Origin of the sequence: Mesorhizobium sp. WSM4906 (assembly GCF_029674625.1) — a bacterium.
Taxonomy (GTDB): domain Bacteria; phylum Pseudomonadota; class Alphaproteobacteria; order Rhizobiales; family Rhizobiaceae; genus Mesorhizobium.
On the sequence record NZ_CP121355.1, the window covers coordinates 4474108 to 4584561 of the forward strand.

The following is a 110454-nucleotide window of genomic DNA, read 5'->3' on the forward strand; positions in this document are numbered from 1 at the left end:
CGGTTATGAGCGGCTCTTTTCCATCCGGCAGCCTCGGGCGAAATTCGGGGACGAATCTGGTCACCGGGTTGTGAAGCGCGATGCGCCCGGCCTCGACCAATGCCATCGCCGCAGCGGCGACAATCGGCTTGGTGACGGAGGACAGCCGGAAGATGGCGTCCTCGGCCATCGGCTTGCCCTGTTCGCGGTCAGCGAGGCCGAAAGCGCGGCGATAGAGCATGTCGCCGCGCCGAGCGACAAGGATCACGCCGCCGATGATGCGTTGCTCTCCGATCGCCGCGTCGACAACGCGGTCGATGCGCTGGCCGAAATCGCGATCGAGCGAGGCACCGGCGGACATGGTCACTCCCTGAACAGGGCTTTACACGCGTTCGCCGTTCTTCACGCGGTAGGTCGGCTTGTACATGGTGACCAATTCCTCCGCCGCTGTCGGGTGCACGGCCATGGTGCGGTCGAAATCGTCCTTGGTGAGACCGGCCTTCAGCGGAATGCCGAGAAGCTGCGCCATCTCGCCGGCGTCGGGGCCGAGGATATGAGCGCCGATCACCTTCCGCGAGGCGCCGTCGACCACCAGCTTCATCAGCATCTTCTCGTCGCGGCCGGACAGCGTGTGCCGCATCGGACGGAAGGAGGCACGGTAGATCTCGATGTCCGGGAAACGCTTGACCGCCTCGTCCTCGGACAGGCCGACCGTGCCGATCTCGGGCTGCGAGAATACGGCCGTCGGAATGGTGTCGTGGTCCGGCGCCGTCGGGTTGCCCTTGAAGGCGGTTTCGATGAAGCACATCGCTTCGTGGATGGCCACCGGCGTCAGCTGCACGCGGTGGGTGACGTCGCCGATCGCCCAGATGTTGTCGATGTTGGTGCGGGAATATTCGTCGACGACGATCGCGCCCGTCTTGCCGAGTTCCACGCCGACGCCTTCGAGCCCCATATTTTCCGTGTTTGGAATGCGACCGATCGCCAGCATGACCTGGTCGACCGTCAGCGTCTGGCCGCTGGAAAGCAGCACATCCAGCCTGCCCGCCGGGGTCTTGCGCACCCATTCGGAAACCGCGTGGCAAAGGATCCTTATCCCCTTCTTCTCCATCGTCTCGTGCAGCGAGCGGCGAAGGTCCATATCGAAGCGCGACAGGATCTCCTGGCCGCGATAGACAAGCGTGGTCTCCACGCCCAAGCCATGGAAAATGTTGGCAAATTCGACGGCGATGTAGCCGCCGCCCTCGATCATGATCGCTTTCGGCAGCTCCTTCAGGTCGAAGGCCTCGTTGGAGAAGATGCAATACTCGTGGCCGGAAAGCGCCGGATGCGGCGCCGGCCTGCCGCCCGTGGCGATCAGGATCTTGTCGGCGCTGACGGTGCGGTCTTCGGCGACCAGATATATGGAATGCGGATCGACCAGCACGGCGCGCGAGTGGAAGGCCTCGCCGCCCGCGCCCACGACATTCTTCTTGTAGATCGCCTCCAGCCTGGCGATTTCCTTGTCCTTGTTCGCGACAAGCATCGGCCAGTCGAAGCTTGCCTCTGGCACGGTCCAGCCATAGCCGGCCGCGTCGGCAAAATGCTCGGGAAATTGCGAGGCATAGACGTAGAGCTTCTTCGGCACGCAGCCGCGGATGACGCAGGTACCGCCGTAGCGATACTCCTCGGCGATGGCGACGCGCTTGCCGAGGGATGCCGCCACACGGGCCGCCCTCACGCCGCCTGAGCCGCCGCCGATGACGAAGAGATCATAGTCGTAACCGGCCATCGGAGGGCTCCTGCTAGGGCAATTCCAGGAAAAGCGCGCAGCGGTTTCCGCCCGGGATTGCGTGAGAACAAATATTTGGGGCTCGGAGCGGTTCAACAAAGCCGAACCGCTCCGAGCGATAACGATCGCGTCAGAGGTAGGCTGCCAGTAAGCAAAAGAAAAGCCCGGGAAACCCGGGCTCCTCTGGTCCAGTTTGGCCGTGGCCGATTTGAAGCAGGTCAGTTCTGCGAATTGTCGGCCGGAGCGGAGTTGTCGGCGGGTGCCTGGCCGTCGGCCGGGGCCGAACCATCGGCGGGAGCGGTCGCATCGTGCGCGGGCTTGGCCGGAGCCGCGGCCTTGGCGGCGGCGGCGAGCGTTTCACCGACTTGCTGGGCGAGATCGCGGGCGACGCCGTTCTGCCAGATGTCGGCCGCCTTCACCAGGTCGCGCGTGACCGCCGGGCCGCTGTCGAGCAGCTTCTTGCCGGAATCCGAGCTGTAGAAGGCGGCGATGTCGTTGAGTTCCTTCTCGGAGAACACCTTGGCATAGGCTAGGGCTGCCTCCTTCTCGAGGTCGGCGCGGCGAGCCGCCAGTCCCATGGCCTTCTCGGTGACGGTCTTGCCGATCAGTTCCTGCATGTCGGGATTCTTCTGGATCAGCTGGTTCTCGAGCGCCGCCGCTGCCTGCGGCAGGATGTTGTCGAACGGGTCCGTGGCGTGGATCGCGACCACCGCCGCGCGGGCGGCCTTGAGATGCGATTCGCTCACATCCTGCGAAAACGCCGGCGAGGACAGCGCAAGGACGGCAGAGGCTGCCAGAACTGTCGAAAGGCGGCGAACCCGTTTATGCAACATCATGGTCGGTAGAACTCCCTGGTTTTCGGGCGGCATGGACGGTTTGGATGCCGTCGCCGCCGGCGATGATGGCCGTTGACGCCAGCCCGATGAATAGACCGTGCTCGACAACGCCTGGAATGGCGAAGAGAGCATTCGAAAGCGCTCTTGTATCCGGAATGCGGCCAAAAGATGCATCGAGGATAAAGTGGCCGCCGTCTGTAACAAATGGCTGCCCCCCCGTCATCCTCAATGTAATCGGGCCGGCAAGGCCGAGGCTTGCCGCCGCGGCGCCGACCGCGATCTCGGTGGCGCGCAGACCGAACTTGTTGACCTCGATCGGCAACGGGAACCGGCCGAGGGTTTCGACCATCTTGGATTGGTCGGCGATGACGATCATGCGCCCGGACGCCGCTGCAACGATCTTTTCGCGCAAAAGCGCCCCGCCGCCGCCCTTGATCAGCGTCAGCGCGGGGTCGATCTCGTCGGCGCCGTCGATCGTGAGATCGAGTTCGGGTGTTTCCTCGAGCGTCGATAGCGGCACGCCGAGTTCGCGGCAGAGTGCCGCAGTGCGCTCGGAGGTGGGCACACCGATGACGGCGAGGCCGGTTGCGACTTTCTCGGCGAGCAGGCGGACGAACTCGTCGGCGGTCGTGCCGGTGCCGATGCCGAGCCGCATGCCGCTGCCGACATGGGCAAGGGCCGCGCGTGCGGCCTCGACCTTCAACTGCCTTGCGTCCATGCCGCCTCTGTCCCGATTTCGTTGGGTTCGCGCGCCTCCTAGCATTTTTGCCTGTCGCGTCAAAGGCTCTGCCTGTGGACCGATAGAGGCTGCTTGCTTGACCACCGCGCAGCTTGTATCGGCTGCGGCACTTCAATTGTTGCAGGACTGGCCATGACCCGACCGATCATCGTGTTCGACCTCGACGGGACGCTCATCGACACCGCGCCGGACCTGCTCGACAGCCTCAACCACAGCCTGGCGGCCGGGGAACTTGCCGCGGTCGACGAGGCCGGCTTCAGGCGCTTCGTCGGCCATGGCGGCCGCGTCATGATCGAGCGCGCGCATGCCGCGCAGAACAAGGCGCTGATGGCGGAAGAGCACGACCGGCTGCTAAAACTCTTCCTCGACCATTACACGCTCAACATTCCAGGCAAGTCGCGCCCCTACCCCGGCGTCGTCGCGGCGCTCGACCGCTTCCGGGCGGCCGGTTACCTGATGGCGGTCTGCACCAACAAATACGAGGCGAATTCGGTGGCGCTGATCGGCGCGCTCGGCATAGCCGACTACTTTGCGGCGATCTGCGGCCAGGACACATTCGCCTTCCGCAAGCCCGACCCCCGCCACCTCACCGAGACGATCAAGCTGGCCGGCGGCGATCCTCAAAGCGCCGTGATGATCGGCGATTCGCAAACCGACATCGACACCGCCAAGGCGGCAGGCATTCCGGTGGTGGCGGTCGACTTCGGCTATACGGACCGCCACGTGCGCGAGTTCGAGCCGACGCTGGTGATCTCGCATTTCGACACGCTGACGCCGGAGCTGGCGGAAAGGCTGATGGCGGCGGCGCGCTGAGGCTTTTCCAGCCCGCTGAGACCCGGCAAATTCGATCATCGCAGATCGTCGGCACATTGCCTTGACTTCGCGCACCCGCCTCCCTTATATCGCGGCTCGCTTCGGCCTTCGGGCGACGAGCGGGCGATTAGCTCAGCGGGAGAGCACACCCTTCACACGGGTGGGGTCGCAGGTTCAATCCCTGCATCGCCCACCATCCAACCCTCTGATGGAGTTGGATGATCTGACCGCGACGAACTCCTTGAATTCGCACTGGACGTAGCTGGCGCCAAAGCGGCTGCTCAGATCAGCCCTCGGCGCACGTTCAAATGCGTCACCGCCGTCACCAGTATGGCTCCGGTCATGAAGTAGAGCGTGGCCAGGATGTTGCCGTGATGGAAATGAATCCCCGCGAACAGCAGGGCCATGACCACCGCAAGAAAGGCAATTATGCGCGAGAATTCATCGGGCATGGGGCGACCTATGGAGATGAACATAGATGGCCGCCCTCAATCAGCCGAGCGCTCCATAAATCGGATTTCGATTTTCCGCAATCGGCGAGTTGCGGGACCCGGCGCCTGGAGCGGCTGGTGTCGACGCTCCTTATATCAAATCCACCTCCACCCACAGTCCGCCCGCCCCGCGAGCCGCATCGCGCGGCGCGCTGCGTACCGCCAGGATCGAGCCTGAGGGCGAGGCAAAAGCAGGCTTCCCATTCGCATCGGCCAACCATGCATCGTCGGCGCGGATGACCCGGCCTTTGGTCTTGGTTTCGAGCGCGGTCAGGATGGCGTCGTAAGGCATCTCGCCCCAGTGCACGTTGAGTGCGTCCAGCTTGTTGGTGGGAATGAAAGCTGAAAGATCCGGGCTGATCATCAGGTCGAGGCCCTGCTTGTTCGGCGTGGCATTCTGGCTGCCGTGATGGGCGATCTTCAGGTAGACGGTGCGCGCGAGCAGGTCGGCCGCGGTGACGATCGCCTGCCCCACCGGCCATTTCAGGTCCTTCCAGCTCAGCCAGTTGCCGATCTGGGCATCGCCGGGAAACAGGAACACCCGGCCGCTGTCGACGAATTCGAAGGCGAGCACCAGGCTGGTGTTGTTGACGCCGCGGTCGAGCTGCAGGGCGAGGTCCGCGGCAATCCCCATCCAGTCCGCATCGATGCGGCGCCAGGACTGGTCGGGATATTCGTTGCTCGACGGGCCGAAGACCGAGCCGGAATAGTGCTTGCGGATGAAGGTTTCGACGCCGCGTTTCGCTTTCTCCCCGTCGGCCCCGTCCAGCGCCACCGACAGCGGCGTGCCGATGCCGCTCTTGAACGGGCTGAACTCGTCGAGATAGCTCCCGTCGTCGGTTTCGTTGACGGCCAGACCCGCCTTGAGGGCTCGCGCGAATGCGCCGCCGGTGGCGAGCGGATACATCTCGCTCGCCTTTTCCTCAAGTTGCAGCGCCGCCTTGTCGCGCGGCGGACCCAGGACATAGATGCGCAGGTTAGGCATGTCGCCGATCGAAGGCAGAGGCCCGCCTGGTTCGAAATAGAGCGGAGGTTTCGACGACAGTTTCGCCGCCGCGTCTCGCGCCGCCCGAACCCTTTCTCCCGCAGCGCCGAACTGGAAGCCGAGGACAGCCTGCAATCCGTCATGGAGGCCGGCCATATACTGGGTCAAGGCGCTCGCGGCCTCGAGCTTCTGGCTGACGCCCTGCAGCGCGGACAGGGCCTGGGCCTTGAATTTGTCGAGCTCGGCGGCCTGCGGATCGTCGGCATTCTCGGTCCATGCCATCCACACTTCGCCGACGGAGAAGTCCTTGAACAGAGCGTTCGAGGTCAGAAAGCCGGAGACGTGATCCCAGTGCTCATGAGTGACGACAAGGACGTCGATCTTGCCGCCTGTCTCCTTCTTGAGGTCGGCAACGATGTCGCCGACGAGCGCCGCACCGCCCTTGATCGACACATGGATGCCGCAGTCGATCAGCATGCGGAAAGGCGAGCCGTCCGGTTTCTTGAAGCTCAGCAGATGGCAGTCGCCGATGCCTTGGCAATAGTGGCGGACCGTGACGGCCGGCGCATTTGCGGGCGTGGCGGCCGCTCCCGCTTGCGGCTTCTTTCTTGTCGCCGGCTTTCTAGGCATCGCCGTCGTCCTCCCCGTGGCTGGCGTGCAGCAGGGCGAAGGGCTCCGAGACCTCGCTGCCGAAATAAAGCGCCCTGAGCGGCGACAGGTAGTTCGCCTTCACGGTCTTGGCCTGGCGCTCCCGCCGCTCGGCGCTGCCGGTGTTCTTGATGATCGAATAGCGGATTTCCTCCTGATGCTCGCGCGGATCGATGATGATCGTCGCGCCGCCGCGGAACCAGAAGAAGCCATCGCCGGGCTTCACGCCCTCCAACACCGGCTTGCCGTCGAAACCAACGGGGACCCGCTGCTGAATGACGACGATCACCTCGGTGCGGAACGAGCCGTCTGGTTCGACGCGGCGGGTCGGTCGTACGTTGAACACCTCGAAGGTGGTCTCGCCCTTCTTCGCTTCGTGCAGCAGGCTGCCGTCCTGCTTGTAGCGCGGCAGATCACGCAGCAGGCCGAACTGCTCGTAGAGCTTGGGATCGGAGGCAAAGCGCTCGCGCATGGCCGTCCACAGCTTGTAACGGTTCTTCTCGTTGAGGTTGAATATCCCGGAACGGTCGAGCTTCTGGTTCCAGCCCATGTCGATGCCGTTCAACAACCCCTTGAGCCAGGGCGGCGAAGGATCGTCGGGCTGGCTCCAGGCCAGCGTCTCTTCCGAAATCGTGCGCACGTCGCGCGGCAAAAGCTTCAGCTTGCGGAAGGACTCCATGAAGGCCAGGCGGTAGTGAAACGGATCGTCTGGAAAGGCGTCGATGTCGGCGGTGATCACCGCGCGCAGATACTCGCCGAAGGTGATGTCGACGGACGGACAGTAGTCGAGCGCACGGATGCACATCGTCAGCATCTGCTGCGCGACCTTGGCGGTCTCCTCGGTGAGGCGATCGACCAGGCCTGGGTGAAGCGCGCCGGCGGGCAGCACCCCGCTTCCGCCCGTGGCCAGGCGTACGATCTCCTGGATGCGCCGGTCGATAATGGCCAGAAACGCCTGGTAGACGGCGAAGACCAGAATCGAGCCTCGCTTGTGCGGCTCGAATGTCTTGTCATAGTCGAGGTCGCTCGCGCTGTAGTCGCGCAACGGCCCGGCGCGGCCGCTGCCTTCGCCGAACTGCTTGGCGATGCCCGACAGCAGCGAGGCCGCCGAGACGTCGCTGCGCACCTTCGCCATCTCGAAGCTGACCAGCTCCCTGAGGCTGAAATGCTGAAACAGGGCGACGATGTCGGCAAACGCTTCGTGGAAGGCCGGAACGTCGGGGTTGGACGCCTCCTGGAAGCGACGGTGCAGCCCGTCGAGCAGCGCATGCGACATCTCGTGGGCGATGATGTCGCTCGACAGGCAGGAAAACACCGTCGTGCCCGGCGTGGTGACATCGTCCTGTTTGCTCTCGGCCGGGAAATAGCCGAACAGCAGGGCCTTCTTTTCGGGACTGTAATAGGCATTCTGCGCGCGCAGCGCGTGCGGGTAGATGCGCAGCCGCGGCACTTCGCAAGCCCTCATGGTCATGTCGCCGCCTGGGCCGGGACTTTCAGGATAGTGCGGAGCCCACAGAGCGCGGCGTCCCAACGCGCGCTCGAAATGCCCGATCGTGGTCATGGCGACGGCATAGACCATCTGCTGGTGGAATTGCGGATTGCCTTCCGACGGCGTCAGGCCGTCCTGGGCGAGCAGGGTCTTTTCGTTGAGGTCGACCGGATCATAGACACAGTTGGACGCCGGATCGACGTCGACGACCTCGAGATATTCGCCGACCGGACCAGCCTCCAAGGCGTCGGCGGTGGCGGGCTTGTCGTCCCAGGGAACGGAAAGCGTCGCCTGATAAACCGATACTGAATCGAGCTGCTTTGCCACCGACGGATCGAGCGCGTAGATACGCAGCCGCCGCTTTGGCGGCGTCGCCGGGCGCGGTTTGCGCTTGATCGGCGGCGCGTTGGCCTGCTCCGCGGCGGCAACGGGTCGGGCCGACCTTCCTAGCCTATCTTCCAGGAAAGCCCGCAGCGGCTTTGAGGGATTGCCCTCGTCCAACGCCGCTTCCAGGTAGCGGTTGCGCGCCGCGGACGAGATTGTGTCCGGATCGCCTTCCGGCTCGGCGATCGCCTGATCGACCGAAGCCACGCTCTGCGCCATCTGGGTCAGTTCCAGCGCCAGCATCTTCCGGTGCCGAAGCTCCGCAGGCGACAGGGGCGCCAAGGCGTTGTCGCCGCCGACTATGAGATCGAGCCAGCCCCAGGAATATTTGGCCGGCGGCAGCTTCTTGTCTTTCAGCAGGTTTTCGGCCAGCGGCATGATCAGCAGCGCGGCATCTGCGCGCAACACCCCTTGCCCCGCCTTCTGCAGAGTTTCGGCGGCGCTCATCCTGGGCGTTGACTTCGCCGCCGCGGTGAACAGCGCGTGACGAACGGCTTCGACGCGCATCCAGGGCTGCGAGTAGTTCTTCACGACGTCCCAGTGCTCGGCCAGCCAAAGCGCCGCGGCGGCGGCGATTTGCGGCGTCGCCGCCGAAGTGCCGTTGCCATCCATGTCGACGACCTTGGCGCAATCGATCTCGGCCCAAGGCACGTTCGGCGTGTAGGCGCCAAGCGCCGTCGCCATTTTCGAGGCCGGCCCATAATTGCCCTGCATGGTCCCCAAGCTCAGGCCGGAATAGGCGCGGCCGTCGGCCATGACGCCGCACGCCGCAAGCACGCGATTGTAGCGGGCGGGAAAGACGATGCTTCGCGGTGTGAGGGTGAAGTTGTTGCCGGCCGCGGTAACCATCACCACGCCGTCGTCATAGGCAAGGTTGACGGCGTCGACCAATGCCTGCGAGGTCAACCCGCCCATGCTCATGGACAGCACCTGCGCGCCTTGCCGGCACGCATAGTCGATGCCCTGCACCATCGTGCCCGTCGTCAGCCGCACCACCCAGTCGGCGATGCGCACCGGGAGGATCTTTGCCAGCGGGGCACCGCCGACGAAATCCGTGAAACCTGGCCAATTCGGCGAGGTGCCATCGAGCCTGTTGCCGGCGAGCAGGCTGAGCGTGCCGGTGCCATGGCCGCGATTGCTGGCGAGCGCGCCGGCCGGCGCATGATCGGTTGCGTTGTCCGGCCCGGTGCCGTCGTCGACGAAATTACGCTGCTTGGCCGCGAGAAGTCCGGCCGGCAAGGTGCGATGGCCAGGGTCGAAGCCGGTATCGAGATGGGCGATGGTGATGTTGGCTTGCTTGGCGCCGACCTTGTTGCGGGCATCGGTGAATTGGCTGAAGGCCGGACCGGCATTCCAGGCGACCACGCCTGGTTTTGTCGCCTGCCCGCCGCTCGGATCCTGGTCGTCGAAGGTGCAGGCGGGACTGGCGCTGGCCGCCATGCCGCGGTCGCCGCTGCTGTTCTTGTAGTCCCAATGCTGAACGATGTCGGGTTCGACCGCCAGGACACCGTCGCCGGCCGCCGCGAAACCCCCGCCGCGGGCCACCAACTTATGGGCATCGTCCCAAGGATTGTCCGAACCTGCCGCCGTGGAGGAAACCCGCAGCCAGGTCGCGCCGCGACCGGCGGCAGCGCCAAGGTTTGCGCCCGGCGCATCTGGCGGCAGGGTCAGGATCGGTTCGACGTCGATGCCGCCCATGCCAAGTGACCTGCCTTGCGCCGCAAACCCAGCGCCGTCGCCGCTGACCTTGATCAGAAGCCTCCTCGCCGCCATGGCACACCCCTCCCCCACAAATGGAATCATGGTGTTGGCCGTCAGCTGCAGTCAGGCCAGGTCCCAAACCATGCTTCGATCGTTCTGTTTGCCAACTAGGAAACCGGCCGATTGTCTTTCCGCGCCAACATGCTTGGCGCCCGAAATATACATTCGGCAAATGACAATCGCGCCGACCGGCAGGCGCCTCTGTGATTGCCTTCACATACGCGGGGCGAACTTCGCGCACAAATATTGCACCGGGTGGCACTGGCTTCTGCTTCAACGCACGCCTCGAATGGGCTTCCGGGCCTGAAAGTGGGTCGGTCCTCGGCAGGGAATTTCGATCACCTAGCCATTTTCAGATTTGCTGTCCGCGCGCGTCGGCCACCTCCCGCCTCGCGCGCGGACGGCGTTTCGAAGATCGGTTCGTGTCCGCCAGCGCGCTCCGGTCTCCTCATCGCAGGGAAAGCTTGCCGGCTATCTTACCGCCGGCAACACACGTCTGGCGCTCGAACTTGGCAAATGCCCGTCGTGCCGCTGGAGCAGCAACGAAAGGAGACCAGGCCTTGATCGAGCATGCACTTATCATACAATTTCCGCTCAACGAGAGGCGGAATCGCATCATGTCCCAAGCCAGCGCAGACGACAGGAGCGCCCTGCCGCGTCTGGCGCGGATCGATCCGCGCCATTTCGATCTTCTGTTCGGCGGCTGCAAGGTCGAACGTTATGCCGCCGGCCAGCACCTGTTCGTGCAGGAGGATCCGTCCGACCGCATCTACGGCGTGATGAGTGGCACCGTCGAAATCTCGCTCTATTCGCCGGGCGGGCAGAAGCTGGTAGCCAATATCGAGCTCTCGCGCAGCCTTGTCGGCGAGATCGGCGCCTTGGACGGACGCCCGCGCACGGCAACCGCGATCTGCCTCACCGCATGCGAGATGGTTTCGCTCAGCCGAACGCAACTGTTTGATCGCATTGAAAAAAACCCGTCACTGGCGCGCGCCATGATCGAACTCCTGTGCACACGGCTGCGCTGGGTCAGCGGCGAGCTCGGCGACCAGGCCTTCTTCGGCATCGAGGCCCGCCTGGCGAAGCGGCTGGTGTTCCTCAGCGGCGTCATGGCCGATTCCGCCGGCTGGGTCCCGATCTCGCAATCGGAACTTGGCGAGTTCCTGGGCGCGACGCGAGAATCGGTCAACAAGACGCTCAACGACTGGCGCAGCCGGCATATGATCGCCATCAAGCGTGGTGGGCTGCGCATCACCAATGCCGCGGCGCTGAACCAGATCGCCGAATCGCAGGACGACGACTGAGCGGCTTCTGCCCCCGAATCAGAGTCGCGAAATCAGGTAGCGCAGCGCGGACCGGCTCGGCATGAAGAAGTAGCCGCCGCCCTTCGTGGTAACGAATTGCGGCATGTTCTTAAGGATCGTGACCTTTTCCCATGATGGGATCGAGAACCGACCACGGCTGCCTTCCTGCGTCCCGATCATCGGGTCCTTCTCGGCAACCAACCCCTGGAAAGAGGTGGACGAAACCCAGGTCTGCTGAATGAACTCGTATTGGCGCTCGATGTCGGCGTTGAGGCACATGAAGAGCAGACCTTTTTCGACCTTTCTACCTCTCTTCTTTTTCTCGTAGGTGCGGCCGACGCGCAGGATGCGGTGGCGCTTGCCGATCTGAATCTGGGTCTCGCGATCCTCCCCCAGCGAATCGCGCGGGTTGGAGCGGCGTACGTGGGAACCCAGAGGACAATGATGTCCTTGCGGATCCTCGGCACCGAGCGCGAAATCATTGTCTATGGCACGGCCCGGGCGGTCAGGATTGCGCACCAGCGAACTGCCGTTCTGCCAGCGGCCGAGCATCTTGGCGGCAACCCAGTCCTGCGTGATGGCCGAGTTTTCCGTCTCGCCCGCAGTGCTCGCGGCAGCCTTGGCGCAATAGTCGTTGAAGCGATCGACATGCTGCTCGAACTGGCGCACGACGAGGAAGGAGCCGTTGCGGCCGAAGTCGCGCGGCGGCGGAGGCAGACCTGGAATCTGGCGGCTGCGGCGCACCTGCGACAGGATGCCGGTCTGGTCCTGTGAGGCCGAGACGGAAGGAGAGGCCGGATAAAAGCCGTGCTCGTCGCGGTAGCCGAACAGAAACTCGCCCGGCGCAACGAGATGCATTGGCGCGACACCTTTGTTGGCGCGCGACGTGCCCCGGATGACCGGTTGGGAAACGCCATCGACAAAGCCGAAGTGCTCATAGGCGCGCTCGCGCTGCGGCTTGCCGTCATGTTTGGTGGCATCTTTAGCTGCCTCACCGTCCTTCTTTGCGGCACGTGAGGGTGCGGGACCCTGCTTCGGCTCGCGATTCACGATGAGCGGCAGTTCGGCGACGATCGTCATTCCGGCGCCTGTCGTCTCTCGCTTCACGGCGGCTACGTCCGGCTCCAGTGTTTCTTCCGTCCTGGCGTAGCAGACCAGGACTGCGTCTATGCGCTTATCGAGCGAGCCCCATTCCCATTTTTCCGGGCCATCGCCACCGGTATCATCGAGGATGCGGCTGCGCTCGGGGCTGCCCATGCCGTGCCTGAAGGCGATTGGGAAGGTTTCCAGCGGATCGTCGTCGACATTGCCTTGCAGGCCCAGGTGCCTCAATCCGCAAGGGCCGAAGGCCACGATCATGGCCCGATCGGCCGGCACGCCGTCGCCGAAGGTTGTCCGCTTGAGCACGAAATCCAGCCACGCCTTGCGCGCCCCTGCCTTCAGATTGTCCGGCACCTGGATTGCCAGCATATGCCCTCTGGCAAGCGCACCCAACGGGCCGAAGAAGATGGTCTGGATCTCTCCGGCCTCCAGTTGCTGTTCGAGGGGTGTCGGGAAGGCGGAATTGATGTTGGCCAGCAGCGAGGTAGTCTTTTCAACCGTGGTTTTTTCGATCGCCGGCCGCTGCAGCGAACCGAACAGGCTCAGCCAGTCGCGAGCCTCATTGCCGACAGCTGATGCAATGCCGCGCCTTATCCGCGAGTTGATGCGGATACGCCTGGTGTTGAGGTCGGGATAGGCCGAGTACCAGAACAGCGTCGGCACCTGTTGGCGCCGTGCCCAGCGCTTGAAGCGGTCGCCGTCGCGCGCGCCGTCGAGAAACAGCCAGCGCGTGCGCGGATAGCCCTTGGTGTTGCTCCAAACGCCGGTCAAGCCAGGCGCCGCCTTGGCTATGAAGTCCTCGAGATAACTTTCCCAGCTGCCGCCGTAGTTGGAGAAGAACATCAGCTTGTCGGTGCCGGGCAGCAATATCCAACGGGCGAAATGGATGGTGTTGATGGTGTTGAGAAAGCCCGGCCTGAACGCTTTCTGCGCCCCTATCGAGATCAGGTAAAAGGAAAGCCTGAGCGCCAGGCGTCTCAAGGTGCCGGCCTTCATCGTCGAAATCGCGGTCAGATTGTTTTGCGCCGCACGGTCCTCCTTGGCGAGGATCTCTTTCAGGGTAGATATGTCGATCGACGCGGTCTCCGGCCGATCCTTGTCCTCCAGGTATCGCAGCGCCCAGAAGCAGAGCCCAAGCAGGAGCGCAGCGGATGCCAGTATTCCAAGCGCGCTCAGCAACAGCGAGATGCCGGCGATGAAGATGCTGCGGATGTTGAACCCAGCGGGATCCTCGAACACCTTGGCATAGGTCAGCCAGGCGCAGCCGAGCCAGAGCGCGATGACGCTCGCAAACACAGGCGGCGCAAGGAACGTCGAGCCAAACGCTCGACGCCAACTGCCCGGCGGCTTCTCGAGCAAACTTTCGGCCGGTTCGAATGCCCAGGAAAACGTTTCCAGCGACCGCAAATGCTGGCGCGCCTCGGCGAGCACCGCGGGAGCATCGCCTATGCCGCTGCGCGGTCGCTCGACGACGCCCCGGACCGCTTCGAACAGATCCTGCTCAGCCTTGATGCGTTGGACCGAGTGCGCCGGAGTTCCGGAAAAGACCAGCCCTGCCGCGCTGCCGAAAGAGGGCGATATTTCGATGTGACGCTTCTTCAGGAAACCCTCCAGCGAGCCACCGTCCCGCAAGCCGCACGCGTCCCTGAAGATCGGCCGCAGCCGGTGACCCATGGCTTGCGTGATGGCGCCGATGACGTCATCGGTGCTGCCGTCGCCGGAGATCTCGAACACAAGTGCCCCGGTCTCCAGGCCCGATTTCTCGTCCTTGCCGGTGGCGGCGACGGCCAGGCTGGTGAAATGAATCGTGCCGACCCCGTTGAGCGCGTCTTTGATCTCGTCGATGGCCGGATTGCCGAGGGCGTCGACCTTGCTGCGCACGACATCCAGCGGCACGGCGCGGTTGATCGGGCAGACCACCGTCACCATCGACTGGGCGACCGTGCGGCAAAGCGGCGAGCGCTCGAAATCGACCTTGAGGCTCGCCGGATACGCGCCGATATAGCCCAATTTGCCGGCCCTGCCCCGGACGCGATCGAGCTTCGGCTTGCCGAACAGGGCGCGAACGCATTCGCCGATCTGGATGCGGGCAATCTCGGCGCCGATGCACAAGTGGATGCCGTGGCCGAAAACCATGTAGTCGCGATGCGGCCGCGAGGTGTCGAACTCGTTTGGCCGCTGTACGATTTCCGGATCGAACATGGCCGACAGTGTCGCCGGCATCACGACCGTTCCGGCCTTTACCAGACGTTCGCGGCGCGTGCCCTGGCCGATGACCGCGTCGCGCCTGGTGTAGCGCCAGGGTCCGATCCAGATCGGCTTGAAGCGCATGGCTTCGAGTATCGCCCGGTCGAGCCTGTCGATGCTGTTTTCGGCAAGCGCCGCATCGACGGCCTGCCGGGCATCGGCGCGCGACAGGATCACGTCCAGGCAATTACCTCCGGCGAGCACGTTGGTCGGCACGAAGCCGGCGATCATGCCCAGCATGATGGAGTGTATGTCGGGCAGCGACAGGCGTTTCTGATCGAGCTGGGCGACCAGCCGCGCCAACGGCCGGTCATCTTTTTCCCGCCGGCTCCTGATCGCGGCGATCGAACGATCGATGACCTTGATCAGGCGATCGCCGCCGACGACCGCGAGCTGGCGCGTGGTGGCGTCGGCCAACGGATCGGAGAAGAAAAGCGCGCTGAGCGCGATCGACCAGTCGGCGAATTCGGTCTCGTCGTCGATATCGAGGCCGAAATAGTCGCGGCAGATGCGCACCGGCACGATCTTCATCAATCCGGCGACGGCATCAAAGCCGGGACTGGCACGGGTCATGATGGCGCGCGAATGGCGCTCGGCGATCGGCCTGACTGTGGCTTCGACTTCCGATGGCGGAAAGGCGCTGAGCACGGCGGACTTCATCTGCCGGTAGGCGCCACTGTCCTGCATGCCGAGGATGAAGTTCGATCCCCTCGCCAGCTCCGTCATTTCCGGCCCGTAAGGCGTTTCGAACTCGTCGCCGCGCTCCAGTACGTCGCGGACGTCCACCCCTTTGGTGACGAGTAGAAACCTGCGGCCGAAGGCGAGGTTCGGATGGAAGCGCCGCAGCAAGGCCAGCCACCAACGCGGATGATCCTCCATAAGGAACTTGGCTATGCGCGCGGACAGCCCTTTCTTGCGCAGCCGTTCGATGTCGAATGGCGGCATTGCCGACACGGGGCCTTGCTTTTTCTGGGCCTCGCGTATGCCTTTGAAATACTTCCACTTGATCATGCGCGTTCGAGCCCCCCGGCTGTCCACATCATTGAGATGCCGGCGACCTCATGGCCTAGGTTTGCTTCGGTCCGGCGTATGTGATTTTTTTCACAGTCGTCCGTGTTCGATCCCAGCGATCATGCAATGGACTTGGCCCGATCGAAATTCGCGATCAGGAAGTTGTTCTTCGCGGGATCGACGAACGGTATCCAGCGAATCCTCTGCTCGGAGAAATCCGGATGCCTGGTCGCGAAAATGGCGAGTTCCCGTTCGGCCTCGTCGCGGCGGCCGCTCCGTATCAAGGCGCCGATTTTGAGGAACCTGGCATAGAAATAGCCCGGCGAAAGATTGAGCGAGCGGTCGGCAACGGCAATTGCCGCCGGCCAGTCTTCGACGAAGCAGTATGCGGCAGCCAGTTCCCCCAGATTATGGAAGCGGTAAAGGTCGAACGGACTCAGCCGCTCGGTATCGAGGAAGTACGGGATTGCGCCGGCGGCATCGCCGAGCAGCAGGTGGGCGCTGCCCATCGCCGAGCGCGCGAAGGCAAAGCTCGGATTGATGTGGATCGCCTCGGCGAGATGATCGGCGGCAGATGCCGGCTTGCCGCGCATGATGTCGGCCGCGCCGAGGTAGGCGTGCGGCCGCGCGTCGAGGCTGTCCATCAGAAGCGCCTTGCGCGCGAATGCCTCGACCTTGTCCAGGTCGTCGCTGTCGCCGAAGCGGAGCCATGCCCGCCAGAAATACCACCAGGCCAGCTCGTTCAGCACGGCGCTGGAATTCGGATCCTCCTGATAGGCCTTGTCGAAGAATTCGAGCGCGATCTCGGTGTCTTTGCGCGTGCGCCTGTTCATGTGCCAGCGGCCGCGGCGCACCAGTTGCCAGGTCTCGAGGCTCTCCCACGGCACCTGGAAGGTGCGCACCTGCTCGGCCCGGTCGACTTCCTTATCGAGGATCGAAACGATCTCGCTGCCGACCTGGTCGCGCAGGCTGAAGATGTCGACGAGGTCGCGGTCGAAGCGCTGCGACCAGACGAGGCGCCCGTTCGACGTATCGGTGAGCGAGGCATTGAGCCGTATCTGACCGCTATTGCGCGCCAGCGTGCCGCCGACGATGTAGCGCGCGCCAAGCGCATTGCCGATCAGCCTGGTTCCAAGGCTGTCGTCGCGGAACTGGAAACTGGATCCTTTGGCGATCACCGAAAGCCAGCGGGTGTTGGACAGGCCGTAGATGATATCCTCGGCAATGCCGTCGGCCATGTAGCCGACATCAGGCTCGCTTCCGTCGCCCTGGAACGGCAGCACCGCGATTGCCGGCGGTCCCTTTGCGAAGGGCCTGTAATGCCCGGGAGCGGCGGGGATTGCGGCCAGGGGAGCCGCCATCGCCGCGCCATTGCCGCCGCGCCCGGCGATAAGGACGCGTACCGGCAAGGCGATGTTCTTCAGCATGAACTCGCCAAGGTCGGTAAAGACCGCCGCCGTCTTGTCCTTCACGTGGTGCCAGGTCGTCTCCGAAATGGCGAGACCGTCATGCGGGGCGAATTCCTGAAGCCGGGCGGCGATGTTGACGTCGTCGCCGTAGAGACGGCCCTCACGGACGATGACGTCGCCGGTGTTGATCCCGGCCCGGAACGGCATGCGCATCTCCTCGCCCACCGAGGCATTGAGCGCCATGATCCGATCCTGGAAATCGAAGGCCGCGCGCAAGGCTTCGATCGGATTGCCGAATTCGGCCATGATGCTGTCGCCGGCAACGCCGAATGTGCGGCCGCCAAAGGCGCCGCAGCTGTCGGTGATGATATCGCGCCTTTCCTCGAAGGCCGCGACGGCGCGTTCGTCGTCGATGCCCATCAGCCGCGAAAAGCCCACGGCGTCGATAGAAATGATTGTCGCAAGCTGACGGGTATAGTTCCGTTCAGCCATGATTGAGCCCTCGGTCCCTGTTTACGGTCCAGAACAGGCGACTTCCGCTCTCAAAACACTTCGCCGTTTGCCAACGGAAAATCCTCGGCAGGCTCGGCGCGCCGTTGCCACCCTGTCTGGAACTCTAACAGGGTCTTGCCAAAAGCTCTACCACGAATAGCTAATGGAACGCGTCTTCGGCCCGATCCATGGTTAGCCGTTTATTACCTGAAGCATCAGGTCGCGGAACCTTCCTTACACATTGGAATCTCGTGGGTTTGATTATTTCAGCTTTCGCGAATGAAGGTGCCGCTGGTTGCGGCGAAACGAGCGTGGAGCAAGGCGTTGTTGCCCTGTGGCGGAACCAACAGGCCGGGATCCGAGTTTTCCAGCGCACTTGTGCCAACACGAGATTGAGGGGCAGTCATGCGCGCTGTTGTTTTGGCGAGCGGTATCGCGTTCTTCCTTGTCGGCGGGTCGGCTTTCGCGGCCGAGCAGACGTTGCCGCCGCAGAATGCCAAGAAACTCTCGGAAATCGTCGCCAAGGTCGAGAAGCGGAACGACTTCCAATATGTGAAGGAGGTCGACTGGAGCAGTGACGGCTATACCGTCACCTATTACACGACCGACAAAGCCAAGGTCGAAATCACCTATGATCCGCTGACCGGCGAGCCGAAGTAAGCGCGGTGCTTGCTGTTCAGCCATTCCGTACGGACGGCTTCCTGCATAGATTGATGCTTTGAAAGCCGCACGGCGGAGGAGAATATGCGTTTCCCGATCAGGGTGGTTTTCTGGCTTGCCCCGGCGTCGGTCCTGGGCACGTTGATCCTGGGCGTATCGACTTCGGAGCCGGCGCGGGCAGACGGGCCGTCCTTCGACTGCCGGAAGGCTGAATTGCCTGCTGAGAAGGCGATATGCGCGGACCCGCAATTGTCGGCAATCGATGTGCTCGTCACCAAGGCTTTCAACAGTTTCGAACCCGCCTTCGGCGGCGACAAGCGCAAGATCGCCAGACAGCTGATCGCGGACCGGAATACCTGCAAGGCGGAGGCCGCCTGCATCGTCAGCGCCCAGAACAATGCGCTGCAGACCTATGGCACGGCGCCTTCCTGGGTTGAGGAGTACAACATTGCCCTGATCGGCAAAAAGGCGCTCGACATGGCGGCACGGGCGCCCAAGCCGGCCGATCAGCCCCTCCCCTCGTCGATCGGCGGATGCGGCATCACCCATATCGCGACGCTGACGACGAGGCTGGGCGACGATCCGCTGGCAACCGCCGGTCCGGAAGCCGGAAGCGCTGCGACATTCACGAATGGCGGAACCGCGGTGTCCTACGACCGCGAGCCGGGGCTGGCGAGCGCCAAAGTCGGCGATCCGGTCGTCATGTGTCTGATCTCGATCCCGCGCGATTGTCCGCAGGGCGATCTGCGCGGCAGGGTCTATTACGGCGTCGATCTCGCCGGGAAGGGCACATGGACCCTGCCCGATTCGCAGCATCTATGCGGCGGCGCCTGAAGACCCTGCCGCAATGCCGGGCAGGCGCTTCTTTTGCAGGGCGCGATGCCGGCTTTCGGCGCCCATCAATCGCTCAGCTTGACGGCGTACGCACGGCTTCGGTCGCGTCCAGCGCCTGCATCAGTTTCGAATCGCGATCGTAGACGTCGTCGAAATACTCGACCTTGCCGGACATGTCCGGCCAGGCGGTGAAATAGGCGACGTAGACCGGGATGACGCGCGTGACATTCTCCGTCGAATGGCCGTGCTTCAGCTTCTCGGCGATATCGTCGACGGAAGTGCCGAGCACCGCGGCCGCCATACCGCGCGGGTCCTGCAGGCGGATGCAGCCGTGGCTCAAAGCGCGCACGTCGCGTTCGAAGAACGACTTCTGCGGCGTGTCATGCATGTAGATGGCATGCTTGTTGGGGAACAGGATCTTCAGCTCACCGAGCGCATTGGCCTCGCTCGGCTGCTGGCGCACGCTGAACGGGACTTTGGCGCCGTAGGCGCCCCAGTCGACCGCAGCCGAGGGAATTCGCCTGCCGCTGGAATCCGTCACCTCATAGCCGGCACGGTCGAGGTAACCTGGGTCGCCGCGCAGCCTCGGCAGCATCTCGTTGACGATGATCGACTGCGGCACGCCCCAATAGGGATGGAAATCGACCTGCTTGATCTGGTTGTAGAAGAAGGCGGTCTGGTTGGTGACCTTGCCGATGACCACGCGGGTCTTCAGCTTTTCCTCGCCATTGTCGATATAGCTCGCCGTGAATGCAGGCTGGTTGATGAAGACACGCGGGCTGCCGAGGTCGGAGGGGAGCCAGCGCAACTCTTCGAGCGCGACCCTGACCTTCTCGATCTTGTCGGCCTTGGATGTTCCGGCAAGCGAAGCGACGGTGCGCGGGCCGATGACGCCGTCGCCCTTCATGCCCGCCCGCTGCTGCACCGCCTTGATCACCGGCACCAGTTCGGGATCGTAAATCTCGCTCTTGCCGAGCCTGGCGAGGACCGCGCCATAGTCGCCGCCCATCTCGTCATCGAGATTGCGGGCAATGAGCGTCAAAAGCTTGGGCAGTTCCGGGCTGCTTTCGCCGGGCTTCAGCAGCAGCTTCGGATCGACGACGATCTCGTTCTCCTCGCTCGCCTGGAGCGATTCCAGTTCCACCCGCAGCGCCTGGTATTCCGGGTTCTGCGGATGCCGCGATTCGAGGTAGGTGCGCACCTCCTGGGTATGCGCCAGCGTCTTCAGCACGCCCTCGAGATCGAGCGATTTGGCCGGGAAATCGTAGTAGCCGGTCATGCGGTTCGGGTCGACGCGGCCGCTCTGGGCGTCATGGGCATAGCGCAGCACGCGCGCCGACAGGGCCATCTCGAAGCGGACCAGTTCCTTGGTTCGCTCTTCGGGCGTCGCGGAAGCCGTGGTCGCCGGAACATCGACGGAGTAGTCGGCAGGCGTCAGGCCGTAGCTCGCAGCCTCGCCAAGCACCCGCACGGCATCCTGCGCCCTGCTGTTGGGTGCATCCCCCGTCACCCAGATGAAATCCGGATTGGCCGAGTAATAGGCGATCAGCGCCTTGGCGATATCGGGTTCGGCAAAGAGTTCATAGTCGTTCAGGCCCGCCAGCGCATCGCGAAACACGCTTCCGGTCACGGACGGCACAAAGGCTGCGTCCTGCGCGGTCGCCGGTTGCGGGGCCGGCAGCAGCGACTTGAAGTCGACGCGCACGAGCTTGTCGGCGCGGTAGGTGTTGTAGGTCGGGCTGCTAATCCTGACGCCGCCGCCCGCGCCGGGCTGCATCTTGCGCGGCTTCGGCGGCGGCGGAAATTCTCCTTCGGGGCTATGCCGGATGCCGCCGCCGAACAGCATGTCGAACAGGCCCTGCGCGCTCGCCGGCTGCTGCCCGAAGGCAAGTGCAGCCGCGATTGCGATCGGCATGACTGCCTTTTTGTTCCCGAGGATTTTCATGCTTCACCCGCACCGGTTGAACCGGTTTCCCGTTCCGCGCCGCTAGACGGTCCCGCCCTCCGCATGGCGGATGTAAGGCGCGACTATACCGATTCATACTGATTTCGTTAAGCTTCCATAAATTTCCACGGCCGTGTTGCAGAACAGTTTCACATCCTTGTGAGACTTAAAACGAGCAGGCCGTTCCAAGTGTTCCGACATCCGGGACAATCAGGCGTGGCGTTGCCGACAGGCGAGAAAGTCACATAGGTACGCCGGCGGCGTTTCGAGTGGAACTGTCGTCAAGCGGGAATCACCGGCGGATTCGACGGCCGCCCTGTGCGGCAATGGCCAAGGCGTGACAAACCACGGTCTTTGTGATCGAAATTCCGGCGGCCTCGAGCCACGGTCTGGAGGATGTGCAGTGAAGAAGGGATATCGCGAACTTCTCGACGAGGCGAATGCCGAGATCGAGGTCGTGTCGCCCGAGGAAGCGGCCGGGCTGCTGGAGGATGACGGCACGATCTTCGTCGATCTGCGCGACCCCCGCGAAGTCGAGCGTGACGGCAAGATCCCCGGTGCCAAGCATGTGACGCGCGGCATGCTCGAATTCTGGATCGACCCCGAAAGCCCCTACCACAAGCCGTTCTTCGCTTCGGGAAAGACATTCGTCTTCTTCTGCGCCGGCGGCTGGCGCTCGGCGCTGGCTACCAAGACGGCGCAGGACATGGGCCTTACGCCGGTCAAGCACATCCTTGGCGGCTACACCGCCTGGAAGGCCGCCGGCCTGCCGGTCGAGCCTGATCAGAAGAAGAAAGCCGACTGATCCGCCGACTAATGCAGCGTCGATTCGTGCTGCTCCGTCACGAAGCCTACGGCGCGCGCGACGATATCCTTGTCGGCAAGGATGCGGCGGTGGCCAAGCCCTTCGGCCCAATGCAGGCGAACATGATTGCCGGCTCCCGCATATCGCCTTGCGTGATCGGCATGGACTTCGCGGTCGTCCGGCGCATGGATGACGAGCGTCGGCACCGGCGCCTCGGCAAGCTGGCGGTCGCCAGTGAATTCGCTGAGCGGCCGACCCGACAGATGCCTCACCCGATCCGCCATGGCGACCTGGGAGCGCGGCCCGACATTCATCATCCGACTGAAGTCGTCGAAGATCGCCGGCAAGGAACTTGGAGCCGCGATCAGCACGAGCTTTTCGGCCGAGAGCGGCGGCACGTCCTTGACCGATGCCGCGACCGCGTTGGCAGCGATCGCACCACCGAAGGAATGGCCGACCACGGCCGCAAATGGGCCGAACCATTCGCCGGCTACTCGCGCCGCATCAACCGCGTTCACCATGTTGAGATGGCGGCCGAGCGAGTGGCCGTGTCCGGGCAGGTCGAGCGAGACGACCTTGTAGCCGGCGCCGCTAAACCCTTCGATCAGCGCGCGCATATATTCGGTGCGCGAGCGCCAGCCATGGATGACGAGCACCGTGCCGCGGGAACCCCTGCCCGGCTCCGGTCGGAACTCGTGCACCGCAACGCAGTCCGTCTTCGTCTTCAGCCTGTGATGGCGCGCTTCGGCCATGAAGCCGGCAGCGCGCTCGACGGCGCGGCGCTCGCCATCGCTCAAGGATTTGACGTTTGGCGTGCGGCAGAACAATTCGAACGCGGCGCGGCCGCTGAGACGCGGGGCGACACGCTCGGCCGCACCAAAGACGCCCCGGATGACCTTCAACCCAAATGATGCCATAGTGGCGGTCCATCCATTCGTTCAAGCATGAACATAATAGTTCAAACATGAACATTAAGCAAGAGCTGCCCTGGGACAATCCGCGCTTTCGCAACTGGGTTGCGGTGGCGCGCGCCTGCCATGTGCTGGAGCGCACGCTCGCGGTAAAACTCGCGCCGCTCGACTTGAAGCCGGCGCAGCTCGACGTGCTGATGAACCTCTACCGCCATCCCGGCATGTCGCAGCACGACCTTGCCCGCAAGCTCCTGGTCGGCCGCTCCAACATCACCATGCTGTTGCCGCAGTTGGAAGCCCGCGGCCTGCTGCGCCGCGAGGGCGACGAGAAGGACAAGCGCGTGCTGCGACTGAACCTCACCGAGGCCGGCGAGGCCCTGCTGATGCGGGCGCTGAAGGTGCACATGGCGCTGATCGAGAAGGCGATGAGCCAGTCGACGCCGGAACAGTGCGACATGATCGGCGAACAGATGCGCAAGATCGCCGAGGTTTTGAAGGAAGCCTGAACGGCCCCTTCCTTACCACATCGTCTTTTTCGCCCGCTCAGGCCACTCCCTGTCGTAGGTTTCGCCGTCGATGTTCTTGCGGCTCGTGATCTCGAGGATTTGCCCGGGCGTCGGCAGCGACTTCGGGTCGATATGCTTTGCCGGATTCCAGAGTTCCGAGCGCACGATGGCGCGGGCACACTGAAAATAGACGGTGTCGACCGAAATGACGGTGACCGACCGGGCCGGCTTGCCGTCGACGGTAAAGGACGCGCAAAGCTCCGCGTCGGTGGTGATATGGGCGCGACCGTTGACGCGCAGCGTAGTGCCGGAGCCCGGCACCAGGAACAGCAGCCCGACGCGAGGGTCGCGAATGATGTTCTTCAGCGAATCGGCGCGGTTGTTGCCGCGCCTGTCGGGCATAATCAGCGTCTTCTCATCGACGAGGCGCACGAAGCCGGCGAGATCGCCGCGCGGCGAGCAGTCCAGCCCTTCCGGCCCGCTGGTCGCCAGCGCCACGAAGGGAGAGGCTTCGATGAAGGCGGCATATTCGGGAATCACATGGTCGAGTTCCTTGACGATCGAGGCCTGGCCGGGCAGCCCGTAAAGGGCTTCGAGCTGTTCGACCGAAGTGATGAGCGACATCTTTTCGCCTCCTGACTTTTGCCGGCGCTACTCGATATCCATGACGCTTTGACGACAGCCAGAGCATGTCTCCCGAAAGCGGGTCCGGTTTCGGGACAAAGACGTGCTCAGGCAAAAAATTGAAGCAGGTCGCGTGAAATCCTTTTTCAGGCGACCTGCTTCAACCGCTGAAGTTGGACGTCTTGGCGCCAGGCTAGCGATCGCGGCTGAGCCCCTTCTCGGCCAGTTCGGCGAGATAGGCATCCCAGCGCTCGTCCTTCTCATGCCCGAGCGTATGAAGATAGTTCCAGGTGAATATGCCGGTGTCGTGGAAATCGTCGAAAGTGATGCGCACCGCGTAATTGCCGACCGGCTCGATCTTGAGGATCGCCACGTTGCGCTTGCCGGGCACGGTCACCCGCTGTTCGGGCGAATGGCCCTGCACCTCCGCCGAGGGCGAGGCAACGCGCAATAACTCCGCCGGCAATTCGAACGGCTGATGTCCGGGAAAAGTCACGGTGAGCAGCTTGCGGTCTTTCGAGACCCTCAGTTCCTTCGGCGCGGTCATGTCTGGTCCTGCTTTGGCTTCCCCATTCCCTACGCCGCTTCGCGCGGTGCGGAAAGGCCATAGAAGGCAGCCGACACGCAATGTCGGTCGGGGGATGTTACCAAAGATCAAGACCTTCTATCTTGAATGCGGAACCGGATCGTATCACATAGCGATATATAACGACGCCGCTCAGGCTACGGGAAACGCTTGCAAATGGACATGATCGACCCCTTCGGTCGCACGATCAGCTATCTGCGCGTGTCGGTTACCGACCGCTGCGATTTCCGCTGCACCTATTGCATGGCCGAGGACATGACCTTCCTGCCTAAGAAGGATCTGCTCTCGCTCGAGGAGCTCGACCGGCTCTGCAGCGTCTTCATCGAAAAGGGCGTAAGGAAGCTCAGGCTGACCGGCGGTGAACCGCTGGTGCGCAAGAACATCATGCATCTGGTTCGCCAGCTGTCGCGCCATCTGGAGAGCGGCGCCCTTGAAGAGCTGACGCTCACCACCAACGGCTCGCAGCTCTCGCGCTTTGCCGCCGAGCTCGCCGACTGTGGCGTCAAGCGCATCAACGTTTCGCTCGACACGCTGGACGCCGACAAGTTTCGCCAAATCACCCGCTGGGGCAATCTCGGCAAGGTCATGGAAGGCATCGACGCCGCGCAGACCGCGGGCCTGAAGGTCAAGCTCAACGCCGTGGCGCTGCGCGACTTCAACGACGCCGAAATCCCCGAGATGCTGCGTTGGGCGCACGGCCGCGGCATGGACCTCACCGTCATCGAGACCATGCCGATGGGCGAGATCGACGCCGATCGCACCGACCAGTATTTGCCGCTGTCGCTGTTGCGCGCCTCGCTCGAGCGCCAGTTCACGCTGACCGACATCCCTTACAAGACCGGCGGCCCTGCCCGCTATGTCCATGTCGCCGAGACCGGCGGCAGGCTCGGCTTCATCACGCCGATGACGCATAATTTCTGCGAGAGCTGCAACCGCGTGAGACTGACCTGCACTGGTACGCTCTACATGTGCCTCGGCCAGGAGGATGCCGCCGACCTGAGGGCACCGTTGCGCGCCTCCGAAAGCAACGAGCTGGTCGGCGAGGCCATAGACGAGGCAATCGGGCGCAAGCCGAAGGGCCATGATTTCGTCATCGACCGCCGCACCAGCCGCCCATCGGTGTCACGCCATATGAGCGTCACCGGCGGCTGATTTTTTCTCCGATTTGGTGCAGGATCACCCCCGGTCACTGACCTTGGGGGCACCATGAAACGTCTTCACCTTACCCGGGGCGCGCCTCTGGCGATCGCTTTGTCGTCCTTGCTGGCGATCGTCACTACTGCTGCCATCGCGAAGCCATTCACCTACGTCAATGCGCGCTTTGGCACCTCCTGCACCTTTCCCGACGAAATATTCAGCATAACCGAAGCCGAGCCGGAGAATGGCGACGGGCAGCAATGGAGCGCGCCCGACGGCGCCAGCCTGACCTGCTCCGGCATCTACAACATCGACAACGACACGCCGAAGGGCTTCGTCGCCGACGAAAAGGCCAACACCGGGCCGGGCTACAAGATCACCTACAACAAGATCGGCAAGAACTGGGCGGTGCTTTCCGGCATCAAGGGCGACAAGGTCTTTTACGAACGGCGCCTGTTCGGAAAGGACGGCGTCATCCGCAGCGTCTGGATCGAATATCCTTCATCGCTCAAGGCGAAATACGATCCGCTGACAGGCGCCATCGCGACCAGCCTGCGCGGCCCTTGAGGCATACGCGACGCGCTGAAAATAAACCCACCGCGCCGCCCCCGCCCGATTTGCCGTCGGTCCGTTCCGGCCTAGCCTCCGGACGCGATTTTCGTATCCAGGGGGATTCTCATGCGCAAATTGATCCTTACACTTGCAATGCTTGGCGTTGCTTCGGTACCGGCCGCCGCCCAGTCGATCGGCGGTACCTACACGGTTTCCGGCACCAATTTCGACGGCTCGTCTTACGGCGGTGAGGCAACCATCACGCTGACCAGCGAGACGACCTGCACCATCCATTGGGAAACCGGCGGCTCGACCTCGGACGGCATCTGCATGCGCAACGACAACGCCTTTTCGGCGGGCTACGTGATGGGCAAGGAAATCGGCCTCGTCGTCTACAAGGTGGAGGACGACGGCTCGCTGCACGGGCTCTGGACCATCGCCGGCAAGGACGGCAACGGCACCGAGACGCTGACGCCCAAGAAATAGGGCGTTGTTTTCCTGCAAGCCGGGCCACGACCGATGCCGTGGCCCATTTCTTTAACGTTGCTGTTTCCCGCTTGGCTGCTAGAGGCTTGATCCAAAGAACAATTGGAAACGCCTTTGCCTCTTTCGCCCAATCTTCGCGGGGCGCTGTTCATGGTCGTCGCCATGGTCGGCTTCACGCTCAACGACGCGATCACCAAGTTTTCCTCCGAATCGATGAACATGGCGCAGGTCATGCTCGTGCGGGGCGCCTTCGCCTCGCTCTTTGTCGGCCTGCTTGCCTGGCATCGCGGCGCACTTTCCAATCCCGGCGCGATGCTGCAGCCGATGGTGGCCGTGCGCGTCGCCGGCGAAGCCGGCGCCACGGTCTCCTTCCTCGTTGCTTTGGCGCACCTGCCGATCGCCAATGTCTCCGCTGTCCTGCAGGCGCTGCCGCTTGCGGTGACGATGGGAGCCGCGCTTTTCTTCGGCGAAGGCGTCGGCTGGCGGCGTTGGCTGGCAATCGCCGTCGGCTTTGCCGGCGTGCTGATCATCGTGCGGCCGGGTTTCGAGGGTTTTAGCGCCTATTCACTGCTGGCACTGACGAGCGTTGCCTGCTGCGCTGTGCGCGACCTCGCCACCAAGCGCATCCCGCCGGCGATCCCGACCATGCTGGTGTCGACGGCAACGGCGCTGGCCATGACGGTGCTCGGCGCGTTGCTGCTGTCGCCTATGGGCGGCTGGACGCCGATGAGCGGCAAGGCGACCGCGCTGCTGGCGCTGGCGGCGGTGCTGGTGCTCATCGGCTACCAGTTCATCATCATGGCGATGCGTTCAGGCGATATCTCCTTCATAGCGCCGTTCCGCTACACCGCGTTGCTGTGGTCGATCCTGCTCGGCCTCGTCATCTTCGGCGACGTCCCCGACGTGCCGATGATCGTCGGCGCCGCTATCATCATCGGCTCCGGCCTCTACGCGCTCTATCGCGAGCGTGTCGTCGGTCGGCGGCAGCCTGCCGCCGAAAGCGCTGGACCCGACATGGCGCCGGACGGCATATAGGCCGGATGGACCGAAGCGTCGCGGGCATCATCCTTGCGGGAGGCCAGTCGCGCCGGATGGGCGGCGGCGACAAGCCCCTGCTTTCGCTGGGCAAAGTCAGGTTGATCGACCATGTCGCCACCCGTCTTAAATCGCAGGTCGGTACGCTTGCGCTCAATGCCAATGGCGATCCGGCGCGGTTTGCCGGCACGGGTCTGCCGGTGCTTGCCGACACGGTGCCGGGTTATGCCGGCCCCCTGGCCGGCATTCTGACCGGCCTGGAATGGGCGGCAACGAACGCGGCTTGCCGGGCGCTGATCGGCGCCGCCGGCGACACGCCGTTCTTCCCCGGCGATCTCGTCGAACGACTGACTGCTGCCGCCCGCGAACGCCCAGGTGCGATAGCGGTCGCCAGTTCCGACGGCAGATGGCATCCGACTTTCGCGCTCTGGCCGCTTGGCCTCGCCGATGCCCTGCGCCATTTCCTGGTCGACGAGGACAACCGCCGGGTTTCCGCCTTCATGGAGCGGCACGGTTTTGTCGAGGTGGAGTTTCCGATGATCGAGGCAGAAGGCCGACGGATCGATCCGTTCTTCAACATCAACACCCCGGACGATCTTGCGAAGGCCGAAAGTCTGTTGCAAAGCCTCCAACCATGAGACGCGTATTCGGCATCACCGGGTGGAAGAATTCCGGCAAGACGACACTGACCGAGAAGCTGGTCGCCGAACTGGTGCACCGTGGCTGGACCGTCTCGACGGTGAAGCACGCCCATCATGACTTCGACATCGACAAGCCTGATACGGACTCCTTCCGCCACCGCCAGGCCGGTGCCATGGAGGTCGCAATCGTCTCCGGCCGGCGCTGGGCGCTGATGCACGAGCTGCGCGATGAGGACGAGCCGAAGCTGGACGAAATCCTGGCGCGGCTGGCGCCTTGCGACATCGTGCTCGTCGAAGGCTACAAGCGCGAGGCGCACAAGAAGATCGAGGCGAGACGGCTCGAGGCGAAGGACCGGACGCCGCTTGCGGCCGGCGATCCGAACATCGTCGCCATCGCAGCGGATTTCAAAGTCGAAGGCGAGAGCCTGCCGGTTTTCGACCTCGACGACACGAAATCGATAGCCGACTTCATCGAGCGCGTGACTGGCCTCGTCACAAAAGGCGAGTAACGCAACGGCACGCGGTGATTGTCGTTTGCTGTTGATTTGCAGTTGCTTTTTTCTTGGAAAGAGTGGGAGTATCCCGCGCAGCGGGCGGTCAAGAAGCCCCGCCCACAAGAGCCGCACGGGACAGCGGCCATGACAATATGAGAGGATTATCATGCGTATTGCACTGCGTATCGCGCTCGCCGCTTCGGCCGCGCTGCTGACACTTGGCGTTGCCCAGGCTCAGGAAAAGACCCTGAGGATCGGCACCGAAGGCGCGTACCCGCCCTTCAACAACCTGACCTCGGACGGCCAGCTGGTCGGCTTCGACATCGATATCGCCAAGGCTCTCTGCGACGAAATGAAGGTGAAGTGCACCTTCGTCGCGCAGGACTGGGACGGCATCATTCCGGCGCTTCAGGCCGGCAAGTTCGACGCCATCGTAGCCTCGATGTCGATCACGCCCGAGCGCCAGGAAAAGGTCGACTTCACGCACAAATACTACAATACGCCCTCGGCGATTGCCGTGCCGAAGGATTCGCCGCTCAAGGGCGTGACCAAAGCGGACCTCGCCGGCAAGTCGATCGGCGTCGCTACCACGACGACGCATTTCAACTATGCCTCGAAGACCTACACGGACAGCACGATCAAGGGCTATCCGAGCAGCCCCGAGGAGCAAGCCGATCTTGCCAACGGTCGCCTCGACGCCATCGAGGACGATATCGTCGTGCTGCAGCAATGGCTGGATTCGCCCGACGGCGCCTGCTGCAAGATCCTCGGCCAGCCCTCGCCGCAGCCGGTCGAGATTTTCGGACCGGGCGCCGGCATTGCCGTGCGCAAGGGCGAAACCGATCTGGTCAACAAGCTGAATTCCGCGATCGACGCCATTCGCAAGAACGGAAAGTACAAGGAAATCAACGACAAGTACTTCAAGTTCGACGTCTACGGCGCCGAGTCCTGATCATTGCGCTCGGGGCGGTGAGGAAGACCTCACCGCCCTCCCTTCATTCCGGGATCGCCACGGAGACACGCCCCGCCAATGCCGGCCCAAAGCATTTGGACACTTCTCAGTTGGGGCCCCGATGGCTGGAGTGACGACATCGCCTCCGGCGTGCTGGTCACGATTGCGTTGGCGCTCGCCACGCTCCCGATCGGCCTGGTGATCGGCTTTTTCGTCGCCTTCGCCAAACAGTCCCAGGAACCGTCACTGCGGCTCGCGGCCAACATCTACACGACGGTCTTTCGCGGCCTGCCCGAACTGGTGACGCTGTTCCTGTTCTTCTTCGGCATGCCCCTGCTGCTGCAATATGTCGTGCGCCTGTTCGAACCCGAGGCGGCAGTCGACGTGAACAGCTTCATTGCCGGCATGATCGTGCTGTCGCTGATCTTCTCGTCCTACGCGAGCGAGGTCTTTCTTTCCGCCTTTCGCGCCATTCCCAAGGGCCAGTATGAGGGCGGCTACGCCATTGGCCTTTCGAAATGGCAGACGATGCGCCTGGTGATCCTGCCGCAACTGCTGCGCATCGCTTTCCCGGGCCTCGAGAATTGCTGGCTCAGCCTGCTCAAGGACACCTCGCTGGTGTCGGTCGTCAACCGCGCCGAAACCTTGCGCAATGCCGGCGTCGCGGCCCGCGTCACCAAGCATTCGTTCCTCTTCTACAGCGTCGCGGCGCTGGTCTTCCTTGTGCTCGCCATCCTATCGTCGATCGCGACCGGTTATATTCTGCGTTCGCTCGGGCGGAGGGAGGCGCGATGAGCGTCAGCCAGGCCATCGCCGTCGACAGACCGCCGCCACGGGCGCGCGGCTGGCCGCGCGCCCGTATCGTCGGCTACGCGCTGGTCGGCGTGTGGATCCTCTTCGGCTTCGGCATCGTGGCCTATCTCGTCCACGCCTGGAACGCGGAGTTCTTCGCCAGATACGCGCCGGCCTATCTGCAGGGGCTGGGAACCACCCTGTCGCTGGTGGCCATTTCCATGGTGACTGGCGCGATCCTGTCGCTGCCCGTCGCCTACGGACGCATGTCGAAGAACAAGATCTTGTCCGGTCTCGCCTATTGCTACGTCTATTTCTTCCGCGGCACGCCGCTGCTGGTGCAAACCTATCTGGTCTACTATGGCGTCGGCTCATTCCGGCCTGAGCTCGAAACGGTCGGGCTGTGGTGGTTCTTCCGCGAAGCCTTCTACTGCGGCGTCTTTGCCTTCTCGCTCAACACCGCCGCCTACCAGGCCGAAATCCTGCGCGGGGCCATCGAAAGCGTGCCCAGGGGCCAGTGGGAAGGCGCCGCATCGCTCGGCCTGCACAAGCTGCAGACGCTGCGCAAGGTCATCATGCCGCAGGCGATCATCGTGGCGTTGCGGCCTTACGGCAACGAGCTCATCCTGATGATCAAGGCTTCGGCCATCGTCGCCATCATCACGGTCTACGACCTGATGGGAAATGCGAAGCTCGCCTACGCCAAATCCTTCGACATCCAGGCCTATATCTGGGTGGCGATCGTCTATCTGGTGCTGGTCGAGATCCTGCGCCACGGCGTCGAATGGATCGAGCGCCGGATCACCATTCACCTCAAGCGATAGAGCGCCTGAGCAATTCCAGGAAAAGTGCGTGGCGGTTTTCCGTCCGGAATAAGCTGAACCGCTCTGGCTCGCCTGCACCAGTCGATGCGGCTCCGCGTGCCTTGACGAATTTTTCGCATGGCCTAGACCTTCCGCCACTGGAATCTCTGTTGGAAGGCAGGCTTATGGCATCGGTTGCATTTCTCGGTCTTGGCGTCATGGGCTATCCGATGGCCGGGCACCTCAGGAACAAAGGCGGCCATGACGTCACCGTCTATAACCGCACGACGGCGAAAGCCGAGCAGTGGGTCTCCCGGCATGGCGGCAAGCTGGCGCTGACGCCGGCCGAAGCGGCCGCGGGCAAGGACTTCGTCTTCTCCTGCGTAGGCAATGACGACGACCTGCGCTCGGTGACGACGGGCGCCAAGGGCGCCTTCGCCGCGATGAAGAAGGGCTCAGTTTTCATCGACAACACCACTGCTTCGGCCGAAGTAGCGCGTGAACTCGCCGAAGCCGCCGAAAAGGCCGGCTTTTCCTTCCTCGACGCGCCGGTGTCGGGCGGTCAGGCCGGCGCCGAGAACGGCGTGCTGACGGTGATGGTCGGCGGCGAGCGGTCGGCCTTCGACAAGGCAAAACCGGTCATCGACGCCTTTGCCCGCATGGTGGGGCTGATGGGTCCGGCGGGCGCCGGCCAGCTCACCAAGATGATCAACCAGATCGCCATTGCCGGCCTCGTCCAGGGATTGGCCGAAGGCATCCATTTCGGCAAGAGGGCCGGTCTCGACATCGAGAAGGTCATCGAGGTGATCTCCAAGGGCGCAGCCGGCTCCTGGCAGATGGAAAACCGCCACAAGACGATGAACGCCGGAAAATACGATTTCGGCTTTGCCGTCGACTGGATGCGCAAGGATCTCGGCATCTGCTTGGCCGAGGCCAACCGCAATGGCGCCAGGCTGCCGGTGACGGCGCTTGTCGACCAGTTCTACAAGGACGTTCAGGACATGGGTGGCCGGCGCTGGGACACGTCCTCGCTGCTGGCTCGTCTGGAAAAATAGGCGACGATGGCCCTGCCCGATTCGAGCTGGAGCGCCGACGACATCGTCGCCCATTTGCGCTCGATCGGCACGAAGGAAAACCTGGCCGGCATGGCGCGGTTCGGCATCAACACCGCGACCGCACTTGGCATCGGCAATTCCGATTTGCGGCCGCTGGCGCGCAAGCTGAAGAAGAACCACGAACGGTCGCTGCTTCTTTGGAACACCGGCATCCGCGAGGCGCGGCTGATGGCCGCCTTCACCGGCGAGCCGAAGAAGCTCGACATCGGCCAGTGCCGGCGCTGGGCCGCCGACTTCGACAGCTGGGAGATCGTCGACACTGTCGCCGACCTATTTGCCGAAACACCGTTCTGGCGCGAGCTGATCGAGGAATTCGCCCAGGATGAACGCGAGTTCGTCCGCCGCACCGCCTTTGCCATGCTGGCCTGGGGCACGGTGCATCTGAAAAAGGAGCCGGACGCGACCTTCCTTGCCTATCTGCCGCTGGTCGAGAAGCATGCGGGCGACCCGCGCAACTTCGTTCGCAAGGCGGTCAACTGGGCGCTGCGGCAGATCGGCAAGCGATCGATGGCGCTGCATGCACCTGCCCTTGCGCTGGCCGAGAAACTGGCGGCATCGTCCGACAAGACGGCGCGCTGGATCGGCAAGGACGCTGTCAAGGAACTGACGGATGCCAAACAGCTCGAACGGCTCGCCGCCCGAAAAACTTGACCTCGCCTCCATCCGCTTCATCGAGGTGACGCGGGAAACGCGCGGCCGTTTCGAAACCTTGTTCGAGCAGCCTGGCGCGCCGAAATATTGCTGGTGCATGGCCTGGCGCCATTCCGGCCGTGAGCACATCCAGAACGACGAGAAGAAGCGCATGATGATGGCGCGGATCGAGGCAGGCACGCCGGTCGGCATCGTCGCCGAGATCGACAGCAAGATGGTCGGTTGGTGCTCGGTCGCGCCGCGCGAGACCTACCGCAAGCTTTCCAAGCAGCAGGATGACAGCGAGACAGGCGTCTGGTCGATCGTCTGCTTCTATGTCCCAAGGGTTTTGCGCGGCAGCGGCTTGGCTTCATCCTTGCTTGACGCTGCCATCAAGCACGCCTTTGCCAAAGGCGCGCGCGTGGTCGAGGCCTATCCTGTCGACGCGGCCGCCCCGAGCTATCGCTTCATGGGTTTTCGCGACATGTTCGCAGCCCGCGGCTTCAAAGAGGTTGGCACTGCGGGCACTCGCCGGCATGTGATGCGACTGGAACGTTGAGCGGTCACGATGCTTTTACTCGATTCCGAAAAAGGATTGACGAAGGATGGGCACGACCATGAGCAAGCGTTTCAAATCGATCGCGATGCTGGCGGCCGCGCTCGCGCTCACCGCCACAGGCGCCGACGCCGCGGCCGATGTCGCGCACATCTTCTGGAAGGATCTGCGCCCGGCGACGCAGGCAGTCGCCGCGGACGCCAACCTGCCGATGATCGCAGCAAAGCTCCCCGATCACGGCGAGACGCTGTCGCTCGATTTGCAGGACAAGACCATTCAATTGGCCGGCTACGCATTGCCGGTCGATCGCGACGGCGACCTCGTCTACCAGTTCCTGCTGGTGCCTTGGACCGGCGCCTGCAGCCACATGCCGACGCCGCCGCCGAACCAGATCGTGCTGGTGACGCCTGCGCATCCCTACAAGATGGCGGAGGCCTACCAGCCGGTCTCCGTGACCGGCGCGCTGAAGCCCGGTTTGGAGAAGAGCCAGCTCTTCATCCTGGATGGCGTCCTGATCGTCCAGTCCGGCTACACGGTGCGCAGGGCCGAAGTGGCCGGCGTCGAGAACGTGCCGGACGCCGTCACGTTGCCGGTCAACTCGCCGTGGAATTTCCTCAACAAAAAGAAGAACTAAGTTCTATCGTCTCAGACAGCGCTTACGCCGCGTTCGCACCCGACTCCTTGTCCAGGATCATGTAGTCGAGCGGGATTTCGGTCGTGTACTTGATCTGCTCCATGGCGAAGGACGACGACACGTCGCGGATCTCGATCTTGGCGATCAGCCGCTTGTAGAAGGCGTCATAGGCGGCAATGTCGGGCACCACCACGCGCAGCAGATAGTCGACGTCGCCGCTCATGCGGTAGAACTCTACCACTTCCGGAAATTCCTGGATGACCTCGGAGAAGCGCCGCAGCCATTCATGGCTGTGCGAATTGGTGCGGATCGACACGAAGACGGTGACGCGCACATTGACCTTCTCGTGGTCGAGAATGGCCACGCGCCGCTTGATGACGCCCTCTTCCTCGAGCTTCTGGATGCGCCGCCAGCAAGGTGTGGTCGACAGGCCGACTTTCTTGGCGACATCGGCGACCGCAAGTGTCGCGTCCTCCTGCAGGAGGCGGAGAATTTTTCGGTCGAGGCGGTCCATCGGGAGAACTCCAGGGGAATAGTTTCGCTATAATCCCTTTTATCAGGGCCTTTCACAAGAAAGAAATTCTGCCGATGGCGGCAAAAGCGAGTGATATCTTGCCGAATGCCTAACCGATGCGATAGCGGATTTCCGACCGCAGGAAAGGCAGCAAATCCATTTCAAACCAGGGATTCTTCTTCAGCCAGGCGGTGTTCCGCCAGGATGGATGCGGCAACGGCAGCACCCTGTGGCCGGCCGCCTCATCCCAGATGGCACGCCAGTTTTTGACCGTTTCCGTCAGCGACGATCCACGCGCCATGCTCATGTGCCAGGACTGCGCGTAGCCGCCGATCGTCAGCACCAGATCGATTTGCGGCATCAACGCCATGAGCGGCGCGCGCCAGGCCGGCGCGCATTCGCGGCGCGGCGGAAGATCCGCGCCCTTGGCGTCCTGCCCCGGAAAGCAAAAGCCCATCGGCACGATGGCGAATTTTCTCGTGTCGTAGAATTCTTCGCTGCTGACGCCGAGCCAACTTCTGAGGCGATCCCCGGAAGCATCGGTGAACGGCATGCCTGAGATGTGAACCTTGGTGCCCGGCGCCTGGCTGGCGAGCAGGATGCGTGCGCTGGACGACGGCCTGAGCACTGGCCGCGGCTCATGCGGCAAGGGTCGGCCGCGCGGCTGCTCGACGCAGATGCGGCAGGCCCGCACCTTGGCGGTGAGGCATTCCAGCTCTTCGCTCATATCGGGCAGTTCGTCCAAACCCAGCCTCAGGCAGCGGCGCTTGGCCGGCTGGCGAGCGCCGCGTGCCAGCGCAGCACGTTCGTGCACTCTTCAGGCACCTTGATGCGGGCCGGCTTCATGAAATCGATGGCGATCAGCCCCGTGATGTCGGCGACCGAATAGGTGTCGCCTGCGGCAAATTGCCTGCTAGCCAGCTCGCGGTCGAGGAGATGCAGGAACTCGATCGCCTTGGGCTTGTTTGCCTCGCCCCATTCCGGGATCTGCGGCACCTCCCACTCCTTCATCGCCGGGTGGATGTGCCGGAACGCCGCGGCAACGCAGCTCATGAGATTGAGCTCCATGCGTCTTTGCCACATCTCGACCATGGCCTTGCCGAGCGCGCCTTCGCCGAACAAAGCGGGCTCGGGATGCAACTCCTCGAAGTAGCGGCAGATGGCTATCGATTCGGTGATGATGGTGCCGTCATCGAGTTCCAGCACCGGCAGCCGCCGCAGTGGATTGCGCGACGCCACGGGCTGCTCGCGATGTTCCAACGCGCCCATATCGACTGGCACCAGCGGAATCGTCAGTCCCTTTTCCGCCAGGAAAACCCGAACCCGCCTGGGGTTCGGCGCGCGACCGCCATCGAACAGCTTCATTCCATTCTCCGATCTTTCACCCCGATCATAGGGCGCGCTTCAATGCATGTCGCCCAAAAGTGCGCAGTGGTTTTGGGAGAACGACATGCATCGAACAGAGAATACATGTCGCCCAAAAGTGCGCAGCGTTTTTGGGGAGACGCACATGCACCAAACAGAGCATCACCGGAAGCGAACAAGCTCGCGCAGCGCATCGCCGAGTGAAGCCAACGTGCCGTGCCTCCTCTCGACCGGCTGATCGTGATGGCTGTCGCGCCAGTCCTGCGGCTCTTCGAAGGAGCCGGCCCAGATGCCGGCCTTGGCGGCTCGCGCAACAATCTCCTCGGTTTCGAAGTCGCCGAAGGCGACCGCCCATCCAGCCTGCACTTGAGCACGGTTGAGATCTGTGTCGCCTGCCTTGCAGTCGCCGAGCAGCCTGCCGTAGCGGTCGCGCTGCCAGCCGCAGCAGGAAACCGGCCTGTTGGCGATCAGCCGCACCAGCGACTGCCGCGCAAGCTTGCCGCAGGGATAGTCTGCGCCGTCCTTGCGGCACGACTGGGTGTACTCCGGGGCGTCGATGCCGCGCATGCGGATGCGCTCGCTACCGAGCGTGATCGAATCGCCGTCATTGACGATCGCCATGCCCTGTTCCTTGCGCGTTTCGAAGCGGTCGAGCCGCGCCGCCACCAGGATGAAGAGGCCGAGCAGAAGCGCGGTCAGCGCGTAGTCCAGCAGTCTGCGCCACAAGGTTCGCGGCGGGGCTGGCGCATATCGCCGGCGCGGTCTTCGCGACCAGGAACGGCTCATATGGCAAACAGTCTCTTAATCATTCGAACGTAGCTTAACGAACTGAAAATCGCTGCGCGCAGAAATTGAACTTGGCATGCCTTTGCTACGCTCGGACACAGCGGACAAATTCATTGTGGACCGCAGGAAACCGCATCGCAACAGCGATGTGGCGCGCGCGGTGCGCAGGACGCGTGATCGTCTCTCGCAGCAGGCCGGCAGCCTCGACTTCGACCGCGAGCTGCTGAAGCTGCATGCGCGCGCCATGGCGGTCAGCGCGATCGCCATACCGCTGCTCGTGCTCACCGTGGCGGCAGTCGGCCGCTTTGCCGGCTTGGGCAACCAGGTCGCCATCTGGGCTCTTTTCACCCTTCTCTGCTACACGATCGTCGCCTTCATGGCGCGGCGCGTCGAGCGCACGGAGGCGGCCGAGCTCGACCCGGTACGGACGCGCCGCGATTTCCTGATCGGCCATGCGCTATGCGGCCTCGGCTGGGCCTGGTTCGCCTGGCTGGGCTGCGCCACATGCCAGGTCGACCAGTTCCATGTCGTCAAAGCCATGGTGCTTCTGGTCGCCATGGCGACGACCGCGGTCATGGCATCGTCGCTGGGCGGCGCCCTGCTTGCGACCTTCGCCGTTCCGGTCGCGGTCTATGCCTATGCCGTCGCACGTGTTTGGACGCCGATCGAAGGGATCATGGCGGCGCTTCTGTTCGCCGCCCTGCCCTTTTTCGGCTACGTCGCGCGCCATCTCAACCAGGCTTCGTGGATGGTGCTCTCCTTCCGTTCCGAAAAGGACGCGCTGATCGCCGAGGTCGAGACGGCGAAGTCGATGTCCGACGAGGCCAGGCGGCGGGCCGAGGACGCCAATCTGGCGAAGTCGCGCTTTCTCGCTTCGATGAGCCATGAGCTGAGGACGCCCCTCAACGCCATCCTCGGCTTCTCTGAAGTGATGGCCAATGAAGTGCTCGGACCGATGAACAACCCGACCTATCGCGATTACGCGCGTGACGTGCATGATTCCGGGCAGCATCTCCTCGACCTTATCAACGAGATCCTCGACCTGTCGCGCATCGAGGCCGGCCGCTACCAGCTCAACGAGGAGCCGGTGGTGCTGGTGACGATCGTCGAGGACTGCTGCCACATGATGGAGCTCAGGGCCCGCAATAAGGACATCCGCATCATCCAGGAGTTCGAGACCACCCTGCCGCGCCTGTTCGGCGACGAGCGGGCAATCCGGCAGATCGCACTCAACCTGTTGTCCAATGCCATCAAGTTCACCCCGTCGGGTGGCGAAGTCCGCGTCCGTGTCGGCTGGACGGCGGGCGGCGGTCAGTACATCTCGGTCAAGGACAACGGTCCCGGCATACCGGAAGAGGAAATCCCCGTGGTGCTTTCGGCCTTCGGCCAGGGCACGATCGCCATCAAGAGCGCCGAGCAGGGAACCGGTCTCGGCCTGCCGATCGTGCAGGGCCTGCTCGATATGCATGACGGCGAGTTCGAGCTTCACTCCAAGCTGCGCGAAGGCACCGAGGCCATCGCCATCTTCCCGCTGAGCCGGGTGATGGAGGAATTGCCGGCGCTGCCGACCAAGGCCGTCGCCGCGCGGCGGCGCTAGGTCGACGCCGACCCAGTTGGCGCGCGCCTATCCTCTCCGGCCCGCACCGCCTTCCTGCCGACCTTGCATTCCGCCTTGCGTATTCCCAGCGGTATATATGCCCCACCGGGGCCGCCGCGCCCGCAAGGACGCGATCCGCTCCGATGGAATTGCCGTGCTATCCTTACATCGGCCCGGGCATCATCTTGGTCGGTTTCTCCAGCATCGGAAACTCGGCCTTGTTGCATTTCACCTTCGGGTTCGTCGGACTGAACATGCCGTTCGGATTGTCGCTGAACAGCCAGGCGTGAAGATCGTAGTGCACGAACTCCTTCGGGATCAGCGGATAGTGCCCCTCCATCGGCCCCATGAATTTCTGGCCAAATAGGCTCGGCGCTTCCTTGACGTCCGGCGTCAGCGGCACCAGCCATTCCACCGCGACCAGCTTCAAGCCTTTCTTGGTCGGCTCGTAGATCAGCACGTTGGGTTTCATCGGGTCGAGCTTCTTGCCGACGCTCGGGACGTTGACGAAATGGACGCCCATGGCGCCCTTCGGATAGTCCATCGTGCCCGGTATCTTTTCGCCGCTGTAGTAGACGCAGCCTTCGGTCGACAGATAGAGATCGCGGATGGCGGCCTGGTAGTCTTCGTATTTGGCCAACGATTTTTTCAAGGCTTCGAGGTCGGCCTTGTTGGCGTCTTCGGCCTGAGCCGTGGCGGTGCCGAGCCAAGCGCCAAAAAGACCAGTCAAAACGAGGACGCCGCAGCGCCCTAAGCGAGCCGTTCTTGTCATGCATTCCTCCCAGACTTTGATCTGGCCGTGCAAGACCGAGGCGAAATGTTGATAGCGCGGCCAGTTGTACCGCCTCATCCCCTCTGGAACAGCGTCGATGCTAGTCTTTTCCCTGGTTCTGGAAAAGTGCCAATTAGAAGAAGCTAATGTCCTAAGACTTTCGATCTAAGTTGCGGTCAGGACGAACAAAAACGGCCCCCGGAGGAGCCGTTTTTGTTTGATCGGGCCGCTCTCCGCTGGAAGCGGCTTTTCTCAGGTGAGCGGCGACAGCTGGATCTCGACGCGCCGGTTCTGGGCGCGGCCGGCGGCCGTCGCGTTGGAGGCGATCGGACGCGTCTTGCCGAAGCCGGTGACGGCAAAGCGGCGGGAATCGACGCCCTGGCCGGAGAGGTAGTTGGCGACCGCGAGGGCGCGGCGCTGCGACAGGTCGAAATTGTGCTCGTCGCCGCCGGTCGAATCGGTGTGGCCGAAGACGTCGACGGTGGTCTGGCGGAACTTGTTCAACACCAGCGCCACCGAGTTCAGCACCGGGTAGAAGCCAGGCTTCACCGCGTCCTGGTCGACGTTGAAGGTGATGTCGGACGGCATGTTGAGGATGATCTGGTCGCCGCTGCGGGTGACGCTGACGCCGGTGCCCTGCAGCTGGCGGCGCAGTTCCGCCTCGTTCTGGTCCATCGTCGCGCCGATCGCACCACCGGCGAGCGCGCCGATGCCCGCGCCGATCAATGCGTTGCGGCGGTCATTGCCGCCGGCAAGCAGACCAAGGCTGGCGCCTGCCAGGGCGCCGAGGCCGGCGCCGGCCGCCGTGTTGGAGATCTTCTGGTCACCGGTATACGGATCGGTAGTGGTGCAGGCGCTCACGAGCACAGCCGTCGCCACGACGACGAGCACGGTCTTCTTCATAAGATGGTCCCTCTCCAAATCGCAGCCATCGCGGCCGCGCCAAATCAGCCCTTCCGCATGCCTTGTAACATGAATTGCGGCAAAAAGCGGAACGGCAAAGTGCTACCAGAGGTTCTTGCCGTCGATCACCACCACTTCGACCTTGTCGAGGTCGAAATCGTCGAACAGCCGGGAGTTGACGCTGATCTTCGGGTTGTCGAAGTCAGGCTCACCGGTCGACCAATCAGGGGTTTCGGTGAAGGTGCCGCAGCCGCAAGTGGCGCAGAAGCCGTGTTTGATGGTTTTCGAGCCCCAGCGGTAGAAGGAGACGTTCTCGGGCGGGCTGGTGAGCTTGAACTGCGACGGGACGTAATATGCCCAGAGCGACCCACGCTTGGAGCAGAAAGAGCAAGTGCATTGCGTTACAGTCTGCGGCGCTTCGGACACTTCGAACGTCGTCGCCTTGCAATGGCAGCTTCCCTTGATGGTCATGAACGTCACCTCTCCTTGTCCGCCGCCCGTCTGGAATTGCTCCAACTGCAAGGCAACATAAAGAAGTGGTCCTGACAACCATTGTCGGCAGAGTCGGTGGCACTGCCCTACCCAGGGTCAGCCCGTCACGCGCTTTTGACCGGGCACCCAGCCCGGCCAGGTATTCAGAGCCTAAAGCATGTATCCCGAAAGTGGGAACCGGTTTCGGGACAAAGACATGCGTAAAATCAAAAACCTAAAGCGCATGGAGCGAACCTGAAAGATCGCGACGCGCTTTAGTAGGACGGCGGGGGCACGAATAGGCAGATGGTCTTGCCGGCATCGAGCCCGGCCTGGTGCGCGCACCAGTGATATTCGCCGTCGGGCGAATTCTTGACCCGCTTGTCGCTGTAGGCGACCACTTCGCCCGTGCCTTTTATCACATAGCCGTCCGGCCGCTCGCCGATCGATGTCTGCGGCACCTCCTTGCAATCATAGTTGGCGCAACAGGCAAAGGGGTAGCTCCAGCCTTGCGGTAGCGCCGCCGTGGGTTTGGCGTCGTGCGCGACGGCGGTTGCAGTCAGCGTCACCATCCCAACTGTGGCGAACAGGGAAAACAGGAGTCGGCCGGCCGGGCGAACGGCTCGGGCCGATCTTGACTTGGCAGCAGACATCGAAGCGTTCCTTTCGAGCTTCAAGCGTTTTCGCTTGCCCGTTCCCGGAACGTGTCTTCCCAGTGGCCGGATCGTCAGTCGCAGATAAGCCGCGTCCGGCCATAAATGCTTCTATCCCCCAGCCCGAATGCTGGGCTGATTCCTTGGCCGGCGCAAGAAGTGGGCGCGCCCTCGGATCGCACCGGGGCTGCAGCATCGGCCGCAAAAAGGTGCGCCGACTTGGTTAATGAGAATTGAACGACAAGCCTGCGACCAGGGTGCCTAAGAACGAAATTCCGCTAATGGAAGTTCCGGCTGTCAGCCGGTGACATGTTCACGATATTGCGGCAGGTCGTCCGTAATCGTGAACCATGGCGCCTTGGAACCGACGAAGATGTGTGCATTCGGGCGAATGCTGGGGTCGTCCGTCAACGTCCCCATGGCGACATGGACGTAGGCGCCCTCACGCACCAATGAATAGAGCAGCGAGCCGCATTGCCCGCAATGCGCGTCGTGGCCGTCGGCATCACCGTGGATCAGCAGCCTGTCGCCGCCCGCGGTGAGACGAAACTTGTCGCGCTCGATGCCGGCGAAGGGTTTGAAGGCCGAGCCCGTGGTGCGACGGCAGTTCGAGCAATGGCAATTCGCGGCGTAGACGAACTCGTCGGCCACCTCGTAGCGAGCCTGGCCGCAGAAGCACTTTCCCGTAAGCGTTCGAACCATTGGCTCCTCCGTCGCCGTGATGCGTGGGACCCTAACGCCTGTCTCCGAAAGTGGGAACCGGTTTCGGGACAAAGACATGCGCAAAAAACCTAAAGCGTATGGAGCGAATCTGAAAGATCGCGACGCGCTTTAATCGAGGTCCGCCACAGCCTCGCCGGCGCCGCCCTCGATGCGATGCGACAGCGAGGCCTCCATGAACTCGTCGAGGTCGCCGTCGAGCACGCTTGACGGGCTGGTGTTTTCGACGCCGGTGCGCAGATCCTTCACCAGCTGATAGGGCTGCAGCACGTAAGAGCGGATCTGGTGGCCCCAGCCGATGTCGCTCTTCGATGCCTCGGTGGCGTTGGCTACCGCCTCGCGCTTCTTCAGCTCCTCCTCGTAGAGCCGGGAGCGCAGCATCTCCCAGGCCTTGGCCCGGTTCTTGTGCTGCGAGCGCTCGGCCTGGCAGGCGACCGCGATGCCGGTTGCGAGATGGGTGATGCGGACCGCCGAGTCGGTCGTGTTGACGTGCTGGCCGCCCGAGCCGGAGGAACGATAGGTATCGATGCGCACGTCGGATTCCGAGACATTGATCTCGATCGAATCATCGATCACCGGATAGACCCAGACGCTGGCGAACGAGGTGTGGCGGCGGGCATTGCTGTCGTAAGGCGAGATGCGCACCAGGCGATGGACGCCCGATTCCGTCTTCAGCCAACCATAAGCGTTGTGGCCCTTGATCAGCACGGTGGCCGACTTGATGCCGGCCTCCTCGCCATCGTGGACTTCCAGCACCTCGACCTTGAAGCGACGCCGTTCGGCCCAGCGCGTGTACATGCGCAGAAGCATCGAGGCCCAGTCCTGGCTCTCGGTGCCGCCGGCGCCGGCATGGATTTCGAGATAGGTGTCGTTGGCGTCGGCTTCGCCCGAGAGCAGCGTCTCGACCTGGCGGGCCTTGGCCTCGCCCTGCATGGAGCGCAACGCGGCTTCGGCTTCGGCGACGACGCCCTCGTCGCCCTCTTCCTCGCCAAGCTCGATCAGGCCGATATTGTCCTCGAGCGCCTGGGTCAGCCCTTTGACAGCCCCGATGCCTTCCTCGAGGTTCTGGCGCTCCCGCATCAGCTTCTGCGCTTCGATGGGGTCGTTCCAGAGGCTGGAATCCTCGGCGCGCGAGTTGAGGTATTCAAGCCGCTTTATGGCCTGATCCCAGTCAAAGATGCCTCCTCAGCAGGGTTATCGCCTGCCTGATCTCGTCGACAATGTTCTGCGTCTCCGCGCGCATGGGTCTTCGTTCTGTCCTGTTTTTCTCGTTCTGTTCGGAATCGGCGCGATACATAGGCACGGCACCGCCGCCTGTAAAGCGAAATGGGCCGGCGTTGTCTCGCCGGCCCATTCCGGAATTCTGAAATCCTAGTAGAGGCCGCCGCCGCCGTCCTGGATGGCTTGATTGGCCTGCGGCGACAAGGCACCGCCGGCGCCGTTGGAACCGTCCGCGCCCATGCCGATGACCCAGTAGCTGTCGGCCGGACCGGTGCCGGGCTTGAAGGCCTCGATGATGGTGTTGGGATCGCCCTCGGCTGCGCGCATGCCGGTCTTGCGGTTGATGGCGATCAGCTTCATGCCTTCCGGAACCTGGAAGTCGACATTGGGCGTGCCGTCGAGAGCGACGCGCATGAAATCCTTGAAGATCGGCGCGGCGAGACCACCACCGGTGGCGCCCTTGCCGAGGCCGCGCGGCGTGTCGTAGCCCATGTAGAGACCGACGACCAGGTTCGGCGTGAAGCCGATGAACCAGGCGTCCTTCTCGTCATTGGTCGTGCCGGTCTTGCCGGCGATGTGGCGGCCAAGCTCGGCGATGGTGGCGCCCGTGCCGCGCTGCACGACGCCCTCCATCATCGAGGTGATCTGGTAGGCGGTCATCGGATCGAGCACCTGCTCGGAATTGTCGACCAGTTCCGGCTCGGGCTGGTTCTTCCATTCGGTGGCGTTGCAGCCCTCGCAGCCGCGTTCGTCCTGCTTGAAGACGGTCTTGCCATAGCGATCCTGGATGCGGTCGATCAGCGACGGTTTGATCGACTTGCCGCCATTGGCCATGATCGAATAGGCCGACACCATGCGCATGACCGTCGTCTCGCCGGAGCCCAGCGCCATCGGCAGATAGGGCGCCAGATGATCGTAGACGCCGAAGCGTTCGGCGTACTCGACGACCAGCTTCATGCCCATGTCGTTGGCGAGCCGCACGGTCATCAGATTGCGCGACTTCTCGATGCCCGAACGCAAGGTGGCGGGGCCGGCGACCGTGCCGTCATAGTTCTTCGGCGTCCAGGTCGTGTTGCCGCTCTGTATGGTGATCGGGCCGTCCATGATCACTGATGCCGGCGTGTAGCCGTTGTCGAGCGCCGCCGAATAGACGATCGGCTTGAACGAGGAGCCTGGCTGGCGCATCGCCTGCGTCGCACGATTGAATTCCGACTGCGCGTAGGAGAAGCCGCCGACCATGGCCAGCACACGCCCGGTATGCGGGTCCATGGCAACCAGGCCGCCTTCCACCTCGGGCACCTGACGCAGGCTGTAGGCATTGTCCGAGCCGTCGTTCTTCTGCACGAAGACGACGTCGCCCGGCTCCAGCACTTCCGCCGGAGACTTCGCCCTGACGGACTTGCCGTTGACGAAATGGCGCATGGCGAAGCCCATATCGTCCTTGCTGACGGTTCCCTCGACACGGTCCTTGACGAGGTCGCCGGAGACCTGACGCGCCGGCTGAATGCCGATGGTCAATCCGTCGGCCGAACTGTCGAGCACGACGGCCAGCGTCCATTCCGGCACGTCCTCCAGCCCCTTGACGGCACCGAGCGGAACGCCCCAGTCGCCGGAAATGTCGATATGGGTCACCGGTCCGCGATAGCCGCGCAGCATGTCGTATTTCAGCAGCCCGTTCTGCATCGACTTGCGGGCGATCAGCTGGATCTTCGGATCGAGCGTCGTGCGCACCGACAGGCCGCCCTCGTAGAGCGCGTTCTCGCCGTAGCGGGCGATAATCTGGCGGCGCACCTCCTCGGTGAAAAATTCGCCCGCGAACAGATAGGAGCCGTTGCGGCGCGGCTTAACGCCGAGCGGCTCGGCCTTGGCCTTCTCGCCCTCGTCATGGCTGACGTAACCGTTCGCGACCATCTGGTCGATGACCCAGTTGCGGCGCTCGAGCGCGCGGTCGGCATGCTTGAACGGATGGTAGTTGTTGGGGCCCTTGGGCAGCGAAGCGAGGTAAGCGGCCTCGGCGACGGTGAGCTCATTGACCGACTTGTCGAAATAAGTGAGCGCGGCGCCCGCGACGCCATAGGCGCCGAAGCCGAAGAATATCTCGTTGAGGTAGAGTTCGAGGATGCGGTCCTTCGAATAGGCCTGCTCGATGCGGAAGGCCAGGATCATCTCCTTGATCTTGCGCTCATAGGTCTGGTCGGCGGTGAGCAGGAAGTTCTTGGCCACCTGCTGCGTGATCGTCGAGGCGCCGACCTGACGCCTGCCGGAGCCGAAATTCTGCAGGTTGACGATGATTGCGCGACCAAGGCCGGTGATGTCGATGCCGGGGTGGTTGTAGAAGTTCTTGTCCTCGGCCGACATGAAGGCTGCCTTGACGCGATCCGGGACCGCCTGGATCGGCAGATAGAGGCGCCGCTCGCGCGCATACTCAGCCATCAGCGAGCCGTCGGACGCATGGATGCGCGTCGTCACCGGCGGCTCGTATTTGGCCAGGACTTCGTAGTCGGGCAGATCCTTCGTCAGATGGCCGATGTAGATGGCGAGGCCGGCAGCGACCAGCAGCGCCAGCGTCGTGCCGATGCCGAAGAAATAGCCGATGAGACGAATCATGCCCGCTCCAGTCCGAGGTTCGGGATTTTCCTAGACGAAGCCGACAGTCGCGCAAGCTTCCCGGGGCGGTTCCCAATCCGCAATGAAAAACCCATGTCGCCACCATGTGGACAAAATACGGCAGCGCCAAATTTCAGGACTCGGTCCGACAAATAATAACGCCACGTGTTGTTGTCGCGCAACGCCGCTTGTGGTTGTGGGACGGCTTGTGGTTGTGGGCTGGTGCAGTCCCGTCAGCCGCCAGCCCGCGCTCCGGCTTTCGCCGCGACGAACAGGGCGACGGCGTTGATTATGCTCTGGGCCGCCTTGCCTCGCCAGTCGGCGCTGAGCAGCTGCGCCTCGTCCTTGCTGTTGGAGAGATAGCCAAGCTCGACCAGCACGGAGGGAACGTCGGGCGCCTTCAGCACCTTGAAGCCCGCCGAGCGCTGCGGATTGTTGATCAGGCCGACGCTGGTCGACAGCTGGCCGACCAGCGTGTGGGCAAAACTCATCGAAAAGCCGTGCGTCTCGCGGCGGATCAGGTCGATCAGGATGTCGGTGACATCCTTGTTGTCGTCCTCGATCTTCATGCCGGCGAACTGGTCGGACAGGTTTTCGCGGTCGGCTTGCGCCTGAGCCTGGGGATCGGAAGCCTTGTCGGAGAATGTATAGACCGTGGCGCCTCGGAGACCCTTCACGGCGATGGTGTCGGCATGGATGGAGATCAAAAGATCGGCCTCATGCTGGCGGGCGATGCGTACGCGCTCGTCGAGCGGCAGGTACGTGTCGTTGTCGCGCGTCATAAACACATCATAGCTGCCGACCGCGGCCAGCTTGTCGCGCAACTCAGCGGCGAAGGCGAGCGTGACGTTCTTCTCAACCGTGCCGCCGGGGCTCTCCGCGCCGCCGTCGACGCCGCCATGGCCGGGATCGATGACGACCGTGAAACGGTGACCCGGCGCGGAAACCGGCCCGGTGCCGACGCGGCCGCCCTTGTCGGTGGAAACGGTCGAGCCGGTCGTCAGCGACTGGTTGGCGAGGGCTTCGTCGAATTCCCGTGCCGATGCGGCCGACATGTCGATGGCGATGCGATAGCCACTTCCGTCGTCATTCTTCAGCACGTCAAGCTTGTCGACGACGAAGGGCCCCTTGCCCGTGAGGATCAGCCGCGAGCCTTTGCCCTGATCGCCGTAGCGAACAGCGCGAACGAGCCCGCGCGGCTTCACATCCTTGGCGTTGAGAGCGAATCGCGTGCGCGGCAGGTCGACGACAAGGCGGTTGGGGCCGCGCAGCAGGAACCACTTCACGTCCGGTTCGCGGTCGAAGGTCACGACGATGCGCATCCTGGTGGCGTCGCCGGCCATCTTGTAGCCGGTTGCGCCAAGCAGCCCATCGGCCCGCGCGGCGGCGGTCAGGCCAAGCAGGACCGCCAGCAGGAAAAGGGTTCTTGCCATCAGTCGGAGATGGCCGGCGGCGCCACGCCACTTGTCTGCGGTGCCTGCCAGTCCCATCTCTTGTCCGTCGCTCCCGGTTTGGCGCCATGCGCCGGGTCGTTTCACAGAAGGGCCTGTCTGGCCGCCAACTCGATTAACGATTGGTATCCAGAGAAGGTTAACCAAGCCTTTTCATGCAGCGGTGGAGCGCGACCTTCCCCAACGGAAGCGCTTTTTGCCGGCATCCGAAATCGGGGTTGCCTTCCACCCCGCCAAATCATAAAAGCGACATTGGATCACTGCAATCCTGGAACCGCCCGCCTCTGCATTTCCCGCCGGGGTAAGATATGAAGGCGCTTCCGGGTTTCAGGTGATCGCGACGATTTTCGTAGGCGCACTCCCGTGGCGGGGGATCGCTTGCGCGATGAAAACGGCCGGGGATGTCCCGCGCCGGCTCTGTATGAGCAAACAAGCTGGTCCGGCTAAAGCCCGGGCTTTGGTTCAAAAGGTTCTGCTGGGTGCCGATGGCTTCAAGCGCAATCATGGAAAGGTCCGCATCGAACCGCGCCATTGTGGCTGCGGGCGGCACCGCCATCGCGTTGAAGCTCCGGCCGGCGGACATTCAATTATCCGGCATCCACACAAATCCAGGCACACAGCGGCGGGGTCTGCCTCGCCAGCTGCGGCTGATGGCTGCCGGGAGGAAACGAAATAATGCCCAACAAGATGCTGATAGACGCCTCCCACCCGGAGGAAACACGCGTTGTTGTCGTTCGCGGTAACCGCATCGAAGAATTCGACTTTGAATCCCAGGACAAGAAGCAGCTCAAAGGAAACATCTATCTCGCCCGCGTAACCCGCGTCGAACCTTCCCTACAGGCAGCCTTTGTCGAATATGGCGGCAACCGTCACGGTTTTCTCGCCTTCAGTGAAATTCACCCCGACTACTACCAGATCCCGGTCGCCGACCGTCAGGCACTGCTGCGCGCCGAAGCGCAGGAGGCCGAGGATGAAGACGACGAGGAGGTGGAGGCTGGCGAGGAACAGCAGGCGCGCGATCGCGGCAACCGCCGCAGCCGCCGGCGCGGCGGCAAGAATCGCGACCGCGCCGAGCAGAAGCGCGGTGCTGAAGCTGCCGGTTCCGAGGAAATTAGCGAAAACGCCGGGGAGACCGCGGCCTCAGACGATTCCGACAATGCGCCCGGCGATGCAGCCGATGCCCCGACGGAGACCGCCGAAACAGTCTCCGAGACCGTCGAGGCCGTGACCGAGGCAACCGGCGAAGAGGGGAACAAGGCTCCCGAGGCCAGCAGCAGCGAGACCGCCGAAAGCGAAGCCGCCGGGCACGCGGATGACAAGCCGTCCGAGGGCGGCCCCACCTCGATGGCTGCGAGTGTCGACGCGGACGTGATTTCGGAAGCGGTGCCGCAGGCCGAATCCGACAGCGAGGTCGCTCCGGCCAGCGAAGCCGCCCCCAGCGACAACGATCGCGGCATGCTCGAAGAGGTGCAGTCGGCGCATTCCGACGAGCACGAGATCGAATCCGTCGGCGCCGAGGATGCGCTGGAAGAGGTCCGCAACCGCCGTAAGCCGGTCCGCCGCCAGTACAAGATCCAGGAGGTCATCAAGCGCCGCCAGATCCTGCTGGTCCAGGTCGTCAAGGAAGAGCGCGGCAACAAGGGCGCGGCGCTGACCACCTACCTCTCGCTCGCAGGCCGCTACTCGGTGCTGATGCCCAATACCGCGCGTGGCGGCGGCATCTCGCGCAAGATCACCAACGCCCAGGACCGGAAGCGGCTGAAGGAGGTCGTCGCCGACCTCGAAGTGCCGCAGGGCATGGGCGTCATCCTGCGCACCGCCGGCGAAAGCCGCACCAAGGCCGAGATCAAGCGCGACTACGAATATCTGATGCGGCTGTGGGAAAACGTCCGCAGCCTGACGCTGCAGTCCACGGCCCCTGCCCTGGTCTATGAGGAAGGCAGCCTGATCAAGCGCTCGGTGCGCGACCTCTACAACAAGGACATCGACGAGATCCTGGTCTCCGGCGAGGACGGCTATCGCGAGGCCAAGGACTTCATGCGCATGCTGATGCCGAGCCACGCCAAGGTAGTGCAGCCTTACCGCGACACCACGCCGATCTTCGTGCGCAACGGCATCGAGGCGCAGCTCGACCGCATGCTGCAGCCGCAGGTGACGCTGAAGAGCGGCGGCTACATCATCATCAACCAGACCGAGGCGCTGGTCTCGATCGACGTCAACTCCGGCCGCTCCACCAAGGAGCATTCGATCGAGGACACCGCGCTCCACACCAATCTGGAAGCCGCCGAGGAAGTCGCGCGGCAGCTCAGGCTGCGCGACCTTGCCGGCCTCATCGTCATCGACTTCATCGACATGGAGGAGAACCGCAACAACCGCTCCGTCGAGAAGCGGCTGAAGGATCACCTCAAGAACGATCGCGCCCGCATCCAGGTCGGCCGCATCTCGCATTTCGGGCTGATGGAGATGTCGCGCCAGCGCATCCGCGCCAGCGTGCTGGAATCGACGATGAAGCCCTGCCCGCATTGCGGCGGCACCGGCCATGTGCGCTCGGACTCTTCTGTGGCGCTGATGGTGGTGCGGGCGATCGAGGAATTCCTGCTCAAGGATTCGCGCAGCCACATCACCGTGCGCACGCCTGCCGCCACCGCGCTCTATGTGCTCAACCACAAGCGCGCCAACCTGGTCGAGCTCGAGGCCCGGTTCGGCCTGACCATAACGCTCGAAGCCGACGAGACGCTGGGCGCGCAGCACTACGCGATCTTCCGCGGCGCCGTGGCGGAGAAGCCGGAAGGCTTCGTCGAGGTGCGCAGCCTGCCGACCTATGTCGAGATGGAGGAACCCGAGGACGAGATCGTCGTCGAGGAGGAAGAGGAGGTTTCGGTCCAGGCCGAACAGCCGCGTCACCCGCAGCAGGGACAGCAGCGGTCCGAGGACGGAGAAGGCGGCCGCAAGCGCCGCAAGCGGCGGCGGCGGCGCGGCGGCAAGGATCGCGACCGCGAGCATCCGGCCCATGGCGATGCCGTTTCCGCCCCAGCGCCGGCGGATGCAGCCGCGGCGTCAGACCAAGCAACGGCCGAGGTAACGGCTGAAGCACCGGCCGGCGCGGAAGCGGCCGAAGAGGATCACGGCAAGAAGCGCCGTCGCGGCAAGCGCGGCGGCAAGCGCAATCGCCGCGAGGAAGGCGAAACCGGGGCCGATGCCAGCGCCGGCGATGGTCTCGAAGGCGGTGAAGCGGAAGTCGAAGCTCCCGAAGGCGCGCCGCCGGTCGCTGCAGCCGAAGAGCAGGCCGCGCCCTCGCCCGCCAATGACGATGCATCGGAGACGGAGAAGCCGAAGAAGCCGCGCCGTGCTTCGCGATCAAAGAAGGCTGCCGAGGAAAAGGTGGCCGAGACCGCGCCCGAGCCGGTCGAGGAGTCCGCCGCGCCCGAGGTTGCCGAACCGGAACTGGCAGCAGCCGCTTCCGCTCCGAGCGAGGCCGAGGCGCCCGCCAATGCGCACCCGACGCGGCGCAAGCCCCAGTCGATCGACGCGCCGGTCGTTCCCATCGTTTCGTCCAACGTCTCCGAGGAGGCCAAGGCCGAAGAAAAGCCGAAGCGCGCCGGCTGGTGGCAGCGGAAAGGCTTTTTCTAGAATTTTCAGTCGACTAGGCTGATCTTTTAACAAAAATCCCGCGCCACCCCGGCGCGGGATTTTTGTTTTCGATGCGTTTCGATTTCTGAAGCCGAACCCTTAAGGCGCGTCGCGGATCCAGGCGCGCCGCGCCTTAAGCTTTTGTTTTGATGCTTCTCCGCTGCGCACTTTTGGGCGACATGCATTGGCTCAAGGCGCGAAGATCGACCAGTTCATCATCCTGGCTAGCTTCTCCAACGCGATGGAGCCGAGCTTGGAGTTGCCGTACTCGTTGAGGCCTGGCGACCAGACGGCGATCGAGGCCACGCCCGGCACGATGCCGAGAATGCCGCCGCCGACGCCGCTCTTGCCCGGAATGCCGACGCGGAAGGCAAAGTCGCCGGAGCCGTCATAGTGGCCGCAGGTCAGCATCAACGCGCCGATGCGGCGCGCCCGCTCCGGCAACACGACCGAATGGCCGGTCGCCGGATTCCTGCCGCCATTGGCGAGGAAGCGGCCAGCCATGGCGAGCTGCCGGCAGCTCATCGCAATGGCGCAATGGTGGAAGTAGACGCCGAGCGCCAGCTCCGGCTCGTGATGGAGATTGCCGAAGGATTTCATGTAATTGGCCAGAGCGAAGTTGCGGTAGCCGGTGGCGCGCTCGGAGGCCGCGACCTCACGATCGATGATGATCGTGTCGTCGTCGGCAAGGAACTGGACGAAGCGCAGGATTTCGCCGATCGCCTCGCGCGGCTGATGGCCGGCGAGCAGGACGTCGGAAACGACGATGGCGCCGGCATTGATGAACGGATTGCGCGGAATGCCGTTCTCATGCTCGAGCTGGACGATCGAATTGAACGGATTGCCGGACGGCTCGCGGCCGACGCGGTGCCAGAGCGCGTCGCCAACCTTGCCCAGCGCCAGCGTCAGGGTGAATACCTTCGAGACGCTCTGGATGGAAAACTGCTGATCGGCGTCGCCGGCAAGGATGACGCGGCCGTCATTGGTCACCGCGGCAATGCCGAATTTCTTTGGATCGATCTTGCCGAGCTGCGGGATGTAGGTGGCGACATCGCCACGATCGGTGCGCTCCGCCATTTCGGCGGCCACCTCGGCCAGCGCTTGCTCCAGTTCCGGCATGGCTTCTATTTCAGCCAGCGTTCGATGCGCGCCAGCGCCTCGACCATGTCGTCGTGGCTGCCGGCATAGGAAAAGCGCATGGTGCGGTGACCCTGCAGCGGGTCGAAGTCGCGGCCCGGTGTAGCCGCCACATGCGCCTCGGCCAGCATCTTGCGCGCGAAGGCCATGCTGTCATTGGTGTGCCGGGTGACATCGCAGAAGGCGTAGAAGGCCCCGTCCATGGGTGCCGCAAGGGCCAAGCCGAGTTCCGGCAGGCGCTTCATCAGAAGGTCGCGGTTCCAGGCATAGCGCGCCTTCACCGCTTCCAGTTCCTCGGTTGCCTTGAAGGCCTCGATCGCCGCGACCTGCGACAATTCCGGCGGCGAGATGTAGAGGCTCTGGGCGATGCGCTCGACCGGCCGCACCAGCTCCTCCGGCAGCACCATCCAGCCGATGCGCCAGCCGGTCATGCAGTAGTATTTCGAAAAGGAGTTGATCACCGTCACGCCGGCGCCATGGGCGAGCGCCGTGACATCGGGCGCGGCATAAGCCAGACGATGGTAGATCTCGTCCGATATCACTGCGATGCCGAGCTCTTCGGCGGTCTTCACCAGCGCGGAAAGCTCGTCGGCCGGAATGACCGCTCCGGTCGGATTGGCGGGGCTGGCGAACAGCACGCCTTTCAGCGGTTTTTCGCGATGCGCGGCCTTCAGGTGGTCGGCATGCAGATAGGCGTCCGATCCAAGCTCGATCTCGACGATCTCGATGCCGAGCGCGGCCATGATGTTGCGGTAGGCCGGATAGCCGGGCGCGGCGATAGCGATGCGGTCGCCCGGGTCGAACATCGCCAGGAAAGCAAGGTTGAAGGCGGCGGACGAGCCCGTGGTCACGGCGATGCGGCCAGGTGCGACATCGATCCCGTAGTGCTCGCCATAGTGTTCGGCAATCGCCTTGCGCAGCTCAGCCAGCCCCAAAGCGTCGGTGTAGCCGATGCGGCCATGTTTGAGCGCAAGAGCCGCAGCCTCACGGACTCCGGCCGGCGCGGGGTCCGACGGCTGGCCGACCGCCATCGACACCACGGGAATGCCGGTGGCCTTCAGCCGGTTGGCTTCGGCCAGAATATCCATGGCATGGAACGGCTCGACCTCGCCGCGGCGTGAAAGCGAAACGACCATTTGACCTCTCGTCCAGCCTGCCTTTTTTGTTGGAGCAATTCCGTGTGGAAAACCGCTGCGCGGTTTCTGGAATTGCCGCAGTTCGGCGGCAGCGCCGCACAAATGCCCGATTGATGTGGGGATCACAAGCGCGCAGGAAGTTATCGGCGCCGACTTTTCATCCTTCGCCCGCTCGTCTACCAGGACCTGTCATGTTGAGCCGACCCGAACGATGATTGGCAAATCGACCGCAATAAGGCGAACCGCGCGCGGATTCGCGACACTTCTGCTTGCTGCCGCAGTCGCGGTATCGACTTCCGTGAATGCCTTCGCACAAGGCGTTCCGGTGGTGCGCGACGCCGAGATCGAAGCGCTGGTGCGCGACTATGCCCGGCCGATCTTCAAGGCGGCAGGCCTCGCCAATGACGGCATCGACATCGTTCTCGTCAACGATTCGAGCTTCAACGCCTTCGTCACCGGCCGCCGCCTGTTCATCAACACCGGCGCGCTGGTGACGGCCGAAACGCCGAACGAGATCATCGGCGTCATCGCGCACGAAGCCGGCCATATCGCCGGCGGCCACCAGCAGAAGCTGCGCGACCAGCTCGACCGCGCCAAGACGATGGCCATCATCGCCACGCTGCTTGGGGCCGGCGCGATGGTCGCCGGCGCCACGACCAACAGCCGCGGCCTTGCCGGCGCAGGCATAGGCGTCGCCGCCGGCGGCGGCGAGATGGCGCAGCGCAGCATCCTTGCCTATCAGCGAGGCGAAGAGATCACCGCCGACCGCTCGGCGATCACCTATCTCAACGCCACCGGCCAGTCCGGCATGGGCATGCTGAAGACCTTTTCCCGCTTCCAGAGCGCGCTTTCGCTGTCAGGCACCCAGCTCGATCCCTACCGGATCAGCCATCCGATGCCGCAGGAGCGCATCGCCAACCTCGAAGTGCTGGTCAAGGCGAGTCCATACGTCAACCAAGTCGACCCACCGGCGCTGCAACAGCGGCACGACATGATGCGCATCAAGATCGCCGCCTACATGCAGGGCCAGGCGGCCGTGGCGCGGCTGATGCGCAAGAACCCGACCAGCCTCGCCTCGCGCTACGGCGACGCGCAGCAGACCTATCTCTACGGCAATCCAGGCGCAGCGCTGACCAAGACGGCGGCGCTGATCAAGGAGCAGCCGAAGAACCCCTATTTCCAGGAATTGCGCGGCGACATCCTGATGAAGGTCAACAAGCCAAAGGATGCCGCGGATGCCTATGCCAAGGCCGTCAGCCTCGATCCGGCGCGGTCCGGTTTGCTGATGGTCTCGCTCGGCCAGGCGTTGATGGCGGTCGGCACGCCGGATTCGATCAAGAAGGCGGTGACCCAGCTCAACAACGGGATCGGCCGCGACAAGGAAAATGCGGAAGCCTACCGCTATCTGGCGCAAGCCTATGGCGAATTGGGGCAAATACCGGCCGCCGATCTTGCGACGGCGGAAGGCCATTACTATTCGGCCGACTACAAGAATGCGAAGATTTTTGCCATGCGCGCTCAGCAGAAGTTGAAGCGCGGCGAGCCTGGCTGGCTTCGCGCGCAGGATATCATAAACTACACGCCATCGAACAAGCTCAAATGAACCTCCCGGCCGTGCGCGGCGACTAGAGTGGCCAGGGACAGGCAGAAGGAAATGATCATGAACAAGGCAATCCTGCTCGGCAGCGCCGGCGTAGCGGTAGCGCTCGGCATGCTGGCATTCGGCTTCGTGGCAGGAAGCCCGCAGGCCGCGAAGGCCGATACGACGCAGGCCATCCAGGTGGCTTCCACCGACACCAAGGTCGACCGCAAGGAGGTCGAAGGCATCATCCGCGACTATCTGCTGAAGAACCCGGAGGTTCTGCTCGAGGTTCAGGACGCGCTCGAGGCCAAGCAGAAGGAAGAGCAGCGGCTCGCCGCGCTCGGCGTCATCAAGAACGCGAAGGACGAGATCTTCAACTCCACTTTCGACGGCGTCGTCGGCAACCCGAAGGGCAAAGTCACCATCGTCGAGTTCTACGATTACAATTGCGGCTTCTGCAAACGCGCCATCGAAGACATGAAGGCGCTCACCAAGGCCGATCCCGACCTGCGCTTCGTTCTCAAGGAATTCCCGATCCTCAGCCCGGATTCACAGAAGGCCAGCATGGTGTCGATGGCCTTTCACCTGATGATGCCGGAGAAGTACGGCGAATTCCACACCGCGTTGCTTGGCGGCCAGGGCCGCGCCACCGAGGCAACCGCCATGAGGGTCGCGCTTTCGCTCGGCGCCGACGAGGCGAAGCTGCGCGAGAAGATGAAGGATCCGAGCATCAACGAGGCGCTCTCGCGGACCTACGACCTCGCCACCAAGCTGTCGATCACCGGCACGCCGTCCTATGTCGTCGGCAACGAGGTGGTGTTCGGCGCGCTTGGACAGCAGGTCCTGGCGGAAAAGATCGAAGAGGCCAAGAGCGCGCTCTGAGCTGTCGCGGGCTGCGCCAACAGGCGGTTTTCCGCCTGTTGTGGACAGCGAAAGAACGCACTTGCGCTCTTTTCGCGGGCGGCTATGCCCATTATAGAGGTCCGGCGCGCCGGCTTGGGGCCGGCGTTGAAGAAGGTCGGCATTTTGAAAACGATATTCGTCCTCAACGGTCCCAACCTCAACGCACTCGGCAAGCGCGAGCCGGGGATTTATGGCGGCAAGACGCTTGCCGCCATCGCGGAGGATTGCAAGGCCGCCGGCGCGGCGCTCGGGCTCGAGATCGATTTTCGCCAGTCCAATCACGAAGGCGACCTCGTCGACTGGATCCAGGAAGCCGGCGACAGGGCTTCCGGGATCGTCATCAATCCAGGTGCCTACAGTCACACCTCGATCGCCATCCATGACGCCATCCGCGCCGTCGCGCCGTTGCCCGTCGCCGAAGTCCATCTTTCCAATATCCACGCGCGGGAGCCTTTCCGCCACGTCTCCATGGTCGCGCCGGTCGCAGTCGGCATGATCTGCGGGTTCGGGCCGTTGGGCTACACGCTCGCGCTGCAAGCGCTGGCGGCACGCCTGTGACCGGCGCACAAACAGAAGGCTCGAATATGTCGATAAAGAAGAACGGTGTTGACCAGCAGCTGATCCGCGATCTGGCTGGCATACTGAACGACACCAACCTGACCGAGATCGAGGTCGAGCTCGGCGACCTGAAGGTGCGCGTCTCGCGCCAGTCGCAGGCCGTCCATGCAGTCGCTGCGCCACTTCCCGCACCGGTTGCGATGACACCGGCCCAGACGGCAGCGGCGGCAGCGCCTGTGGCCGCAGCCGATCCTGCCAAGAACGCCGTACCCTCGCCCATGGTCGGCACCGCCTATCTGGCGCCCTCGCCCGACGCCAAGCCCTTCGTCGAGATTGGCCAGAAGGTGAAGGAAGGCCAGACGCTGCTGATCATCGAAGCGATGAAGACGATGAACCAGATTCCCTCGCCGCGCGCCGGCACGGTGACGGCGATCCTGATCGAGGATGCCCAGCCGGTCGAATACGGCATGCCGCTCGTGGTCATCGAGTAGAGCCGGGAACAGCGGAGAGATGTTCCAGAAGGTCCTCATCGCCAATCGCGGCGAAATCGCACTTAGAGTGCTGCGCGCCTGCAAGGAGCTCGGCATCCAGACGGTGGTGGTCCATTCGACGGCCGATTCCGACGCCATGCATGTGCGGCTCGCCGACGAGAGCGTCTGTGTCGGTCCGCCGCCGTCGCGCGAAAGCTATCTCAACATCCACCAGATCGTCGCCGCCTGCGAGATCACCGGCGCCGACGCCGTGCATCCGGGCTACGGCTTCCTGTCGGAGAACGCCAAGTTCGCCGACATCCTCGCTGCCCACAACATCACCTTCATCGGCCCGTCCGGCGACCATATCCGCATCATGGGCGACAAGATCGAGGCCAAGCGCACGGCAAAACGCCTCGGCATCCCTGTGGTGCCGGGTTCGGACGGCGCGATCAGCGACGAAAAGGAAGCGAAACGCGTTGCTGCCGAGATCGGCTATCCGGTGATCATCAAGGCTTCGGCCGGCGGCGGCGGCCGCGGCATGAAGGTGGCCCGCTCGGAAGCCGACCTGGAAGTCGCGCTGCAGACGGCAAGGTCGGAAGCGGGCGCCGCCTTCGGCGACGACGCCGTTTACATCGAGAAATTTTTGGAAAAGCCGCGCCATATCGAATTGCAGGTGTTCGGCGACGGCGCCGGCCGCGGCGTGCATTTCGGCGAGCGCGACTGCTCGCTGCAGCGCCGCCACCAGAAAGTCTGGGAGGAGGCCAACTCCCCCGCCCTCAATTCCGAAGAGCGCGCGCGCATCGGTGGCATCTGCGCCAAGGCGATCGCCGATCTCGGCTATTCCGGCGCCGGCACCATCGAATTCCTCTACGAGAACGGCGAGTTCTACTTCATCGAGATGAACACCCGCCTGCAGGTCGAGCATCCTGTGACCGAGGCGATCACCGGCATCGACCTCGTGCATGAGCAGATCCGCGTCGCCTCCGGCGGCGGGCTGTCGGTCAGGCAGGAAGACATCAAGTTCAACGGCCACGCCATCGAATGCCGCATCAATGCCGAGGACCCGCGCACCTTCACGCCGTCGCCCGGCACCATCACGCATTTCCACACGCCAGGCGGCCTCGGCGTCCGCGTCGATTCCGGCGTCTATTCCGGCTACAGGATCCCGCCCTATTACGACAGCCTGATCGGCAAGCTGATCGTGCATGGGCGCAACCGCGTCGAATGCATGATGCGGCTGCGCCGGGCGCTCGACGAGTTCGTCGTCGACGGCATCAAGACGACGCTGCCGCTGTTCCGCGACCTTGTCGGCAATCCGGATATCGCCAATGGCGATTACGACATCCACTGGCTCGAAAAATACCTGGCCGAGGACGATTAAAGCGCGTCGCGCTTGAAGCGGATTCCAGCGACGCGCTTCAATCCTTTTGTTTGATGCATGTCGTCACACCAAAACCGCCGCGCACTTTTGGGCGACGCGGTTTAAGGTCTTGCGGTTATAATGGCGCAATGACTCGTCCCTACGCGCCCGGCTACCGCATCCCTACCGACCTGCTGCTGAAGGCCTATGCCTCGGGCGTGTTCCCAATGGCTGAGAGCGCGACCGACCCGGAAGTGTTCTGGGTGCGGCCGGAAACGCGCGGCATCATCCCGCTCGACGGGTTCCACACGCCTCGCAGCCTGAAGAAGACGATCCGCAGGCATCCCTTCGACATCCGCTACGATTTCGATTTCGAGGCTACGATCGACGGCTGCGCCGAAAAGCGTGACGAGCGCCGCTCGACCTGGATCAACGCACCGATCCGCGAAGCCTATGTCGAGCTCCACAGGCTGGGCCACTGCCATTCCGTCGAGGCGTGGCGCGAGGGCCGGCTGGTCGGCGGCCTCTATGGCGTGTCGCTCGGGCGCGTCTTCTTCGGCGAAAGCATGTTCGCCCGGGAAACCGACGCCTCGAAGACCTGCCTCTATTATCTCGTCGAGCGGCTCAACGAACGCCGCTTCGCGCTGCTCGATACACAATTCACCACCGAGCACCTCAAGCGCTTCGGCGCCGTCGACGTGCCACGCAGCCGGTACGAGAAGATGCTGGCCGAGGCCCTGAAGGGTGACGCGGTTTTTTATCCTTGAGAAAACGCGTCCGGCGGACAAAAGGCGCGCGGGCGCCGAAGGATCAGTTCTGGTCCGTGGTGGCGGCACCGTCCGGCGCGGGCGCTGCGTCCGTCGGCTCAGGCGCGGCGTCGGCCGGCTGCGCGGGTGCCTTCGGCTTGGCGGCATTCGTCTTCGGCTTGCCCGTATCGGCCTTGGCGGCGGTCGGCGGCGGCACATCGGACTTCTGCTTGCAGCCCTTCAGCCAGACGTCATAGACGGCATGCTCGACGGCGTTGAGGCCGGGGCTTTCGGCGAACATCCAGCCGGTGAAGATGCGGCGGATCTTGCGGTCGAGCGTGATCTCGTCGACCTCGACGAAGGAATCGGTCTTCGGCTGTTCCGTCTCTGGCCGCGAATAGCAGACGCGCGGCGTCACCTGCAGGGCACCGAACTGCACCGTCTCGTCGATATAGACGTCGAAGGTGATGATGCGGCCGGTGATCTTGTCGATGCCGGCGAATTCGGCGACCGGATTGGTGATGCGGTCGGAGACTGGCGGTGCTGCCGGTGCCTGCGGGGCGGCAAGCACTGCCGTCGAGGCGGCCAGAAAGGAAGCTGCCGCGACCAATCCCGTCGACATTCGGCTTGGAGCCTTTGAGCGCAATTCCGGACGGAAAACCGCCGCGCACTTTTCCTGGAATTGCTCGAAGAAGCTCATGCAAGGATACCGGTGGTTGCGCCCGGGTGATTCTCTCAATCGCCCAAGGCTAGTCATGGCTGCGATATCGGCAAGCAGCTAAACGCCAATTGTGGCGACAAAGGACCGAAGAACGCGTTTACGAGCCGGGCGTCCAGGCGTCGTAGTCGCCGGTCACCTGCGGACGGTGCTGGTTGGTCAGGATGGAACCCTGCGGGCGATAGGCACCGGGCATTCCGGTGAGGTTCGCCCGATGCGGCTTCTGCCACTCGCGAGCCTTGTAGCTCTCGCCCGATGGGGGCGTGTCGACGCGATGATGGATCCAGCCGTGCCAGCCCGGCGGGATTTTCGAGGCTTCGGAATAGTCGCGATAGATGACCCAGCGCCGGGTGCGGCCTTCCGAATCGATGCCGCCTTCGTAGTAGATGTTGCCGGCCTCGTCCTCGCCGACCTTCTTGCCGAAGCGCCAGGTGTGGAAGCGTGTGCCCAGCGTCTGGCTGTTCCACCAGGTGAAAAACTGCAGCAGGAAAGTCTTCATCCAGATCCTCGTGGCGGCAGCGGCCGCGCTGTCTTCCTGCTTATGGCGTCAGGCCATCGCGAAGGCAAGGGTTTTGCCGCGCCCGCGACGTAAATGCTTCGTGCGCCAAAGCGCGTCGCGCTGAAACCGATTCAGGCGACGCGCTTTGGTTTGCTTATGCATGTCGCAAAACCGCTGCACACTTTTGCGCGACATGCATTAATCGATACAGGCGCGGAAGACGCGGCAGCCCTGCTTGCCAAGCGTTGCCTGTGTTTCTAAAGCTCGCACGCCCGCAAAGCGGGCGCCTGGCCCGCTCCGGCCGAGGGAGGTGAGGATTGGCCCCAGAACGGTCCGCCGGCAATCGGATCGGCGCCGAAGACATCCGCCGCCGCAAGGGTGGCGTGCCGATCGTCTGTCTCACCGCCTACACCTATCCGATCGCCCGCATGCTCGATCGGCATGTCGACCTGCTTTTGGTCGGCGACAGCGTCGCCATGGTGCTGCACGGCCACCCTACGACGCTCGGCGCCTCGCTGGAGATGATGATCGCGCATGGACAGGCGGTGATGCGCGGCTCGACAAAAGCCTGCGTGGTCGTCGACATGCCCGCGGGCAGTTACGAGGCCTCGGTGACTGAAGCGGTGCTCTCGGCAAGGCGCATCATCGGCGAGACCGGCTGCCAGGCGGTGAAGCTCGAGGGGGGCGTCGACATGGCCGCGCAGATCGCGGCAATCGTCGCCGAAGGCATACCGGTGATGGGTCATATCGGCTTGCAGCCGCAATCCGTGGAAAAGGACGGCGGCTACAAGATCAAGGGCCGGACGGAGGAAAACATCGCCGCGCTTTTCCGCGATGCCGAGGCGGTCGAAAAGGCCGGCGCCTTCTCGGTGGTCATCGAGGGCACGGTGGAGTCGGTGGCGTCAGACCTCACCCGCCATATCTCGATCCCCACCATCGGCATTGGCGCCAGCGGCGACTGCGACGGCCAGATCCTGGTGATCGACGACATGATCGGCATGACCGTCGACCGCGTGCCCAAATTCGTCAAGGAATACGCAACCCTGCGCGACACCGTTTCGGACGCGGCAGCGCACTACGCCGCCGAGGTGCGCAGCCGCGCATTTCCGGGCCCGGACCACGTCTTTTCGGCGACATCGGACAAGGACAAGGCATGAGCTGGCCGATCATCGTCGACAGCGTCGCAGCGCTGCGGGCGCAAATCCGGACCTGGCGCCAGGAAGGCCAGAGGATCGCCATGGTGCCGACCATGGGCGCCCTGCATGACGGCCACATCTCGCTGGTGAGGATCGCGCTCGAACAGGCCGAGCGCTGCGTCGTCTCGATCTTCGTCAATCCGGCCCAGTTCGCGCCGACCGAGGACCTGGACAAGTATCCGCGCCAGTTGGCCCTCGATCTCGACCGGCTGCAGGAAGCCGGCGCGCATCTCGCCTTCACACCGGGTGTGCCGGAAATGTACCCGGCAGGCTTCGCCACCAAGATCTCGGTCGGCGGCCCTGCTGCCGGCCTTGAAACGGATTTCAGGCCGGCCTTCTTCGATGGCGTCGCCACGGTGGTGGCCAAGCTTTTCCTGCAGGCGGCGCCCGATTGCGCGGTGTTTGGCGAGAAGGACTACCAGCAGCTTTGCGTCGTCAGGCAGCTTTGCCGCGATCTCGACCTGCCGGTCGAGATCATCGGCGCGCCGACAGTGCGCGACTCCCGCGGCCTCGCCATGTCGTCGCGCAACGCCTATCTCAGCGAGGCCGAACTCGAGGTCGCGCGCAAGCTCAACGCGGTTCTGCGCCAAACCTCAACTGAACTGGCGTCCGGCGCCGATGAGACCGGCGCCATGGAGGATGCCGCAGAAGCTCTCGTCCGGGCAGGCTTTCGAAAGGTCGACTACGTCGCCGCACGCGAAGCAATGACGCTAAGGCCCTGGCGGCGGGACCGCGACGGCCGGCTGCTCGCCGCGGCCTGGCTCGGCACGACCAGGCTGATCGACAATGTGGAGATCCTTCCCGCGCCTGAGTGACGAAGTTTGGACGCCCGGGGATGCTTCAAATCATCTTCGGACGATCTACGTCAGCCGCTTCTCCAGGATGAGCGCGGGCATTCCCGAACCGCCGCCGCAATCGGCTGTCCTGCCGGCGGGCCGGAACCCATTCGCCTCGTAGAAGGCGATCGCCGGAGAATTCGCCTCCTCCACTTCCAGGCGCAGTGACCGCGCTTCCGGGAAGCTGGCCTCGACCTCGTCGAGCAGCGACCGGCCGATCCCTCGCCGCTGACAGTCCGGATGCACATAGAGCTGGTTGAGCAGGACGATCTTCGGGTCCTTGGCGGCGGAAGCGAACGCAATGCCGCCGAGGCGCTTGCCGTTGTCGGCCACCAGGAATTCCGAGTTGGGGCGCGTCAGCCGCGCCTTGAGCGAGGCGATCGAATGCCAGTCATCGGTGATCTCGGTGACGCGCCGGGCGCCGTAGACGGCATCGTAGGTGGCGTGCCAGGTCTCGACCAGCAGCGCACGGATGGCGGCGAGATCGCGTTCGCTCGCCGTCCGCACGAACATGCTAGCCCTCGATGCCGAGCTTGGCCTTGACCAGCTCGTTGACCGCCTGCGGGTTCGCCTTGCCGCCGGTCGCCTTCATCACCTGGCCGACGAACCAACCGGCCATGGTCGGCTTGGCGCGCGCCTGCTCGGCCTTGTCGGGGTTGGCGGCGATGACCTCGTCGACAGCTTTCTCGATGGCGCCGGTGTCCGTGACCTGCTTCATGCCTCGGCTCTCGACCAGCTGGCGTGGGTCGCCGCCCTCGTTCCAGACGATCTCGAACAGGTCCTTGCCGATCTTGCCGGAGATCGTGCCTTCCTTGATCAGGTCGATGACCGCCCCCAGCTGATCGGGCGAAACCGGCGCATTTTCAATATCTTTGCCGGCCTTGTTGAGAGCACCCAGCAGGTCGTTGATGACCCAGTTGGCGGCAAGCTTGCCGTCACGCCCGGCCGCCACCTTCTCGAAATAGTCGGCGATCGGCTTCTCCGACACCAGCACTGACGCGTCGTAGGTCGAGAGTCCGAGCGAGCCGATCAGCCGCGCTTTCTTGTCGTCGGGCAATTCAGGCAGATGCTGTGCCAGATCATCGACGTAGACCTGGTCGAACTCCAGCGGCAAAAGGTCGGGATCCGGGAAATAGCGGTAGTCATGCGCCTCTTCCTTAGAGCGCATCGAGCGCGTCTCGCCCTTGTTGGGGTCGAAAAGACGGGTCTCCTGCTCGATCGCACCGCCATCTTCGAGGATGGCGATCTGCCGGCGCGCCTCGGATTCGATGGCCTGGCCGATGAAGCGGATCGAGTTGACGTTCTTGATTTCGCAGCGCGTGCCGAAGGCGCCTCCGGGGCGGCGCACTGAGACGTTGACGTCTGCGCGCAGCGAGCCTTCGTCCATGTTGCCGTCGCAGGTGCCGAGATAGCGCATGATGGTGCGCAGCTTGCTGACATAGGCCTTGGCCTCGTCGGCGGAGCGCATGTCGGGCTTGGAGACGATCTCCATCAGCGCCACGCCCGAGCGGTTGAGATCGACATAGGACATGGTCGGATGCTGGTCGTGCATCGACTTTCCGGCATCCTGCTCGAGATGCAGCCGCTCGATGCCGACCTCGATGTCCTCGAATTCGCCCTGCCGATCCGGACCGACAGACACGATCACCTTGCCCTCGCCGACGATCGGTTGCTTGTACTGCGAGATCTGGTAGCCCTGCGGCAGGTCCGGATAGAAGTAGTTCTTCCGGTCGAAGACCGACTTGTGGTTGATCGCGGCCTTCAGGCCCAGCCCGGTGCGGATCGCCTGCTTGACGCACTCCTCGTTGATTACCGGCAGCATGCCGGGCATCGCCGCGTCGACCAGGCTGACATTGGCGTTGGGCGCGGCGCCGAAAGACGTCGAGGCGCCGGAGAAGAGCTTCGCCTCGGACGTCACTTGCGCATGCACTTCGAGACCGATGATGATCTCCCAGTCGCCGGTAGCCCCGGAGATCAGGCGTTTCGGATCTGGCGTGCGGGTATCGATGATGCTCATTGAGGCCTACGTACTTAGAATTCTCGGATATGCATAACGCATATTTTTGATGTGCAACTTCGCTAGTGCAAACCGCCCGGCGAGACAAGCGCAAAGCCGCCTGCTGGCCTTTTCCGCCGCTTTCGCCTATAGGACATCCATCCCAATGGAGAGTGGATGTCCACTTACGCTCAGTCCCGGTAAGGCCCTGACCTCCTAGCGAGGCAGGGCGACAAAAACCTGAAACCCCGTGCCGCGATTTCCCGCGGCGGCGGCTTTTGTTGTTTTCCCGGGAATTCTTCAATGGACATTTCGCGTAACGAACAGCGCATCCTGCACCTGCTCGCGCAAGGCGGGCGCATCGAAATCGAAAAGAACGACAGCAAGAAGATCGCTTCGGTCCAATGCCTGACCCGCGACGGCTGGCATTATCCGGGCCTCGACCTTGACCTCTTTCGAAAGCTAAGGCGGAAGAAGGCCGTATCTTCGTCTTCCGGCGGACCCTACCGCATCACCAGACGCGGGCTGGAACTGGTCCGCGCCGAGCTCGACAACAGATAGAGGCTTTCAGGCCCGGTTCCGCCGGCCGGCAATGGCCGGCGGTTCCTCGCCCGCCTCAGGCAGTGGCGATATAAGCCCGGATCTCCTCGGCCTCGCGCTCGACATCCTCGATGCGGCGCTTGACCACGTCGCCGATGGAGACGATGCCATCGAGCATACCATCCTTCTCCACCGGAAGGTGGCGGAAGCGGCCCCTGGTCATGATTTCCATGACCTCGTTGACCGTATGGCTCTCGTTGCAGATCTTGACCTTGGGCGTCATGGCCGAACGCACCGCGATATCGAGCGCCGCCGCTCCTTCCCTGGCTATGACCCGCACGATGTCGCGTTCCGAAAGAATGCCGACGATCTTGCGGTCGCCATTGGTGATGACCAGCGCGCCGATCCGGTGCTCGGTCAGGATCCGGATGGCTTCGCTCAGCTTTTCATTGGGCCCGAGCGTGAACACGTCATGGCCCTTGCTTTCAAGAATTGCCTTAACCGTCATGGCGTCCTCCTCAGCCTTGCTCGCCGGCTCCTGCCCTGACCGGCTTAAGCCCCAGCGCCCTCGGGAAGACGCTGGGTGGCTTAAAGCGCGCCGCAGCACGCTTTAAGTCATTGTTTTGATGCATGTCTCTCTCCCAAAACCGCTTCGCAGTTTTGGGCGACATGCATGGCAACATCGTGCGCCGTGATTGGTTGCATTTCAAGTATGATGCGGAGTTACTCGGCCGGCGCCGGACGGTCGAAAAAACGCAGGCCGAAGAAGCCGGCCACAAAGCCACCGATATGGGCTTCCCAAGCGATCTGGCCGTCGATACCCGGCGCGAAGCCTAGCAGGCCGGTGGCGAGGTTGATCACCATCCAAACGCCGAGAAAGGTCACGACGCCACGCAAGCGCAACACGATTGCGATCGGCAACGGATCGCCGGCGAAGGCCGCCCGGCCGGACGAGCGGTCGATGCGGAAGCCGTAGCGCGCCGCCGCACCCATCATGCCCGAGATCGCGCCCGAAGCGCCGACGAGCGGCATCTCGCCATAAGGGTGCATTGCCCAGAACAGCGCGACCGAAGCGAGCCCGGTCACGGCGTAGAATACCGCGAATCGGAGGGCGCCTAGGCGATTGGCAAGCGGCGAGCCGAAAGCGGCAAGCCAGACCATGTTGATGGCGATATGGGCAAAGCCCCCATGCATGAAGGCGTAGGTGAAGGGACGCGTGAACAGGAACCAGTCGAAGCCGTACTGGCCGGTATAGAGCACCGGGATGAAGGCTCCATCGTAGAGCAGCGTCATTTGCTGGGTTTCGTTCAGCACATATTGCTGCAGCAAAAAGACGATCGCGCATATCGCGATCACCGCCAGCACCACCGGCGGCAGGTTGAACACCGGCTCGCGGCGCGGCTCCGGCGCTTCTTCGTCCGGCCGCTGTTCGGGTTCAGTCGGGCTTACCGGTTCGTTCATGCGCACTTGGAGTTGGCTGAAGATTCGATGTGAGCGCCAGCATGTAGTTCACGCCCAAGCGAATCACAAACCGCGAATCGCCACAGCCGAAGCGAATCAAAAGGAAAGCCGTCCAGGGCTTCCCCTGAACGGCCGGTCGAGTCCCCTGCTCCCCGAAAACTCCGACTAAAGCGCTGTCGATCGCTGCTGAAACGACCGTTTGGAGTGGTTTTCGATGTGCCACAGGCCCCGCAGGCACGCAATGTAAACCACTTGTTAACCTTAACGCCCCCGACCCGTGAACAAACGTTAACGATACTGGCACGCATCCTGCTCCGCACCGCATGAAGGTCATCGGAGGGCGCCCTGTCTGTTCGCCGATGGGACAGCAAGAAAGACAGATTGCTCGGAGCGGAATGGAAATGAATCAGAACGGATCAATCACGCTGTTCCAATATTGGAACCAGCTGCGTGATGGCCGCCCGGCCCCGAAACGTTCGGAAGTCGAGCCGGCGGACATCAAGTCGCTTCTGGCCGATACGTTCATCCTGGAGCGCGACACGCGCGGCGAAGCCGTCTTTCGGCTGGCCGGCACCAGGCTCTGCGCCTATTACGGCCGCGAGCTCAAGGGGTTCTCCTTCCCTTCGCTCTGGCGCGAGAAGGACCAGCGGCTGGTGTCGCGGCTCATCCACGGCGTCTTCGACCAGAAATCGGTGCTGCTGCTGAACTACGAGGGCTTTAGCCAAAACGGCCGTTCCAACAAGTTCGAACTGCTTGCGCTGCCGCTCGACGGCGGTGTCGAGAACCCGCGCTGCCTGGGCATTATCAGCTCTGCGGAAAGGCCATTCTGGCTGGGCGCCGACCCGCTCGTCGACGCCCTGATCGACGCGATCCGGGTCATCGATCCCGACAAGGAACCGATGTTCCTGAAGAACCGACCCGCGATCGACGTTCCGTCGCTCGTTCCGACTGAGTTCGATGCGCCCGAAACCATTTCGGCGCTCGGCCGCGTGCGCCGGATCCGGCACCTCGTCGTCTTTGACGGCGGGCGCAACGAATAAGGCGATCGCGACGTTTTTGCCCTAATCGGACCTTGCTTCCCGCCTTGCCATGGCGTCTGGTCCCAAGCCATTTAGGGCCGGCTTTTTCCCCTTTGTTAACCTGCTTTGCTGTAACTTTTTCCGGTGAAATTCCTCGCATCGGCGCGCGGAATGCCAACGGGGTGTAGGCAGTCATGAGGTCAGCGGCGGAATACGCGCCGTCCCGAGTGGAGCGGCGTAATTTCCAGCGCGTCCGGGTCAAGATCTACGGGCGATTCATGCTGGAAGACCGCACCGAGCATCCGTGCCAGGTGATCGACATGTCGCCCGGCAATGTCGCCTTGCGCACCGATCGCGTCGGCATGCCGGGCGAAAAGGTCATTGCTTATATCGACCATATCGGCCGCATCGAAGGCGTCGTGACGCGGACCTCGCAGGACGGATTCGCCATGACCGTCATCGCTTCGGACCGCAAGAAGGACAAGCTCGCCGCGCAGCTCACCTGGCTTGCCAACAAGCACGAGTTGGACTTGCCGGAGGATCGCCGCCACGAGCGCGTCGCGCCGCGCAATCCGATGAGCGTGCTGCAGCTCACCGACGGGCGCCAGTATCAGTGCCGCATCATCGACCTGTCGCTTTCGGGCGCGGCGATCGAGATCGACGTCAAGCCGGCGATCGGCGTGCAGGTCATGCTGGGGACAATGCGCGGCCAGGTGGTGCGTCACTTCGAGGACGGCGTGGCCATCGAATTCGCCGTCATCCAGCGGCCGGAGACATTGGATTCGGAATTCAACGCGCCGCGGTCCTGACCACTCCAAAACCAGGCAAGCACCGAACCGGCCCCTCAGCGGCCGGTTTTTTGTTGGTCGGATTGTGCCTCTCGTAATCAGGCGGCATGTCGAGGCACCGCGAGAGCCGGGGACGGCGCCCGGCGAAATCTCAACAATCCGAAATCGAGACAGTTCAAATTTTATATTTATTCTACGGGCGTTTTACTCAATATCTGCTTCGGGTTTTTGCGCCAAATAAATCCCAACGTGGCACAGTCTCTCTCAAACGGGGAGACTACCATAATGAAAATGATGAGGGGCAAGCTGTTGCTCTTGGCAATGGCGATGCAGCTTTCCGCTTGGGGAACGGCAAACGCTGGACCGGTTTTCATGCATACGGGCGGCCGCACCACCCAACCGGTCGGCCATTATGAATTCTGCCAGCGCATCCCGGTCGAGTGCAACGAGAGGATGCCGAAAGGATCACCGGTCGAACTGACCCGCAAGCTGTGGACGACGATCATCAACGTCAACAATTCGGTCAATACGCGCGTCAAGCCGCGCACCGACATGGAGATTTATGGGGTCGAGGAATATTGGGCCTACCCCGAAAACGGCTATGGCGACTGCGAGGACTATGCGCTGGAGAAGCGTCGCGAGCTGATGGCCGCGGGCGTGCCCGCTGGCGACCTTTTGATGACGGTCGTGCGCCAGCCGAATGGCGACGGTCACGCGGTGCTGACGGTACGCACCAGTCTCGGCGAATTCATCCTCGACAACCTCGAGCCGAAAGTGCTCGCCTGGAACGACACGGTCTACACCTACCTCAAACGTCAATCGACCGAGAATTCGGGCGTTTGGGTTTCGATCAACGACGGCCGCGAGGATGCGGTCGCCAGCGTCCGCTAAGGACGCGACCAAAAAGCCCGGTCGAGTCCCCACCCTCCCCGTCCCCAACGACCGGGTTTTAGGAGCCGGCCCTGTCCCCGGGCCGGCTCCGCCTTTTCCGGCGACGCTTACCCGCCACTTCGATCGCAGGCTGGCCGGCCTTTCTTATTGCAGTGGATGAGAGCAACATGGCTGCTCATTCCGGATGGAGGGCGATGCTGGAAATCCCTGACGATCGCGGCGCGCGTCACCTGTTGTTCAAGGCCATAGATGATGCCTTCAAGGCGGGCGACTTCGAGGGTCTCGGCAAGGCGCTCGGCGGATCGGCGCGATGGTTCGACGAGAGAATGGCCTTCGAGCTCGGCCTTGGCCATCCGCTGGAATACGCGATCCATTGGAGTCCGATCGCTTTCATCGCAACCTTGCTTGGTGCGGGCTCAAATCCGAACTACGAGGACCTTGCCGGTTTTCCTTCAATCATCGCGGCACTGTCGACGAAGCGGCCGGACAGGCTGGACGTCATCCGGCTCCTGCTGGAACGCGGCGCCGACCCGAACATGCGCGGCGTGAACGACTGGACGCCCCTGCACTATGCGGTGGCGCAGCGCGATGCGGAGGCAATCCGCCTGCTGCTGGCCTCGGGCGCGGATCCATCGCTCAGGACGCACATCGACGACTATGAGACCGCCCTGGAAGGCGCCGACGAAGCCGGCTTCGAAGCGGGGGCGTCGCTGCTGCGCGAGGCGATGTCCCGGCAAGGTTAAGCCGGCGGCGCCACCGGCCAGCTCGCTTCAGGCCTGCTTCAATCCGGCCTTGAAGCGTTTGCCATTGGCGACATAGTGCGCGGCCGAGACGCGCAGCCGCTCGATCGCCGCGTCGTCCAGCGTCCGTATCACCTTGGCGGGCGAACCGACGATCAGGGAATTGTCCGGAAAGACCTTGTTTTCCGTCACCAGGGCGCCGGCGCCGACCAGCGAATTCCTGCCGATCTTCGCGCCGTTGAGCACGATGGCGCCCATGCCGATCAGGCTGTTGTCGCCGACCGTGCAGCCGTGCAGCAGCGCGCGATGACCAATCGTGCAGCCCTGGCCGATGGTGAGCGGATAGCCCGGATCGGTGTGCATGACCGTGTGTTCCTGCACATTGGTGTCGGCGCCGATCGTGATCGGCTCGCCGTCGCCGCGGATGACGACGCCGAACCAGAAGCCGGCATTGCGGCCTATGCTGATATCGCCGATCAGCGTGGCATCCGGCGCAACCCAGTTGGTTTCGGCATCCTCGAACCGAGGCGCTTTCCCATCGATCGCGAAGATCGGCATTTTTCGTCTCCGATTCGTCTCAAAGCCGGGAATTCGGCAGAGCCTAACCCATGTCTCGCAAAAGTGTGCAGCGGTTTCGGGACAAAGACATGCTTAAAATCAAAGACCTAAAGACCGGTTGCCCATGAGGCAATGGCGATCAGCACGATGCCGAGCGCCAGCGCCCAGGCCATGGCCGTGCAGCCGCAGGAAAGCAGCGCCAGCGTGCCGATGCGCCCGTCGCGCCGTGCAGCCAGCGCTTCATTGGTGAGCATGAATGCGCCGGCGCAGGCGGTCGCCGCAAGCGAGCGCGCAATATGGGCGGGCGACACATAGGGTTCGGCGAAGGCCAGCCGGTGGCCGGAGATGAGTTCCATCGCCGAGCCCGCAAGCCCGCACGCCGTCAGGCCGACCGCAAAAGCGTAGAGAGGGAGCAACATGAAATCCATCTTTACCAACCGTTTACCATGAGACCGCACAGTCGTGCCGACGCGCTGCAAGGGCCATGCCGCGCAAGCTGTGCCACCTGAGGACAGGTGAGCGGATCGGGGATCGCGATGAGAGAGGCAGCCGCCGCCGAGCAATTTGAGGTCGTCGACTCGACCTTCATGAAGCGGGTCTTCTACGCCTTCGCGGCGCTGGCCCTGCTTTCGGTGGCGATCAGCGTCGGCGGCAAATGGCTTGGCCGGTCGATCGCCATGGCCGGCTATACCGACGACACGACGGTCCGACAGGTCGTCATCGGTAACAACCTGATCAGCGTGCCGGCCAACTTCATCCGCTTCGACCAGGCCAGGCGCGACGGCATCGCCACGCGCCTCGATCTTTACCTGCGCTATCCCGAGATGGACGGCTACAGCAGCGCCGCGCGCGACGACTTCAACCACGCCACGACCAAGAAGATCATCTTCCTGTCGTTCGAGCCGCGCATGATGTCGCGCGACATGAGCGGCCGTTTCGCGCCGATCTACAGCGCCTTGATCGTCAAGCCCGGCACGCCGGGCCCGAGCGGCACGACGCTTTACGGCTTCACCGAGAAATCGGGTTATCTCAACGAGGTGCTGGCGGTCGCCGACCGGCCGGGCAAGGACCCGTTCGTCGCCCGCTGCCTGAGCGGGCCAAGTGCCGAGGAATCGCTGGCCCCCTGCGAGCGCGACATCCAGGTTGGGGACGATCTCAGCCTCACCTACCGTTTTCCGCGCGAGCTGCTCGGGAACTGGCAGGCGCTCGACGCCGCGATCGCCGCGAAGGTGGCAGGCATCCTGAGGACTGGACGCTGAAGCGCGCCGCTGCGGCCCTTCGTCCCCTCCTGGCTCAACGCATCGGCATGACGGACGCCAAGATACGGTCTGGCATCAGGCTGACGAGGCGCGCTATTGGTCGAACATGATGCCAGCCTATCTCGCCTTCGACCCCGCCAGCCGTCGCCTGCGGCTCGACCCGCACGAGCCGGCCTTCGTGCAGAACCCGTATGAGGCCTATGCCTTGCTGCATGGCGCCTCGAACGCCTTCTTCTGGGAGGATTACGGCTTCTGGTGCTTTGGCGGCTTCGACGACGTCAACCGCCTGCTGCGCGACCGCCGTTTCGGCCGGCAGAACCCGGCAGGCATTCCCGACAGCCGCGGCGTCGGGGACGATCGTTCGCACCTCACCGCCTTCGACGCGATCGAGGCGAATTCCATGCTGGAGCTCGAGCCGCCGGTGCACACGAGGCTGCGGACACTGGTCAACCGCGCCTTCGTCTCGCGTCAGGTCGAGCGGCTGAGGCCGCGCATCGAGGCTCTGGCCAATAAGCTGATCGACCGCTTCGAGCCGGGCGGCGCCGATCTCCTGCCCGCCTACGCCTCGCCTTTGCCGATCACCATCATCGCCGAGATGCTGGGTGTCCCGGTCGAGATGGGACCTCAATTGCTCGACTGGTCGCACCGGATGGTCGCCATGTACATGCATGGCCGCACGCACGTGGTTGAAGAGACCGCGAACCGCGCCGCGCGCGATTTTTCCGACTTCCTGCGCCGCTATATTGCGGAGCGGCGCAATAAACCCGGCGACGATCTGCTTTCGCTGCTGATCGAGGCTCAGGACAACGGCCAGAAGCTTTCCGAAGACGAATTGGTTTCCTCGGCGATCCTTCTCCTCAATGCCGGACACGAAGCGACCGTGCACCAGACCGGCAATGCCGTGCGTTCGATCCTCGCGCAAGGCGGCGATCCGCGTCGTTTCTTCGCTACGCCTGAAGCAAACGCGGCAGCGGTCGAGGAATGCCTGCGCTTCGACGCGCCGCTGCACATGTTCCTGCGCTATGCCTATGAGGAGATCGAAGCGGCGCCGGGCATTTTGGTCAAGCCCGGCGAGACGGTCGCGCTGCTGCTCGGCATGGCCAATCACGACCCGCTGGCGTTTGCCGATCCTGGAACCTTCAACCCGGACCGCGCGGACCAGAAAAACGTCTCCTTCGGCGCCGGCATCCATTTCTGCATCGGCGCGCCGCTGGCGCGGCTTGAGCTGCAAGTGTCGTTGAAAACGCTGTTCGACCGGCTGCCGAAACTGCGCCTGGCCGAGGAGCCACGCTCCCGCGACACCTACCATTTCCACGGGCTGGAGCGGCTTGCGGTCTATTACTGATGACGAAAGACAATCGACCTGATGTGATCAGAGAGGTTTCTTCGCAACTGATCAGACGTCAGCAAAAGCTCGGGATGGGCGCGGGCGTGCTCGAGGATTGGCACAACCTCCTCTCGCAGCCAACGCAAGCGTTGCACCGCATCGCCTTCTGGGGGCTGTTCGCTCAAACCGATCCTGTCGTTCATTTTCAGGCACCTAGAGCCGGATCACATATTCCTTCCGCGTCGTCTCGAGCACCTCCCAGGTGCCCTTGAAGCCGGGCCGCAGCACGAAGCTGTCGCCGGTCCTGACCGTGCGCGTCTCGCCGCCGTCCTCGGCAATCACCGAGACGCCCGCCAGAATGTGGCAGAACTCCCATTCGTCGTAGACGATCCGCCACTTGCCGGGCGTCGCTTCCCAGATGCCGGCATAGAGGCCGCCTTCTTGCTCCTCGACATTCCAGGTTCGGAATTTCGGCTCGCCCGAAATCACGCGGTCCGGGGCCGGCGCGCCGGCCTCCGGTTCGACGCTTTCGATATTGACCGCAAGGAAGGCCGACATCGGATCAGACCTTATCGAGCGCCTGTTCGAGATCGGCGACGATGTCGTTGACATCCTCGATGCCGATCGACAGCCGGACGGTGTCCGGTCCGGCGCCGGCCTTGATCTTCTGCTCGTCGGAAAGCTGGCGGTGCGTGGTCGAGGCCGGATGGATGACCAGCGACTTGGTGTCGCCGACATTGGCAAGGTGCGAGAACAGCTCCAGCGCCTCGACGAACTTGACGCCAGCCTCATAGCCGCCCTTGAGGCCGAAGGTGAACACGGCGCCCGCGCCCTGCGGCGAATATTTCTTCTGCAGCGCGTTGTTCTTGTCGCCGGGCAGGCCGGGATAGTTCACCCACGCGACCTTCGGATGGTTCGACAGCCAGCCTGCGACGCTCGCCGCGTTGTCGCAGTGGCGCTGCATCCTGAGCGGCAGCGTTTCGAGGCCGGTCAGGATCAGGAAAGCGTTGAAGGGCGAGATGGCCGGGCCGATATCGCGCAGACCGAGCACGCGGGCTGCAATCGCGAAGGCGAAGTTGCCGAAGGTCTCATGCAGGACGAGACCGCCATACTCGGGGCGCGGCTCCGACAGCATCGGATACTTGCCCGATTTCGACCAGTCGAAGGTGCCGCCGTCGATGATGGCGCCGCCGATCGAATTGCCGTGGCCGCCGATGAACTTGGTCAGCGAATGCACGACGATGTCGGCACCGTGCTCGATCGGCCGTACCAGATAGGGCGAGGCCAGCGTGTTGTCGACGATCAGCGGCAGGCCGTGCTTGCGGGCGATATCGCCGATCTTCTCGATGTCGACGAAGATGCCGCCCGGATTGGCGAGGCTTTCGATGAAGATCGCCTTGGTCCTGTCGTCGATCTGGCTTTCGAAGGTCGACGGATCGTTGGTATCGGCCCAGCGCACCTGCCAGCCGAAGTTCTTGAAGGCATGGCCGAACTGGTTGATGGAGCCGCCATAAAGCTTTGTGGCAGATACGAAATTGTCACCCGGCTGCATCAGATTGTGGAAGACCAGCACCTGGGCGGCGTGGCCGGATGCAACGGCAAGGGCGGCCGTGCCGCCTTCGAGCGCCGCTATGCGTTCCTCGAGAACCGCCTGCGTCGGATTCATGATGCGCGTGTAGATGTTGCCGAAGGCCTTCAGCCCGAACAGCGATGCGGCATGATCGGCGTCGTCGAAGACATAGGAAGTGGTCTGGTAGATCGGCGTGGCGCGCGCGCCGGTCGCCGGATCCGGCTTGGCGCCGGCATGAACGGCGAGCGTGTTGAAACCGGGCGTACGGGTCACGGAAACCTCCCTCTGGTGATCCAGCGAAAATCGCCGGGCATTCTTGGCTAAGCCCGGCTGGGAATGCAAAGAAGAAAATACCTTTCGGCATGCGATCTGCGGCGAACGGCGGAGAAAATCCATCTCTTCCCGGAATAATTTTGCGCAGCCTGCGGGAGGCTTATTTCTGCCGCACACCGAAGCTCTGGAAGCCCTGGCGCATCAAGGGCTTCTTCGACGACAGCACGCCGGAATTGACACCGGTCCAGCCGATCTCGCCCGACAGCTTGCCGTATTCGATCTTCGGGCAGCGGTTCATCACCACCTTGATGCCGGCGGCCTCGGCGCGGGCAGCTGCCTCGTCATGGCGCACGCCTAGCTGCATCCAGACGACCTTGGGCAGCGGATCCATCTTCAACACCTGGTCGACGATACCCGGCACTGCCGGTGAGCCACGAAAAATGTCAACCATGTCGACCGGATGCGGCAGGTCGGCCAGGCTGGCATAGACCGTCTGTCCCAGGATCTGCTTGCCGGCATGACCGGGATTGATCGGCAGCACCGAAAAGCCCTTGGCAAGCAGATATTTCAGCACGAAATAGCTGGGCCTCACGTCGTTGGGGGAGGCGCCGACCATGGCGATCGTCTTCACCGAGTTCAGGATAGCGGCGATGTAGGCGTTGTCGTAGGCGTCGTGATTCATGGCTCGTCCTCATACAGCGCTTCGGCGAGAAAGGCAGCCGGATCGCTGCAGAAGTCGCGCATCATGCGAAAATGATCGGTGTCGTGAAAATCGGTCGCATCGAGGCCGAAGCGGCTGATGCGGAAAAGCCGCGCGTTCGGGCAGGCCATCAGCAGCGGCGAATGCGTCGCCATGATCACCTGCGCGATGCCGGAACGCTCCATCCGTTGGAGCAGCTTCAGCAACTCGATCTGGCGCGTCGGCGACAGCGCGCTTTCGGGCTCGTCGAGGATGTAGATGCCTTGGCGGCGGCAGCGCTCTTCGAAGAAGCGGATGAAGCCCTCGCCATGCGACCAGGACAGGAAATCGGGCGGCGGCGCGCCAACATCCAGTGCTGCCCGATCGAGATAGCGCGCTACCGAATAAAACGACTCAGCGCGAAAGAACCATCCCGCGGTAACCTTCGGCAGCCAATGGCACCGTAACGCGGCAGCAAGTGAAATGCCGCTCTTGTCCACGGCACTGGAATGATCGACCGGCCGGTAGCCTTTGCCGCCGCCGGCCTCGTCATAGCCGGCCAGCGCGCCTATTGCTTCGAGTAGCGTCGACTTGCCGGTGCCGTTCTCGCCGACGATGATGGTGATGGCCGACGTGAATTCGAACTCGAATTCGCGATCCCGGAAGATCGGCAGGTTCCAGGGATATTGCTCCCAATCCGCCACCCGCGACGGATCGAGCAGGATGCGCTTGAGATAGGGCGCCTTTAGCCGCGTCAGTTGCTTGCGGGCAGCCACGTCGGACCCTCAACGATGGAAAAGCGCGGCTGCATCCGGGCTATTCGTCGGTCCATTCCGGCTTGCGCTTGCCAATGAAGGCGCCGATGCCTTCCTCGGCGTCGCGGGCCAGCATGTTTTCCATCATAACGCGGCCAGTATAGGCGTAAGCATCGGCCAGACCCATCTCGGCCTGGGCATAGAACGCTTCCTTGCCGGTCTTGACCACCAAAGACGATTTGGATGCAACGGTTTGCGCGTATTTGTTGACAACCTGATTCACATATTCGCGCGGCACGATGCGGTTGACCAGGCCGAATTCCTTGGCGGTCGCGGCGTCGATCGTCTCGCCGGTAAGCAGCATTTCCATGGCCTGCTTGCGCGAGACGTTGCGCGACAGCGCCACCATCGGCGTCGAGCAGAACAGGCCGATATTGACGCCCGGCGTGCAGAAGGTCGCCTCGTGCGAGGCAATCGCGAGGTCGCAGCTCGCGACAAGCTGCAGGCCGGCGGCGGTGGCCAGGCCATCGACCTCGGCGATCACCGGCTTGGGGTGGCGCACGATGGTCTGCATGAGCGTCGCGCAGGCGGCAAAGGTCTTTTCGAAGAAGGCGCGTCCGCGGTCGGCATCGGCGCGGTGCGCGGTCATTTCCTTGAGATCGTGGCCGGCGCAGAACACCTTGCCGGACGCCGCCAGGATGATGACGCGCACGGATTTGTCTTCCTTCACGCGGTCGAATTCGGCCTGCAGCGCAGCCATCGTCGCCAGCGAGAGCGCATTGGCCGGCGGGCTGGCGAGCGTGAGGCGCAGCACACCCTTGTCCTGGGTGGCAGAAACGGGGCCGTCGCCGACGGCCGGCTTGATGGCAACGACTTCAGCCACTTTCTAAACCTCTCGGGTCAGCGCTCGCGGTTCATGGAGCAACAGAACTAGCACGCTGCCGGTTGAAGAACAGCCGCGAGACGTGTTTTCTCCGTCGCACCGTTTGGTCCAGCGTGCCTGGAACTTACCTACTCATATAGGACACCGCCGATGCCAGCCCAAAGCAATCTGAAGCCGGTGCTCAACGCGGCGGAAGTCAACGCGCTGATGGCGAGTGTCTATCCGCAGCTGAACGACCAATTCTCCTTCTACGAAGCGATCGAGGTGTTCCCAGGCGGCTGCACGGTCCGGCTCAACGCCGACGAGCGGCATCTGCGCCCGGGCGGCACGGTCTCAGGCCCATCATTGTTCACGCTGGCCGATATCGGCGGTTATGTCTGCGTGCTCAGCCACGCCGGGCCGGACGCGCTGTCGGTGACCACCAACCTCAACATCAACTTCATGCGCAAGGCCGAGGCGGGGCCGATCGACGGCCATTGCCGAATCCTGAAGCTCGGCAAAAGCCTGATGGTGTTCGATATCGACATCGTCGCCGGCCCGGACAGGCACACCGTGGCGCACGCCACCGGCACCTATTCGATCCCGCCGCCCAAGATATCAAGCTGACAATTGAAATGCCTTCGATGTGTATATATATGCGCACAGGTGATGTTTGATCGAGCGTGACAGCCGTAAAATCGTGAAGCGTCTCAAGGACGACGGTTTCGAGCTGGTATCCGTTCGCGGCTCGCATCACAAATTTCGAAAGGGCGAGATCGTGTTGATCGTACCGCATCCGGAGAAGGATCTGCCAATAGGCACTGCTCGCGCAATCGCCAAGCAAGCAGGCTGGATCAAAACAAACTGATCCCATCCTGGGCAGCAGGTAAGTTGGAGGCTGTTGTGAAGAGCTATTTTGCTTTGGTCGACAAAGATGCGGGCAGCGCTTTCGGCATTCGCTTTCCAGACATTCCCGGCTGCTTTTCAGCCGCGGATGCTGCAGAAGAAATCATTCCGAATGCGGTCGAGGCGTTACAATTGTGGGCAGAGGACATGCCAGTCCCCGAACCTTCCAGCCACGAGGCGATCGTCTCGCTTTCGGAGGTTCGCACGGCCTTGGCCGAGGGAGCATACTTGGTGTCGGTGCCGTTGATCGACAATGACAGTGCTGTGGTCAGGGCCAACGTCACGTTTGAGCGTGGCGTCTTGCGAGCGATCGATGCTGCGGCGCGTGAACGCGGCATAACAAGATCCGCGTTCCTGGCCAGCGCAGCGCGCAAGGAAATCGAAGCCAAGCACTAAACTGCAACACTCACGCTCGCCGAAGCACTACTGAATTCCTGTCATCACCTATTTGTCCGCCGACGGTCCTAGAATCTGCAGGACCGTCTCGCGGATGAGGTGGCGCAAGTTTGCTGGCTTGTCGAGGTGGCTGGCGACGAGCAGTCCGTCGCCGGCAACGGTGAGGATGTCGGCGGTGGTTTCCGGATCCGGTTTGCCGTCGTCTGCAAGCAAGCCGCACAGGAGGTCATGCTTCCACCGCCTGTGCTCGGCGATCGCCTGCCTCACCGGATGGCCAGGGTCCGGATATTCGGCGGCGGCATTGAGAAACGGGCAGCCGCGATAGCCTGGTTGAGCGGCTGCATCCGCAACAAGGTCGAAGATAGCCAGGATCATATCCCGCGCCGGTCGCTTGCCGATTCGGTCGGTCGCAGCCCTCCCTAACCGGCTTTGGTTCTGGACATAGGCTCGGACCAGCTCATCCTTGGCTGGAAAGTATTTGTAGAAAGTGGCCTTCGCCACGCCTGCCTCCGCGATGATCCGATCGACGCCGACCGCGTGCACGCCCTCCGCATAGAAGAGCCTCGTCGCCGTATCCAGAACGCGATTGCGCGCGGAACTTCCGCGACCAATGTCAGTAATGTCAGCAGTGCGATCCGCCATCCCGTATATCCTTTGACGCGACTCGTTTTCCAGCCTACAGACAGATTTGTCTAGTAGACAGGTTTGTCTATCTCCAACCAGAGGTGCAAAAATGGGATCAGTCATCAGGGAAATGGTGGTCGATGCGTTGCCGGAAAAGGTCTGGCAGACCGTCGGCAACTTCGCCGAGGGACCGCGGCTGACAACGCCGGACATCTTCGTGGATTGCCGGCTGGTCGAGCCCGACTTGCGGCAGATGATCTTTGCCGACGGCAAGGTCGTGCACGAGAGGCTGATTGCCCGCGACGAACAGGCACGCCGGATCGTCTGGGCATGGGAAGGCGAAGAGGTGGCGCACGACAACACCTCCATGCAGGTCTTTGCCGAGAATGATGGACGCAGCCGACTGGTGTGGATCCATGACACGTCGCCGGATGAGCTCTGCGGCTGGCTCGCCGCAGCAATGGACCAGCTTGCGCCCGAGATCCGCCGCTCGCTCGAAGCTGCCGGCTGAAGTCCGGATCGTCGGAAGGCGTTCCGACTATTGGCCGGAGCGCTCTTTCCTTGCGGTAAAATAGCACCACATAGCCAAACTATTGTTTTTATCTCTTTTTGTGCGCCAGATGAGTTTTCGGCCGCCTTGACGCGCCTGATACCCTCGCCTATAAGCCCTCGCGAAGCAGCGGCCCGCAACGGCCGCCGTTTTATTATTGGCGAATGGCCTCAGCGTCCTCGCCAATCCAAGCAACAAAAAACGCCTTTCCTTGTCCCTCGCGGATGAGGAAGGTCAACTCGAGAGCAAAACCATGGCTACCTTTTCGCAGAAGCCTGCGGATGTGGTGAAGAAGTGGGTGCTGATCGACGCCGAGGGTCTCGTCGTCGGCCGCCTCGCCACTGTCATCGCCAACCATCTGCGCGGCAAGCACAAGCCCACCTTCACGCCGCATGTCGATGATGGCGACAACGTCATCGTCATCAACGCCGACAAGGTGGTGTTCACCGGCAAGAAGTACACCGACAAGGTCTACTACTGGCACACCGGCCATCCCGGCGGCATCAAGGAGCGCACCGCGCGCCAGCTGCTCGAGGGCCGTTTCCCTGAGCGCGTCGTCGAGAAGGCCGTCGAGCGCATGATCCCGCGCGGCCCGCTTGGCCGCCGCCAGATGAAGAATCTTCGCGTCTATGCAGGCGCCGAACATCCGCACGCCGCCCAGCAGCCCGTCACGCTCGACGTGGCCAAGCTGAACTCCAAGAACAAGAGGGCCTCGTAATGGCTGAGCTTTCCTCGCTCGCAGAACTCGGGACTGTCACGACCGCCGCGCAGCCGGCCGCGCCCGTCCATGTCCAGAAGCTCGACAAGTCGGGCCGCGCCTATGCCACCGGCAAGCGCAAGAACGCCATCGCGCGCGTCTGGGTGAAGCCGGGCTCCGGCAAGATCATCGTCAACGACAAGGAATTCGCGACCTATTTCGCGCGTCCGGTGCTGCAGATGATCCTCAACCAGCCGATCGTCGCCACCAACCGCGCCGGCCAGTACGACATCGTCGCCACCGTCATCGGCGGCGGCCTCTCCGGCCAGGCGGGCGCCGTGCGTCACGGCATCTCCAAGGCGCTGACCTATTACGAGCCGGCGCTGCGCGCGGTGCTCAAGAAGGGCGGCTTCCTGACCCGCGACAGCCGCGTGGTCGAGCGCAAGAAGTACGGCAAGGCGAAGGCCCGCCGCAGCTTCCAGTTTTCCAAGCGCTAAGCGCTACACGATCAAGCTTCTCGAAAGGCCGCCTCCGGGCGGCCTTTTGCTTTCAGGTATGGTCGGGTCAGTCCCGTCAGATAACGCCGAACCGGCTGATCGAACGAGCGCAGCACGACGCCAGACGCAGCGACGATGGCGATGGACGCGACGAAAGCCGCGAAATTGTAAGCGGCCAAATCATGCGTGATCCTCACGATCAGCAGCGAGCAAAAGTAAAACAGCGGCCGGTGGATGGCATAAAGCGGGTAGGAGATATCCCCGAGCCACTGCGACCAGCCCACCGACATGGCAGGCATCGTCTCGTCGCTGGCGGCGGCCACGAGAATGATCGCGCAGAATACCGCGTCAATCAGCAGGAAGAGTATCCCGGGCGGCCTGATCGACGTGGGCATGACGAGAATGAGAACGACGGCGGCAGTGCAAAAAAGCCAACCGAACCGAACTGCCGTCAATTGCAGCTTGTTCGACATACGGTACATGAGCACGCCCAGGAAAAAACCAAGGAGCGCGCGGGCGAACAACATCAGCATCCTTACCTCCGGCTGGAGCAAGATGCAGATTGCGGACACGATGACCACGGCAATCAACAGACCCTGCGCTCGCCGGCTATACAGCCACGCGGCGTAGATCACATTGACGACGATCTCGAAGAACAGCGACCAGAAGACGGTATTGAGAGGAAACAGTTCGTCTCCTTCGGCTATGGCCAGTTTCGGGAGCAGAATGAGAGAAGCCGAGAACTGAGCGCCCAACGTCCATAGATCGCCGGGATGCGCGACATAGTGGGCCAATCCGGCCAAAAGCCCCAGCACGCTGCCAACCACAATCATCGGCCAGAGGCGGATGAAACGCGCCAGGAAGAAGGACGATTGAGCCAGTCCGTCTCTCAACTTGTCCTCGTAGGACAGGGCGATCACGAAGCCGCTGAGGACAAAGAAAAGATCGACGGCCAAATAGCCGCTTTGGACGACATCGACGCAATTGTGAAAAAGCATGACGCCGGTAGCCGCGATGCCACGAAGCAGATCCAGCGTCACGTATCGCCTGTGCACGCTATTCTCCCACGGCTGAGGACGGGTGGAATTTCTGTGTCGAGCCGGCTTCTCCGCGCCGCGGCAAAAAAAGCGTGGTGATCATCGCGATCGACCTCTATCGCAACTACCGCCCGACTCTATTCAGTTGTGCAGCCTGCCGACAGGGTGCGCCCCCTTCACCGATGGGAGAAGGACCATGCTCATTACGGATAATTGCCGCGTTCGGCCCAGCTACTGCCAGCGCCCGGCCGGCGTCTTGATGTAGTCGATGAAGGCGCGCAACGGCGCAGGCACGAGGCGCCGGCCCGGATAATAGAGGAACGGCCCGGAAAATTCCTGCCACCACGGCTCCAGCACAGGTTCGAGCGTGCCGCTCTCGAAATGCGGGAGCACCCAGTCCTCGAAGAGCCACAGAATGCCGACGCCGGCGATCGCCGCATCGATGGCGAGATCGACGCCTCCACCGATGCTGACGACCAATGGCCCCGTGGGATCGACCCGCACCACCTCGCCGTCGCGCTCGAACTCCCAGGGCGTCATGACCCCGCTCGGGAAACGGCCGCGCACGCAGGCATGGCCAAGCAGGTCGCGCGGGTGCTGCGGCCGACCGTGCCGGTCAAGGTAGGACGGCGCGGCGGAGGTCGTGAAGCGCTGCGCGCGCGGCCCGATCGGCACCGCGATCATGTCCTGCTCCAGCCGCTCGTCATAGCGGATTCCGGCGTCGCAGCCGGCTACCAGCAGATCGATAAAGTTCTCCTCGGCGATCACTTCCAGGCGAATGGCGGGATAGGCCGCGAGAAATCCCGGAACGATTCTGGGCAGCACCAGCCGCGAGGCGCTTATCGGCACGTTGAGACGCAAGGTTCCGGCTGGCCGGTCGCGAAAGCCGTTCACCACATCGAGCGCAGCTTCTACCTCGCCCAATGCGGGACCGAGCCGCGCCAGCAGGCTGGCGCCAGCCTCGGTCAAAGCAACGCTGCGCGTGGTGCGGTTGAAGAGCCTAACACCGAGCTGAGTTTCCAGACGGCGGATGGCTTCGCTGAGCGCGGAGGCGCTGCCCGCCGTCGCACGGGCTCCTTCGCGAAAACCGCCGGCGCGCGCCACCGCCATAAACGCCTGGAGATCGTTGAGGTCCGCCGTCATTGTCCTAAATTTCGCACAAGCTGTATCGATTATAGCCGATTATCGGAACAGCAACCATGCCCTATCTCCGCCGTCGACAGCGAAGGAGAACCACGATGTCCAGCGTAGACAAATCCGGCACCTACAAACTCGGCGACCGCTCGGTCCACCGCCTCGGCTACGGCGCGATGCAGCTTGCGGGCAAAGGCGTGTTCGGTCCGCCGAAGGACCATGACGCGGCAATCGCCGTGCTGCGCGAAGCGTTGGCGCAAGGCGTGAACCATATCGACACCAGTGACTATTACGGGCCGCACGTCACCAACAGATTGATCCGCGAGGCGCTGGCGCCCTACCCCGACGACCTCACCATTGTCACCAAGATCGGCGCCCGTCGCGGCGAAGACGCCTCCTGGCTGCCGGCCTTCACAGCCGATGAACTCGAGCATGCAGTGCACGACAACCTTCGCAATCTTGGCCTCGAGGCGATGGACGTCGTCAATCTGCGCATCATGTTCGGGGTGCATGGTCCGGCGGAAGGCTCCATCGAGGCGCAAGTCACCAAGCTTGCCGAGTTGCAACGCAAAGGCCTCGTGCGCCATATCGGTTTGAGCAACGTGACCCGCGCGCAGATCGCGGAGGGCCGCAGGATCTGCGACATCGTTTGCGTGCAGAACCAATACAATCTGGCGCACAGGCAAGACGACGCGCTGATCGACGAGCTTGCCCGCGACGGTATCGCCTATGTGCCGTTCTTCCCACTCGGCGGCTTCAGCCCACTGCAGTCCTCGACCTTGTCGGGCGTCGCGGAACGGCTCGGCGCGACGCCGATGCAGGTCGCGCTGGCGTGGCTGCTGCGGCGCTCGCCGAACATCCTGCTGATACCGGGCACGTCGTCGGTCGGGCATTTGCGGGAGAATCTTGCGGCGGCGGAGCTGGAGCTATCGGCGGAGGTGCTGGGCGAGTTGGATGGAGTCGCGAAGGCTGCGTGATTGGCTGATCTCCCTCCCTTGTGGGGGAAATGGCCGGCAGGCCAGAGGGGGCGCGAAGGAACGCCAGCCTCAACGGGCTTGCTATAAATGATGACTTGGAAATACGGGCGCGATTGGCCTAGACGCTGGACAGGCCGGCGGGACAGCGCCCCCCTCTGCCCTGCCGGGCATCTCCCCCGCTTGGGGGGAGATTGGCGGCTTCCGCGCCGCGCTCTAATTGATACTCGCGGTATGAGCCGGCTCTGCAGTCCGGCCATCGGCCGTATAAGGCACTCGATACCCGTTCGCCGCCAGCCATTCGATCGCCGCCTTCGGCTCGTCGGTCTGGATGATGGTGGCTCCGCGGTCGACCCAGAAACCCCAGGCTTCGCGCGGCAGGCTGGCGGCCACTGCCAGCTCGTCGCCGCGGCCGCCGGCGAGGAAGCCGCCCGGCTTGTTGACGATGGCATAGGTGTCGGCCCAGAGGTGCCAGTCACCTCGGATCGCCACCGCTCGCATACGGGTGCTGAACAGCGGCCCGCCGCTCGTCGTCAGCATCTCGGCACCGTTGCGCCAGGCGATCAGCTCGATGGCGCGAGGCGCGAATGCCTTGTCAACCTCGCCGGCAAAGGTGGCATCGTGCACGGCATCGTCGGCGAGGATCGGCATGAACTGGAAGCCGCCGCCCGCCTGGGCAAGCGCTGTCCTGGCCGCATCGATGCGCTGGCGGTTCCACAGGTTTTCCTTGACGATAACCTGATCGGCCATGCCGAGATCGCGGGCGACCGCGATCATGCCGGGCAGGTCGGTCACCTCCAGCTTGTTGTCGAGGTTGATCAGGATCCGGTCCTTGGTGGCGAGCAGCATCTCGCGCAGCGTCGATACCGACTCGTCGGTGACCGCGCCCGTGCCTTCGATCATCAGCCGGCATTTCTTCAGCTCGGCCAGCGTGTAATTCGCCACTTCGCCCTTACAGGTGGTCGTCCGGTCGAGCCAGCTGTCATGCATGATCACGAACGCGCCGTCCTTCGAGCGCCTGACATCGACCTCGACGATCTCCGCGCCGATCGCGATCGAACCCTCGACCGCGGCAAGCGAGTTCTCGGCATAGAGCGTCTTGCCGGCCTGCATGCTGCCGGCCCGGTGCGCGGCGATCATCACATGGTCGCGCCACTGGTTGGCGTGCTCGAAGCGGTCGAGGATTTGGGCAGCGCGCGTCTCGCCGGCCAAAGCCTGGCTCGAGGCAGTCGCAAGCGCGGCGGACAGAAGCAGGCTCAGCCAGAGTGTTCGCATCAGCGGGAATCGCTCCGTTCCGGGTCGGGACCCGGTTAGGCGATCCCCATGACAGGGCGGTGAACGAAGCCGGCTAGCTGTCTCCTTGTTTTGGCGCAATTGCGGACGGAAAACACTTTTCCTTGAATTGTTTGGGTCAAATCCGCTTGGAGCGGCGGCGGAACCATGCCAGCGCCGGCATCTCGACGAAGCGCCATGTGAGCCAGGAGGCGACGATGACGGCGATCAACATCGCTATGATCGCGGCGAAGCCGATCCATGGCGAGCCGACGCCGAAGCCGGCCACCTGATCGCCGCGCAGGGTCATGCCGCCGACGATGCCAAACCCGAGCTTGCGCTCGATGAGGCCGCCGATGTTGATCATGCGCGCCTGGACGAAGATGTGGATCATGTAGATCGAGTAGGAGAGCGAGCCGAGCAGCAGCATCGGACGGCTGCGCAGCAGCGCACTGACCAGGCCACCCTCGTGGGCGAAGAGGTAGAGGGCCAGCGCGAAGACGACGGGTGCTGCAATGCCGGCGTCATTCGTTCCGGCGACGGAAACGAACGTCCCGATCACCGCGATCATGACGAGCTCGGCCAGCGTCCAGGCGATGCGCCCTGCCCCGCCGACCATCGCCTGTCGCGCCTCTGCAATGGAATCGTGCTGAAACCAGGCAAGCAGCGCGCCGAGCGAGAAGCCGTAAAGGCAGCGAATGAAGCCGAAATCGAAGGACACGTCCATATGACGGGTCGAAAAGGCAAGCAGGAAGAAGGGCGCTGTCATGGCGGCGGCCACGAACCATATCCAGGCGCGCTTGCCGGTCGCGAACACCACGCCGGCAAAGAGCAGATAGGTGAAGAACTCGGCGGAAATGCTCCAGCTCGGGGCATTCCAGCTCAGATGATCCTCCACCCCCATGCCCTGCAGCAGGAAGAGATTGGCGATGAGGCTTCTCACGTCGAAGCCGCCGGTGAATGGCGCGGAACCCGTTCCGTGCAGTGCCGGCAGCACCAGCCGCATGGCCTCGAAGCCGGCGAAGGCGGTGAGCATCAGGAGATGCAGTGGGTAGATGCGGCCGAAACGCACCAGTGCGAAGCTGGCAAGCCCGTCCGGCTCGCCCAGCCGGCTGCCATAGGAGCTGGCGATGACGAAACCGGACAGCACGAAGAAGAAATCGACGAACAGATAGGAGCCGCCGACAAAGGCGCTTTGGGAAATCATCGACGTCGTCGGGAAATGGAACAGCGCCACCAAAAGCGCGCAGATGCCGCGCCACGAATCGAGCACCAGGAAGCGCTCGCCGGCCGCCGTGCCGGTCCGGGTCGCCGCCGGAGCGGGTGCGAGGTTCAGCAAGGCCGCTTCGGTCATAATAATACAAATCCTGTGTTGCCCTGGCACTCGGCGAGCGCCGTTCCGTATCCGCAAGCTGTGACTGGCATGTTGCGTGCCGGTTCTGTAGTTGTGGCTGCCCGCTGACAACCGAGGACCCGCAATGGCGAACAAAGAGATCGACCACGCCTTCACCGCCCGTTCCAAGACGGGCGCGTCGTTCGAGCCGACCTATGCCGGGGCGCTGTCGTTCATGCGGCGCAAATATACGAAGGACGTGAAGGGCGCGGACGCCGTCGTGTGGGGAATTCCCTTTGACGCCGCGGTCACCAACCGACCCGGGGCGCGCTTCGGGCCGCAGGCGATCCGGCGCGCCTCGGCGATCCTCGACAACGATCCGCAATATCCGTTCTCGCGCGACCTGTTCGAGCAGCTCGCGGTGGTCGACTATGGCGACTGCCTGCTCGACAGCGGCAACCATCAGAAGACTCCGGGCGCGATCGAGCGCGAGGCGGCCAAGATCCTGAGATCAGGCGCCTTCCTCTTGACGCTCGGCGGCGATCATTTCGTCACCTGGCCGCTGCTCAAGGCGCATGCCGCGATCCACGGGCCGCTGGCGCTGGTTCAGTTCGACGCGCATCAGGACACTTGGCCGGACGACGGCAAGCGCATCGACCATGGTTCCTTCGTCGCCCGTGCGGTGAACGAAGGCATCATCGATCCCGACCGCTCGATCCAGATCGGCATCCGCACGCATGCGCCGGACACGTTCGGCATCAGGATCCTCTACGGGCATGAGGTCGAGGAAATGCGCGCCTCCGACATCGCCTATGCGATCGTCGAGCGCACCGGCGGCAGGAAGACCTATCTCACCTTCGACATCGACTGCCTCGACCCGGCCTTCGCTCCCGGTACCGGCACGCCGGTAGCCGGCGGCCCTTCATCGGCCAAGATGCTCTCGACGCTGCGCCAGCTCGGCCAGGTCGATATCGTCGGCGCCGATGTCGTCGAGGTTGCGCCGGCCTACGATCATGCCGATATTACGGCGATCGCCGGATCGATCATTGCCATGCATTATCTTGGCCTGGTGGCCGAACGGAAGGCGCGGCTCGAGGACCTAAACAACGGCACTCATGCAGTTCTGCATAACGCAAACGGCATATAGACTTGAAATTGCAAGGAATTTGGTAACCGATGAAACCGAAAATCTTCATTGACGGCGAGCATGGCACGACAGGCCTGCAGATCAGGGCGCTGCTGGCCGACCGCGGCGACCTGGAGATCATCTCCATTCCCGCCGAGCGCCGCAAGGAAGCTGCGGCCAGGGCCGAATTCCTCAACGCCGCCGATGTCGCCATCCTCTGCCTGCCGGATGCCGCGGCCAAGGAGAGCGTGTCGCTGATCGAGAACGGCACGACAAAGGTCATCGACGCCTCGACCGCGCATCGCGTGGCCGAGGGCTGGGAATATGGCTTTGCCGAAATGGACAAGGATCAGGCGAAGAAGATCGCCAACGCAAAGCGCGTCGCCAACCCCGGCTGCTGGCCGCAAGGTCCAATCGCGACGCTGCGGCCGCTGGTTTCGGCCGGCCTGCTGCCCGCCGATTTCCCGGTCACCGTCAACGGCATTTCCGGCTATTCCGGCGGCGGCCGCCCGATGATCGAGGACTATGTCGGCAAGGGCGAGGATGCGCCCGAGTTCCTGCCCTATGGCCTGACGCTGCAGCATAAGCATGTGCCGGAGCTCAGGACCTACGCAAAACTGTCGCACGATCCGATCATGCAGCCGGCGGTCGGCAATTTCGCGCAAGGCATGATCACGGTGGTGCCGCTGCAGCTCGGCGGCCTCGATCGCGTGCCGACGGGCGCCGAGCTTCATGCGGCGATCGCCGACCACTACGCCTCGATCAATGGCGGCGTGGTCGAGGTCGCCCCCTTCACGCATATGGAGCGCCTGCCGGAGATCGACCCGGAGGTCTATAACGGCACCAACCGGATGAAGGTCTATGTGTTCGCCAATGACGAGCGGGCGCAGGCGCTGCTGCTCGCCGTCTACGACAATCTCGGCAAGGGTGCCTCGGGCGCTGCCGTGCAGAACCTGGACCTGATGCTCGGCATCGCGCACTGAGCGACGATGCAGGCGCTGCCTGAGCGCTGGAAGGTCAGTGCGCCCGAGCTCGTTGCCGAGACGTTCTCCAGCCGCATCTGGAAGGTGACGTGCGAGGACGGTTCGCCGGCGATCGTCAAGGACCTGAAGCCGTTCGACGACGTTGCGGACGAGCTGCGCGGCGAGCATTTCCTGGCCTGGCGGCGCGGCGAAGGCGCCGTGCGCCTGCTCGGCCGTGACGGGCACCGAATGCTGCTCGAATATGCCGGCGACCGGCTGCTCTCGCAGCATCTCGCCGAGCATGGCGACGATGCCGCGACAGCGATCGCGACCGAGGTGATGGCGAAGCTCCACTCGCCTTCGAAGGATGCTCCGCCGCCGGACCTGCAGCCGCTGCGCGAAAGATATGTCAGCCTGTTTCGGGCGGCCAAAGCCGATCGCGATGCCGGCCAGAACACGCTTTACATGGAAGCGGCGGCAACCGCCGAGCGGCTGCTTGCCGAGCCGCATGACGTCAGGCCGCTGCATGGCGACCTGCATCACGACAATATCCTGTTCGGGCCGCGCGGCTGGCTGGCGATCGACCCGAAGGGCGTGCTCGGCGACCCCGGCTTCGATGCGGCGAACATGTTCTACAATCCGCTCGATCGCAACGATCTTTGCCTCGATCCCCGCCAGATCGCGCATATGGCCGAGGTGTTTGGGAAAACGCTCGGCCAGCCGCCACGCGCCATCCTCGACCACGCGATCGCCTATGGCTGCCTGTCGGCCGCCTGGCACCGCGAGGACGGCAATGCAGTCGATGAAAATCGCGAGCTGTCGATCGCCGAGGCGATCCGGAAGGTTCGCCTCAGCCCCTGACGGCGATCTCGGTCGGCAGCGGATAAGCGCCCTTGGTGCCGCGCCAATGTGCGGCGGCAAAGCCGAGCACGATCAAGGCAAAGCCCTGGTGGGTCAGCGCCATGTGCAGCGGCACTTGCATCAAGAGCGTGCCGATGCCGATCGAGGCCTGCAGCAGCACCAGCAGGAGCAACAGCGTGGCGCGGCGGGCATGGGTGGTGCCCGGCTGGCGCCGCCACGTGGCGATCATGTGCCAGAGCGCCACCACAAAGAGTGTATAGGCGCCGAGCCGGTGCACGAACTGCACCGTCTTCGGATTCTCGAAGAAGTTCAGCCAGGCGGGTTTCAACAGGAGGAGATCGGACGGGATCACCTTGCCGTCCATCAGCGGCCAAGTGTTGTAGGAGAGGCCGGCATGGAGGCCGGCAACCAAGCCGCCGAGATAGATCTGGATCAGCGCCAGGAGCACGATCACGCCGGCGAGCCGCTGCGTAGAACGGTCGGCGGCCGGCTCCGAGTGCGGTGCAAGGCCCCGCGCGACGACCATGGTGGCGGTGAAGATCATGGCGGCGATCGTCAGGTGCGTCGCCAGCCGATACTGGCTGACCGAGACGCGGTCGACCAGACCCGAAGCCACCATCCACCAGCCGATGGCGCCTTGCAGGCCGCCGAGCAGAAGGATGCCGGCCAGTTTCGGGCCGAGGCCGCGCTCGATGCGGCGAGTCGCCCAGAAGAACAGGAGCGGCAAGGCAAAGACGACGCCGACGCTGCGCGCGAGGATGCGGTGCACCCATTCCCACCAGAAGATCGACTTGAAGGCCTCGATGCTCATGCCCTTGTTGAGCTCGGCATATTGCGGGATCTGCTGGTAGCGCTGGAACTCTTCCAGCCACTCGGCATCGTTGAGCGGCGGAATCACGCCGTGGATCGGCCGCCATTCGGTGATCGACAGGCCGGAACCGGTAAGCCGGGTGGCGCCGCCGACCAGCACCAGCGCCACCAGCACGAGCAGCACGAAATACAGCCAGCCGCGCACCAGCGCCCGGTTGTGGAGATCGCGGTCGCGGGCGGCGTATGGGGCCGTGGCGGTGATGGCAGCCATGGGACTTTTCCCGGCGGTTGAAACGCGCGATTGGTGGACCATGACCGCCCCGCTGGCAAGACCGGACAGCGCGGCACGCCGTCGCGCTGGCTGGAGACGGTTGCGCGAGCCTTCCGTTCGGCCTAAGCGAGGCGGGTCAACGGGACCGCGACATGCCCATTCGCCTGAAAAAGCTGATCGGAACCATCCTGCTGGTAGCGCTGGTCATCATCTATGCGCTGATCGCCTCGGCCATCGCGGTCACCAGGCTCGCCGAATATGGTTCGACGGCGCACTTCCTGTTCTTCCTGCTCAGCGGCCTGCTCTGGGTGCTGCCGGCGATGGGCATCATCAAATGGCTGATCATCGAGCCGCCTCAGAAGAGCTGAGACGAGCCTTCTTTGGTGGTCGCAATTCCGGACGGAAAACCGCCGCACACTTTCCAGGAATTGCTCAGATGGTGACGACCATCCTGCCGGCGTTGGCGAGCGGCGTCGTCACACCCGACAGCATCGTGCGGATATGGGCGAGGCTCTGGTAGCGGCCGTTGACGGAGATGCGCGGTAGCGCATGCAGGAAACCGGCATGTTCGGCTCTGAGCACGCCGTGCCGGGTCGTCACCGCCGAGACATAGCCGGCGTCGCGGGCAAAACCCACCTCGCGGCAACCGACCGCGCGGGCATAGCCGTAGGGGTAAGCGAAATGGCGCGGCTCCTGCCCGAGTCTTTCCTTGAGGATGCGGCGGACGTCACCGATCTCGCGGCGCGCGTCCGCTTCGGACAGCCGCTTGAGGTTGCGGTGGTTGACGGTATGAGCGCCGATCGTCACCAGCGGGTGCTCGGCCATCGCGCGTATCTCGTCCCAATTCATCAGCGTTGCGGAGCGAACCGTGCCAAGCTCGACGCCGTTCGAGCGCGCCAATTCGCGCAGCGCGGTGCCCTGCTCTTCTTCGGGGACTTCAAGCGTCAACCAGGCATTCAGGCGCGCGACGGTCTGAATCTTTCGGCCGGGTGTCGAGCAATCGATGACCGAGGATCCTCTCGTCGTCTTCAGCGTCAGGTGTGAGCTGGTGTCGACGATGTCCTCGACGACGTCCCACCACAGGTCGACGGCACCGTCGATCAGGCCTGGCGCGACATAGATGGCGATCGGCGCACCATGCTTCTCCAGCACCGGCAGCGCCTCGGTCATGTTGTCGCGATAGGCGTCGTCGGCAGTGATGGTGGCGAACTGGCCGTGTCTGCCGCCCGCCTCGATGCGCGCGATCGCTTCGTCCAGACCGACGAAGGCATAGCCCCTTCCCTTCATGTCGGCGATCAGCTTGTCGAGGAAGGCAGGGGCGATGTTCAGATGACGGTTGACGCTGTTCGGTTTCTCCGGTGTCGCTGTCACGCGATGCAGCATCAGGATGGCGCCGATGCCGCCGACAAACGGCTTCGCCAGCGGTGCGAGGCCGGTATAGCGGGCAACGTTCAACGCCAGTTTCCGGATCGCCTCGCCCCCGTCGATCATTCCTTCACCTTTTCCGCCTAGGCTCATCCCAGCACGACACGCGCCTATGCGAACCCCAGGTTGCAACCAATACGTCTTAAGGATTGAGGGATGGTTGACGCCGCCGCGTCATTTGACGGCAATCGGGTCGCAGCCAACGAAGCGCCGGCGCGCGCGCCTGCCTCGAGCCGGGACCGGTTGACGACAGCGGTGGGCGCCGGGCTCGCGGACTATGCGGAATTCTGTGCTTCGGCGCTGTTTGCCCCGGCGCAGAGCGCATCCTGGGTGCGCAACTGGGCGACCGAAACCAAATCCGACATGGTCGTCGCCACGTTGAACATCGATGACCGGCCGGCGTTTTCACTAGCGCTGGAAGTCATGCGAAACGGTCCCTTCCGTGTCGCTCGTTTCGCCGGCGGACGTCACGCCAACGGCAATTTCCCCGCCGCCTACCCGCGGCTGCTGCCAAGCATCGACAGCCCGGCGATCCGTTCGCTGTTCTCGGCAATCGCCAAAGCGCGGCCGGACATCGACCTCGTTTCGCTCGAACGCCTGCTGCCCGATCTCGACGGCGCCGCGAACCCGCTCGCCGCACTGCCCAATTTTGCGAGCCCGAACCTTGCGCTGGCGGTCGATCTCGACGGCGGTTTCGATGCGCTGCTTGCCCGCGCGAGCGGCAAGCGCAAGCGCAAGAAGCACCGCTCGCAGACGCGCAAGTTCGAAGCCATCGGCAGTTTCCGCCGTATCGAGGCGCGGAGCCGCGAGGAGGTCGACAGGCTGCTCGGCGCCTTCTTCGATATGAAGGAAGCGCGCTTCGCCAAGATGGGCATCGCCAACGTCTTCGGCGATGAAGGCGTGCGCGCCTTTTTCCAGGCGCTGTTTGCCGATGCGCTTGCCGAGGAAAGGCCGTCCTTCCTGCTGCATGGGCTGGAGGTGGCGGGGAAACTCCGCGCCGTCACCGGCTCCAGCCGCTCGGGCAAGCGCCTGATCTGCGAGTTCGGCGCGATCGCCGAGGACGATCTCGCCTCCACCAGTCCCGGCGACTTCCTTTTCTTCGACAACATCCAGGAAGCCTGCGAGCTCGGTTTCGACGTCTATGATTTCTCGGTCGGCGACGAGCCTTACAAGCGGCTCTGGTGCGACATCGAGGTCCGGCATCTCGAAGTGCTTGCGCCGCTGACGCTGAAGGGCCGGGCGCTGGCGACCGGGCTGCGGCAAGGCTCGCGGGCGAAGGCCTTCATCAAGAACAATCCGACGGTCTGGAAACTGACCAAGATGCTGCGCCGGAGGGTTGCCGGACAAGCGGCGGCACCTGCCGCGTCCGAGGACGACAGCTAGCTCTGGAGAGAACCGCACAATCGCCGTCGAGCCCCTGGTCGATGCGGAACCTATCGAGTGCCGAGAGGTTTTCGCACTCAGAAGGAGAACGGCCATGGCTAAATGCGATCAGTGCGGCAATGACTACGACAAGGCGTTCCTAGTGAGCCTGGGCGGGCAAACCTACACGTTTGACAGCTTCGAGTGTGCGGTCCAGAAACTTGCGCCGACCTGCCCTCATTGCAAGGTACGGATCATGGGGCATGGCGTCGAGCAGGGCGATATCATCTATTGCTGCGCGCATTGCGCCGGGCAGGAAGGCGCCAATGATCTGACCGATCGCGCGCCGTGAGGTTCGCGATCGCTTTGCCACCTTCCACGGGAGGGCGGACGCTTTCCCAGGTAGCGTTCTAAACCGCGATCCTGGGCAGTCGTTCAGGCGCTGATTACGCCGCCTGAACGATCTCGACCAGTTCAACGTCGAACACCAGGTCCTTTCCGGCCAGCGGATGATTGCCGTCGAGCTTGACGCTGGCGTCGTCCACGCCGACGACCGTCACTTGCATGGGGCGCCCTTCAGGGGTGCGGGCCTGCAATTGAGTGCCAATATCGACGTTGACGTTTTCCGGCACGCTGGCGCGGTCGATGGTTACGACCGCTTCGGGGCGATGAGGGCCATAGGCGGCGTCGGCGGGAACGGTGACGGTGCTTTTCGCGCCGACTGCCATGCCCTCGACATGGGTCTCAAGACCGGGAATCACCTGTCCCTCGCCCAATGTGAATTGCAGCGGCTCACCACCGGAAGAATCGAATTGGGTGCCGTCGACCAGACGTCCGGTATAGTTGATGCGTACAGTGTCGCCATTCTTGGCCTGTGTCATAGCAGCTATCCTTTTGGGAGTTTTTGGGGGACCGGCCTAGGGTTCACGGTCCCGCACTCGATCATCCACGCACGAAGCGCGTGGCGCGAAACGTTAAAACTAGGTGCCCTGCCGCCGATGTAAAGTGCTGGTGCCGCCGAGAAATGCCCCGGTTCGGCGTTTTGCCTAGGGACTAGCGTGCCTGACGCAGGCTGAACCATGCTCGGTTTGTCGCGGTCCTGGCCTCTTTTCCCGGCGGCTCGCGGTGATTCTTAGCAAGCGTTGCGACGGAAGTGCGTTACCAGGTCGACTGTCGCTCAGCCCTATGCAGCCGAGCGACGTCCAGGCAGCGGATTTCCCGGCTCGCGGCCGGCCGGGGTCACAAGCGTGACATCCGGGTAGCCGTTCTCGATCAGCTTCACCGCCGCCTGCGTCACCTCGTCGTCGGCTTCGAGCATCGACAGGAAGACTTCCGTGCCGTCACCGACGAGGCGGCTGATGCCATGCGCATCGGCCGGACCGCATTCGACGACGACGAGGTCGTAGGCAGTGGTCAGCGACTGCATGATGATCGGCAGCCGGTCGGCGGCGCGCATGGCGCGGACCGGGTCGGCGGTGCCGACCGGAATGACATGAGCGTCCGAATAGAGATCGGGATGGATGACATCGCTGAACTGCGCTTCGGAGGCCAGAAGATTGGTGATGCCGGGGAAAAGCCCGCTGTCCAGCATCGGCCGCGATGCCGCGCCCGAAGCGGTGAGATCGAGCAGCAGCACGCGCAGGCCGGCGTCGGAGACCTCTCGCGCCACCAGGACGGCGGTAGCGGCCGCCTCGTCGCCCTCCGGGGAGACGAAGATGGCGCGCGCGGCGCCCGAGGCGATGAGCTTTTCCGCCGCCTTGTCGACATCGATCTCGCCCAGCCTGGACCGCCACGACCGGGGTGCTTCCGGCGGGGCCGGCTCGGCAGCCGGTTCCTCGATGGCCGCAGCCCGCCTGACCCGGTCGTCGGCCGCCGAATCCTCGCCAGCTTCGTCCTCGGCTTCAGGAATCACCGGCTCGGGACGCGCCGCCGGCATCGCCACCTGCTCGATCGGCTCGAATCTCGCGCCGGCGGCCGGGCGCATGGCACGGCCGGAGAACAATTCCCTCAGAAGCGTGCCGATCGCCATCAGCAGCAGCGACGCGGCCGCCGCGGCGCCGGTAATCGGACCGATCTTCGGGAAATAGGGTTCCGCCGGCACCTGCGCTTTCGACAGCAGGCGGGCATCCACAGGCAGATAGTTGCGGTCGGCGCGCGAGGCTGCCTCGCGGTAGCTCGCCATATAGGATTCGAGCTGCTGACGCTGGGCGTTCGCGTCACGCTGCAGCGCATCGAGTTGCACCTGCTGTTCGCCCGCGCGGGCCGAAGCGGCCTTTAGCTGGTTGACCTCCTGGAGGAGCTGGTCCTCGCGAGCCTTGGCCGTCTGCGCCTGGGTCGCCAATCCCTTGAGAATCTTCTGCGCCTCGTTGCGAATCTGGCCGTCGAGATCGGCAAGTTGCGACTTCAGCGCCCGGATGCGCGGATGGTTGTCCAGCAGCGTGGTCGACAGGTCGGCGATGTTGGTCCTCAGTTCCACCTGCCGCTCGAGCAGGCGCTGGATCAATTCGGAAGACAGAACTTCCGGCACGCTGTCGAGCGTGCCGCCATTCTGAAGCGCCTTGCGCACGCTGTCGGCGGTCGCCTCGGCGGCGGCGCGATTGGCGCGCACCCGCGACAGCTCCGTCGACAGTTCAGAGAGCTGCTGAGTCGCCAGCACCGAATTGTTCCCGCCCATCAGGAGGTCCGATTGTGCGCGGTAGGCGGCAACCTTGGCTTCGGCCTCCTTCACCCGATTCTGCAGATCGGTGATTTCCGGACCGAGAAAGCCGGTGGCGGCGGTGTTCGATTCCTTTTTCGCATTGCCCTTGGAGGCAAGATAGGCTTGGGCGACGGCGTCCGCGACCCGCGCCGCAAGCTTTGGGTCCTTCGAGGAGAACTCGACTGCAATAACGCGCGTCTTTTCAATGCTGTAGACGTTGAGCTTATCGTGCATTGCCTTGAGCACGCGCTCTTCCGGCGGAATGTCGAAAGGATCGCTCTTCAAGCCGACAAGGACGAGAGCGCGACTCAGCGCCGACATATTCAGCGCTTCGTCGAATTCGGGCAGCTTCTCCAGATCGAGGTCCGTCGCCACCTTCTTGAGGATATCGGGCGACGATATGATCTGGACCTCCGTGGCCACCGCCTCCTCGTCGGTTGCCGGCTTGTCGTCATTGGTTGCGCCGGCCGGACGCGTGAAGACCGACTCGCGCGGTCCGATCTCCAGCTTGGCGGTCGCTTTGTAATACGGCGTGGCCAGCCAGGCGAAGGCAAACGCCAGCCCGGTGACCACGAGCGTGACGAGAACAATACGCAGCCAGTTCCTCGCCAAACTGGCGAAGAGCTGCCTCAGATCGACATCGACATCTGCGGCCGCGGACTGAACAGACATGCATCCTGCTCCGGAACTTTGAGTCGAGGATGGACCGTAAACAACTATGGTAACTCACCCGTTAAGATCGGAACGCATGCTTATTAGAAGACACTCAAAGAACATTGGGCGAAGGCAATAGAACAATTGGGTTTTTTGCCGGCAGTCACCGCTTCCGGCTACCGTCCTTTACCGGCCATTAACCCTAACAGGATGATAACGGGCGCACTTCCTGGGGTTGGCCGCAGCACTGGCGGCGAGAGCGACGAAGGTTCGTGTCCGATCATGAAAAGCACTGCTTATCTCTTTCGCGCCATGCTTGCCTTGTCGCTGCTTGCCGGCTGCTCCAGCTACCGCCCGACGCCCGCCGCCTTCCATGAAGTGCTCGACCAGCCCTATAGACTCGGCGCCGGCGACCGCATTCGCGTCACCGTGTTCGAGCAGGACGGGCTAACCAACACCTACAGCGTCGATCAGTCAGGCTACATCTCCTTCCCGCTCGTCGGCGCCGTGCCGGCGCGCGGCCACACTGCCCAGCAGCTGGAAAAGGAAATCGCCGACAAATTGCGCCAGGGCTATCTGCGCGATCCCGACGTCTCGGTCGAGATCGATCGCTACCGGCCGATCTTCGTCATGGGCGAAGTCGGAGCAGCGGGGCAGTATTCCTATGTGCCGGGTCTCACCGTGCAGAAGGCGATCGCGATCGCCGGAGGCTTTACGCCGCGCGCCAACCAGGAAAGTGTCGACATCACCCGCGATATCAACGGCAAGGTCATGACCGGCAGGGTGCAGACTTCCGACCCGCTCCTGCCAGGCGACACCGTCTACGTCCGCGAACGCCTGTTCTGAAAATCAACGTGGCGGCTCACCTCCGCATCGTCCACTGCTTTCGCTCACCTGTCGGGGGAATCTTCCGGCATGTGCGCGACCTGACCGAGGCGCAGGTCGCCGCCGGCCATTCCGTGGGCATCGTCTGCGATTCGACCACTGGCGGCGACTATGAGGAGCGGCTGTTCGACGCGATGAGGGAGAGCCTGGCGCTCGGCATCCATCGCACGCCGATGCAGCGTCACATCGGGCCGGGCGACATCGCCGCGGCCTGGCGCACATATGGAATCATCAAGGAATTGCGGCCGGACGTGCTGCACGGGCACGGCGCCAAGGGTGGCGCCTATGCCCGTCTGTTCGGCTCACTGTTGCGGGTTTCAAGGTATCGCGTGGCCCGCCTTTATTCGCCGCATGGCGGCTCGCTCCACTATGACGAAACGACGGCCACCGGAAAGCTGTTCTTCGCGCTGGAGCGCTTCATGGCACGCTTCACCGACTGCCTGCTGTTCGTTTCCGACTATGAGCGAAAAACCTATCGCCGGAAGGTCGGCGAGCCGCCCATCCCCAACAGGCTGGTCTATAACGGCCTGCGCGCCGTCGAATTCGAGCCGGTGGCACCGGTTGATGCCGCCGATCTCCTCTACATCGGCATGATGCGCGACCTCAAAGGCCCGGACATTTTCATCGACGCGCTGGCGCTGGCGGGCAGCGAGATGGGCCGCCCGCTGAGCGCGGTGATGGTCGGCGACGGCGACGACCTGCCGCGCTACCATGCCCAGGCGGAACGGCTTGGACTGAAGAACCAAGTCCGTTTCCTGCCGCCGATGGCGGCGAGAGAAGCCTTCGCGCTGGCCGGGCTGATCGTCGTGCCGTCGCGTGCGGAAGCAATGCCCTACATCGTGCTCGAGGCGCTGGCCGCTGGCATGCCGATGATAGCAACCGCGGTCGGCGGCATACCGGAAATCTTCGGCGAAGGCTCCCCTGCCCTGATACGGCCGGATGCCGGCCAGCTCTCCGACAAGCTCAGAACGGCTCTCGACGATCCCGGCGCCTACCGCAAGCTGATGCCGCAGGGCGGTGAGCTCAAGGCGCGGTTTGGCGCCGACGTGATGGCGGCCGAGATCGAGAAGGCCTATTTCGTAGCGCTAAAACTTTAGAATTCACTAATTCACCAACGCACGTGAGAAGACCGTCAGTCCTCACAAGCAACAACACGCATTCAAAACCATCGGTTGTTTCAAGGCTTTCTTAGCTCTCTTTTGCTATTCACTCGCGCATAGCTCGCGGACAATTCCATGAACGAGATCGATCCCGCGCACCGCTTTTCCATGGACGCGGTGCGCAAATTCGACGGCCCGGCCGAGGGCCAGGCGCCCGGCGGCATCAATGACGTCGCGCGCCAGGTCGCCTCGCAGTACCGGCGCGATACGATGTCGCCGATCATGGTCAGCGGCGTGCTGCGCATGGTCGAGTTCGCGGTGCTGTTCCTGTCGGGGCTCAGCCTCTATTTCTACTTTGTCGGCTTCTTCAACTATCTCGCCTGGCAATATCCGCTGTCGATCGCGGCAGCCTCGTTCCTGGCCGTAGTGCTGCTCGACGTCACCGACAGCTACCAGATCGCGGCGCTGATGCGCCCTCTCGCCAATTTCGGCCGCGTGCTGCTCGTCTGGGCCGGCACCTTCGCGCTGATGGCGCTCACCGCCTTCGCCATGAAAGCCTCGGAGGACTATTCGCGCCTGCTGTTCGGCAGTTGGTTCGTGGTCGGCTTCGTGCTGATCTTCGGGCTCAGGCTGGTGATGTCCAGGCTGATCAGGCGCTGGGCGCGCGACGGGCGCATGGAGCGCCGCGCCGTCATCGTCGGCGGCGGCAAGTCGGCCGAATCGCTGATCCGTTCGGTCGAGAAGCAGCCCTACAACGACATCCGCATCTGCGGGATCTTCGACGACCGTGGCGACAAGCGCTCGCCGCCCATCGTCGCCGGTTACCCGAAGCTCGGCACCATCTCCGAACTGATCGAGTTCGCCCGCATCGCCCGCATCGACATGCTGATCGTGTCGCTGCCGCTGACCGCCGAGTCGCGCGTGCTGCAGCTTCTGAAGAAGCTTTGGGTGCTGCCGGTCGACATCCGGCTCTCGGCGCATTCCAACGCGCTGCAGTTCCGGCCGCGCGCCTATTCCTACATCGGCTCGGTGCCGATGCTCGACATCTTCGACAAGCCGATCAACGACTGGGATTCGGTCGCCAAGCGCAGCTTCGACATCGTCTTCTCGCTCGTCGGCATCCTCCTCTTCTCGCCGGTGATGCTTGCCACCGCGATCGCCATCAAGCTCGACAGCAAGGGGCCGGTTCTGTTCAAGCAGAAGCGGCACGGCTTCAACAACGAGGTGATCGAGGTCTACAAGTTCCGCTCGATGTATGCCGACAGGTCGGACCCGACCGCCAAGCAGACGGTGACCAAGAACGATCCGCGCGTCACCCGCGTCGGCCGCTTCATCCGCAAGACCTCGATCGACGAGCTGCCGCAGTTCTTCAACTCGCTGCTCGGCTCGCTGTCGCTGGTCGGGCCGCGCCCGCATGCGATCGCCGCCCAGTCGCACAACCTGCTCTACAATGAGGTGGTCGATGGCTATTTCGCCCGCCACAAGGTCAAGCCCGGCGTCACCGGCTGGGCGCAGATCAACGGCTGGCGCGGCGAGATGGATACCAATGAAAAGATCCGCATGCGCACCGAGTACGATCTCTACTACATCGAGAATTGGTCGATGCTGTTCGACCTGCGCATCCTGTTCCTGACGCCGATCCGCCTGCTCAACACGGAAAACGCCTATTGAGCGCCGTCGCGCATGAGGTGCCGGCGTCGGCGGTCAACCCGTTGCCGCCTTCCGCGGTCAACCAGTTGCCGCCTCGCGCGGCCAACCAGTTGCCGCCTTCCACGGTCAACGCCAAGCTTATCGCGCTGATCTCATCGGCAGCGATCGTCGTCGGCATCCTGCTTTCCGGCTTCGTCATCAGCGAGCCGGCGCCTTACGAGCTCTACATGGCCGGGCTGATCGCCGTCTGGGCGCTGTTCGGCCTGAGAATATCGCGGGCTATCTTGCCGCTGCTGGTGCTGCTGGTGGCGATGAACATCGGCGGCATGATGGCGATGACGCAGATGGCGGATCTCGCCAACACGCCGCTCTATCTCGCCGTCTCGCTGTTCCTGGCCTTCAGCGCGGTCTTCTTCGCCTCGGTGACGTCGGTCCAGCCGGACCTCTACCGGCTGATCTTCATCGCCTATGTGGTCTCGGCCGTCGCGACGTCGCTGCTCGGCATCGCCGGCTATTTCCATGCCTTCCCTGGCGCGGAGATGTTCACCAAATACGACCGCGCTGCCGGCGCCTTCCAGGACCCGAACGTGTTCGGGCCGTTCCTGGTGTTGCCCGGCACCTATCTGCTCTATCTGCTTTTGACCGGTCCGGTGTCGCGCATGCCGCTGCTGGCGGTGCCGTTGCTGATCATCGCTGTCGGCATCTTCTTCTCCTTCTCGCGCGGCGCCTGGGGCATGTTCGCGGTGTCGGCGGTCCTGCTCACCGCTTGCCTGTTCCTGCAGAGCGCCAGCGGCATGTTCCGGCTACGGCTGGTGGTGATGACGATCGGAGCCGTCGCGCTGCTGGTCATCGCCATCCTCGTCATCCTGCAGCTGCCCGGCGTGTCGGACATGTTCACGCAGCGCGCGCATCTCGAGCAGAGCTATGATACCGCGCGGCTCGGCCGCTTCGCCCGCTACACGATCGGCTTCCAGATGGCGCTGGAGCATCCGTTCGGCATCGGGCCGCTGGTGTTCGGCACGATCTATGGCGAGGACACGCACGACATCTGGCTGAAGGCGCTGATGGATTATGGCTGGCTGGGCTTCGTCTCGTTCCTGACGCTGACGTTGTGGACGATCGGGGCCGGTTTCCGCATTCTGCTGCGCGACCGGCCATGGCAGCCTTACCTGCTTTGCGCCTATGTCGCCTATCTCGGCAATATCGGCCTCGGCACCTTCATCGACATCGACCACTGGCGCCATCTCTATCTGCTGCTCGGGCTGATCTGGGGCGCGATCGCGCTCGAGTACCGGCATCAGAAGCAATTGCGGCTGGCGCGAGCGCCCGTCGCGGCTGCGGCCGCGCTACTTTAAGCCGGCCTTGCGCAAACCATCGACAAGCAGTTCAGTATCCTCAGGATATTTGTGCGGGGGCACCTTGCGCCACTGCTCGGTGGTGAAGTTGGGGTGCACCTTCAACAGCGCATGGGCATGCATCTCGGCCTCTCTTGTGTTGCCGAGATGGGCATGGCTCGCCGCCATGAGCCGATGGCCCTCTGAGCCATCCCGCATCTTTTGCAGTGTCTCTATCGTTTTTTCATATTCGCCCAGCTGAAAATAGGCATCGCCAAGATACCAGAGATAAGCGTCGGGATAGTAGGGATTGAGACGCATCGCCCGTTCCAGCAGCTTCACGGAGCGCTCCGCCTGCCTGACATAAACAAGGCAGTCACCCATCTCGGCCAGCAGATCGGCGTCGTTGGGATTGAGTTGCAGGGCGCGTTCGTAGGCGGCGATCGCCGGATCGTGCTGCTTCTTGTAGAGGTGGGCCAAACCCATCTCGGAGTAACCGCGCGCATCCAGGTCGTCATGCTGGACGGCCAGATTCGCCAGGTTCAACGCCTCGTTCAGCGCAGCTTCCGGATCCTTGGTCCACGCATAACGCCACTCGACATTGAACGTCCGCGACAGGGCGGCATAGCTGCGGGCGTAGCCAGGATCGAGATTGCGCGCCTGCTCGTAGAGGCGCCTGGCATGCCAATTGCTCTCCGGGCGGAAGCGGAAGCTGAGATCCTGTCCGCGCAAGATCATGCCGTAGGCGTGAATATTGGGATGGTTATGCGCCATCAGCCGCCGCTTCTCGGCCATGTCGATCTGTATGGCCAGCCGCGACGCGGTCGTGGCCGTAACGTCGTCCTGGAAGGCGAAGACGTCCTCGATGCTGCCGTCGTAGCGTTCCGACCAGATCGTGTGCTCGGTTTGCGCTTCGATCAGGTCCATTGCAACCCGAAGACGGTTGCCTGCCCGGCGCAGGCTGCCCGAGAGGAGATAGCGAACGCCCAATTGATTGGCGATCTCGCGCAGTGATTGCGTCTGCGCGACAACGGCAATCGTCGAGTGCCGCGCGATCACCATCAGGTTGCGGAATCGGCACAGATTGGAAATGAGGTCCGCCACGACACCCTGGCACAAATGAAAATCCGCCGGGTCGCCCGAAACGTTCTCGAGCGGCAGGACTGCCAGCGAACTCTCCGGCACGAAACGCTCGGGCGCAGGGGCGAAGAGCAGCGGCGGTGTTGCGGACTCGGAATGCGACAATTCGAAATCGACGGCGAAGACCTCGACTTCCTCGGCAATGTTCTTCAGCTTTTGCTTGCCCAGCGACCGGAACGAGCACTCCGGGTCATCGCGAACAAATTGGCGAACGGATTCGGCGATGCAAATGCCGCGCGGCGCCGCCAGCGATTGGATCCGGGCGGCCAAATTGATGCCGTGGCCATAGATGGTGCCGTCGCTGGCGATCGTGTCTCCAACCGTAATTCCAATCCGGTAGGTGATGGGATCGTCGGCGCCCGACCATACCGCCTCGTTGGACAGCTCCCGCTGCATCTCGACCGCGAAATGCAATGCCTGGGTTGCGCTGGGGAACAGCACCACCAGGCCGTCGCCGGCTGTGTCGACAATTGAACCGCCATAGTCGCCGGCCAGGCCGCGTATCAAGTTAAGCGATCGGGTCAGGCGGACAACCGTCCCTGCCTCGTCCTGATCCATCAGGCGACTGTAGCCGTGCACGTCCGCGTAGACGATCGCCGATAGCTTTCGACTAAGCATCTCGTATCGGCTGATGGCCATGGCTTCCCTTGTCCGCGCTCGCAACGCAAATCAATGCACCATATAGCACGCAGATACTGCGCACTGCAGCACGGAAAGAATGGCACATTAGGTCGTGCTCAAGGGAGTGTTGCCGGGACCAAGGAGGGACGCCCGGAATATGCCGCGCCCCGGTCATCCGCTCAGCGCGACAGGGGCGGCTCAGTTCCGTATCGCCGCCCCCAAGCCCCGTCACCAATCCCGGCACGATGCCGGCATACGCCAAACCCGCATTCCATGCGGGTCAGTCGCTGTTGCCGCCGCCGCGGGCGCTCATGCCACGCGCGCTCATCCCCCTCGCGCTCATGCCGCGCGCGCTCATCCCCCTTGCGCTCATCCCGCGCGCGCTCATGCCGGCGCTATCCATGCCTCCTGGTCCGCCGCCGAGCGTCGCGGCAAGCAGCACATCCTCGAACATACCTGTCTCGACATCCATGCGGACGGTGTAGTCGGCCTTGTCGTAGGACCAGACTCGCAGGCCATCGGCGAAGTCGAAGTCGGCTGCCGCGAGGCCCGTCAGTCCGGTCGGACTGGGTGAGCGGGCGGCACTGAACGTGCCGAGATCCTCCGCCACGAGCTCCCCATCCCCGTGCACCAGAAATATTATAGGCCTTGGGAGGTCGTAGTAGCTTCCCTCGAAACTGAAGCCATATATCCTTGCAAACCTGCCGTTTTCCAACTGATCTTCAAGCAGCCTGTTCTTCCCGCTTCGGTTTCCCGCGCCCGGGCGGCGCCCGATGAATTCGAACCCGCTCTCAAGCTTCATGAAATAACCGACAAAGCTATCCCCGCCGGTCACCTGGATTATTGCACCGGTAGGCGTGTCATCCTTGGTCCACGCACTGTCTGCGCCGCCTACCGTATAAACCCCAATCTGATCCAAAACCTTTTGTTTCCAGACGACAACCTTGTTCTTATTTGCCACACGCAGGCCATTCACGACCTTATTGCCAGTCAACGCTGGCACATGCTTCGCCGTCGCTACCTGCGCCACGATCGGATTCAGAAGTGGGTTCACCACCTGCAAATCGATCACAAAATGCCCGAATAGATTTATACCCGACACGCTAAGAAGGCTCTCTACCATTGCCGCTACCCTCCGGTTTCTGGATCATTTGTCTAACGTGTTAAATAGTATGATTTTGTCATCAGGCAGCCTTTTGGCCTCGGCTTTGTCTCTCAGCTACTTCCAACTCATGCGTCACAACATAAACACGGTCGCTTTCGCGCCATAATACACTTATGACCCTACCCCGTTTTTTAGATATGTTATTTACATGATCCTGCAGTAGTTCGATGCTATCCATGATTTCCGTTACGACGTATTGCATAAGATGTTCCTCCTCATCTCACTCAAAGAACGCCAGCCCTGCTTCTGGTCAGGGCGCTTCGCGTTCCCACATGTCTCGCGATACGCAGGTGCCGTGCACAACAAGCGCCATGACGGGCCGGGACGAATACCCTCGGCAAACCGAAGTGGCTTTTCGGCCCGAAAGGCTTGATTTTGGGGCCGGCACTCACAAAGCCGATCGCCCTGCGATTGAGATTGACGTCGATGATGGTGCGCCAGCGCCCGCCGGTCATCATCCTGTCGACGGTGCGCAACGTGTTCCCGACCTCGGCATAGCTGAGACCGTCTGGCGACAGCCGACGCCAGGTTTCGGCAAGAAGCATGCCGAGCTCGTCGCGCGAAGCGACCAATGCCTCGCGAAATGCCCAGGGTGACGCAGCATAGGCTTCATCGAACATCGGCTGGATGACGCGGAAATAGTCGGGGCTGTCCTCCAGCCTGTCGGACAGATCTTCCTGGTCGTGGGTGATCAGGCCGCGGGCGACCAGCTCTTCGTGAAAGAGGTCGACGAAAATGTCGAACATCGCACCGGTGAGCGGTTGGGCGAGAGCATGCTCGTCGCTCCAGCCCTGGACGAAATCCAGCATCGACAGCGGGTTGGCGGCGAGCCTGATCTGGCTGTTACTGGATAGCTCGGCGATGCGGTTGACGAGATTGTGCGTGTAAAGATTGCCGTGGCTCGCTTGCAACAACTCGTCCACCACGGAATCGAAATGCAGGGCCGCGACGAGCGCAGCAAGGTCGGCAGAGGATTCGTGAAAACCGTAATATTCCGCGCTGGCCGTCCCGGGGTCGGGCACGCCGATGATGGAATAGATGACGCAGTGGCCGACCTCGTGGGCGACAACGTCGAAGTTGAGCGTGAACGGCTCGACCTGGCCATCCGGCGTCTCGTGTATGCCGACCTCCAGAAAACCGTAACCCATGAAGGCGTTTTCGTGCAGATTGCGCTGTATCACCAGTTCCAGCCGATCGTGGTCGCGCTGGAAATGCCAGGTGATGGGATGGCCGAAATACTTCTCCCACACGTCCAGGGTGAAACGCACCGAGCCAAACAGATGCGCAGCCTCGAATGTCGGATCGTCCGGGCCGATGTGATCGAAATGCCCGTCGACATCGGGAAACGCCGGAGGAAAGACATCGCCGCGCCAAGGCGGCATTAAATAGAGCGGGTCACCGCGGACATTTTCCGCCAGGCCGTAGGCAAACGCCTTGCCAATGGGGTCGACGACATACATGCGCCTGTCACCGGGGCCTGGGCCAACCGACCCCGCAGGCGACGACACGTGCACGATTTCGGACCGGTGGAAAGACTTAAGGAACGGCGCTTGGGCAAACAGCCGGAAGCGCGTTCCATTCTCGAATACAGAGTCTTCCCCTCCAGATGTCACGATTGCCCCCCGTACGGACAAAGGCATTCAGGTCACATGGACTGCGATATCGTCGGCGAATGCGGTTTCAAGTTAGCCCGTTTTCGTCGGTCAGGCCAGAGTCGTCGGGCGAGCTGCGGCCGGCCGCGAAAGCATATCCATGAGCCAGCAGGTCATAGAACTTGTCGACGCCGGGCAATCCGATGGAAATGGCATAGTCGGCAATGTCTCGAGGTATGGCGCGACCGAGTTGTTCCTCGAAAAACCAGGCAGCGAGCAGGGCACGAGGCATCGGCGCGGACAACGATGGCGAGCGGCGCTGTCTGGCCAGGGCATTCTGTCGATAGCCAGGGTAGAGCTCGAGTTCGCGTAACCGGTCGAGCATGCCTCGATGCAGCTCGGCATCGCGATCTCGCGCGAGCGTCTCGACGGCCGCATCATCCTCGATCATGCGTTCTAGGCCAGCTAGATCCGTTCCGTTTTCGCGTATCCAGTCGATTACGTCCGTTTGCCGCATAAGCCTTCGCCGCGAGCGAAACTCGCCCATGGCGCGCCTGACCGCCAGGCGATCCGGCGCCGCGTCATCGCCGCGGGCAAGCAGACGAAGCAGTGCCTCGCGACGCAACCGCGCATAGTCGCCGCGCAGCCGAAGCTCATCGAGGATGGCATCTTCTTCGGCAGTGGCTTTGTTGCTGATCCACGCTGTTTCATTTCGCCAGGATGCATTGTGCCAGTTTTCCGTCCACTCGAAGTGGAAGTCGGGAGGCGCTTGTGCAGCGCCACGGCGGATAAACGCATCCATCTCCTTCAGCAGTTGCAATCCGTCCTCGCGCTTCCTGTCGACCTTGCCTGTCCGCAGCCAGGCCGCCAGCGCCTGGGCCGTTCCGGGATCGTCGACGTCTGCCAGGACGTCCCCCCAGGTTCTATCCCGGTAGAACCGCGCCTTGGACGAAGCTGCCAGGCGCGCGCCTGTCGGCCTGTCGATGATCTGTTGTGCGACCGCCTGCTCGAGCGTCGCGCGAATATTGACCATCGGCTCGCTCAGGTGGATGTAGCCGGTTTCCGGCGGGCCATGGATAAGCGCGACCTCGTCGTCGTCGGTGAGTTCGCCGTCGCGATAGGCTTCGAAGATGCGTCCGACGCCGCGCATGCCGAACGAATGCAACTCCGCGGCGCGGAGCGCGCCCATGCTGGACGCGCCGAACACCGCGATCCCTTGCGTCAAGGCCCAAAGTATCTCCTTGTGCAAGACGGCCGGCTGACCATCGAAATAGCCGTCGATGACGCCGATTGCTCTTGGGCCGCCGCGAGCGGCGGCATAGAGGTCTCCTTGGCGTACCGGGGGGAGGAATTCGAATCCATCGTAAGGCGCGACGTCGCGCGCCCGCAGACTTGGCCCGCAAAACACGACCAGCTTCATTGTCCCTCGTCCGACATTCGGCGGGCTCGCTCGCCGGGCACATAGGCGTCATGATCGTCGGGACCTTCAAGGCCAGGTATGACCACGCGAACTACAGGCAGGCCGATATCCTCCTTGGCCAGATCGACGGCGATGATCTCGCTTACGCCAGCCGCCTGCAACCTTTCGATCAGCCAGGCCACATTCTGCTCGATCCCTCGTGCGGCCCTCCCCGCGGCAGAGGCAATTCGCCTCGTGACGGAACGCTCGGCCAGCAATCTCTCCGCGTGCCGACGGCGTTTGTCCCGATAATCTTCGCCATACTCCTCGGCGGTCAGATCGTCTCGCGCCGCCGATACGTAGGTCGTTCGCACCTGAGCGGCCTCGATGAGCGCCTTGAGCAAGGCGGTCTCCGGCACCGGGTGCGCTGCCGCGCCTATGCCGCAATGGCTGTTTCGGTCTCGGCGATCGACGATCAGGCAGAAAAAGGCCGGCACGCCGACGTCGGAGGTCGTTTCCCACGCCGCGACGTCGAAGTCCGCGCCTTCCAGCTTCTTCAACACGTCGCGGCATGGGCCGTCCGGCGCACTGCCGAGGTCGACGCCGGTGCGCCGCCGGCGAGCGGACGGCATCCGATTCCACAGGGCCGTCGCGTCGCGTTCGACGATCTCGCAAATCCCATGATGGATGGCTTCATCGAATGTATTTCCGGAAGCGAGCCCGTTGCTGCTGCAGTCGAAAAAACAACTTCCGGGGGGCGGCGGAACCGTGAAGTTGGCCCGCACTGACTCGAACGGCAACCAGCGCGCCGCACCGGAGATCATCTCCCGGCCTTCGATCCACAGCGTCACGATGTCCTTGGTGAATGCCCTTCCGGTGATGCGAGGCAGCTTGCCAATCTCGGCGAACCGGTGCGATTGGGAAAGTTCGGCCATGCTGCCGAACTTCAGCGGGCGCTCGATGTGCTCGGCGTGGTAAAGTTCCGCCGCTTCCATTAGCCCCGAGGCCGTGGCCGCCTCCAGGTCGATGCCCTTGCCCTGCGAAACAGCCAAAGAACGGGCGTTGGGGCGACAGACCATCACAACCGGAATGCCTATGCGATCAAGCCCGGTCACATTGGCGACCCTGGTAATTCCCATCCGCGCCCAGTATGGGCGAACCCGAGCAATCGCGCTACGAGCGCCCTCCATGCGATAAGGAGTTGCTGGCACCGTGTCCAACGACACTGAGGTTGTCTCCTGGCCCCCGAGAGATCGCGAGATCTTAGCGATTTCCGCCGACGCACAACAGGGCAGGTCTCGCTGAAGCGCGTCGCGGTGAAGCGGATTCAGGCGACGCGCTTTAGGTCTTTGTTTTTGTGCATGTCGTCTTCGCAAAACCGCCGCACACTCTTGCGCGACATGCATTGGTCAGCCAACAACCGAACCGCGTCCGACTTGCGATGTGGCTTTCGACTTTGTCACCAACGGCACTTCGGAATCCGCTTCGTTCCAATTTCGAGGATTTTGCCCGACTGGCCTCTTGCGCTTCAATCCTTGAGACTATAGGGCTTTGCGCGGTCCGGAGTGTAGCGCAGCCCGGTAGCGCACTTGACTGGGGGTCAAGGGGTCGTCGGTTCGAATCCGGCCACTCCGACCATTTCAAGCCTGAGACTTGGCCCCCCAAGTCCTTCTGCACCAATCCCCTACTGGCACACGTCGACCCATTTGGCGCCGACGAGATCGGCCATCCTTTGCGGCGCGATCCGCACGGCGGCGTTCGTGGCGCCTGCCGCGGGAACGACCTCGTCGAAGGCCCTTAACGTCACGTCGCAATAGACCGGCAGCGGCGCCGGCAGGCCGAAGGGGCAGACGCCGCCCGGCGGGTGGCTGGTCGCCTCCAGTACCTGTTCGCCGTCGAGCATGCGCGGCTTGCCGCCGAGGGTGTCCTTGCACTTGCGGTTGTCGAGCCTGGCGGTGCCGCTGGTCACGACCAACATGGTCTCGTCGCCGACGCGCAGGCAGATGGTCTTGGCGATTTGCGCCGGCATCACGCCATGCGCCTCCGCCGCCAGCGCCACGGTCGCCGAGCTTGCTTCGGTGACCAGGACCTCGATGTCGGGCGCATGCTTGGCAAAGAAGGCGCGGACCGATTCCAAGCTCATGAGCGAACCTCGTCAGGCATGTTGGCAAATACCGCCGAATCTCGGCGCCGGGATTGGCACATGGCGCCTCGGCCGTCGGCAAGAGCCAGGCTACTGTGGGCCGAGGGCACAAAAAAGCCCGCCAGGTGAGTCCAGGCGGGCTTTTCATGTAGGCGTTCGAGCGCCCTTATTGTTGTGTGGGCCGGTCCTCTGAGGCCGGCACCATTATCAATTCCTCTTCCGGCACCTGCAGCGCGGAAGCGATTCGCCTGAGCTTGGCGGGATCGGCGTCCTTGCCGTCCTCGATGTCGACGATCTCACCCACGGCCAGGCCGCAGGTCAAGGAAAGCTCCTCGATCGTATATCCCCTCGTTTCGCGCGCGGCTTTCAGCGGATTGAGGCCGGACGCGGCAATGATGTTGTTGGAAACAGCGTTTCGTGCGGTGTTGGGCATGGCAACTCCTTGGGATGAAACAAGACCGATGAAATGTGGCGTTGCCTGAGACGGGCGGGAGAATGGCCGTTAACAGGTGATTTGCCAAGAGGGACCGTTGCGGCCGTCACGCCATCGTGAACCGGTCCCGTCGACCGGAGGCCGAGGCCGCAAGCCACCGACATGTAAGGCGCCGCGACGGCCAATCAAGTTCTTTTGAAGCGGTGAAGGCCGGCCCCGCCGGCATTTTGCCCGCTCCAATTCGTTAGGTTTCTGTCAGTGGTCGACGGCGGGCGGCATCAAAACCCCTTTGGAAGGATCGGATGCCATGAAACTGAAGTTATTCGCGATTGTGCTCGGCACGATTTCAAGTCTTGCCAGCGCCGCACAAGCGGATACCGTGCGGGTCCGCGGCACGGTGGTCGACCTCGCCGGAACGGCGCTGACCGTAAAAGGCCGCGACGGCAAGACCGATACGGTCACCCTTTCTCCCGATTGGATGATCTCCGGCGTCGCCAGGGCATCGGCCGCCGATATCAAACAGGGCGATTTCCTCGGCATCGCATCGGTTTCGAAGGCCGATGGCGGCAGTGGCGCCCTGGAAGTCGTGATCTTCCCGGCAGCCCTGAAGGGAACGGGAGAGGGCGACCGCGCCTGGGATCTTAAACCCAACAGCCGGATGACGAACGGCACCGTCGCCGACGTGACCGAGGT

General features: G+C 63.2%; 112 protein-coding genes and 2 tRNA genes (2 of these 114 cut by a window edge). 56 read left to right on the top strand and 58 right to left on the bottom strand.

Annotated elements, in window-relative coordinates:
• The 4 genes from QAZ22_RS21450 to rpiA all read right to left on the bottom strand — a co-directional run.
• Positions 1-340 carry the start of a serine hydrolase domain-containing protein gene (locus QAZ22_RS21450; RefSeq protein WP_278202693.1) on the bottom strand. It extends 809 nt beyond the left edge of the window, so only the first 340 of its 1149 coding nucleotides appear in the window; the start codon lies at positions 338-340; its stop codon lies off the left edge, out of view.
• Positions 341-361: 21 nt separating this feature from the next.
• Entirely contained in the window at positions 362-1750 is a 1389-nt protein-coding gene (gene gor / locus QAZ22_RS21455; protein WP_278202694.1) for a glutathione-disulfide reductase, read from the bottom strand.
• Positions 1751-1968: 218 nt separating this feature from the next.
• On the bottom strand, positions 1969-2586 hold the full coding sequence (locus tag QAZ22_RS21460) for a DUF2059 domain-containing protein (RefSeq protein ID WP_278202695.1): 618 nt from the start codon (positions 2584-2586) through the stop codon (positions 1969-1971).
• The gene (rpiA, locus tag QAZ22_RS21465; protein WP_278202696.1) at positions 2573-3304 is read right to left on the bottom strand and encodes a ribose-5-phosphate isomerase RpiA; all 732 of its coding nucleotides are present in this window, start codon (positions 3302-3304) and stop codon (positions 2573-2575) included. The genes QAZ22_RS21460 and rpiA overlap by 14 nt, the downstream gene beginning before the upstream one ends.
• Before the next feature lie 153 nt (positions 3305-3457).
• Between rpiA and QAZ22_RS21470 the strand changes: the two genes are divergently transcribed.
• Both QAZ22_RS21470 and QAZ22_RS21475 read left to right on the top strand, forming a co-directional pair.
• Positions 3458-4138: a phosphoglycolate phosphatase gene (locus QAZ22_RS21470; protein ID WP_278202697.1), complete on the top strand. Its 681-nt coding sequence runs from the start codon at positions 3458-3460 to the stop codon at positions 4136-4138.
• Positions 4139-4259: 121 nt separating this feature from the next.
• A tRNA-Val gene (locus QAZ22_RS21475) sits at positions 4260-4334 on the top strand.
• A gap of 85 nt (positions 4335-4419) precedes the next feature.
• On the opposite strand, the gene QAZ22_RS21480 is transcribed toward QAZ22_RS21475, so the two are convergent.
• The 3 genes from QAZ22_RS21480 to QAZ22_RS21490 form a co-directional block, all read right to left on the bottom strand.
• Positions 4420-4590, bottom strand: coding sequence for a hypothetical protein (locus tag QAZ22_RS21480; protein WP_181177192.1), 171 nt, complete (start codon positions 4588-4590; stop codon positions 4420-4422).
• 130 nt (positions 4591-4720) lie between these two features.
• Positions 4721-6244 (bottom strand): MBL fold metallo-hydrolase, encoded by a 1524-nt coding sequence (locus tag QAZ22_RS21485; RefSeq protein WP_278202698.1) that lies wholly within the window; start codon positions 6242-6244, stop codon positions 4721-4723.
• Positions 6237-9908 carry a S8 family serine peptidase gene (locus QAZ22_RS21490; protein WP_278202699.1) on the bottom strand — a complete coding sequence of 1224 codons (3672 nt, stop codon included), beginning with the start codon at positions 9906-9908 and terminating at the stop codon, positions 6237-6239. Before QAZ22_RS21490 ends, QAZ22_RS21485 begins: the two co-directional genes overlap by 8 nt.
• Before the next feature lie 605 nt (positions 9909-10513).
• On the opposite strand from QAZ22_RS21490, the gene QAZ22_RS21495 reads away from it, so the two are divergent.
• Complete coding sequence (locus QAZ22_RS21495) at positions 10514-11200, top strand: Crp/Fnr family transcriptional regulator (protein WP_278202700.1); 687 nt, start codon at positions 10514-10516, stop codon at positions 11198-11200.
• 18 nt (positions 11201-11218) lie between these two features.
• Here the strand turns inward: QAZ22_RS21495 and QAZ22_RS21500 are convergent, their stop codons facing one another.
• Positions 11219-15559 carry a cytochrome P450 gene (locus QAZ22_RS21500; protein ID WP_278202701.1) on the bottom strand — a complete coding sequence of 1447 codons (4341 nt, stop codon included), beginning with the start codon at positions 15557-15559 and terminating at the stop codon, positions 11219-11221.
• Positions 15560-15678: 119 nt separating this feature from the next.
• Positions 15679-17460: an adenylate/guanylate cyclase domain-containing protein gene (locus QAZ22_RS21505; RefSeq protein ID WP_278202702.1), complete on the bottom strand. Its 1782-nt coding sequence runs from the start codon at positions 17458-17460 to the stop codon at positions 15679-15681.
• Between the two features lie 405 nt (positions 17461-17865).
• On the opposite strand from QAZ22_RS21505, the gene QAZ22_RS21510 reads away from it, so the two are divergent.
• Together QAZ22_RS21510 and QAZ22_RS21515 are read left to right on the top strand one after the other, a co-directional pair.
• Complete coding sequence (locus QAZ22_RS21510; RefSeq protein ID WP_278202703.1) at positions 17866-18120, top strand: PepSY domain-containing protein; 255 nt, start codon at positions 17866-17868, stop codon at positions 18118-18120.
• A gap of 84 nt (positions 18121-18204) precedes the next feature.
• On the top strand, positions 18205-18954 hold the full coding sequence (locus QAZ22_RS21515; protein ID WP_278202704.1) for a lysozyme inhibitor LprI family protein: 750 nt from the start codon (positions 18205-18207) through the stop codon (positions 18952-18954).
• A 73-nt stretch (positions 18955-19027) separates the two neighbouring features.
• Here QAZ22_RS21515 and QAZ22_RS21520 read toward each other — a convergent pair whose 3' ends face one another.
• A complete protein-coding gene (locus tag QAZ22_RS21520) occupies positions 19028-20899 on the bottom strand; it encodes a murein L,D-transpeptidase (protein ID WP_278202706.1) in 1872 nt (623 codons plus the stop codon).
• A 403-nt stretch (positions 20900-21302) separates the two neighbouring features.
• On the opposite strand from QAZ22_RS21520, the gene QAZ22_RS21525 reads away from it, so the two are divergent.
• A complete protein-coding gene (locus QAZ22_RS21525) occupies positions 21303-21704 on the top strand; it encodes a rhodanese-like domain-containing protein (protein ID WP_278202707.1) in 402 nt (133 codons plus the stop codon).
• Between the two features lie 8 nt (positions 21705-21712).
• On the opposite strand, the gene QAZ22_RS21530 is transcribed toward QAZ22_RS21525, so the two are convergent.
• Positions 21713-22621: an alpha/beta hydrolase gene (locus QAZ22_RS21530; protein ID WP_278202708.1), complete on the bottom strand. Its 909-nt coding sequence runs from the start codon at positions 22619-22621 to the stop codon at positions 21713-21715.
• A 47-nt stretch (positions 22622-22668) separates the two neighbouring features.
• Here QAZ22_RS21530 and QAZ22_RS21535 point away from each other — a divergent pair, with 47 nt between their 5' ends.
• Positions 22669-23121, top strand: a complete 453-nt coding sequence (locus QAZ22_RS21535; protein ID WP_278202709.1) for a MarR family transcriptional regulator — start codon at positions 22669-22671, stop codon at positions 23119-23121.
• Positions 23122-23133: 12 nt separating this feature from the next.
• Here the strand turns inward: QAZ22_RS21535 and QAZ22_RS21540 are convergent, their stop codons facing one another.
• Both QAZ22_RS21540 and QAZ22_RS21545 read right to left on the bottom strand, forming a co-directional pair.
• A complete protein-coding gene (locus QAZ22_RS21540) occupies positions 23134-23745 on the bottom strand; it encodes a pyridoxamine 5'-phosphate oxidase family protein (RefSeq protein WP_278202710.1) in 612 nt (203 codons plus the stop codon).
• Positions 23746-23938: 193 nt separating this feature from the next.
• Positions 23939-24292, bottom strand: coding sequence for a DUF971 domain-containing protein (locus QAZ22_RS21545; RefSeq protein ID WP_278074300.1), 354 nt, complete (start codon positions 24290-24292; stop codon positions 23939-23941).
• Positions 24293-24487: 195 nt separating this feature from the next.
• Between QAZ22_RS21545 and moaA the strand changes: the two genes are divergently transcribed.
• From moaA to QAZ22_RS21610, 13 genes are all read left to right on the top strand, one after another.
• On the top strand, positions 24488-25483 hold the full coding sequence (gene moaA, locus QAZ22_RS21550; protein ID WP_278202711.1) for a GTP 3',8-cyclase MoaA: 996 nt from the start codon (positions 24488-24490) through the stop codon (positions 25481-25483).
• Between the two features lie 54 nt (positions 25484-25537).
• On the top strand, positions 25538-26035 hold the full coding sequence (locus tag QAZ22_RS21555) for a hypothetical protein (RefSeq protein ID WP_278202712.1): 498 nt from the start codon (positions 25538-25540) through the stop codon (positions 26033-26035).
• A gap of 111 nt (positions 26036-26146) precedes the next feature.
• Positions 26147-26506: a hypothetical protein gene (locus tag QAZ22_RS21560; protein ID WP_278202713.1), complete on the top strand. Its 360-nt coding sequence runs from the start codon at positions 26147-26149 to the stop codon at positions 26504-26506.
• Positions 26507-26620: 114 nt separating this feature from the next.
• Complete coding sequence (locus QAZ22_RS21565) at positions 26621-27541, top strand: DMT family transporter (RefSeq protein ID WP_278202714.1); 921 nt, start codon at positions 26621-26623, stop codon at positions 27539-27541.
• Positions 27542-27546: 5 nt separating this feature from the next.
• Positions 27547-28179: a molybdenum cofactor guanylyltransferase MobA gene (gene mobA / locus QAZ22_RS21570; protein WP_278202715.1), complete on the top strand. Its 633-nt coding sequence runs from the start codon at positions 27547-27549 to the stop codon at positions 28177-28179.
• Entirely contained in the window at positions 28176-28691 is a 516-nt protein-coding gene (gene mobB, locus QAZ22_RS21575) for a molybdopterin-guanine dinucleotide biosynthesis protein B (RefSeq protein WP_278202716.1), read from the top strand. The genes mobA and mobB overlap by 4 nt, the downstream gene beginning before the upstream one ends.
• 151 nt (positions 28692-28842) lie before the next feature.
• A complete protein-coding gene (locus QAZ22_RS21580; RefSeq protein WP_278202717.1) occupies positions 28843-29628 on the top strand; it encodes an ABC transporter substrate-binding protein in 786 nt (261 codons plus the stop codon).
• Positions 29629-29706: 78 nt separating this feature from the next.
• Positions 29707-30423, top strand: coding sequence for an ABC transporter permease (locus tag QAZ22_RS21585; RefSeq protein ID WP_278202718.1), 717 nt, complete (start codon positions 29707-29709; stop codon positions 30421-30423).
• On the top strand, positions 30420-31244 hold the full coding sequence (locus tag QAZ22_RS21590; protein WP_278202719.1) for an ABC transporter permease: 825 nt from the start codon (positions 30420-30422) through the stop codon (positions 31242-31244). The genes QAZ22_RS21585 and QAZ22_RS21590 overlap by 4 nt, the downstream gene beginning before the upstream one ends.
• Before the next feature lie 164 nt (positions 31245-31408).
• Positions 31409-32278, top strand: a complete 870-nt coding sequence (locus tag QAZ22_RS21595; RefSeq protein WP_278202720.1) for an NAD(P)-dependent oxidoreductase — start codon at positions 31409-31411, stop codon at positions 32276-32278.
• A gap of 6 nt (positions 32279-32284) precedes the next feature.
• Complete coding sequence (locus QAZ22_RS21600) at positions 32285-32989, top strand: DNA alkylation repair protein (protein ID WP_278202721.1); 705 nt, start codon at positions 32285-32287, stop codon at positions 32987-32989.
• Positions 32949-33527, top strand: a complete 579-nt coding sequence (locus QAZ22_RS21605; RefSeq protein ID WP_278202722.1) for a GNAT family N-acetyltransferase — start codon at positions 32949-32951, stop codon at positions 33525-33527. Before QAZ22_RS21600 ends, QAZ22_RS21605 begins: the two co-directional genes overlap by 41 nt.
• A gap of 58 nt (positions 33528-33585) precedes the next feature.
• Positions 33586-34158, top strand: a complete 573-nt coding sequence (locus tag QAZ22_RS21610; RefSeq protein WP_278202723.1) for a DUF3299 domain-containing protein — start codon at positions 33586-33588, stop codon at positions 34156-34158.
• A 22-nt stretch (positions 34159-34180) separates the two neighbouring features.
• Here QAZ22_RS21610 and QAZ22_RS21615 read toward each other — a convergent pair whose 3' ends face one another.
• From QAZ22_RS21615 to QAZ22_RS21630, 4 genes are all read right to left on the bottom strand, one after another.
• A complete protein-coding gene (locus QAZ22_RS21615; protein WP_066992738.1) occupies positions 34181-34672 on the bottom strand; it encodes an Lrp/AsnC family transcriptional regulator in 492 nt (163 codons plus the stop codon).
• A gap of 109 nt (positions 34673-34781) precedes the next feature.
• On the bottom strand, positions 34782-35486 hold the full coding sequence (locus QAZ22_RS21620) for a uracil-DNA glycosylase family protein (protein ID WP_278202724.1): 705 nt from the start codon (positions 35484-35486) through the stop codon (positions 34782-34784).
• On the bottom strand, positions 35426-36037 hold the full coding sequence (locus QAZ22_RS21625) for a glutathione S-transferase (RefSeq protein WP_278202725.1): 612 nt from the start codon (positions 36035-36037) through the stop codon (positions 35426-35428). Before QAZ22_RS21625 ends, QAZ22_RS21620 begins: the two co-directional genes overlap by 61 nt.
• 162 nt (positions 36038-36199) lie before the next feature.
• On the bottom strand, positions 36200-36823 hold the full coding sequence (locus QAZ22_RS21630; RefSeq protein WP_278202726.1) for a thermonuclease family protein: 624 nt from the start codon (positions 36821-36823) through the stop codon (positions 36200-36202).
• A 76-nt stretch (positions 36824-36899) separates the two neighbouring features.
• On the opposite strand from QAZ22_RS21630, the gene QAZ22_RS21635 reads away from it, so the two are divergent.
• A complete protein-coding gene (locus tag QAZ22_RS21635; RefSeq protein ID WP_278202727.1) occupies positions 36900-38420 on the top strand; it encodes an ATP-binding protein in 1521 nt (506 codons plus the stop codon).
• Positions 38421-38583: 163 nt separating this feature from the next.
• Here QAZ22_RS21635 and QAZ22_RS21640 read toward each other — a convergent pair whose 3' ends face one another.
• The 9 genes from QAZ22_RS21640 to QAZ22_RS21680 form a co-directional block, all read right to left on the bottom strand.
• Entirely contained in the window at positions 38584-39192 is a 609-nt protein-coding gene (locus QAZ22_RS21640) for a hypothetical protein (RefSeq protein WP_278202728.1), read from the bottom strand.
• Between the two features lie 252 nt (positions 39193-39444).
• Positions 39445-40095 (bottom strand): OmpA family protein, encoded by a 651-nt coding sequence (locus QAZ22_RS21645; RefSeq protein ID WP_040969274.1) that lies wholly within the window; start codon positions 40093-40095, stop codon positions 39445-39447.
• Positions 40096-40197: 102 nt separating this feature from the next.
• Entirely contained in the window at positions 40198-40566 is a 369-nt protein-coding gene (locus tag QAZ22_RS21650; RefSeq protein ID WP_278202729.1) for a GFA family protein, read from the bottom strand.
• Positions 40567-40841: 275 nt separating this feature from the next.
• A complete protein-coding gene (locus tag QAZ22_RS21655; protein WP_278202730.1) occupies positions 40842-41219 on the bottom strand; it encodes a hypothetical protein in 378 nt (125 codons plus the stop codon).
• Positions 41220-41516: 297 nt separating this feature from the next.
• Positions 41517-41921 (bottom strand): GFA family protein, encoded by a 405-nt coding sequence (locus QAZ22_RS21660; protein ID WP_278202731.1) that lies wholly within the window; start codon positions 41919-41921, stop codon positions 41517-41519.
• Positions 41922-42050: 129 nt separating this feature from the next.
• Positions 42051-43182, bottom strand: a protein-coding gene (prfB, locus tag QAZ22_RS21665) for a peptide chain release factor 2 (protein ID WP_278202732.1) whose coding sequence is annotated in 2 segments (ribosomal slippage) — positions 42051-43115 and positions 43117-43182 — 1131 coding nt in all. Because the reading frame shifts where the segments join, the coding sequence is not laid out codon by codon here.
• A gap of 128 nt (positions 43183-43310) precedes the next feature.
• The gene (locus tag QAZ22_RS21670) at positions 43311-45767 is read right to left on the bottom strand and encodes a penicillin-binding protein 1A (RefSeq protein ID WP_278202733.1); all 2457 of its coding nucleotides are present in this window, start codon (positions 45765-45767) and stop codon (positions 43311-43313) included.
• Between the two features lie 233 nt (positions 45768-46000).
• On the bottom strand, positions 46001-47257 hold the full coding sequence (locus QAZ22_RS21675; protein WP_278202734.1) for an N-acetylmuramoyl-L-alanine amidase: 1257 nt from the start codon (positions 47255-47257) through the stop codon (positions 46001-46003).
• Between the two features lie 199 nt (positions 47258-47456).
• A complete protein-coding gene (locus QAZ22_RS21680) occupies positions 47457-47801 on the bottom strand; it encodes a hypothetical protein (protein ID WP_278202735.1) in 345 nt (114 codons plus the stop codon).
• A 92-nt stretch (positions 47802-47893) separates the two neighbouring features.
• On the opposite strand from QAZ22_RS21680, the gene QAZ22_RS21685 reads away from it, so the two are divergent.
• The gene (locus QAZ22_RS21685) at positions 47894-50848 is read left to right on the top strand and encodes an Rne/Rng family ribonuclease (protein WP_278202736.1); all 2955 of its coding nucleotides are present in this window, start codon (positions 47894-47896) and stop codon (positions 50846-50848) included.
• Between the two features lie 189 nt (positions 50849-51037).
• On the opposite strand, the gene QAZ22_RS21690 is transcribed toward QAZ22_RS21685, so the two are convergent.
• Together QAZ22_RS21690 and QAZ22_RS21695 are read right to left on the bottom strand one after the other, a co-directional pair.
• Entirely contained in the window at positions 51038-51967 is a 930-nt protein-coding gene (locus tag QAZ22_RS21690; protein ID WP_278202737.1) for a glutaminase, read from the bottom strand.
• Positions 51968-51972: 5 nt separating this feature from the next.
• Positions 51973-53121: an aminotransferase class I/II-fold pyridoxal phosphate-dependent enzyme gene (locus QAZ22_RS21695; protein ID WP_278202738.1), complete on the bottom strand. Its 1149-nt coding sequence runs from the start codon at positions 53119-53121 to the stop codon at positions 51973-51975.
• A gap of 211 nt (positions 53122-53332) precedes the next feature.
• Between QAZ22_RS21695 and QAZ22_RS21700 the strand changes: the two genes are divergently transcribed.
• From QAZ22_RS21700 to aat, 6 genes are all read left to right on the top strand, one after another.
• Complete coding sequence (locus tag QAZ22_RS21700) at positions 53333-54724, top strand: M48 family metalloprotease (RefSeq protein WP_278202739.1); 1392 nt, start codon at positions 53333-53335, stop codon at positions 54722-54724.
• A 57-nt stretch (positions 54725-54781) separates the two neighbouring features.
• Positions 54782-55585 (top strand): DsbA family protein, encoded by an 804-nt coding sequence (locus QAZ22_RS21705; RefSeq protein ID WP_278202741.1) that lies wholly within the window; start codon positions 54782-54784, stop codon positions 55583-55585.
• 144 nt (positions 55586-55729) lie between these two features.
• Entirely contained in the window at positions 55730-56164 is a 435-nt protein-coding gene (gene aroQ, locus QAZ22_RS21710; protein WP_278202743.1) for a type II 3-dehydroquinate dehydratase, read from the top strand.
• A gap of 26 nt (positions 56165-56190) precedes the next feature.
• Positions 56191-56655 carry an acetyl-CoA carboxylase biotin carboxyl carrier protein gene (accB, locus tag QAZ22_RS21715; protein ID WP_278202744.1) on the top strand — a complete coding sequence of 155 codons (465 nt, stop codon included), beginning with the start codon at positions 56191-56193 and terminating at the stop codon, positions 56653-56655.
• A gap of 19 nt (positions 56656-56674) precedes the next feature.
• A complete protein-coding gene (gene accC, locus QAZ22_RS21720; RefSeq protein WP_278202745.1) occupies positions 56675-58018 on the top strand; it encodes an acetyl-CoA carboxylase biotin carboxylase subunit in 1344 nt (447 codons plus the stop codon).
• A 128-nt stretch (positions 58019-58146) separates the two neighbouring features.
• The gene (gene aat / locus QAZ22_RS21725) at positions 58147-58764 is read left to right on the top strand and encodes a leucyl/phenylalanyl-tRNA--protein transferase (protein ID WP_278202746.1); all 618 of its coding nucleotides are present in this window, start codon (positions 58147-58149) and stop codon (positions 58762-58764) included.
• A 43-nt stretch (positions 58765-58807) separates the two neighbouring features.
• Here aat and QAZ22_RS21730 read toward each other — a convergent pair whose 3' ends face one another.
• Complete coding sequence (locus QAZ22_RS21730) at positions 58808-59365, bottom strand: DUF2155 domain-containing protein (RefSeq protein WP_278202747.1); 558 nt, start codon at positions 59363-59365, stop codon at positions 58808-58810.
• A gap of 196 nt (positions 59366-59561) precedes the next feature.
• Positions 59562-59960, bottom strand: coding sequence for an NADH:ubiquinone oxidoreductase subunit NDUFA12 (locus tag QAZ22_RS21735; protein ID WP_278202748.1), 399 nt, complete (start codon positions 59958-59960; stop codon positions 59562-59564).
• 317 nt (positions 59961-60277) lie between these two features.
• Here QAZ22_RS21735 and panB point away from each other — a divergent pair, with 317 nt between their 5' ends.
• Together panB and panC are read left to right on the top strand one after the other, a co-directional pair.
• Positions 60278-61117, top strand: coding sequence for a 3-methyl-2-oxobutanoate hydroxymethyltransferase (gene panB / locus QAZ22_RS21740; RefSeq protein WP_278202749.1), 840 nt, complete (start codon positions 60278-60280; stop codon positions 61115-61117).
• Entirely contained in the window at positions 61114-61971 is an 858-nt protein-coding gene (gene panC, locus QAZ22_RS21745; RefSeq protein ID WP_278202750.1) for a pantoate--beta-alanine ligase, read from the top strand. Before panB ends, panC begins: the two co-directional genes overlap by 4 nt.
• A 45-nt stretch (positions 61972-62016) precedes the next feature.
• Here panC and QAZ22_RS21750 read toward each other — a convergent pair whose 3' ends face one another.
• Both QAZ22_RS21750 and gatB read right to left on the bottom strand, forming a co-directional pair.
• Entirely contained in the window at positions 62017-62505 is a 489-nt protein-coding gene (locus QAZ22_RS21750; protein ID WP_278202751.1) for a GNAT family N-acetyltransferase, read from the bottom strand.
• Between the two features lies 1 nt (position 62506).
• Positions 62507-64009: an Asp-tRNA(Asn)/Glu-tRNA(Gln) amidotransferase subunit GatB gene (gene gatB, locus QAZ22_RS21755; protein ID WP_278202752.1), complete on the bottom strand. Its 1503-nt coding sequence runs from the start codon at positions 64007-64009 to the stop codon at positions 62507-62509.
• Between the two features lie 282 nt (positions 64010-64291).
• Between gatB and QAZ22_RS21760 the strand changes: the two genes are divergently transcribed.
• A complete protein-coding gene (locus QAZ22_RS21760) occupies positions 64292-64549 on the top strand; it encodes a YjhX family toxin (protein WP_278202753.1) in 258 nt (85 codons plus the stop codon).
• A gap of 55 nt (positions 64550-64604) precedes the next feature.
• Here the strand turns inward: QAZ22_RS21760 and QAZ22_RS21765 are convergent, their stop codons facing one another.
• Entirely contained in the window at positions 64605-65036 is a 432-nt protein-coding gene (locus QAZ22_RS21765) for a CBS domain-containing protein (protein ID WP_278077672.1), read from the bottom strand.
• A 215-nt stretch (positions 65037-65251) separates the two neighbouring features.
• Positions 65252-65989, bottom strand: coding sequence for a rhomboid family intramembrane serine protease (locus QAZ22_RS21770; protein WP_278202754.1), 738 nt, complete (start codon positions 65987-65989; stop codon positions 65252-65254).
• 401 nt (positions 65990-66390) lie between these two features.
• Here QAZ22_RS21770 and QAZ22_RS21775 point away from each other — a divergent pair, with 401 nt between their 5' ends.
• The 4 genes from QAZ22_RS21775 (at position 66391) to QAZ22_RS21790 (ending at position 69430) form a co-directional block, all read left to right on the top strand.
• Positions 66391-67029, top strand: coding sequence for a PAS domain-containing protein (locus QAZ22_RS21775; protein ID WP_278202755.1), 639 nt, complete (start codon positions 66391-66393; stop codon positions 67027-67029).
• A 173-nt stretch (positions 67030-67202) separates the two neighbouring features.
• Positions 67203-67817, top strand: a complete 615-nt coding sequence (locus QAZ22_RS21780) for a PilZ domain-containing protein (protein WP_278077675.1) — start codon at positions 67203-67205, stop codon at positions 67815-67817.
• A gap of 264 nt (positions 67818-68081) precedes the next feature.
• Positions 68082-68687 (top strand): transglutaminase-like cysteine peptidase, encoded by a 606-nt coding sequence (locus QAZ22_RS21785; protein WP_278202756.1) that lies wholly within the window; start codon positions 68082-68084, stop codon positions 68685-68687.
• Positions 68688-68854: 167 nt separating this feature from the next.
• A complete protein-coding gene (locus QAZ22_RS21790; protein WP_278202757.1) occupies positions 68855-69430 on the top strand; it encodes an ankyrin repeat domain-containing protein in 576 nt (191 codons plus the stop codon).
• Positions 69431-69457: 27 nt separating this feature from the next.
• On the opposite strand, the gene QAZ22_RS21795 is transcribed toward QAZ22_RS21790, so the two are convergent.
• Complete coding sequence (locus QAZ22_RS21795; RefSeq protein WP_278077678.1) at positions 69458-69985, bottom strand: gamma carbonic anhydrase family protein; 528 nt, start codon at positions 69983-69985, stop codon at positions 69458-69460.
• 107 nt (positions 69986-70092) lie between these two features.
• The gene (locus tag QAZ22_RS21800; protein WP_278202758.1) at positions 70093-70413 is read right to left on the bottom strand and encodes a hypothetical protein; all 321 of its coding nucleotides are present in this window, start codon (positions 70411-70413) and stop codon (positions 70093-70095) included.
• A gap of 108 nt (positions 70414-70521) precedes the next feature.
• On the opposite strand from QAZ22_RS21800, the gene QAZ22_RS21805 reads away from it, so the two are divergent.
• On the top strand, positions 70522-71244 hold the full coding sequence (locus tag QAZ22_RS21805; RefSeq protein WP_278202759.1) for a hypothetical protein: 723 nt from the start codon (positions 70522-70524) through the stop codon (positions 71242-71244).
• 106 nt (positions 71245-71350) lie between these two features.
• On the top strand, positions 71351-72589 hold the full coding sequence (locus QAZ22_RS21810; RefSeq protein WP_278202760.1) for a cytochrome P450: 1239 nt from the start codon (positions 71351-71353) through the stop codon (positions 72587-72589).
• Here QAZ22_RS21810 and QAZ22_RS21815 read toward each other — a convergent pair.
• The 6 genes from QAZ22_RS21815 to QAZ22_RS21840 all read right to left on the bottom strand — a co-directional run bounded on the left by QAZ22_RS21815 (position 72583) and on the right by QAZ22_RS21840 (position 76731).
• Entirely contained in the window at positions 72583-72774 is a 192-nt protein-coding gene (locus QAZ22_RS21815; protein ID WP_278202761.1) for a hypothetical protein, read from the bottom strand. The two genes, QAZ22_RS21810 and QAZ22_RS21815, sit on opposite strands and share 7 nt — an antisense overlap.
• Positions 72775-72784: 10 nt before the next feature.
• Positions 72785-73129 (bottom strand): cupin domain-containing protein, encoded by a 345-nt coding sequence (locus tag QAZ22_RS21820; RefSeq protein WP_278202762.1) that lies wholly within the window; start codon positions 73127-73129, stop codon positions 72785-72787.
• Between the two features lie 4 nt (positions 73130-73133).
• Positions 73134-74414: an O-acetylhomoserine aminocarboxypropyltransferase gene (locus QAZ22_RS21825; protein ID WP_278202763.1), complete on the bottom strand. Its 1281-nt coding sequence runs from the start codon at positions 74412-74414 to the stop codon at positions 73134-73136.
• Positions 74415-74574: 160 nt separating this feature from the next.
• Positions 74575-75096, bottom strand: a complete 522-nt coding sequence (locus QAZ22_RS21830; protein WP_278202764.1) for a CoA-binding protein — start codon at positions 75094-75096, stop codon at positions 74575-74577.
• Positions 75093-75869 (bottom strand): AAA family ATPase, encoded by a 777-nt coding sequence (locus tag QAZ22_RS21835; protein WP_278202765.1) that lies wholly within the window; start codon positions 75867-75869, stop codon positions 75093-75095. Before QAZ22_RS21835 ends, QAZ22_RS21830 begins: the two co-directional genes overlap by 4 nt.
• A 40-nt stretch (positions 75870-75909) precedes the next feature.
• A complete protein-coding gene (locus QAZ22_RS21840) occupies positions 75910-76731 on the bottom strand; it encodes an enoyl-CoA hydratase (protein WP_278202766.1) in 822 nt (273 codons plus the stop codon).
• A 150-nt stretch (positions 76732-76881) separates the two neighbouring features.
• On the opposite strand from QAZ22_RS21840, the gene QAZ22_RS21845 reads away from it, so the two are divergent.
• From QAZ22_RS21845 to QAZ22_RS21855, 3 genes are read left to right on the top strand one after another with little or no spacing between them, the layout of a single operon-like run.
• The gene (locus QAZ22_RS21845; protein WP_278202767.1) at positions 76882-77337 is read left to right on the top strand and encodes a PaaI family thioesterase; all 456 of its coding nucleotides are present in this window, start codon (positions 76882-76884) and stop codon (positions 77335-77337) included.
• 49 nt (positions 77338-77386) lie between these two features.
• Positions 77387-77578 (top strand): type II toxin-antitoxin system HicA family toxin, encoded by a 192-nt coding sequence (locus QAZ22_RS21850; RefSeq protein WP_278207903.1) that lies wholly within the window; start codon positions 77387-77389, stop codon positions 77576-77578.
• A gap of 35 nt (positions 77579-77613) precedes the next feature.
• Positions 77614-78012: a type II toxin-antitoxin system HicB family antitoxin gene (locus QAZ22_RS21855; protein WP_278202768.1), complete on the top strand. Its 399-nt coding sequence runs from the start codon at positions 77614-77616 to the stop codon at positions 78010-78012.
• A gap of 48 nt (positions 78013-78060) precedes the next feature.
• Here the strand turns inward: QAZ22_RS21855 and QAZ22_RS21860 are convergent, their stop codons facing one another.
• Entirely contained in the window at positions 78061-78654 is a 594-nt protein-coding gene (locus QAZ22_RS21860) for a TetR/AcrR family transcriptional regulator (protein WP_278202769.1), read from the bottom strand.
• Between the two features lie 91 nt (positions 78655-78745).
• Between QAZ22_RS21860 and QAZ22_RS21865 the strand changes: the two genes are divergently transcribed.
• The 3 genes from QAZ22_RS21865 (at position 78746) to rpsI (ending at position 80380) form a co-directional block, all read left to right on the top strand.
• Entirely contained in the window at positions 78746-79147 is a 402-nt protein-coding gene (locus QAZ22_RS21865; protein ID WP_278202770.1) for an SRPBCC family protein, read from the top strand.
• Between the two features lie 292 nt (positions 79148-79439).
• On the top strand, positions 79440-79904 hold the full coding sequence (rplM, locus tag QAZ22_RS21870) for a 50S ribosomal protein L13 (RefSeq protein WP_059184834.1): 465 nt from the start codon (positions 79440-79442) through the stop codon (positions 79902-79904).
• Positions 79904-80380: a 30S ribosomal protein S9 gene (gene rpsI, locus QAZ22_RS21875; protein WP_278202771.1), complete on the top strand. Its 477-nt coding sequence runs from the start codon at positions 79904-79906 to the stop codon at positions 80378-80380. Before rplM ends, rpsI begins: the two co-directional genes overlap by 1 nt.
• Positions 80381-80391: 11 nt before the next feature.
• Here rpsI and QAZ22_RS21880 read toward each other — a convergent pair whose 3' ends face one another.
• Positions 80392-81420 (bottom strand): acyltransferase, encoded by a 1029-nt coding sequence (locus QAZ22_RS21880; protein ID WP_278202772.1) that lies wholly within the window; start codon positions 81418-81420, stop codon positions 80392-80394.
• Positions 81421-81648: 228 nt separating this feature from the next.
• Entirely contained in the window at positions 81649-82560 is a 912-nt protein-coding gene (locus QAZ22_RS21885; protein WP_278202773.1) for a LysR family transcriptional regulator, read from the bottom strand.
• A 95-nt stretch (positions 82561-82655) separates the two neighbouring features.
• Here QAZ22_RS21885 and QAZ22_RS21890 point away from each other — a divergent pair, with 95 nt between their 5' ends.
• Positions 82656-83528 (top strand): aldo/keto reductase family oxidoreductase, encoded by an 873-nt coding sequence (locus QAZ22_RS21890; protein ID WP_278202774.1) that lies wholly within the window; start codon positions 82656-82658, stop codon positions 83526-83528.
• 213 nt (positions 83529-83741) lie between these two features.
• Here QAZ22_RS21890 and QAZ22_RS21895 read toward each other — a convergent pair whose 3' ends face one another.
• The gene (locus QAZ22_RS21895) at positions 83742-84800 is read right to left on the bottom strand and encodes a glycerophosphodiester phosphodiesterase family protein (RefSeq protein WP_278202775.1); all 1059 of its coding nucleotides are present in this window, start codon (positions 84798-84800) and stop codon (positions 83742-83744) included.
• Positions 84801-84936: 136 nt separating this feature from the next.
• Positions 84937-86151: an acyltransferase gene (locus tag QAZ22_RS21900; protein ID WP_278202776.1), complete on the bottom strand. Its 1215-nt coding sequence runs from the start codon at positions 86149-86151 to the stop codon at positions 84937-84939.
• 124 nt (positions 86152-86275) lie between these two features.
• Here QAZ22_RS21900 and speB point away from each other — a divergent pair, with 124 nt between their 5' ends.
• Genes speB through QAZ22_RS21915 form a run of 3 tightly spaced genes read left to right on the top strand, consistent with a single transcriptional unit; the run spans position 86276 to position 89079 of the window.
• Positions 86276-87277 (top strand): agmatinase, encoded by a 1002-nt coding sequence (gene speB / locus QAZ22_RS21905; RefSeq protein WP_278202777.1) that lies wholly within the window; start codon positions 86276-86278, stop codon positions 87275-87277.
• Positions 87278-87306: 29 nt separating this feature from the next.
• Complete coding sequence (gene argC / locus QAZ22_RS21910; RefSeq protein WP_278202778.1) at positions 87307-88239, top strand: N-acetyl-gamma-glutamyl-phosphate reductase; 933 nt, start codon at positions 87307-87309, stop codon at positions 88237-88239.
• A 6-nt stretch (positions 88240-88245) separates the two neighbouring features.
• Entirely contained in the window at positions 88246-89079 is an 834-nt protein-coding gene (locus QAZ22_RS21915) for an aminoglycoside phosphotransferase family protein (protein ID WP_278202779.1), read from the top strand.
• Here the strand turns inward: QAZ22_RS21915 and QAZ22_RS21920 are convergent.
• Positions 89069-90160, bottom strand: a complete 1092-nt coding sequence (locus QAZ22_RS21920) for a COX15/CtaA family protein (RefSeq protein ID WP_278202780.1) — start codon at positions 90158-90160, stop codon at positions 89069-89071. The genes QAZ22_RS21915 and QAZ22_RS21920 overlap by 11 nt on opposite strands.
• A 152-nt stretch (positions 90161-90312) precedes the next feature.
• Between QAZ22_RS21920 and QAZ22_RS21925 the strand changes: the two genes are divergently transcribed.
• The gene (locus QAZ22_RS21925; RefSeq protein ID WP_278202781.1) at positions 90313-90528 is read left to right on the top strand and encodes a DUF2842 domain-containing protein; all 216 of its coding nucleotides are present in this window, start codon (positions 90313-90315) and stop codon (positions 90526-90528) included.
• Positions 90529-90592: 64 nt separating this feature from the next.
• Here QAZ22_RS21925 and QAZ22_RS21930 read toward each other — a convergent pair whose 3' ends face one another.
• The gene (locus tag QAZ22_RS21930) at positions 90593-91651 is read right to left on the bottom strand and encodes a polysaccharide deacetylase family protein (protein ID WP_278202782.1); all 1059 of its coding nucleotides are present in this window, start codon (positions 91649-91651) and stop codon (positions 90593-90595) included.
• 90 nt (positions 91652-91741) lie between these two features.
• Here QAZ22_RS21930 and QAZ22_RS21935 point away from each other — a divergent pair, with 90 nt between their 5' ends.
• Both QAZ22_RS21935 and QAZ22_RS21940 read left to right on the top strand, forming a co-directional pair.
• Positions 91742-92968 carry a GNAT family N-acetyltransferase gene (locus QAZ22_RS21935; RefSeq protein ID WP_278202783.1) on the top strand — a complete coding sequence of 409 codons (1227 nt, stop codon included), beginning with the start codon at positions 91742-91744 and terminating at the stop codon, positions 92966-92968.
• A gap of 94 nt (positions 92969-93062) precedes the next feature.
• Entirely contained in the window at positions 93063-93299 is a 237-nt protein-coding gene (locus tag QAZ22_RS21940) for a hypothetical protein (RefSeq protein ID WP_278077701.1), read from the top strand.
• Positions 93300-93393: 94 nt separating this feature from the next.
• On the opposite strand, the gene QAZ22_RS21945 is transcribed toward QAZ22_RS21940, so the two are convergent.
• Positions 93394-93828, bottom strand: coding sequence for a peptidylprolyl isomerase (locus QAZ22_RS21945; RefSeq protein WP_278202784.1), 435 nt, complete (start codon positions 93826-93828; stop codon positions 93394-93396).
• Positions 93829-94130: 302 nt separating this feature from the next.
• Complete coding sequence (locus QAZ22_RS21950) at positions 94131-96317, bottom strand: exopolysaccharide transport family protein (protein WP_278202785.1); 2187 nt, start codon at positions 96315-96317, stop codon at positions 94131-94133.
• 264 nt (positions 96318-96581) lie between these two features.
• On the opposite strand from QAZ22_RS21950, the gene QAZ22_RS21955 reads away from it, so the two are divergent.
• The 4 genes from QAZ22_RS21955 (at position 96582) to QAZ22_RS21970 (ending at position 101289) form a co-directional block, all read left to right on the top strand.
• Positions 96582-97145, top strand: coding sequence for a polysaccharide biosynthesis/export family protein (locus tag QAZ22_RS21955; protein WP_278202786.1), 564 nt, complete (start codon positions 96582-96584; stop codon positions 97143-97145).
• A gap of 8 nt (positions 97146-97153) precedes the next feature.
• Positions 97154-98281, top strand: a complete 1128-nt coding sequence (locus tag QAZ22_RS21960; protein WP_278202787.1) for a glycosyltransferase — start codon at positions 97154-97156, stop codon at positions 98279-98281.
• 138 nt (positions 98282-98419) lie between these two features.
• On the top strand, positions 98420-99955 hold the full coding sequence (locus QAZ22_RS21965) for an undecaprenyl-phosphate glucose phosphotransferase (RefSeq protein ID WP_278202788.1): 1536 nt from the start codon (positions 98420-98422) through the stop codon (positions 99953-99955).
• 65 nt (positions 99956-100020) lie between these two features.
• A complete protein-coding gene (locus tag QAZ22_RS21970; RefSeq protein WP_278207904.1) occupies positions 100021-101289 on the top strand; it encodes an O-antigen ligase family protein in 1269 nt (422 codons plus the stop codon).
• Here the strand turns inward: QAZ22_RS21970 and QAZ22_RS21975 are convergent.
• The 5 genes from QAZ22_RS21975 to QAZ22_RS21995 all read right to left on the bottom strand — a co-directional run bounded on the left by QAZ22_RS21975 (position 101281) and on the right by QAZ22_RS21995 (position 108300).
• Positions 101281-103047, bottom strand: a complete 1767-nt coding sequence (locus QAZ22_RS21975; RefSeq protein ID WP_278202789.1) for a tetratricopeptide repeat protein — start codon at positions 103045-103047, stop codon at positions 101281-101283. The genes QAZ22_RS21970 and QAZ22_RS21975 overlap by 9 nt on opposite strands.
• Before the next feature lie 262 nt (positions 103048-103309).
• Entirely contained in the window at positions 103310-104152 is an 843-nt protein-coding gene (locus QAZ22_RS21980) for a hypothetical protein (RefSeq protein WP_278202790.1), read from the bottom strand.
• Between the two features lie 266 nt (positions 104153-104418).
• Complete coding sequence (locus QAZ22_RS21985; protein ID WP_278202791.1) at positions 104419-105834, bottom strand: hypothetical protein; 1416 nt, start codon at positions 105832-105834, stop codon at positions 104419-104421.
• Between the two features lie 40 nt (positions 105835-105874).
• The gene (locus QAZ22_RS21990) at positions 105875-107206 is read right to left on the bottom strand and encodes a TfuA-like protein (protein ID WP_278202792.1); all 1332 of its coding nucleotides are present in this window, start codon (positions 107204-107206) and stop codon (positions 105875-105877) included.
• Positions 107203-108300: a YcaO-like family protein gene (locus QAZ22_RS21995; protein WP_278202793.1), complete on the bottom strand. Its 1098-nt coding sequence runs from the start codon at positions 108298-108300 to the stop codon at positions 107203-107205. The genes QAZ22_RS21990 and QAZ22_RS21995 overlap by 4 nt, the downstream gene beginning before the upstream one ends.
• A gap of 446 nt (positions 108301-108746) precedes the next feature.
• On the opposite strand from QAZ22_RS21995, the gene QAZ22_RS22000 reads away from it, so the two are divergent.
• Positions 108747-108823, top strand: a tRNA-Pro gene (locus QAZ22_RS22000).
• Between the two features lie 46 nt (positions 108824-108869).
• Here QAZ22_RS22000 and QAZ22_RS22005 read toward each other — a convergent pair.
• A complete protein-coding gene (locus tag QAZ22_RS22005) occupies positions 108870-109328 on the bottom strand; it encodes a YbaK/EbsC family protein (protein ID WP_278202794.1) in 459 nt (152 codons plus the stop codon).
• A 166-nt stretch (positions 109329-109494) separates the two neighbouring features.
• On the bottom strand, positions 109495-109761 hold the full coding sequence (locus tag QAZ22_RS22010; RefSeq protein ID WP_278202795.1) for a helix-turn-helix transcriptional regulator: 267 nt from the start codon (positions 109759-109761) through the stop codon (positions 109495-109497).
• A 307-nt stretch (positions 109762-110068) separates the two neighbouring features.
• Here QAZ22_RS22010 and QAZ22_RS22015 point away from each other — a divergent pair, with 307 nt between their 5' ends.
• Positions 110069-110454 carry the 5' portion of a hypothetical protein gene (locus QAZ22_RS22015; protein WP_278202796.1) on the top strand. The gene runs 214 nt beyond the window's last position, so the window shows 386 of its 600 coding nt (coding positions 1-386); it begins with the start codon at positions 110069-110071; its stop codon lies off the right edge, out of view.

Excerpts from the sequence above, each read along its gene's own strand:
- gor (WP_278202694.1), bottom strand. The coding sequence starts at position 1,750 with ATGGCCGGTTACGACTATGATCTCTTCGTCATCGGCGGCGGCTCAGGC.
- QAZ22_RS21460 (WP_278202695.1), bottom strand. The coding sequence starts at position 2,586 with ATGATGTTGCATAAACGGGTTCGCCGCCTTTCGACAGTTCTGGCAGCC.
- rpiA (WP_278202696.1), bottom strand. The coding sequence starts at position 3,304 with ATGGACGCAAGGCAGTTGAAGGTCGAGGCCGCACGCGCGGCCCTTGCC.
- QAZ22_RS21470 (WP_278202697.1), top strand. The coding sequence starts at position 3,458 with ATGACCCGACCGATCATCGTGTTCGACCTCGACGGGACGCTCATCGAC.
- QAZ22_RS21480 (WP_181177192.1), bottom strand. The coding sequence starts at position 4,590 with ATGCCCGATGAATTCTCGCGCATAATTGCCTTTCTTGCGGTGGTCATG.
- QAZ22_RS21485 (WP_278202698.1), bottom strand. The coding sequence starts at position 6,244 with ATGCCTAGAAAGCCGGCGACAAGAAAGAAGCCGCAAGCGGGAGCGGCC.
- QAZ22_RS21490 (WP_278202699.1), bottom strand. The coding sequence starts at position 9,908 with ATGGCGGCGAGGAGGCTTCTGATCAAGGTCAGCGGCGACGGCGCTGGG.
- QAZ22_RS21495 (WP_278202700.1), top strand. The coding sequence starts at position 10,514 with ATGTCCCAAGCCAGCGCAGACGACAGGAGCGCCCTGCCGCGTCTGGCG.
- QAZ22_RS21500 (WP_278202701.1), bottom strand. The coding sequence starts at position 15,559 with ATGATCAAGTGGAAGTATTTCAAAGGCATACGCGAGGCCCAGAAAAAG.
- QAZ22_RS21505 (WP_278202702.1), bottom strand. The coding sequence starts at position 17,460 with ATGGCTGAACGGAACTATACCCGTCAGCTTGCGACAATCATTTCTATC.
- QAZ22_RS21510 (WP_278202703.1), top strand. The coding sequence starts at position 17,866 with ATGCGCGCTGTTGTTTTGGCGAGCGGTATCGCGTTCTTCCTTGTCGGC.
- QAZ22_RS21515 (WP_278202704.1), top strand. The coding sequence starts at position 18,205 with ATGCGTTTCCCGATCAGGGTGGTTTTCTGGCTTGCCCCGGCGTCGGTC.
- QAZ22_RS21520 (WP_278202706.1), bottom strand. The coding sequence starts at position 20,899 with ATGAAAATCCTCGGGAACAAAAAGGCAGTCATGCCGATCGCAATCGCG.
- QAZ22_RS21530 (WP_278202708.1), bottom strand. The coding sequence starts at position 22,621 with ATGGCATCATTTGGGTTGAAGGTCATCCGGGGCGTCTTTGGTGCGGCC.
- QAZ22_RS21535 (WP_278202709.1), top strand. The coding sequence starts at position 22,669 with ATGAACATTAAGCAAGAGCTGCCCTGGGACAATCCGCGCTTTCGCAAC.
- QAZ22_RS21540 (WP_278202710.1), bottom strand. The coding sequence starts at position 23,745 with ATGTCGCTCATCACTTCGGTCGAACAGCTCGAAGCCCTTTACGGGCTG.
- QAZ22_RS21545 (WP_278074300.1), bottom strand. The coding sequence starts at position 24,292 with ATGACCGCGCCGAAGGAACTGAGGGTCTCGAAAGACCGCAAGCTGCTC.
- moaA (WP_278202711.1), top strand. The coding sequence starts at position 24,488 with ATGGACATGATCGACCCCTTCGGTCGCACGATCAGCTATCTGCGCGTG.
- QAZ22_RS21555 (WP_278202712.1), top strand. The coding sequence starts at position 25,538 with ATGAAACGTCTTCACCTTACCCGGGGCGCGCCTCTGGCGATCGCTTTG.
- QAZ22_RS21560 (WP_278202713.1), top strand. The coding sequence starts at position 26,147 with ATGCGCAAATTGATCCTTACACTTGCAATGCTTGGCGTTGCTTCGGTA.
- mobA (WP_278202715.1), top strand. The coding sequence starts at position 27,547 with ATGGACCGAAGCGTCGCGGGCATCATCCTTGCGGGAGGCCAGTCGCGC.
- mobB (WP_278202716.1), top strand. The coding sequence starts at position 28,176 with ATGAGACGCGTATTCGGCATCACCGGGTGGAAGAATTCCGGCAAGACG.
- QAZ22_RS21580 (WP_278202717.1), top strand. The coding sequence starts at position 28,843 with ATGCGTATTGCACTGCGTATCGCGCTCGCCGCTTCGGCCGCGCTGCTG.
- QAZ22_RS21585 (WP_278202718.1), top strand. The coding sequence starts at position 29,707 with ATGCCGGCCCAAAGCATTTGGACACTTCTCAGTTGGGGCCCCGATGGC.
- QAZ22_RS21590 (WP_278202719.1), top strand. The coding sequence starts at position 30,420 with ATGAGCGTCAGCCAGGCCATCGCCGTCGACAGACCGCCGCCACGGGCG.
- QAZ22_RS21595 (WP_278202720.1), top strand. The coding sequence starts at position 31,409 with ATGGCATCGGTTGCATTTCTCGGTCTTGGCGTCATGGGCTATCCGATG.
- QAZ22_RS21600 (WP_278202721.1), top strand. The coding sequence starts at position 32,285 with ATGGCCCTGCCCGATTCGAGCTGGAGCGCCGACGACATCGTCGCCCAT.
- QAZ22_RS21605 (WP_278202722.1), top strand. The coding sequence starts at position 32,949 with ATGCCAAACAGCTCGAACGGCTCGCCGCCCGAAAAACTTGACCTCGCC.
- QAZ22_RS21610 (WP_278202723.1), top strand. The coding sequence starts at position 33,586 with ATGAGCAAGCGTTTCAAATCGATCGCGATGCTGGCGGCCGCGCTCGCG.
- QAZ22_RS21615 (WP_066992738.1), bottom strand. The coding sequence starts at position 34,672 with ATGGACCGCCTCGACCGAAAAATTCTCCGCCTCCTGCAGGAGGACGCG.
- QAZ22_RS21625 (WP_278202725.1), bottom strand. The coding sequence starts at position 36,037 with ATGAAGCTGTTCGATGGCGGTCGCGCGCCGAACCCCAGGCGGGTTCGG.
- QAZ22_RS21630 (WP_278202726.1), bottom strand. The coding sequence starts at position 36,823 with ATGAGCCGTTCCTGGTCGCGAAGACCGCGCCGGCGATATGCGCCAGCC.
- QAZ22_RS21635 (WP_278202727.1), top strand. The coding sequence starts at position 36,900 with ATGCCTTTGCTACGCTCGGACACAGCGGACAAATTCATTGTGGACCGC.
- QAZ22_RS21640 (WP_278202728.1), bottom strand. The coding sequence starts at position 39,192 with ATGACAAGAACGGCTCGCTTAGGGCGCTGCGGCGTCCTCGTTTTGACT.
- QAZ22_RS21645 (WP_040969274.1), bottom strand. The coding sequence starts at position 40,095 with ATGAAGAAGACCGTGCTCGTCGTCGTGGCGACGGCTGTGCTCGTGAGC.
- QAZ22_RS21650 (WP_278202729.1), bottom strand. The coding sequence starts at position 40,566 with ATGACCATCAAGGGAAGCTGCCATTGCAAGGCGACGACGTTCGAAGTG.
- QAZ22_RS21655 (WP_278202730.1), bottom strand. The coding sequence starts at position 41,219 with ATGTCTGCTGCCAAGTCAAGATCGGCCCGAGCCGTTCGCCCGGCCGGC.
- QAZ22_RS21660 (WP_278202731.1), bottom strand. The coding sequence starts at position 41,921 with ATGGTTCGAACGCTTACGGGAAAGTGCTTCTGCGGCCAGGCTCGCTAC.
- QAZ22_RS21670 (WP_278202733.1), bottom strand. The coding sequence starts at position 45,767 with ATGATTCGTCTCATCGGCTATTTCTTCGGCATCGGCACGACGCTGGCG.
- QAZ22_RS21675 (WP_278202734.1), bottom strand. The coding sequence starts at position 47,257 with ATGGGACTGGCAGGCACCGCAGACAAGTGGCGTGGCGCCGCCGGCCAT.
- QAZ22_RS21680 (WP_278202735.1), bottom strand. The coding sequence starts at position 47,801 with ATGTCCGCCGGCCGGAGCTTCAACGCGATGGCGGTGCCGCCCGCAGCC.
- QAZ22_RS21685 (WP_278202736.1), top strand. The coding sequence starts at position 47,894 with ATGCCCAACAAGATGCTGATAGACGCCTCCCACCCGGAGGAAACACGC.
- QAZ22_RS21690 (WP_278202737.1), bottom strand. The coding sequence starts at position 51,967 with ATGCCGGAACTGGAGCAAGCGCTGGCCGAGGTGGCCGCCGAAATGGCG.
- QAZ22_RS21695 (WP_278202738.1), bottom strand. The coding sequence starts at position 53,121 with ATGGTCGTTTCGCTTTCACGCCGCGGCGAGGTCGAGCCGTTCCATGCC.
- QAZ22_RS21700 (WP_278202739.1), top strand. The coding sequence starts at position 53,333 with ATGATTGGCAAATCGACCGCAATAAGGCGAACCGCGCGCGGATTCGCG.
- QAZ22_RS21705 (WP_278202741.1), top strand. The coding sequence starts at position 54,782 with ATGAACAAGGCAATCCTGCTCGGCAGCGCCGGCGTAGCGGTAGCGCTC.
- accB (WP_278202744.1), top strand. The coding sequence starts at position 56,191 with ATGTCGATAAAGAAGAACGGTGTTGACCAGCAGCTGATCCGCGATCTG.
- accC (WP_278202745.1), top strand. The coding sequence starts at position 56,675 with ATGTTCCAGAAGGTCCTCATCGCCAATCGCGGCGAAATCGCACTTAGA.
- aat (WP_278202746.1), top strand. The coding sequence starts at position 58,147 with ATGACTCGTCCCTACGCGCCCGGCTACCGCATCCCTACCGACCTGCTG.
- QAZ22_RS21730 (WP_278202747.1), bottom strand. The coding sequence starts at position 59,365 with ATGTCGACGGGATTGGTCGCGGCAGCTTCCTTTCTGGCCGCCTCGACG.
- QAZ22_RS21735 (WP_278202748.1), bottom strand. The coding sequence starts at position 59,960 with ATGAAGACTTTCCTGCTGCAGTTTTTCACCTGGTGGAACAGCCAGACG.
- panC (WP_278202750.1), top strand. The coding sequence starts at position 61,114 with ATGAGCTGGCCGATCATCGTCGACAGCGTCGCAGCGCTGCGGGCGCAA.
- QAZ22_RS21750 (WP_278202751.1), bottom strand. The coding sequence starts at position 62,505 with ATGTTCGTGCGGACGGCGAGCGAACGCGATCTCGCCGCCATCCGTGCG.
- gatB (WP_278202752.1), bottom strand. The coding sequence starts at position 64,009 with ATGAGCATCATCGATACCCGCACGCCAGATCCGAAACGCCTGATCTCC.
- QAZ22_RS21760 (WP_278202753.1), top strand. The coding sequence starts at position 64,292 with ATGGACATTTCGCGTAACGAACAGCGCATCCTGCACCTGCTCGCGCAA.
- QAZ22_RS21765 (WP_278077672.1), bottom strand. The coding sequence starts at position 65,036 with ATGACGGTTAAGGCAATTCTTGAAAGCAAGGGCCATGACGTGTTCACG.
- QAZ22_RS21770 (WP_278202754.1), bottom strand. The coding sequence starts at position 65,989 with ATGAACGAACCGGTAAGCCCGACTGAACCCGAACAGCGGCCGGACGAA.
- QAZ22_RS21775 (WP_278202755.1), top strand. The coding sequence starts at position 66,391 with ATGAATCAGAACGGATCAATCACGCTGTTCCAATATTGGAACCAGCTG.
- QAZ22_RS21780 (WP_278077675.1), top strand. The coding sequence starts at position 67,203 with ATGAGGTCAGCGGCGGAATACGCGCCGTCCCGAGTGGAGCGGCGTAAT.
- QAZ22_RS21785 (WP_278202756.1), top strand. The coding sequence starts at position 68,082 with ATGAAAATGATGAGGGGCAAGCTGTTGCTCTTGGCAATGGCGATGCAG.
- QAZ22_RS21790 (WP_278202757.1), top strand. The coding sequence starts at position 68,855 with ATGGCTGCTCATTCCGGATGGAGGGCGATGCTGGAAATCCCTGACGAT.
- QAZ22_RS21795 (WP_278077678.1), bottom strand. The coding sequence starts at position 69,985 with ATGCCGATCTTCGCGATCGATGGGAAAGCGCCTCGGTTCGAGGATGCC.
- QAZ22_RS21800 (WP_278202758.1), bottom strand. The coding sequence starts at position 70,413 with ATGGATTTCATGTTGCTCCCTCTCTACGCTTTTGCGGTCGGCCTGACG.
- QAZ22_RS21805 (WP_278202759.1), top strand. The coding sequence starts at position 70,522 with ATGAGAGAGGCAGCCGCCGCCGAGCAATTTGAGGTCGTCGACTCGACC.
- QAZ22_RS21810 (WP_278202760.1), top strand. The coding sequence starts at position 71,351 with ATGATGCCAGCCTATCTCGCCTTCGACCCCGCCAGCCGTCGCCTGCGG.
- QAZ22_RS21815 (WP_278202761.1), bottom strand. The coding sequence starts at position 72,774 with ATGAACGACAGGATCGGTTTGAGCGAACAGCCCCCAGAAGGCGATGCG.
- QAZ22_RS21820 (WP_278202762.1), bottom strand. The coding sequence starts at position 73,129 with ATGTCGGCCTTCCTTGCGGTCAATATCGAAAGCGTCGAACCGGAGGCC.
- QAZ22_RS21830 (WP_278202764.1), bottom strand. The coding sequence starts at position 75,096 with ATGAATCACGACGCCTACGACAACGCCTACATCGCCGCTATCCTGAAC.
- QAZ22_RS21845 (WP_278202767.1), top strand. The coding sequence starts at position 76,882 with ATGCCAGCCCAAAGCAATCTGAAGCCGGTGCTCAACGCGGCGGAAGTC.
- QAZ22_RS21860 (WP_278202769.1), bottom strand. The coding sequence starts at position 78,654 with ATGGCGGATCGCACTGCTGACATTACTGACATTGGTCGCGGAAGTTCC.
- QAZ22_RS21865 (WP_278202770.1), top strand. The coding sequence starts at position 78,746 with ATGGGATCAGTCATCAGGGAAATGGTGGTCGATGCGTTGCCGGAAAAG.
- rplM (WP_059184834.1), top strand. The coding sequence starts at position 79,440 with ATGGCTACCTTTTCGCAGAAGCCTGCGGATGTGGTGAAGAAGTGGGTG.
- rpsI (WP_278202771.1), top strand. The coding sequence starts at position 79,904 with ATGGCTGAGCTTTCCTCGCTCGCAGAACTCGGGACTGTCACGACCGCC.
- QAZ22_RS21885 (WP_278202773.1), bottom strand. The coding sequence starts at position 82,560 with ATGACGGCGGACCTCAACGATCTCCAGGCGTTTATGGCGGTGGCGCGC.
- QAZ22_RS21890 (WP_278202774.1), top strand. The coding sequence starts at position 82,656 with ATGTCCAGCGTAGACAAATCCGGCACCTACAAACTCGGCGACCGCTCG.
- QAZ22_RS21895 (WP_278202775.1), bottom strand. The coding sequence starts at position 84,800 with ATGCGAACACTCTGGCTGAGCCTGCTTCTGTCCGCCGCGCTTGCGACT.
- QAZ22_RS21900 (WP_278202776.1), bottom strand. The coding sequence starts at position 86,151 with ATGACCGAAGCGGCCTTGCTGAACCTCGCACCCGCTCCGGCGGCGACC.
- speB (WP_278202777.1), top strand. The coding sequence starts at position 86,276 with ATGGCGAACAAAGAGATCGACCACGCCTTCACCGCCCGTTCCAAGACG.
- argC (WP_278202778.1), top strand. The coding sequence starts at position 87,307 with ATGAAACCGAAAATCTTCATTGACGGCGAGCATGGCACGACAGGCCTG.
- QAZ22_RS21915 (WP_278202779.1), top strand. The coding sequence starts at position 88,246 with ATGCAGGCGCTGCCTGAGCGCTGGAAGGTCAGTGCGCCCGAGCTCGTT.
- QAZ22_RS21920 (WP_278202780.1), bottom strand. The coding sequence starts at position 90,160 with ATGGCTGCCATCACCGCCACGGCCCCATACGCCGCCCGCGACCGCGAT.
- QAZ22_RS21925 (WP_278202781.1), top strand. The coding sequence starts at position 90,313 with ATGCCCATTCGCCTGAAAAAGCTGATCGGAACCATCCTGCTGGTAGCG.
- QAZ22_RS21930 (WP_278202782.1), bottom strand. The coding sequence starts at position 91,651 with ATGATCGACGGGGGCGAGGCGATCCGGAAACTGGCGTTGAACGTTGCC.
- QAZ22_RS21935 (WP_278202783.1), top strand. The coding sequence starts at position 91,742 with ATGGTTGACGCCGCCGCGTCATTTGACGGCAATCGGGTCGCAGCCAAC.
- QAZ22_RS21940 (WP_278077701.1), top strand. The coding sequence starts at position 93,063 with ATGGCTAAATGCGATCAGTGCGGCAATGACTACGACAAGGCGTTCCTA.
- QAZ22_RS21945 (WP_278202784.1), bottom strand. The coding sequence starts at position 93,828 with ATGACACAGGCCAAGAATGGCGACACTGTACGCATCAACTATACCGGA.
- QAZ22_RS21950 (WP_278202785.1), bottom strand. The coding sequence starts at position 96,317 with ATGTCTGTTCAGTCCGCGGCCGCAGATGTCGATGTCGATCTGAGGCAG.
- QAZ22_RS21955 (WP_278202786.1), top strand. The coding sequence starts at position 96,582 with ATGAAAAGCACTGCTTATCTCTTTCGCGCCATGCTTGCCTTGTCGCTG.
- QAZ22_RS21965 (WP_278202788.1), top strand. The coding sequence starts at position 98,420 with ATGAACGAGATCGATCCCGCGCACCGCTTTTCCATGGACGCGGTGCGC.
- QAZ22_RS21975 (WP_278202789.1), bottom strand. The coding sequence starts at position 103,047 with ATGGCCATCAGCCGATACGAGATGCTTAGTCGAAAGCTATCGGCGATC.
- QAZ22_RS21980 (WP_278202790.1), bottom strand. The coding sequence starts at position 104,152 with ATGGTAGAGAGCCTTCTTAGCGTGTCGGGTATAAATCTATTCGGGCAT.
- QAZ22_RS21985 (WP_278202791.1), bottom strand. The coding sequence starts at position 105,834 with ATGCCTTTGTCCGTACGGGGGGCAATCGTGACATCTGGAGGGGAAGAC.
- QAZ22_RS21990 (WP_278202792.1), bottom strand. The coding sequence starts at position 107,206 with ATGAAGCTGGTCGTGTTTTGCGGGCCAAGTCTGCGGGCGCGCGACGTC.
- QAZ22_RS22005 (WP_278202794.1), bottom strand. The coding sequence starts at position 109,328 with ATGAGCTTGGAATCGGTCCGCGCCTTCTTTGCCAAGCATGCGCCCGAC.
- QAZ22_RS22010 (WP_278202795.1), bottom strand. The coding sequence starts at position 109,761 with ATGCCCAACACCGCACGAAACGCTGTTTCCAACAACATCATTGCCGCG.